Source organism: Acinetobacter sichuanensis (genome assembly GCF_003024515.2).
GTDB classification, from domain to species: Bacteria; Pseudomonadota; Gammaproteobacteria; order Pseudomonadales; family Moraxellaceae; genus Acinetobacter; species Acinetobacter sichuanensis.
Genome location: NZ_PYIX02000017.1, coordinates 1 through 84,630, shown reverse-complemented (window position 1 = coordinate 84,630; position 84,630 = coordinate 1). Strand labels below are relative to the sequence as shown.

Sequence of the window (84,630 nt, the reverse complement as noted above, 5' to 3'; positions counted from 1 at the left end):
TAAAAATTTAGAAGATAAAAATTTAAATACACTGACTTTATTTCGAGAAAAGTATGTTTGCTTAGTGAGTCAGAATATTCATAAAATTCAGGATAATTTTACGTTAGAAAATTTTTTAGAAGAAAACCATGCTGTAGTGTCAGCTACAACGGGACATAATCTAATTGAGAATTATTTAAGTAAGCAAAATTTAAGACGAAAAATTAAACTAAGGGTACCGCAGTTCAGTATTTTAAATGAACTGATTGAAAAGCATAATTTAATTGTGACAGTTCCATCACGTATTGGTAGATATTATCAGTCTAACCCTGCAATTCGGGTATTTGATGTGCCTTTTGATTTACCAGAATTTAATGTAACTTTGCATTGGCATAAAAAAACAGCTGATATTTTAGCACAAAAATGGTTTATTAATTTTTTACAGGATACTTTATCAACTCTCTAGTTATTATTGTTTATAAAAGGAAAGTAACTATTTTAGATCGATCTAAATTCAAAGATTTTTTAATAGTATTGTGTGGGTTAATGATGGCTAATTAAATAAAGGATAAGTTTCTAAAGATTTATCCTTATTATTTAAAATATAAAACATTGTAATTTAACTGTTTTTTACTAATGGAAGAGCTGTTTATTTTGAAAAATATTCTGTAAGAAAGAATTAATTTTTTAAAATTAACATTAATTATAAGAGTAAGCAAGGATGTCTTAAAGTGAATGGAATGTTATTTTGATATTGTTAGAAATATTTAAATTAACTGTGTAGAATTAATAAAAATTACTTTAATTTTAAGATAAATAGTAAAATTAGTATTTGTATATTTTGACATATTTATAGGTTTTCTATGATACTACTGATAAATATGAAATACACATTTTTTCTAAATTTTTAAAGTATAATTACAAACCCATAAAGTATAAATATTAATCGATAAGTATGATTTAATCAAAATACAATATCATTTTAAGGATTGAGATGAAAAATATTAAGGGTAGACCTTTATGTATATATAGTTTAAGCATCATGGGATTGAGCTTATTGATCACTGGATGTAATGATAATGACCATGATCAAAATGTTAAAATAAGGAGTGATAAAGAATTATGTAGTATAGAGCATTTATCAAAAAGCTTTACTGATACTCACTATAAAGTATTGGCAGTACATTATTTTAATAAAGATCAAAATTTAATACTTGGCGAGAATACAATTAAAGAGGATTTTTTAGCACCGAATAATGTGTGTGTTGTTAAAGTGCTGGTGGGACCAGAAACAAATTCTAATGACAAGGGTTCGCCTTCTTATTCCGAAGGAATCGGGGTAGAAGTTTGGCTACCAGATAGGGCGCAGTGGAATAAAAGAATTCATGTTAAAGGTGGTGGTGGTTGGGCTGGTGGTGAATATTTAAATACTAATTATTTAGTCGGTTTAGGGGCAAGTAACTCACCAGCAACGATTGCAACGATTGAGGGAGCAGTTTCTGCAACAACAGATACAGGACATAGAATATCTGGCAATGGATCATTTGCAATGAATGCGGATGGAACGATTAATACAGCATTATGGAAAGATTTTGCAGAGAGAGGCATCCATGAAATGGCTGTAGTAACAAAAAAAATGACTGAAAACTATTATAATGAAAAGGCTAAATATAGTTATTGGGATGGTTTTTCTACAGGTGGAAGACAAGCTCTTAAAGAAGCTCAAGTCAATCCAAATGATTTTGATGGCATTTTAGCTGGAGCACCAGCAATCAATTGGACTCATTTTATCACATCAGAATTATATCCTCAGGTCGTTATGCAACAGGATTTAGGTGGTGAGCTATTGACTAAAAAGCAGTTAGATCTGGCTTCTAATCGTGCGATTGCAGAGTGTGGAAATATTAATGGGCAAAACTATGGTTATATTTTAGATCCTAGTACTTGTAGCTATGATCCAAGTCAAGATAAAGACATATTATGTACAAATGAGAATAATGATGAATGCTTAACTTCTGTTCAAGCTCAAGCCATAAATAAAATTTGGTATGGGCAAACAGAAGATGGATCTGTGCCTAACCCACAAATTGATAATAGCTTTAATCTTAATTTAAGTGAAAAACAAAGATGGTATGGTTTAACTCGAGGAACAAATCTAGAAGCATTAGCTGGTAATAAACCTTTTGGAATTGCAACAGATTTGGTCGCATTGATTCAACAAGATAGTAAAATTGCTCAACCTAGTTTTATTAATAAAATGAGCAATGGTCTAGATTATTGGAAGTATATTTCATATCAGCAATTAAATCATACTCAGGATTTAGGACTAACATTGCAAAAAGAATTTTCAAATATAAATACCAATAATCCTGATCTTTCTAGTTTTAATAAAGATGGTCGAAAATTGATTATTTATCATGGTTTAGCAGATACGTTAATTATGCCTCAAGGAACATTAAAATATATTCATGAAATGAATAAAGTTATGGGCGAGCAGATAGTTAATTCATTCATGAAGGCATATTTTATACCAGGCATGGGACATTCTTATAGCAATGGAACATCAAATCCTAATGCAAATGTTGCTTTACCAGATCATGAAAACTTGTATCGTGCATTAACAGATTGGGTTGAAAAAGGTATAGAACCTTCTGATCAAGTTGCATATACAGCAGATCGAAAAAGAAGTTTACCTATTTGTATTTATCCAAAGAAAATTTCTTATCAATCAGGTGATATTTCTCAGAGTTCTAGTTATAAATGTATCTAATATCATATAATTAAATCTGTGATCAATCTTCGCTTGAACTCAGGCGAAGATTCATTGATATGAGAATAATTTCTCAATATTTTGCCTTTATGCGTCTAAACGTAAAGCATCAACCAATAAACGAAACAAAGGAGAAGATTCACGGCGACTCGGATAATACATATAATATCCTGAATATTGCATGTCCCAATCTTGTAGCACCCTGATCAAGTTGCCTTTTTCTATTTCACTTTCCACCATAATTTTAGGCAACCATACAATGCCAAGCCCATCTAAACCCGCTTTTAATTGCAGCCTTGCATGACTGACCACCATTGAACAGTCAGGAGAGATGGTTAAAACATCACTGTCTTGCGCAATATTTTTAAATTCCCACGTCTGAATACGCTCATGACTGGGCAAACGCAGTCCTATACAACGGTGCTGATGCAAATCATCAGGGGTCTGTGGAGTAGCATAATTCTGTAAATAAGTCGGTGCAGCCACAGTCATCATTTCCAGTTCATGGCTGACTTTGACCGAAATCATATCTTTATGCAGGTTTTCACCCAATCGAATTCCGATGTCATAACGGTCTTTTACAATATCGGCAAAGGCATAATCCATGGTCAGTTCAAGCTGAATATTAGGGTGGTCATGTGAAAATCTGGACAATTTTTCCCATAACAAAAAATTCAGACTCAGTTCAGTCCCATTAATGCGTAAGCGTCCTCGTGGTGAATCTCTAAATTCGTTGAGGTTATAGAGTTTTTGTTCAATGCCCGAAATCAGTGGTGCAATATCATGAAGCAACTGCTCACCTTCCTGTGTGGTTGAAACACTGCGGGTGGTTCGGTTGAGTAATTTAACGCCCAATCGTTGCTCAAGTATTTTCAGGGTATAACTCAGTGCAGACTGTGAAACGCCCAATTGTCCTGCTGCTTTGGTAAAACTCCCTGTTTGGGCAACCACTATAAACGCCTTTAAGTCATTTAAATTTTCAGACATGCCCCACCTCAGAATGCATATTTTTTTGTTAATTCAAATTAATTAATCAAAATTTTATATAAATGTAATCGAAATTGACCGACTAATACAGATGAAATTGTCGATGTATAGTGAATTTCCAGGCATGGACCCACATGCGACACTGAGGAAATCAAATGAAAAAGATTCGCTTAAACAATGATGTGGAAATACCATTGCTTGGTTTCGGCGTATTTCAGATCAATGATCCTGTGCAATGCAAACAGGCGGTCTTGCATGCAATTGATGCAGGTTATCGACTGATTGATACCGCAGCTTCTTATCAAAATGAAACTCAGGTCGGCAATGCACTGCGTCAAAGCCAGATGGCACGTGAAGAACTCTTTATCACCACCAAATTGTGGTTGCAGGATGCCAGTTATGAAGGTGCAAAAGCACAGTTTGAGCGTTCGCTGAACCGTTTACAACTGGATTATCTGGATTTGTATCTGATTCATCAACCGATTGGTGATGTTCATGGCGCATGGCGGGCAATGCAAGAACTATATGCCGCAGGGAAAATTCGTGCCATTGGGGTCAGTAATTTTCATCCTGACCGTTTAGCAGACTTAATCGCATTTAATCAGGTCAAACCTGCAATCAATCAGGTGGAGGTCAATCCATTCCATCAGCAACTGCATGCCGTACCGTGGATGCAATCCCGCGATATTCAACCACAAGCCTGGGCACCTTTTGCCGAAGGACGCAATCATTTATTCAGCCACCCTGTATTGGTTGAAATTGGCAAGAAATACGGCAAAGCCGTTGGGCAGGTAGTCCTGCGCTGGTTGTTGCAACGTAATGTGGTGTCTTTAGCTAAGTCGGTACGTCAGGAACGTTTACAGGAAAATATAGATATTTTCGATTTTGAATTGTCCGTTGAAGATATCCATAAAATCACGGCGATGGATACTGCGACCAGTTCCTTTTTCTCGCATCGTGACCCTGCCATGATTGAGTGGTTGGCTGGACGAACAATGGATGTTTAACATAAGGATGCAGCAATAATCATGAAAATTTTACCCACCATTTTAATGTCCACAGCCATGACGCTATCAAGTGCAAGCTTTGCTACAGACAAAAAAGATAATCCTTTTGGTTTGGTCTATGGCGGTGCAATCACTGAAAATGTCAAAGGTCAGGTCAATATTCATCCTGTTAGCTATCAACTCAATGGACTGAATATTGTCGCCAATGTCTATACGCCTGCCCATTATGACCCAAATAAAAAATATCCTGCGGTGGTGGTGGCACATCCAAATGGTGGCGTAAAAGAGCAGGTTGCAGGCTTATATGCTCAGCGTATGGCTGAAAAAGGTTATATCAGCATCACTGCCGATGCCGCTTATCAGGGCGGGAGTGGTGGACAGCCTCGCAGTGTGGATCAACCTTCAAATCGTATTGAAGATGTGCATGCTATGGCTGATTTTATTACTCAATACGCAGGGGTAGATCACAACCGTTTAGGTTTACTTGGAATTTGTGGCGGTGGTGGCTATTCATTGGCAGCGGCAGAAACCGATAAACGTTTTAAAGCCGTTGCAACCCTCAGTATGTTTAATTCGGGGCGGGTTCGTCGTAATGGTTTTCAGGATTCACAACTGGGTACCATTCAGCAGCGTTTAAAACAAGCCACTGATGCCCGTGCACAGGAAGTTTCAGGCGGTAAAATTCTGTATGCAGGCGATGCTGATCTCTCCAATGAGCAAATCGCGGCATTGCCATTTGAGATGTACCGACAGGGCTATGAATACTATTGGCGTACCCATGCCCATCCAAACTCAACCTTTAAATATACCATGAGCAGTTTATTTGATCTGATGCGCTGGGATGCGACAGATCAAATTGAATTGATCAATCAATCCTTACTGATGATTGCAGGCAGTAAAGCAGACAGTCTTTACATGACTGAAGATGCTTTTGCCAAAGCCACAGGTACAACAGACAAAACCTTATTTAAGATTCCAAACGCTACCCATATTGAAACCTATTGGAAGCCCGAATATGTCAATCAGGCTGTAGATCAGTTGACGGCATTTTATGGCAAGTATTTGAAATAACAAGTATTGGCCTGGATCAAGGGCAATGATTGAATGACTTTTATTAAATCATTGCCTTATTTTTTTAATAGGGATAATTGGATATAACATGAAATATCAGGTTAATGCTTTATTGGTCATAAGTTCTTTGTTTAGCGTGGTTTGGGCTGAAGACAAAATGGGCCAACACATTACGAAAGCAGATCAACACAGTATTCAGGCAGCACCAACAAGTAACTTTTCAGGTCAGGCTGACTTTTCACGTTTACCTATCATGCCTTCGCAAGGCGATGTTGCACCTGCCATTGTCAATTTTAAGGCAGGGACAATCACCAACTGGCATACCCATCCGCATGGTCAGTATCTGATTGTGACAGAGGGTGAGGGGCGAACTCAGGAATGGGGCAAGCCCATACAGACCATTCATAAAGGCGATACGATCTGGTATCCACCCAATGTCAAACATTGGCATGGCGCAAGTGAGCATGGTGCGATGTCACATATTGCGATTACGCCTGTGGCAACCGATGGCAAAAGCGTGACATGGCTAGAAAAAGTGGATTTGCCTATACACGCAAAAACTTTGGCAACATCTGCAAAGGCTGAAACAGTACAGCTCAGTAGCAAGCAATTAAGCTTAATTCCGATTGCTGCATTTAGCGCAACAGGTGATCTGGAAAAGCTTAAAACCGCTTTAATCCAAGGATTGGAGAATGGTTTAAGCATCAATGAAATCAAGCAAGTGTTTGCTCATCAATACGCCTATGCAGGGTTTCCTCGCGCTTTAAATGGCATGCTGACGTTTAAAAGTCTATTAGAGGAAAGACAAAAACAGGACATTCACGATATACAAGGCGCGCAGCCAAGTACGTTAGCAAGTGGTACTGACTACTATCAATTGGGGATCGAACGATTGGCTGATCTGAATAAAACTTCGATTGAAGCCAATCGCAACCCCCTGTTTGAAAATTTTTCACCCACCATGGACTATGCCTTAAAAGCGCATTTATTTGGTTATCTGTTTAGTCAGGACAACTTGTCGCCTGTAGAACGTGAAATTGTGGTGGTGAGCACATTGTCTGCCATGGGAGATGTCAATGCCCAACTGCGTTCTCACTTAAGAATCACCCGAAATTTAGGTGTGGATGCTGCACAGATGCAAAAAATCATGAATGCCTTACAACAGACTATTGGACGTGATCTGGCAAACAATGCCGAAAATGTTTTAAAGCAGTTGCAATAGGAATAATGACAATGAATAAACGCTTAAATGCAAGATTTAGAAATAGTTTACTTTTAATAGGTATTGCGCTGACCATTTCAGCCTGTTCTACAACTCCGCATCAATCCTCAGCTTTAAGTATTGCCCAGCAAGGCAATTTTTCCGCAGGGGGAAAAGTCATTCAAAGTGCAGGACAGTTTGACGATCAACAACTCTTTAATCCGCAAGGTCAAACCCTGCATGGTGACCATGCTTCGGTGTTCTATCAGATTCCTGAACATGCACGTGCTTATCCATTGGTCTTTTTACACGGTGCAGGTCAATCCGCAAAAACATGGGGAACCACACCTGATGGTCGTGATGGATTCCAAACCCTTTTCCTGCGCCAGCATTTCCCAGTATATGTGGTCGATCAACCACGTCGGGGACAGGCGGGACAATCAACTGTATCAGCAGAAGTGCCAGCCACGACCAATGATCAGGCATGGTTCAACATGTTTCGTTTAGGAAAGTATCCCAACTTTTTTAAAGGGGTACAATTTTCACAAGAACCAACAGCTTTAAACCAGTATTTCCGTCAAATGACACCGAATACAGGGGCTTATGATGAACAGATGATTAGTGATGCCATGGTGGAAGTCCTGAAAAAATCAGGTGATGCGGTACTGATTACCCATTCACAAGGGGGCGGACCAGGTTGGTGGACGGCGATTAAATCCAATCAGGTGAAAGGCATTGTTGCTTATGAGCCTGGCAGTGGTTTTGTCTTTCCTGAAAATGAACTGCCTGAACCGATGCCAAGTGCAACTGGGATATTATCAGCAATGCCAATCAACATGGTAGATTTCCAGAAGCTGACTAAAATCCCCATCATTATTTACTATGGCGATAATATTCCGACTGAGAAAAATGGCTACATTGGACAGCAAAATGCGGGACAGGATAACTGGCGTGTACGCCTAAAAATGGCACAGTTATGGGTAGATAAAATCAATCAGTATGGCGGTAAAGCGCAGTTGGTACATTTGCCTGATCTTGGCATTTATGGCAATACCCATTTTCCATTTTCAGATTTAAACAATCAGCAGATTGCAGAACTACTTTCGCAATGGTTGCATAAAAACAAACTAGGTTAAGGAGGGAATGACCAATGCTTGTACCTATTCGTTTTATTTAAGCAAGATGGACGGGTTTTTGTAATAAAGCCAAATGCATCTTATAAATTTTTTATATAGAAATAATAAAGAAACCTGTTTTAATAATTTTAATTCATCAGATTTAATTTGATTTATTTTTTATTTAATTAATATATTAAATAAAATATAAATTTAGGCTTATTTAATTTTTTATCATATAAAGGAGTTTTGACATGGAAGTTAAAGAATATGACTACGTCATTTGTGGAGCGGGTTCGGCTGGGTGCGTAGTTGCGACTCGTCTAATTCAAGAAAATAAAGGCACAGTTTTGTTGTTGGAAGCAGGTGGGGATGATAGTCATATCTGTATTAAAATACCTGCTGTCTTGTAAGAAGTAATTCCAACAAAAACATGGGATTATACGACTGAACCAGATAAAAAAACCAAAAATCGCCGTATGACCTGTGCGCAAGGTAAAGTTTTGGGAGGGAGTAGTTCTGTAAATGGCATGATCTATATTCGTGGTCAAAAGCAAGATTATGATCATTGGGAAAATGAAGAAGGCTGTGTAGGTTGGGGTTATGATGACTTGCTACCTTACTTTAAAAAGTCTGAACGCAATGAAAGTCTTTCAGGATACTATCATGGTACGCAGGGTCCGCTACATGTGAGTGAAAATCGTCACCGTCATCCACTCTCACAAACTTTTATTCGCTCAGGTCAGGAGTTGGGATTACCTTATATAACTGATTTTAATTATGAAAATCAGCAAGGTGTCGGTTTTTTCCAAACTACAACCATCAATGGCGAACGCGCGAGTGTGTCTAAAACCTATTTAAAAATGGTTGAAGGTAATAACCAATTGACTGTGAAACTGAATGTATTGGTACATAAAGTTCAAATTGAAAAGGGTAGAGCAGTTTCAGTTGAATGCGAAATCAATGGTCAGAAACAAGTTATTAAAGCGCGTAAGCAAATTGTACTCAGTGCAGGTGCAATTAGTACACCAAAAATCTTAATGTTATCGGGAGTTGGTCCTCAAAATCATCTTACTGAAATGGGTATTAAAACTATTCAGGATTTACCTGTAGGTAAGAATTATCATGACCATTTACATGTTTCAATTAATGCAGTAACTAGACTGCCAACGTCGTTATATGGTCAGGACTTAGGATTGCAGAAAATCAAAAATGGTGCTCAGTGGATGCTGACCGTACTGGTGTAGTGACCTCTAATATTTTAGAAGGTGGTGCTTTTATGGATACCAATAATGAAGGTCGTCCTGACGTACAAGCACATTTCTTGCCTGGTTTGGACACATGGGATGATCCTGATGGTTTAGGTAAAGGAAAAACCCATGGTATTACTTTAAAAAATTGTTTCTTACGTCCAAAATCACGTGGTGAAATCTTCCTAAAAAGCACCAATCCTGCGGATAGTGTTCGTATTCAAGGAAATCTTTTAAGTGAAGATGAAGATGTTCAAGGGATGGTACGTGCTACCAAATTTGGCTTAGATTTATTGAAAATGCCATCATTTTAAGTAGATTTACCTGAATAAAAGCAAGTTGAGTAATCAACTTGCTTTTATGGATGAAGAAAAATATCTTCAAAGGAGTTGATATTCTAGTCGAATTACTACAAAAATCTCATTTTTTTCACATTTAGTGGTTTACCAAATCAATAAAAAATCGGTAAACTATATCCTACGGCAGAAACTAAAAGTCAATACATTAGGGGTAATCCATAGTGGTAAATATAGTTTCTGGCTGAGTACTCAACCACAATTAACCCAGTCTCGGGTTGATCCTACACGTGGTTTTATATCAGTTTTAATTGAGTCTTCCATGACTAAAACATAACTGTTGTAGACTGTAGACGTTATACAGTTGTTGGTACTTTTTAGTTGGTATTTGTTAAAGACTTTTTTTGACAGACCAACACCACAAATTCAATGATATTTAGGTGGCTGTCCTCAGTATTCAAGTGAATTTTCAATTGTATTTAAATTGAATAGAGTGTTTGAAATGTAAACAATATTGTTTCTGAGTGATTCAGAAACTATTGATACTTCATCTATGTTTGCAACAACGAGGATTTTTTAGATGATATTGAATGCGAAATACGCAATTTAGTCATTCTAAAGCAGTGGTTCTCAACAACATAGCACCCAAAAATACTCTAGTCCTCCGCAGTGCTTTGTACTGTAAACAAAGCCTTGTTTTGTTTAGATTTTGACTAAAATTTTCATAGACACTGTTATAAAACTTGAAAATAGCCCCACTATTCTCATTGTTCTATGCTTGACTCAATTTTAGTCAACACGCAATTCATTTATGAATGATCAATAGTCCCAATCACTCTTTTTTCATTGTTGAAGCAATTAAATTGTGGATTCTCAAAAGTTTAGACGTGGTATGAATGATGTTCAAAACAGCAGTGGAGAGATCATTTAAATCACAGCATTTGGAGTAAAAGTATGTCCGAAGCAAAATCTCACCCCATATTTAAAATATGGTGCTTTATATTAGGCTTAGCATTATTGCTAACTGGCTTATTTTATTTAATCGGTGGTGGAAAACTCATTAGTTTAGGTGGTTCATGGTACTTCCTAATAGCAGGGTTATTAACGACTGTATCTGCAATTTTTATTTTTAGGAAAAAAGCATTAGGTGTTTGGATCTTTGCGTTGGTTTTCCTTGGTACGATCATCTGGTCTCTGCTTGATGCAGGTTGGGATTTTTGGGCACTCCATTCACGTTTGATGTTCCCTGCAGGTTTATTTGCTGCGCTTTGTTTTACCTTGCCGTCAATTCGTAAATACCAATTACAAGTTGCGTCTTCAGCACCTGCTTATGCCTTAGGTGGTTTAACGGTGTTAGGGATGTTCGGTGGTTTGTATGGTATGTTTATTCCACATCCAACAGTGGAAGCGACTGGTGAAGAATTACCATTGGTTCCTGTAACAGCTCAAAGCCAACAAGTGAATTGGTCACACTATGGTAATGATGCTGGCGGAAGTCGTTTTGCTGCGTTGGATCAGATTAACCGTAATAATGTATCTAAACTGAAGGAAGCATGGCGCTTTCAAACAGGTGATGTAACCACAGGTTCAGGTAATGGCGCAGAAGATCAGCTCACGCCTTTACAAGTTGGTGATAAAGTATTTTTATGTACACCACATAACAACATCATTGCTTTAGATGCGGACACAGGTAAACAAATCTGGAAAGCCGAAGTAAACTCTAAAGCTGATGCTTGGGAGCGTTGTCGTGGTGTAGGTTACTTTGACTCGACTCAAGCTTTGGTACAACCCACTTTAGCAGGTGCAAGTCCTGTTACTGCTGTGGCAAACAATACCGCATGTCCACGTCGTGTTTATACCAATACGCCTGATGGTCGTTTAATTGCAGTGAATGCCGATACAGGTGAGCGTTGTAAAGACTTTGGTGTTGATGGAACAGTCAACTTATTAGAGGGTTTGGGTGAAGGTACTCAAGCACCTCGTTTCGAAGTAACTTCTGCACCTACTATTGCAGGAACTAGCATCATTGTTGGAAGTCGAATCGCGGATAACTTTGCAGCGGATATGCCTGGTGGTGTGATCCGTGCTTATGACGTGATTACTGGGCAACTACGTTGGGCTTTTGATCCACGTAATCCAGATCCAAACTATGTCCTTAAACCAGGTGAAACTTATAAGCGTAGTTCTGCTAACTCTTGGGCAGCAATGTCTTACGATCCGAAAATGAACACTGTATTTTTACCAATGGGTAGTTCATCTGTCGATGTATGGGGCGGTAACCGTCAACCTACAGACCATAAGTACAATTCTTCTGTTTTAGCTTTAGATGCAACGACAGGTAAAGAAAAGTGGGTTTATCAAACTGTTCATAATGACCTTTGGGATTTCGATTTACCAATGCAACCAAGCTTGGTTGATTTCCCAATGCAAAATGGACAAACTAAACCTGCTGTTGTTATTGGGACGAAATCAGGTCAGTTCTTTGTACTTGACCGCGTTACGGGTCAGCCTCTAACTAAAGTGGTTGAACAACCTGTAAAAGCTGCGGATATCCCTGATGAGCAATATAGTGCAACTCAGCCACGTTCAGTTGAAATGCCACAGATTGGTAATCAGACTTTGACTGAATCGGATATGTGGGGCGCAACGCCATTTGACCAGTTAATGTGTCGTATTAGCTTTAAATCAATGCGTTATGAAGGTCTATTTACTGCGCCAGGTTCTGATGTTTCATTAAGTTTCCCAGGTTCACTAGGTGGGATGAATTGGGGCAGTATCGCATTTGACCCAACAAATCGCTATATGTTTGTTAATGATATGCGCCTCGGTCTGTGGATTCAGTTGATTAAACAGACACCTGAAGATTTAAGACTTGAAGCTAGCGGCGGAGAGCAAGTCAACACAGGTATGGGTGCTGTGCCAATGAAAGGTACACCATATAAAGTGAATAAAAACCGCTTTATGTCAGTACTGGGTATTCCATGTCAAAAGCCACCTTTTGGAACCATGACAGCGATTGATATGAAAACTCGTCAAGTCGCTTGGCAGATTCCTTTAGGTACGGTTGAAGATACTGGTCCAATGGGCATTAAAATGGGTATACATGCGCCAGTGGGTATGCCAACAATTGGCGGTCCAATGGCAACTCAAGGTGGTTTAGTATTCTTTGCTGCAACGCAAGATTATTATCTACGTGCATTCAATTCATCGAATGGTAAAGAGTTATGGAAAGCGCGTTTACCTGTGGGTAGTCAAGGTACACCGATGAGCTATGTTTCTCCAAAAACAGGCAAACAATATGTGGTCATTTCCGCAGGTGGGGCACGTCAGTCCCTTGATCATGGTGATTATGTAGTTGCGTATAGTTTAGCTGATTAAAATATTTTATCGTATGGGAAGTCTATTAGATCATAGGCTTCCCATTTTTTATGGTCATAACGAGTAAGGAAATATTGTGCGATTAACTGATTTAATGCATATGCCTTTTAAACAAGTCTTATTGACTATGGTTATTGTGCAAACGATGCATACTTATGCAGAAACGACAGAATATCAGCTTCCTGCTATCACCATGCAAGCGATACGTACCAATAGCGAGTTATTATCCTCTCCAGCATCTATTCAAAAAGTTCAAGGTGCTACAGTACAAAATAATGCTAATGTAAACTTATCTGAAGTCTTACAAGGTGTTGCAGGCTTACAAATTAATAACCGTGAAAATTATGCACAAGACTTACAAATTTCAATGCGAGGCTTTGGCGCTCGTTCGACTTTTGGAGTGCGTGGAATTCGAATGTATGTGGACGGTATTCCTGCAACTATGCCTGATGGTCAAGGGCAAAGCTCGAATATTGACCTCAATAGTTTAGATCACATTGAAGTTTTGACAGGACCATTTTCATCTTTATATGGTAATTCATCAGGCGGAACCATCTTAGCCGAGAGCAAAGAAGGGCAAGGCAAAGATTCAATCCAAGTGGGGCTAAATACAGGTAGTCATCATAAGCAACAAGCTTATATTCAACTACAGGGCGGTTCTGAACAGTTTGATCAACCTGCCTATATGATTAGTTCTTCTTATTTTGATACCGATGGTTTTCGAGATCATAGCGCAGCACAAAAAGTATTAAATAATGCCAAACTGACATGGAACTTAGAGGATGGCAGTAAAATCAACTGGATCATGAACTATGTTGATATTGATGCCGAAGATCCACAAGGTTTAAATCGTGAGCAGTGGCAAGCAAATCCGAAACAAGTAAATGACCGTACCAACACTTATAATGTCCGTAAAGAAATTAAACAAACCCAAACAGGACTGACATGGACGAAGCCACTCAATGACCAACAAGAATTGCATAGCATGGTCTATTTGGGAAACCGACAAGTCGTACAATATCAGTCGATTCCAAAGGCTCCACAAGCAAATGCTCGCCATGCAGGTGGCGTGATTGATTTTGATCGAGATTATTATGGTGCAGATTTCCGTTGGACAGGAAAAAAGATTTTACCAAATACAACATTGATTGCAGGTGTTGCTTTAGATCGAATGGTTGAAGATCGTAAAGGTTATAATAATTATGATCAGACAGGTAAGTTTGGTGTAAAAGGTGATTTACGCCGTAATGAAAATAATACCCTATGGAATTTAGATCCATATGTACAAGCCTCATGGCAGTTTTTACCTAAATGGAATCTTGATGCAGGTTTACGTTATAGCAACGTGCATTATGAATCAGATGATCATTACATCGTAACAGGTAATGGTGATGATAGTGGTTCAACGGATTATCAAAAATTATTGCCTTCGGTAGCTGTAGGCTGGAAAATTCTACCTAAACTTTATGCTTATGCGAGTTATGGTAAAGGTTTTGAAACGCCAACTTTTACAGAAATGGCTTACCCTACATTGGCGACATCAGGGATTAATTTTGATTTAAAACCTGCAAGTAGTGATACTTATGAACTAGGATTAAAGTCCCAAAATGCATTGGGGCAGTTTACTTTCGCTGTTTTTAATACAATCACTAAAAATGACATTGTACCAGATGATGCTAATGCAGGACGTAATACATTTCGTAATGCAGAACAAACTTTACGACAAGGTGCTGAGCTAGCTTGGCAGCATCAACTTTGGCGAGATTTAAAACTTAGTGCAAGCTATAGTTATTTAGATGCTACTTTTGATGCTGATATTGCAGCAACAACAACGAAGCCTTTGATTGAAAAAGGGACATATATTCCCGGAATTGCGAAAAATCAAGTGTTTACCCGTATCGCATGGCAACCAAAGCAGGGCTTTCAAGCAGGCTTAGAAGCACGTTACATGGATAAAATTTATGTCAATGATATTAATTCAGATGCTGCACCAAGTTATACTGTTGTAGCGGCAAATGTTGGCTATTTATGGGTAAACCGTGATTGGAAGATAAATAGTTATGCTCGAGTTGATAACTTGTTTGACCGAAATTATATTGGTTCAGTCATTGTGAATGACAGCAATAGTCGTTTCTTTGAATCAGCAGATCAACGAAATTTCAATATTGGCTTATCTGTGACGAAAGCATTTTAAAAACAGAAAAAGAGTTATGTTTTGATCTTCTAAGTTAAAGCGCACATAATGTTTGAACTGCGACTTTAACTTAGATCTTCGATTATTTTTTAGATATTTATTCTTAAGCTGAATACAACGCCTCGATGGCTATTATATACATTGGCTTCTCCGTTATGTAACATCATGATAGATTTAACGATTGATAACCCTAAACCACCCGTTTTTGCTTTGGAATGTCGGCTACTATCAATCTGATAAAAACGTTCAAATAAATGATTTAAATGTTGTTGATCAATAAAAATATTTGTAGTTAATATTTCAATCTCGACAGCATTTTCTATAGATTTTGTTGAAATTACAATATCATGGTCTTTTAGTCCATAATCAAGAGCATTGATTATAAGGTTAGAAAGCGCTCTTTTTAATAAATCTGCATTGCCATATATCTGAAGCTCCTTTTCTAACTGTAAAACAAATGACATTTGTCTATCTTCAGCTAGGAATTCGAAATAATCGATTAATTCTAAAATAAGGTGAGATAAGTCAATATGTTCTTTTTCGAGAATATAATCACGACTTTCAGAGCGAGCAATAAACAACATATTGTCTATCATTTTACTGAGTCGTTCATATTCCTCAAGATGAGAATATAACAGTTGCTCCAGTTCTTGTTTAGGTCGAGATTGCATGAGCATAATTTGTGTCTGTCCCATTAAGTTATTTAAAGGGGTTCTTAATTCATGGGCAATATCTTCAGAAAAACGTGCCAATTGATCATAATTAATTTGTATTTTTTCTAACATAGCATTCATTGCTGCACGAAGTTGCTCAACTTCAACCGTAGTACTTTTATCTTCAATTCTTTGATGAAGTTGAGTACCTTGAATTTTATATGTTTGCTCAATCAAGTTATTTAAAGATTTTAGTAAGTATAATCCCACCCAACGTCCAAGTAAGCTTGCCATAACAATTCCCAATAAACTATAAAGGATCAGCTTCCATAAATATTGATCTAAAATAGATTGAGCTTCATCAAGTTGTGTACCAGCAATCAGTTGATAATGTTGATCATTAAAAACTACAGTTTTATAAGCCAAACGGGTTGTAGCAAATTTCGATTGATTATTCAAAAATGTAATAGTTTTCGATTCGGTCGTATTGGGAATATGAACTTTTAGTGGATTAATCTCAATTAAGCTTTGTTGTTGGTTTTTTAGTATTAAGAGATTATCTTCTTTTCCCAACATATTTTCATATAGACTAGGGTGTTTAATGAGAATTTGAAAACTTTCTTGATCTTGTAAAAAAATTTCAATACGTTCAACTCGTGCAATTAGATTCTGATCCAGTTGTTTAGCGAGTAGCTGCTGCATGTTGTGATAAGAAAGTAAGCCTATACTCACAAATACAATGCAACAAATCGCACTAAAAGCAATACTTAAGCGCGTTGTTAAACTAAAATTTTTTAGCCAGTTTTTCATTTCATTAGGCTTAAATAATATCCCATACCTCGAACAGTATGAATTAATTTAGGATGAAAAGGATCATCAATTTTTGCACGTAAACGACGAATAGCAACATCTACGACATTGGTGTCTGTTTCAAAGTTAATATTCCACACTTCAGATGCAATTTGAGATCGGGTTAATAGTTCACCTTGATGTTGCATAAGTAAATGTAAAAGTAAAAATTCTTTAGGACTTAAATCAATTTTTTGTTGATTCCTATAAACAACATGCTCCATTCTATATAAAATTAAATCTTCAACTTGATAATATTCAGACTGATTATGTACACTGCGTCTCAATAAACTTTTAATTCGTGCTAATAGCTCAATATAAGAAAAGGGTTTAATTAAATAGTCATCCGCTCCTAACTCTAAGCCTTTTACTCGATCTAGGACATGATCTTTTGCAGTCAGCATAAGTACTGGAATTTTAGAAAATGTTCTTAAAGTCTTTAACACTTGCCAGCCATCAATTTCAGGTAACATGACATCCAAAATTAATAAATCAAATTTTCTCTCTTGTAACAGCGTTAACGCGGTCAACCCGTCATGAGCCATATAAGATAAATAACCAGACTCATTTAAACCTTTTGCTAGAAATTCAGCAATTTTTGTTTCATCTTCAACAATAAGTATATGCATTTAAATAATATTATCTGAATTAATCTATTGCTAGATTACAAATTTGTAATCTGATTGTCATGCAAGAAGGAATTTATTTTATATAAGCTAATTTATATCTTAATTTGGCTGAATAGAAATGATAAGAAAACTTCTTTTTAGTTCTGTAATGGCATGTAGTTCAATTACACATGCTCTTCCTAAAAATAGTTATGTAATGGATTTAACTATTGCGAATCAACTTGTGACGAATGTGATGCAAGCTTGTATACGTACTGCCAAACCTGCTGCTGTTGTAATTCTGGATCAAGGTGGCAATGTTATGGCAAGTCAACGTCATGAAGCAGTAGGTATTCATAACCTAATTGCAGCGCAAAGAAAAGCATTTACTGCTTATTCAAGTAAAATCACGACATTACAATTTATGCGTAATGCACAGAATAATATTGATTCTCAGAACTTAAATAGCCTCCCTGAATTATTACTTTTAGGTGGAGGCGTGCCTGTAATTTATAAAAATCAGTTGATAGGTGCAGTTGGCGTAGCAGGTGCAGGTGGTTCAATTCAAGATGACCAATGTGCACAACAAGGTATTGAAATTACACTCAAACAAATTTAAATCAAGTTTATTTAGGATAAGTTTATATGAAAAAGTTATTTTTATTTACTAGTAGTTTATTTATTTCAAACTTGGTAATGGCACAAAACCCTTTAAGTGTACATGTACTTAACTTGGAAAGTGGATTGCCTGCACCAGAAGTAAACGTTACTTTAGAGGAGCAAAAAAATGGAAAATGGATACAAATTTCAGAAGCTAAAACCAATGAGCAAGGTCGTATAACTGCATTATTTCCAGAAAATAAAACTTTAGATAATACGATATATAAAGTCACATTCAAAACAGGGGAGTGGTTTAAGAAAAATCAGCAAAGTTCATTCTTTCCAGAAATTCCTGTTATTTTCCAAGTAGATCGCTCAGTAAAACACTATCATATTCCCTTATTGCTAAGTCCTTATGGATATTCGACATACCGAGGCAACTAACCATTAAATATGAGTTTTAACCTCATACAGCGTTAAAACTCATTTAAAATAAAGACTGTTATATGAATTTAAAAAATCAAGGCTAGAGTTCGAGTTCAGCAGCAGCAGCTTTAATTCGTATTTTAGATGCTCTTTCAACCCTTATTTAAAATTTTTACTATGTTTTTTTAAATTTCACATAAGTTTTATTATATTAACTCGAAAGTGCGTTTTTAGAAATTTCCCTCCAAAAGACCCAGATAAAGATAGCAAGGAAAAAGAGTATTAAACTAGAAAAAATTAACACAGAGCTATGAGCGATAACAAAAGCTGAGTTAGCTGATTTCATGATGATATTCGCACTTTCTGGCGATAGGTCTGAAAGGATTTGATACGTTTCTCCTATGGAACTTTCGACTATTTTCAGTTGATCAGCACTAAAAAAATGATGAAAATCAACATTTTTTGTATAGAAAAAAGATGCCATTAAGCCGAAGATTGTTACACCTAAACCTGTTCCTAATTCATAGGACATTCCTTCAATAGCACCTGCAGATGATGCTTGCTCAATAGGTGCTCCTGATAAAATTGCTGATGTCGCTGCTAAAAAGGCACATAAAATACTTAGCCCTAATAAAATCATATAAAAAGCTGCAAATAAGTATTCGGTTTCAAAATTAACAATTGATAAAAAATACATAGAGACAGAACTCAGTATTAAGCTAATCACAGCAACTTTTTTAGCTCCAAACTTATTTAGAAGGGGGGTACTAATTACGCCACCCACGCTGACCGCAATCATAAATGGTAAAATATATAGACCCGCTTCTAATGGACTAAACTGATGTACGTACTGTAATTTTTGGGAAATAAGTAACTCAAATCCAACCAATGCAATCATAGCAACAACGGAAATAGTGAAACCATATTTCACAGGTTTCGATGCGAATAACTTAAGATCAAATAGTGGTTGACTGCTTTTAATTTGTCTTTTTACAAATAAAAAGCCGAGTAAAAATCCAATAAACCCAAGAAAAATGAATTGAAGATCAAATTCTTTTAAACCTGATTTTAAACTGTAAATGACTAAAAGAATGGCTGTCATTAGTATCAAAGCATCGAATATATTTAATTTTTTTTCATGTATAGGTTTTTGTTTAGGTAGATACTTTAAAATACATATTGTTACAGCAAAAATGATAGGAACATTAATTAAAAATACTGATCCCCAATAGAAATATTCTAATAACAACCCACCAACTAAAGGTCCGAAAGCAGCACCAGCTCCTCCAACCATCACCCATATTCCTAATGCAAAGTTTCGTTCTTTTTCATCCATAAAGGTATGACGTAGACAAGCTAAAGTGGCTGGCATAATCATTGACGCACCTAAAGCCAAGATCGCTCTTGAAAAAATTAGAAAATTTGCTGTCGGTGAGAATGCTGCGAGTACAGATGCTATTCCAAAAATAAGACTTCCCATAAGCATGAGTTTTCGATAACCAATTTTATCGCCTAAAGCCCCCATAACTAAAATAAGACCGGTCATTAGCAATGGATAGATATCGATAATCCATAAAAGTTGAGATGTACTTGCTTTCAACTCTTGGCTTAATGTAGGTACAGCAATATGAAGGACAGTTGCATCAATAGCGACAGGAAGATAAAGCCCAACGACAATGGCTAAAATAAACCATTTGGGATGTGAAAACATAAAAATAGTATAAATTGAACAGTTGTTCAATTTATACTATTTTTTGATTTTTTACGCAACTTGTATATGCTGATGAGGTTGTAAATAACTGTGTTAAGAAATGAGCTATTTAAGTAAAACGGAAAGAAAAAAACAGATATTAGATGCTGCTATGACAATCGCATTAGATGATGGTTTGAATACATTAACTGTGCGTAATTTAGCGCAAAAAGCTTCTTTATCAATAGGGCTTATTCATCATCATTTTAAAACTATTCAAGAATTAAAATGTGAAGTATTTATGCAGCTCGTTTATAAGAATTTAGATATCAGTGAAATAGATGATAATTTAAGTTTAACGGAAAAAATACTTTTAGCTCTAGGTTTTACTGAATCTGAAGATGAATTACCTTATATTCGCTTGTGGAATGATGCTGAAAAAAATAGTCATATTAGTCCTGAATTTAATCAGGTTTTTTTAATAGCAATTGAAGAATGGCATAAGTCTGTAAAAAAAATCTTGAAATCGGCATCGTTAAGGAATCATAAAGAAAACCTTGACGATATGGCTTGGCAATTTATAGGTCTAACTTTAGGATTAGAAGGATTGGCAAAATTTCATTCTCATTTATTTACCTATGAATATATGACTCAATTAGTAACTGATTTAATTGAAAATAAAATCAATCAAAAAATTTAACTTTCCTTAAAATTAACAGAATACACCTTATACAAAATCAAAAATGGGGGCTTCAGCTCCTATTTTACTATTTTTTAAATTATGTATAACAGCTGCTATGTTAAATAGTGATATTTAACGGAGATATCTGTTTTAATGGAATTATCGTATTATCTGTATGAAGATTAAAATGTTTAGAGTCCAAAGTAATACATTATTTATACAATCTAGTAAGTTGTCTCTACTAGAAGTAATATTATTACAGTTAGCTAAAGATCTTCCAGAACATATTGAACCTCATGAGCTACTTTCAATTATACAGGATTTATTGAATACTGAATCTGAAGATGAAATCTATCAGAAGTTAAATTTATCTACTTTAAAAAATAAATTTGAAAATAATGTAGATTGGGAATTATTTAAAAAGTTATTAGGATTTACAGTTATAAAAAATATTATTTTGAATAAATAGCAAGCAAATTGATTGTACTATATTGAATCTAGTATTTCTAAAATTAACATAATACGCTTTAAATGGTGAGTAACACCACCATTTCGCATAATGTACGTTATGTTAAATCCGATACACCTAACAATAACTTCATACTCTTCTTACTTAGACCAAAACTCAATAACTTAAGTGATTTCTATTTTACTTATTAAATATGATATGTTTACCTTAAGAATATTCATAAAATTTACTATATTTGCTTTGAAAACAATTCATTTAGAAAAAAGTCTCAAACGAAGATCAAATAATTCTTTTATTTGATCTAGATTCATCTTGTCCATGTTTGTACCCTATGCTGTACACCATGAAATTTCTTAGATTTCAAAGTATCTCTACTCAGCACACATCAATCGCTGTATGTACTTAATCTTGATTGGCTTGTTGATATTGATCATCTGCGACGGGCTCCAACCAGTCCACATTTTTACCGTTTTCATCAGTGCCTGTCAGTGCCAAATGAGTCATTGCAGAATGATTACTTGCACCATGCCAATGCTTTATCCCTGGTGGACAATAGATGACATCTCCCACTGTAATTTTTTCTGCAGGTTTACCCCACTCCTGTACCAGTCCTTCACCTTCTGTAACAACTAAATATTGTCCTTTTGGGTGGGTATGCCAAAATGAACGAGAACTTGCATTAAAACTTACATAAGCACTTGGTGCATTTATCCCTTCTGTGATATCGGTCAAAGGTCTAATCGTTACTGTGCCAGTAAAAATGTTGTCAGGACCAGAAATCACTTGTTGTTGACTGGCTTTTTTGATCGTTTGAGATGAAATTATTTTCTGTTGAAGATCCATTGCTTGTACTCCCATGGAAGCCAATAAACTCGCTGTAAATGCGGTCACACTAATGTTCATATTTTTACCTAAATAAAGCTTGAAGATTTTGCAACTTAAATCAAAAACTTAGGATGAAGCATTGAAATATCAGTATAAAAATCTATTACTATGAGCGTTATTCTATTTCTCTTAAAGATTTGCCTAATCCTCCAAATATTTGTAGTTGTTACTATTTTTCTTTCATCAATCCCCTACAATAAAATAAGAAAGCGAAAGGTAATGTTATATGACACTTGAATTTCAGAACAATACGGATAAATTGATCCAAGCTATAGACCAATGGACACAAGGAAAAAATAAATTTGAAACACCGATTACTGGACTCACTTTGCATCGTTGGGAAAGCCCTACTCATCCGAGCAGTAATATTTTAGATGCTAGTCTGTGTTTAATTGCTCAAGGTAAAAAACAAGTGATTTTAGGTAAAGAATCTTATACCTATGATTCCAAAAATTTTTTATTTACAGCAATTGATTTACCTGTCATTTCTCAAATCATTGAAGCATCACCACAACAACCTTATTTAGGTGTAATTCTCAGATTAGATCCTTACGTGCTTGCTCAACTTATGCTTGAGGCGAATCTTCCATTTAAGCACAATAATCTCGAAAAAAAGGGAGTTGCCGTTGGTCAGGTCAGTGCTGAACTAAATGATGCGTTTGTTCGATTATTAACATTACTCAATACGCCTGATGATATTGCGATCTTGGCACCATTAGTCATTAAAGAAATTTTTTATCGCCTTTTAATGAGTCCTCAAGGGGATCGTCTCAAACGTATTACAGCTACAGGAGCGACTGGGCATCGAATTGTTAAAGCCATTGAATGGTTGAAAATTAACTTTGCTCGACCTTTAAGTATTGAAAATTTAGCCAATACAATGGGCATGAGTGTTTCTAGTTTTCATCAGCATTTTCGTGATATTACTTCAATGAGCCCACTACAATATCAAAAAAGAATCAGGCTTACTGAAGCACGTCAACTGATTATGACGCAAAACTGTGATATATCCTCAGCAAGTATTCAAGTTGGGTATGAAAGTTTGTCTCAGTTTTCAAGGGAATATAAACGTTTTTTCAGTGTATCTCCTTCTGAAGATCTAAAGCATCTTTGAAAATATAATTTGACTAGTTTTTCAAAGATATTAAGAACCAAAGGAATTAATACATATTATGATAGATCAAATTAAGCAGCAGCCATTTTAAATGACTGCTCTTCTTCTTAATTTTTAAAATATTAATATTTAATAGCAGCAGATAAATAAAAACCATCATCCTCTAACTGTGTTGAATAAGGGGTGATCAGCGATATGAATGAGAAAAATACATTTGGAAACACCACCATAATTTGAGATATTAACGGTCTGTAGTAACAGAATGTCATGATACAACCTAAGATCAGGCAATCAATACAGTCTTATTGAGGGAAAATTCATTTTTCATTTAACTCTTTTTAATGAATTGATCTAAAGTTTGATTAAATAGATCAGACTCTTCATAAAATGGTGCATGCCCAGAGTTTTTAAAGATCTCAAACTTAATTTTGGGATTTATACTGAACGCTCTTTTTACAGAAGTTTCATGATTAACTAAGGCATCATATTGACCATTAATAAATAAAATAGGAACTCGCGTATTTTTAAGCCCCTGTTTAAGTTGAATGCTCATATTGGGTACAGCTTTTTGCATGGTAAAATTAGCCAATGCAGCAGCAGATATTAATCGTTCAAAGTAGCTATATCGGGTTGTGTGTAAAAACATAATCTTAAAAATGCATTTTCACCATCCAAATGTGTTTTCAAATCTTCAGCTGTCATATCACGATAAACATTTGTATGTGCAGGTATTTGCTCGGCTGTTAATTCGACAACGCCACCAACATAGACCGCACCACGAATATCACGATCAGAATATTTTGCTAAATAGTTGGTGATGACTGCTCCACCTAATGACCATCCAACTAATATTGGACGTTCAGCTTGGCTTTTTTGAATCACAGCATTGAGATCATCTGCCCATAATTGCCCATCTAGATATGATTTTTCATTATCAGGTTTATCAGAAATGCCATGTCCACGTAAATCAAAAGTGATTAATCTATACTTTTTTAGCGTATGATCATTCATTTGTTTTTCCCAGTTCAAATGGCTTCCTAATAGACCATGAATAAAAATCAATGGTTGCCCTTCAGGATTGCCCTTTTCTTGTATAGCAATTTTCACGCCATCGGACGAAAGCACGCTATAATTTTTATCATCAGCAAAGATGACTGTAGAAAAAAAGAATAAAAAGAAAGTGATTAAAACTTTTAATGAGCCAAGTTGTTGCATAAATATTCCTATTCGTGGGGATTTTTTGTATGCTAAACATTGACATTAATGTCAGAGTCAATAGGTGATTTAAAATATATGACATTATCCATTGGTGAATTAGCTCAAAAATTAGGTGTGAGCGTGCGTGTCGTACGCCATTATGATAATCATGATTTATTGAAATCTACGCGTGGTAACAATGGATATCGTTATTTTAATGAGCAAGCAATCACTCAAGTTCGCCAAATTCAGCGTTTTATCGCATTGGGTTTTAGTGTTGCAGAAATATGCTCTTTTCCAGATTGTATGCGCTTAATCGACGGTGCGGCATTTTGCCCAGAAACACAGGGACTTCAAAAACAACGCTTAGATAAAATTGAAATGCAAATTTCAGATCTCGAAGAGAAAAAAGCAGCATTATTAAAAACACTGATGCAAGTTTAAACGTGTATATATATTATTGTATTTGTGCTGAATCATGATTGACCTGATACAAGAGATTTCTTAACCATTGATGTGCTGGGTCTTCTTGCATATTGGCATGCCAAGCCATCGCTAAATCGAAGCGAGGCAATTCAAAAGGTACTTCAAAAACTTTTAATATGTTTTGATAACGTTGTAAAAAACGGCTCGGTAATGTGGCTATACTATCGGTATCTAGTAAAATAAGAGGTATTTGATTATAACTAAACACGCTAGTGATCACATTACGCTGAAGACCTTGTTTTTGTAAAGCAAAATCAATTGAGCTTTGTAAAATTCCAGTTTTGGAAAATATAACGTGATATGCCTGACAATAATCTTGCAAAGTAATTACATTCGAATTTAATTGAGGATGCCCAATTCTTGCTGCAACTTGAAAATAATCAGACAATAAGTGCCGTGAATGCAATGCAACAGGAATATTGTCATGTAGACCAATCGAAAGGTCAATTTCTCCTTTTTCCATACGATTTAATAATTCTTGTTTTTCAGGTACAGGAATAAAACTTAAGCGAATATTAGGTGCAAAAGTCTGAAAAATCTTTTGTATAATACCAATACCCACAATGGTTAATAAACTATCATTCATCGCTAAAACAAAATGCCGATTCGACTGCAATGGATCAAATGGTATTGAAAATGAAATAGCCTTTTGTAATTCTTGCAGTGCCAGATGCAATTTGGGCTGTAGTTCAATTGCTTTTTTTGTAGCAATCATCCCCTTACCTGTTTCCGATGGGACAAGTAACGGATCCTGAAATATCTGCCGTAATCTAGCCAATTGCGCTGATAATGCAGGTTGACTGAGATAGAGTCTTTTTGCAGCTCTAGTGACATTTTTTTCTTCTAATAATGTATCGAGTGAGATCATTAGAGACATTTCAGAACGTTTGATATCCATTTTAATTATACCACCTATGAAAATTTAATACTCTCACTCGCTAGAAAATATATCTATTATTTCCTCATCATCTGAAAACATTTCATAATCATATGAATGAGGTAAATCAATGAAATCAAAATTGAAGTATTCAACACTTTTTGTATCTTTAGCTATAGGTATTTTAAATACCTTTGCGAGTATTGCAATCACTCATGCTTCAGAAAGCAACAAACCTGCGGCTAAGATTAAATCTCAATTTATTGGCGTTTATCACTATCGTTTAATGGAACGCTTCCCCAAGACTTACATCAATTGCTTTTGCATACCACTCCTGAAGAAATAAACCGCTATTTAAGTCAATTATTTCATCAAAATCCTGTAGAAACTTCGATCAATGCATATCTGATTGATACTGGCGATAAGGTGATTTTAGTCGATTCAGGTTTTGGGCTAGGATTTAATCCAAATTCGAGCGGAAAAATGCTCAACAGCTTAAGAACTGCTGGATATTCTCCTGAACAAGTGATGGATATTCTCATTACCCATCAACATATTGATCATATTGGTGGTCTAATTATTGAGGGAAAAAGAATATTTACTAATGCGACCATTTACACCTCTCAAGAGGATGTAGACTTTTTCCTAAAGTCCGAACACCAGAATGGTGTGAATGGCTACGAAAAACATTATTTTTCTGAAGCAACCCAAGCTTTAAAACCATACATAGATGCAAATAAAGTTAAGACATTTAGTGGGAAAACCGAGTTATTTTCAGGAATTACTGCAATTCCTGCTCCTGGTCATACACCAGGTCATAGTTTTTATAAAGTTGAAAGCCAAGGAAAATCGCTATTGTTTATTGGTGACCTCATTCATAACGCTGAAGTTCAGCTTTCAAGAGCGGAGATTACAATTAAATATGATGTAAATGAAAAGGAAGCAGCGAGTCAACGTATACAGCAATTGCTTGAAATAAGTCAGTCTAAAGTTTTAATTGCAGGAGCACATTTACCATTTCCAGGACTTGGACAAATTCGATTAGATCAAAACTCTAGTTATAGTTTTGTGCCAGTACTATATCAGGATAGATAGTGTTTTTTACATCACTATAGACTGAGCAAGATGTTGAAAGACTCTCTGTATGGTCATTTAGGGTTTGTTTGGATGACATTTTAATTTTCATATAATTCAAATGTCATCAGATTCAAAACAACACAGTAAAATAAAAAACCTATTGATTGAGATGTTGCTTTAAACTTTTCAATACTATTTTGCATGATTTAATTTTGCAGCAATCATTTTTTTAAGCAATGATCCAATCTGCTCTATACTCTCATTTTGTGCCACAACTTGTGCCCCTTCCAATAATAAAGTCAATTCTTCTGCCATATAAAGAGGATCCTGTACACCCATTTGCAAAAACAAGTCAGTCAAACGCTGTAATTGTCTTTTTTTATGTTGTTGAATCAATATCCTCGCTGGATGATGAATATCAGAAAGCTCTGCGATGGTGTTGGTAAATGGACAGCCCCTATTTCCAGCATTTGCCAAATTTTCAATAATATAATCAACAAAACCTAAAATTTGAGCTTGTGCGACATCTGGAAATTTCACAGCCAATGTATCAAATACAGCATTGTACTGATCTGTTGTACTTTTTAGCCACTCTAAAACAAGATCATCTTTATTTGAAAAATAACGATAAACAGTCATCTTTGTGGTTTTTGCCTGCTTTGCAATTAAATCCAAACTCACAGCATTGATCCCAAATTGGGTAAACAATAGCTCTGCAGTTTGCATAATTCGTTCACGAACCACAGGAACATTATTTTTTTCAGGCATACATTTATTTCCTTTAACTATACTATACGGTATAGTATAGTTAATTTAGTTATCACAAGATGATGATGAATACGACTATTTTACACTATGGAGAACTAAATGAAGTTATCTGAATACGCCGATCATGATGCTATAGGTTTAGCTCAACTTATTCAAAACAAAGAAGTCAGTGCCGAAGAAGTTCAAAGCACAGCATTGAAAGCCATAGCTCAACTTAATTCAAAGATTAATGCTGTAATAGAAACATGGCAGGACGAAACTATTTCTACGCGAGGTGTATTACGTGGTGTGCCTTTTTTAGTCAAAGATCTCGGCTTAACAATAGCAGGACGTAAAAATGAACTTGGCAGCAGAATTGCAAAAGGATGCGTTGCAACACATGATTCGGATCTGATGACTCGTTTTCGTTCAGCAGGATTGAATGTACTAGGACGAACAACAACACCTGAATTTGCAGCCAGTACCACAACTGAAAGTATTTTTTCGGGTGCTACGCGAAATCCTTGGAATATTCAGCACGGTTCAGGTGGTTCTATCCGTGTGCCAGCAGCGATGGGTGGAATATTTGGCTTAAAACCTAGTCGTGGTCGCATCCCGATGGGACCCGATGTAGACGAAGTGTGGAGTGGTTTGGCTGTACATGGCGTATTAACACGTACGGTTCGAGATAGTGCCTTACTCTTAGATATCATGAGTGGATCTGCTGTAGGCGATCCATTTCAAATCGAGCGCCCTGCTTCTTCATTTTTAGAACTTAAAAAGTTAAACCCTCAGCCCTTAAAGATTGCAGTACAAACGCGCCCTCTCAATGGTAAAGCTGTTCATCCATCTATACAGCAAGCTTTATCCAAAATGATTCAAACACTTACATCACTTGGGCATCAAGTTGAGGAAATTTCCCCAATGATTGGCATAAGCTGGGAAGCATTTGTTGCGATGAATACAAAATTTTGGGCATCTAATACAGCCAGTTGGATTGATGCGATTTCGGCACAAACGGGTCGCAGTATTAACCATGAACATTTAGAACCAGCGACTTTAGCACTTTATCAATATGGTAAGCAGATGTCTGCAACTGATTTTCTAGGTGCTTTATATGAACGTAATATCGTGACACGTAAAGTAGGACATCTTTTTGAGGAATTTGATTGTATGCTTTCTCCGACATTGTCTGATTTAGCCCCTGAAATTGGTACCTATAATGCTTCACAAAATCAATTGGATGGACATGGATGGATGAATTGGGTATTTGAGCAATCACCATTTACAGCTTTAGCCAATATAGCAGGTATACCCGCAATGTCGGTTCCTTGTGGACAGGATGCTGATACACATTTACCCATCGGTATGCAATTTATGGGAAAAAATGGACAAGAAGCAAGTTTATTGGCATTAGCAGCGCAACTTGAGATGGTTATGCCTTGGATTCATCAAAAACCTAGAAATTGGGTTGCTCATTGATTTTATAATATTGAATGAGAAGTCACCGTAGCCTTAATTTTGATCATCATGTGGCTTCTCGTGAAGATAAATGAATTCATTGTTCAACTTCAGTATTACGATATCCTTTCTTAAATCCATGAGAATGCGCATTCCAAACAATCAAGAAAGCAATCATAAGTAATGAGCTAATGACCCAAGGAAATGAAGCCACGCCAAGATGATTTAATAATATTCCACCAATGATTCCTGCAATAGCAATTGCAGTATTCCATACCACGACATTGATCGAAAGTGCAACATCAGCTTCGTTTCCTGCTGCATCAGCCAAGGCTGTTTGTAACAAAGTGGCGGCTCCACCAAATGTGATACCCCAAAAAATTACACCAATATATACAATTACAGCATATTGAGCACAAAATCCCCAAATGATCGCCAATAATGTAAATGTAGCAAGGCTAATCAAGGTAATTCTTCTTAGATAAGCATCAACTAAACGACCTGTAATCCAAATTCCAATCAGTGCTGACATTCCAAAGGCAAAAAGAATCAAATCAACACGATTTCCCAATCCTGCAGTTTCGACAAATGGTGCAATATAAGTATAAAGAATGTTATGTGCGAGCATCCATGTCAGAACCACAGCAAGAACTGAACGAACTCCTGATGTTGTTAAAACTTTTTTAAATTGGAAGTTTTCTCGAACTGTTTGCCCCACATAATCTGGCATTTTTATTACAATCCAAATGATTAAAATAAGCGTAAATGCTGACATTATCCAAAATATCATACGCCAACCGATCAGATTACCCATCCATGTACCTAAAGGTACTCCTAAAGACAATGCAATGGGTGTGCCTATCATCGCGATCGCTAAAGCACGACCTTGTTGATGTGTTGCAACCAAACGTCGCGCATAACCTGCGATAATACTCCAAGCAAGTCCTGCTGAAGTCCCAGCAAAAAATCGTGAGATTAAGGTTAAAGAATAATGATTTGAAAATGCGGTAACAGAATTAAAAATAAGAAATCCTACGATCGCTAATAGTAGAACATGTTTCCTATTCCAACTTCGAGTTGCAATTGTTAATGGAATTGCAGTGACTAGTGATCCAATCGCATAGACCGTAACCATCTGCCCAGCCATTGCTGAACTAATATGCATACTTGTGCTGATTTGTGGTAATAACCCAGCAGGTAGCGTTTCTGTGACAATACAAATAAAACCTGTCATTGCCAAAGCCAATAAAGGCATGAGTGGTAAAGGTTCTGTATGTACCGACTGTAATGGGGTGGGATGAGATTTCACAAAAAAAGTCCTTATAAAGAGCATATTCCTCTTTATTCATTGCATTGTTTAATATATATGTACTGATCGGTATGTATTTAAAATAAACTCACAATGATTGTCAATAACTTTTGTATCAAGTAGTATATAAGTAAGAAATGGGAGACTGAAATGACTAAAATGGGACGCCCAAGAACTTTTGATCGTCAAAAAGCGATTGAGCAGGCATTGCATCTTTTTTGGGAACAAGGTTATGAATCTACTTCATTAAGCCAATTGAAAGCTCAAATCGGAAATGGGATTACAGCACCGAGTTTTTATGCAGCTTTCGGTTCTAAAGAACAATTATTCCAAGAAGTTGTACAGTTTTATATCCAATCATATTCAAAAGTGACCGATAGTCTTTGGGATGACAACCTTTCTCCTAAAGAAGCAATTGAACAAACTTTACGTCGTTCAACGCAAATGCAATGTGAATTGGGGCATCCCAAAGGATGCATGGTAGCCTTGGGAATTATGAGTGCACCTACTGCAGAGAATATACATATTGCTCAACCGCTTACAGATGCTCGTGCACGAACACTTAAAGGTTTTACTCGCTGTGTACAGCGTGGTGTAGATGCAGGCTATCTTTTAGAAAATACCAATGTACAAGCACTAAGTAACACTTTTTGCTCATTTTTGTTTGGGATTTCTATTTCAGCAAGAGACGATGCTGAACTTTCTGTACTCAATGATGCAATTACAGAACTGATGAAACTGTGGACACTCGCTGAGAAAAGCTAATTTTCAAGGGTTTTTCTTAACTTAAACGGATGACTCCAATAGATTAATAAAGGTTATAAAATGGGGAATTGGGTAAACATTGAACATGATCCTCAGACTGATATTGAGTTAATTCATGCTCATTTTACTGGGCATGCTTATGACCCCCATTTTCATTCTAGTTATTTAATTGGTGTAACTGAATGTGGTCTGCAACAATTCCATTGCCGAAAAAAATTAGTGAATAGCCATCAAGGTCAAGTGTTTATGCTTGAGCCTGAAGAGGTTCACGATGGTTATGCGCCAGAACCACGAGGATTTACCTATAAAATGTTGCATATTAACGCTGATTGGATGAAGCAACGCTACGAAGGTTTGTTTGACAAAAAAATGGCAGCGCATGAATTATCATTTGAATCGACATTAAAATCGGATGATACAATTGCGCATTTAGTCCGTTCGACTTTTCATGCGATTCAGAATAAAGAATCGCTCATATTTAAAGATACGCAACTTGATTTATTATTGGAACAACTCATTGATTCTAAATATATAAAACTTCGTGAAAACGCGATTAAATCATTACCTGATACAGCAAATCAAATACGAGATATTTTACATGCTAGTATATTTCATGAAATGAGTTTAGATGAGTTAGCGCACCGCGTTGGCATAGATCGTTTTTATATCAATCGTGTTTTTAAAAAAAAGTTTCATTCAGCACCTCATCAATATTTGATTCGCTTACGTTTAGATACAGCCAAAATACTACTCAAACAAGGTTTCTCTCCTGCAACTGTAGCCACAAATCTTTGTTTTTCAGATCAAAGTCATTTAGGACGTTGGTTTAAAAGATGTTATGGCATGACCTTGTATCAATACCAAAAAGCCTGCACAAACGTTCTATATTTAAATTGCTAAATTTTCCAAAATACCGATTCTTATGAAGATTTTGGACTGTTATGGAAAATATCTGGGCATTTTGCGTTTTTGCTTTTGTTGCCTCAATCACACCTGGACCTACAAACTTACTTATTTTAACCACAAGCCACCAGTACGGATTTAATAAAGCCATACCGATTGTATTAGGTGCAAGTTTGGGTGCAGCCTTATTAGTGCTATTGATAGGTTTAGGTATAGGACAGAATATTCAGCATTATCCACTACTTAAATTAAGTTTGAGTCTGTTAGGTGGATTATGGTTGACTTCAGTTGCATGGAAAATCTATAACTCACATCCAAATATTCACATTGATTTAGACGATAAGTTTCAGCAAAAAGGCTTTATACACGGTTTTATTTTACAATTGATAAACCCTAAATCATGGCTAATGGGCATTGCGGTAGTCACTGTTTATCTGACAAATAGTCACAACTATGAGTATATTTTAATCGTAATTTCAACTATTTTTATGCTGATTGCGATACCGTGCTTATTTATGTGGGCACTTTTAGGAAAAGCAGTGACTTCAATACTTTCATCTCATCGACAGATCATCGTCTTAAATCGCATTCTAGCGATTGGTTTACTGGTTTCAGTGTGGTATCCAATTTTCAGTATGTGAAGAGACTAGTGCAGTCATTCATTGGGAAATGGTCTTAATATAACACCCTAAAATTTTTTAAAAACTTTTCTATATTCAGATGGAGAAATATTCAATTGCTCTGAAAAGTGTTGTCTTAAAGATAACGCTGTTCTAAATCCAACATGAGTTGCAACCGACTCTATTGGTAAATCTGTCGTTTCCAATAATTGCTGTGCTTGAGTAACTCGCTCAGTATTTAGCCATTTTACTAAGGTTGTACCCGTTGCATTGCGAAAATGCCGCGTAAATGTACGGCGGCTCAATTTTGCCATATTAGCTAAAGTATCTACACTGATCGACGCTGATAAATTTTCTCTTGCCCATTCTAAGACTTCAGTTAAACGTCCTTCACAGGGTAATTGGGGAATAGGTCTTTCAATATATTGAGTTTGTCCCCCTTGACGATGGGGCGATGTGACGAGCATTCGTGCAACATGATTGGCAGCGTTTGCACCATGACGATGACGTATAATCTCCAAACAGCAATCAATCGCAGCGACTGTACCTGCTGAAGTAATAATATTTTCATCAGTGGTATACAGGACATTTGAACAAAAAAAGGTTTTTGGAAAACGTTGTTGAAATAAATCTCTGGCAATCCAATGTGTCGTTGATTTACGCTCATCTAATAAACCAGCCTCTCCTAAAACAAAAGCCCCTAAACATAATCCAACAAGTGTAGCTCCTTGTTGGTCAGCTTGTTGTAAGCAAACTATAAGTTCCTCCGATACATGCTGTTGTGGATTTTTCCATGCAGGAATAATCACAATATCGGCTGTACTAATGGCATCCAATCCTTGATCAACTTCAATACGTATGCCCTGCTCTGTTCTAACAAAACCAGATTTTTCAGCAACATAAAAGACCTCATAAAGAGGCTCACTTTGATATTGATCTAAGGCATCAAATATCAATGAAGGGATAGAAAGATGAAATAAACTTACGCCTTCAAAGGCGAGAACAGCCACTTTGTTTGTCATAAAAATACATTATAAAATAATGTCCCAAATCTATCGAAGGTTGTCTTTTAGGTCAATAGAATGTTTTTACATCATCATTCAAACTTAGCTATGTTCAGTTGAATCTATTTTTAGATCATCAGCAAAATTTGAGTGAAATTGAGTATTTACAATGAAAAATCAGATTGTAGGCAAATGTTATGGGACAGCTGCCACACCTTTATCCATTTTAGATTTTGTTATGGCAGGAAAAGGCTATTCGGCTCATCAAGCCTTGACCGCAAGTATTGAACTGGCAAAATTAGTCGATCGTCGTGGTTTTAATCGTTATTGGGTCGCAGAACATCATTCTTTACCTGGTGTAACCACTTCATCACCTGCACTGATGCTGGCACGGTTGATTGGTGAAACTCAACGTATTCGCTTAGGTGCAGGCGGTATGATGTTGCCCAACTTCCCACCTTTAGTTATTGCTGAACAATTTGGGTTACTCTCTGCTTTAGCACCTGAACGTATCGATTTAGGTATTGGACGTGCACCAGGAACAGATATGGAAACAGCGACAGCACTACGTCGCGGTCAACTTGATAAAGAAGATTTTCCAAGTCAATTTAAAGAATTACTGTGTTTTTTAGATGATAATTTTTCAAAAAAAGCATCCTATAGTGAAAATGTTTATGCAGTTCCAGGTCCAAGACAAGACCAAGAAAATGGCGTAGCGCGTTCATTTGAACGACCGCCTGTCTGGTTATTGGGGTCTTCCACTTATTCTGCCCGTATGGCTGCTGAACGTGGTTTTCCATTTGCATTTGCAGCACATTTGGCTGATGAAAACTTAGAAATGGCAGTCGAAGTTTATCGTGAAAAATTCAGACCATCGAAAGTACTTGCGAAACCTTATGTCATTGCAAGTTTTGGGGTGATGGCAGCGGATGATCCTGTTGAGGCAAAACGTCAGGCATGGTCATATGCTCATGCCATGATGCGTATGGTCACACGTAGATCTTTTGTCGTACCAACACCTGATGAAGCAGAGAATTATGATTATACAGCCACTGAGTTACGTTTAATCCGTATGTGGGATCGTAAAATCATGAAAGGTACGGGCAAACAGGTAATTGAACGGTTGAATGAATGGCAGCAACGTATCCATACAGATGAACTTATGGTGATTAACTTGGGGCATACGCCTGAAGCAATTTACCGTTCTACTGAATTGATTGCCGATGCATATGGTCTACCCAACAATGTACTGGATGAATAGGCATGTCATGAGGATAACACTTACAAAATAATCATGAATGTTTTTTTGTAGGTTGATAATACTGAGGTTCCCGTTTTTCATTGTGATTGCTAGGTAATATGACCAAGAAGAAATTCTTTGCAAAGTCATATATTTTCTTAAATCCTTTAAAATGATGGATGATTAAATCTTCCATCATTATTTTACTAGACGATCAAATTGTCTATGTCGAATGGCATCACGCCAATCTGTAACTTCAGAAATATTTGATAGGTCTAATTGGTTATATTGTAGAAAATTCTTTCGGCTTTCCATATAAACCAATATTTTGATCACCCCACTCCTTCAAAGCAATAAGAATCGGTGATAAAGATAATCCTAAGGATGAGAGACTATATTCTACTTTTGGCGGAACAATTGGATATACTTTTCGAGTAATAATTTGATCTTCTTCAAGTTCTCGTAATTGACGAGTTAGCATCTTTTGCGTGATATTAGGGATCTTTTTACTCAGTTCATTAAATCTTAAAACATGATCTTCTAACAAATGCCATAAAATAATACTTTTCCATTTTCCATCTATTAATCCTATTGCTGCTTCTACTGAACAGCCCGGAGTACAATCAAATCTTGAATGCTTAAGCTTACTCATTAATATAACTCTCTTTTCGTAAGTATAGGACTAATTTGTCTGTATAATTTATAAACGAATCTTGAGTAAACTGAAACCACTAAGTCATAAAAGAGTATAAAGATGAAAGCAGTTTCTTATAGAAGTGGTAGAGATCATGAGTTTCAAAACCCATTAATTGATATTGAGAAAGAGATTCCGACACTGAAAGCACGAGATTTACTTGTTAAAATTCATGCTATTTCGGTAAATCCTGTAGATACTAAAGTTAGACAAGGCAAAGTCATTGAAGACAATACACGCGTTTTGGGCTGGGATGCTGTAGGAGAAGTCATTCAAGTTGGATCAAATGTTCAATATTTTAAAACTGGTGATCAAGTTTGGTATGCTGGTGATTTAACCCGTGATGGTAGCAATGCAGAATTTCAAGCGGTTGATGAACGTATTGTAAGTTTAAAACCTCAAAGTATTAGTCATGCAGAATCAGCTGCATTTCCATTAACTGCAATTACGGCATGGGAAATGCTATTTGATCGCTTAAATATCGATATAGATTCATCAGATACTATTTTAATTATTGGTGGTGCAGGTGGTGTCGGCTCGATCGCTATTCAATTAGTCAAAGCAAGAACTCAACTTAAAGTGATCGCTACAGCTTCACGTGAAGAAACAAAATCATGGGTAATAGCTTTAGGTGCAGACTATGTGATTGATCACAGTAAAGATTTAAATGAACAAATCGAACAGTTAGGTTTAGCTGCACCTCGATATGTATTTTCAACCAATCATACTTCAAGCTATTTGCAACAAATCACTCAACTTATCGCACCTGAAGGTAAACTTGGTTTAATTGATGACCCAAGTTCGTTTGATATTGTGGGGCTAAAGCTTAAAGCTGTATCGGTACATTGGGAATTTATGTTTACACGTTCAATGTTTACTACTCGTGATATTGAAAAACAAAAAATATTATTAGAGGAGGTCGCAAAGCTCATTGATAGTAAAAGGCTTAAAACTACACTGAATCTTCATCTAGGTAAAATCAATGCTGAGCATTTGAATCAAGCACATCGTCTGATTGAGACTGGACAAGTCAAAGGTAAAATTGTTTTAGAAGGCTTTTAATTGCCCATGTAGGTTTTTATAGAATCAATTCATCAACAAGAATTGATTCAACTTTAAAAAACTATTACATAATATCTTATTAAGTAAGTATATTTTATAAACTTAAAGTAGGAAAAAGCTAATAAGTGCTGATTCAGATTAGTATTAACATTCATCTAACTTTCGGGTGATTTGAATTAAATAGGGAAATCTAAGTACTACCATTGAACACGGATCCATTTAACAGGCGTAAATTTTTTTCATGATCTGATCATGATTAAAGTATCCAATACCTGATCATTTTTCTCCACCAAATTGCTGTTTCATGAACACTTTGTTCAAGCATTTTACTAGTCCAGTTACTTGATTTAATTTAATAAAATGACCAACTTTTGTAGTAAATCGGATGAAATTTTAATCTCCTCGAAGTATGCTTAATAACAATGTAATATTTTACCCCCGAATCTGGATAGTTTTTGACTTGGATGTTTCCAATTTGTGGGATTAAAAAAAGAAGCCTTGATTTTCTAAACAAAATTTTTAAATATTAAAAAAGGTTTAAAATGACGATTATTAACCCTGAAAATGTCTCTTTTAAAGGCTTAAAATCCATAATTTTGTATGATTCATTCCTGACATCAAAGCTTTTCCGTGTTGATATTAGTGGGGGTCACACGAATATTACTGGCATTAATGGAGCGGGAAAAACCTCATTCTTAAATTTAATACCGATTTTTTTTGGTGCAACACCAAATGGACTCATGGAGAAGGCTGCAAATAAGAAAAATTTCGTTGATTATTATTTACCTAGCAGCCGTAGTATGGTGATTTACGAATACCTTTCTCATTCGGGTATAAAGTGTGTGGTGTTATATCGAAACAATAATCAAGGTAGACACAATTACCGTTTTATCGATGGTAGTGCAGAAGATACACTTTTAACTGATCATTGTTTAGAAATATTGGGAATTTCCCAAAATGTCAAAGATGTGTTTGACAATATTTATAAGACGGGTATTAATATTAGTCGTCAGATCGACAATATCTCTGATTATATCTACATTTTAACTGCAGATAAAATGCGATTAAATGGTGATAGAAACCTTCGTGATCTTTGTAATATCTACTCGTTGTCAGGTAGTAAACAGCAACTCAAATTTTTAAGTAATCTGACACAAGTTACGATCAATCAAAACAATGTTGTATCCAATTTTAAGACGATGTTGATCGAAGCTTATTTAGATAATGAGCGCATTAAGACAAAGCCAACATCGACGGCTGATTGGCTAGCAACCATTAATGATGTAAAAGCCTTACAGAGTCTACAAACTGAAAAACAAGAGATCATAAATGGTATTCAATTAAAGGATGCTGTTTTAAACGACTTTAATATATTACATTCTTATCTAGATGCAGTTCAGATACATATCGAAAGCTATCAGGCTCAGGAATCAACTTTAAGATATGAGCTAGAGGCTTTTCAAAATAATGGCAATGAGAAGGTTCGTAATTTAAATAATGAGGTGATACAACTTTCAGAATTTATTTCGGAAAAAGAAAAAGTAGCGACTAAATTAAAGAATACGATTCAGCAGATTGAATTAGCTGAAAAACGTTATCAGGAAATGAATATATCGGTCAAAGAACAAGAATACAAAAAGCGTAGTGAATATTTTAGAGCCATTGATGATGCTAAACGAGCAAAAGACATATTGGTCGAGAGTTTTGAAAATATTACGCGTGAATTTGATAAGTTAAAGGCTGATCTTATCAGTGAAAATTTTAACGAAATTGAAGTGATAAAAATTGAATCTGATGAAGTGCAAAGCCAGATCAATCGTCTTCGTGAACGGTATGATCAAAATATAGGAGAAATTGAGGCACAGCATAAGCATCAGCTTTTTGCCCTTGATCAAGAAATTGCGACTGAGCGTCAAAAGTTACTAGACATTCAATCAGAAGCAAATGAACGAATGCATCATGCATTTTTATTTAGCAATGAAGAAAAAACTTTATTGCAACATTTAAAATTATCTTATGAAGTAAAAGAAAATAGTATTATTGATAAATCTGAGCAAATAAAACAAACCCAAAGTAAAATTAAACAACTGAATAATGATCAATTGACGGCACAAACAGATTTAAATACCTTAAAAAATAAGCTTGAGAAAGCCAAGCAGCAGGAAAGTCAGCTCAGAAATTCATTATTTCAAAAAGATAGTTTATTGCGTTTTCTACATGATTCACCAAGTGAAAGTGTGGATTGGCGCAGTACGATTGCTAAAGTAATCAATCCTAAATTATTGTTCAGCAATAATTTACGACCTAATTGGTCTAATCACCTTGATGCCAATATGCTCAGCTTATATGGTCTTAAAATAGACTTAAATCAGCTAGATATACCAAGTGAAGCAGACAGTATAGAACAACTGCAATCAAGATTGATTGAGACTGAAGATTATTCATTAGAACTTGAGAAAAAATACGAAAAACAATCCCATTTGGCACAAACGTTACAACGAGAAATTAAAGAATTTAATATCAAGCTTATTCAACTCGAAAAGGAGCTCAATACACTTAAAAATGAAAGGCTTCAAGCAAAACAATTACATGATCAAACGGAGGCTGACCTAAAAGCTCAGAAAGAATCAGCCGCACAGATGGAGCAAGAATTCGTTAAAAAGACAAGAGCAAATATCGAGTATTTTAATCATGTGGTTGAGCCACAAAAGCGTAAAGACCTGCATCAAGCGATTGCACGTGAAAAAGAAGGAATTAAGAAAAAATACAGGAGTGAATATGATCAACTCAATGAACGATTGAAATTTATTGGTTCAAAAGAAGAAAATGCCAAGAAAAATCACCAACAGAAGATGAATGCATTAACAAATAGTTACCACCGAAAATTAAGTGATCAAGGCTTGGACGAAAATGATCTACGTGAGGCAGATATACGTATTCGCTCCGCTGAACAACAATTTAATAAAGTGAAAGGTTATGAAACGATCCTCAGTGAATACTCAACTTGGAAAAAAAATGAATATGAGCATAAGCAGAGCTACATTCAAGATTTGAATGAAACTACAAAGCATATTTCTGAAGGGAATTATAACCTCACTAAGCTTAAAGATATGCTGAGTCAGATCCGAACTGAATTAAGAAGAAAGCATGATTTAATGAGAGAGCAAATCGCTGAATTAGTGAGAAAAATTGATGCATTAAATATACAGTTCAAAGAAATCACGCAGTTGATGGAAAGTGATATTTTGGTTTCTAAAGTGGCTATTCCTGAATATATCAATCATGAAAATTTCATTCAAAATCTAAAAATGGTTAAAGAGGCTCATACTCAACACATGAGTCAGCTTCGCACACAAGTGAATAGCTCAAAAGCTTTATTACGCCGATATGAAGCATTTTCATTATTCAAATTATTCGAAGAAAAAATGGAGAGTTTAGTTAAGCCAAGTGATGCACTCTTGATGATTAATACAATGTCAATTATTGAGAATATTATTGATCATGATCTACCTAAAAAACATGATGCAGTCACCAATATTTTTCGGAATAAATCAGCCCAATTACGAAACTATATTCAAGAAATTCTAAATTTGAATAAACGCCTGAAAAGCGTATCAACAGAACTTTCAAATTACTTAAATCGTTCAAATAAATTCACGGCATTCTCAGAATTTTCAATGAATTTACAAAGTGTTTTAACTGATAAAAATATTTTAGATCAACTTAATCAATTCGTTATGCAATGTGAGGATTATCAATCTTTTGATAGTATCCAGAATGACACCATTCCAAGTGAAGCGTTTATCGATTGCTGTGAATACACTTTAAAAGTGATTGAAAGCACAAAAGGACATACTGACGATATTCGTTCTATGGTGCGTTTACAAATGAGCGTAATGATTAGTGGACGATTTGTTGAGATCCGAACGGATAGCGACTTCACCAATGCTGGTAGTACAGGTATGTCACGTATTTTAGTCTTGGTTATGTTCTTAGCGCTGTCACGAAAATTATGCCCTGATGATTCTGTTTATATTCATATCCCACTGGATGAAATTGGTAACTTTGATGCGATTAATACGAACCTATTATTCGATATGATGGAGCATAACAAAATCCATTTAGTTTGCGCCCAACCTGAAAACTCAACCTCAAACCACAAATTTAAAAAACTCTATATTGTCGGAGCTGATGGTGTCAGTTCAGTTATTCCCATGAAAATTAAAGAAGCCAATCCACTTCTTGGTGATGTATCAGTTTAATAAAGGAATTTGAGATGATAAATAAGCGTTTAATGATAATTGCAAACAAATTACTCGAAGGTTATTTGATTGATCAATGGAATGATTTTGAAAATTATGAATTTCTGAACAATACCAGTTATTTGAAAGAACTAAACAATCATATTGAGTTTTTAGGTAAAAAGTGTATTCAAACGCCTTGTGGCGGTGGTTATTTCTTAGTTTATCTAGATATTCATGATCTTCATATTAAAAAAGTTATCACCAAACAGCTTGAGGAAAATGTGATGAAACTGGAGCCTTTCATTGATTGGCTGCGTTTATTTCGTAAGGCTGGTGGTCGTAATGAGCCATTAATTGGTGGAGACCGAATAACCTCTGGTGAAATTCTGGTTGAAGTAGAAAAATCTAAACACGTTCAAAAAGGTTTAAAGGAGCTATCGGCTAAAATTGGTAAAACTGCCAGTACCGTAAAAGATCAAATCAATGGTGTATTACAATTCTTGGTACAACGTGAATACCTTGTACCCGTAGGCGTGGTTGGAACTGAATATCTTGCTACATCACGTTGGTCTATCTTTTATGAGGAGCTTCAATACATTGCTGAACACAATGCAATTGATACATCCCAAATAGATGATCTAGAACAAGGTGTATTAATATAATGGATTTTGTAAACCCTGCTGAACGTGGTGCAAAAATTTTCTATCACTATATTGATGCAATTACAGAAGCAATCATGTTCACAAATGCCTCTATACTGGTCAATGAGCAAAATAAAACCATGATCAATGACCTCCTCTCTGTCGATCTAGGCAGTTTGGATGCAGAAAGAAACACACTACATCTTAAAAATTTTGCCATTGAGTTTGTCAATTTTTACAAAAACAGGAAAAAACGAAACATCAGTGTGCCTGATATTGACGGCTTGGTGGAACAAATTAAGACTGTAGGTAAAGACTACACTTTATCTAAAATTGAAGATCAGTTGAGCGCTGATATTTTAAAAGGTGAAGTCAGTGATTTGATTATTGAACTTGCAAATACAATTAGTGAAAACATGACGAACTTTGCTGATCAATGTTTTGAATATCTGTCTATGTTTAACAATTTTGATATGAAGATGCGTAAGGCTGAACAAAGTTTAAAGACAGCGAAAACATTAATTTCAGCTTTAGAACGCTTATCTCCAAATATCATGGATGAATTTGCTGTCGGTGATGCTGATTTACACGGCATTATTTCAAAGCGTCTTAAACAAAGCGTTTTTGAAGCTATTGAAGAAATGAACCATAGCCATCATCGCTTGGATAAACAGCTATTTGATTGGAAAAGGGATTTAAGAACCCAAGAACGAATTAACCTAATTGATGCATTTCATAGGCATTTTGCCAATAACCGTAATCTTGATCTTAATATTGATTTCAAACATGCACCTGAGAGCTTTCGTCGTGTGCCACGAGTGAAACTGGTTGCTCGTGCAAATATTTATGTCGATGAAATGAATATAGACTTGTCCTTGATTGCTCAGGGAGCCAACTCAAAACGTATCAAAAAAATAGCAGATGAAATTGAAGAAAAACGTCCACCTGTAGAAAAAACCACTAAATCTATTGAAAAAGAGTTATCTGCTTTGGATAAGGCAGCATATTTTTTCTTTGATGCATTCGGTAGCCCTGCAATCAATGAAATTTCGGCTCAAAAAGCATTTACTCGTTTGGATCCACAATGTGAATTTGAATATTGGGTTAGCCGTTTGATGTACGAATTTGAAATGAACCATTCAGATATTTTAGACATTGATCTTGTGGGTGAAAATGATGCCAGATATACAGGAAACTTTTATATTTCTGATATTGTGTTTCGTCGTAAATTAAATAAAAACAGGTAGATCCATGCGCTTAGGTCAACGAGAGCTTTCAATCATTCAGCCTGTTTTACAACTTAAATTGAAAATTGTAAAGCTAAATAAAACATGGCAAAAACTAAATATTGAAATGCAATTAGGTAAAATCATTAAAGGTGAGTTACATCTCTCTGATAGCGATTTAGAGATGCTACGTATTTTATATAGCAACCATGTTAAAACTAAACCTGAGATTGAGTATTCAGCTCATGCAGATCGAATCTCATTGGCAGATCACCGAATAGATGAAAAATCAGGTAATAGCAATGTATTTGGCAATCAGCTTTGGTTTGCATCGACAGGTACAAAGCTTCCTCTCAAAACAGGCGATATGCATATAGCACATCATGGTGTTACTACTGCTGTAAGCATAGAAAATCTTGTGATAGAACAAATCAAGAGGCTGATTATTGTTGAGAATGGAACCATGCTTGTGAAGTTGCATGATTGGTTCAAACAAATACCTATACAATGGCAAAATAGTCTCATTCTTTATCGAGGACATGCTAAACACACAAAAATGGTCAACCAACTTATAGAAGCTTTACCAGATGATTGTTTAGTTGCTGTATATGCAGATTTTGACTTATATGGTTTAAACATCGTCAAGAATTTCAATTCAATTAGACCAGTGTATTTAATGGCTCCTGCGTGTTGGCAAAGCCTAGAGGAAAAACACCCAGACAATAATGTATTGAAGTTTAATGACCAATTACAATATGGGTCTGCTCTTTTAACATCAGAAGAAACACCAGAGGCTTTAAAGAAAATAGCGCATTATATAAAAGAAAATAGACTTGCTGTGATGCAAGAGAATGTTAATCGTCTTGGACTATTGACTTGTATTGCTATTTTTTGAAGTGAACAACGATTTTACATTATCTTGCTTTGATTACAGCATCAAAATACATAGTTACCGTTTCAGGGTTTAAATGGTAGAAATTGCAAGCATCATGTTTATTTCCTTAACAAGCTTAATGCTTTAGGCAGTCCAAAATTTGTACTTGCTAGTAATGATAGAAAAAATTTATACGTTATAGTGATTGAATAAATAGAAAATTTTATAATTAAATTTAGCTATGTTCACAAGCTTACATTTTACATCAATCTTTTTATTTGCCGTTATCCTGTCTATACGCCCACAGACAGGAAGATTGGTATGACATGCTATCTAAATTTTGATGACATCGCTTTAGGCTTAAGTATACATGCCTATAAACGTCGTATGCAACGTGGTATTAAAAGCCAACAAATTGCTCATCTTTTCCGTTTTGGCCGTAAACAATATCAAAACAATGCCATTTATTACAGCATTGGCAATAAAGAAATTAAAAAATTTTTCCATCTTTGTCCAGCTTTAAAGGAAATGAATGGTTTTCATTTAGTCACAACCTTAGATGGCAAAGTGCTCACGTTATTTCGTAATCGTGATTTTCGCTTACTTAAACATATTTAATTCATCAGTTTTATTCTTCTTAGATTCGCATTTAAATAGGACACATCTTATGCATCCATTAGTACCGCACACATCTAGCATCGCACTTGGAGAAGCCTTAACAGCAGCCACCAATATGGTAAAAGAAATTACCCACTATAAACGTACCTTGGCTGAATTAGAACTACAACGTATTCAAATGCATGAGCAAGCTAAAATTGCACATCATCAAATTGAAAATCAGCTCAAACAAAACATGTATTGCATGGAAAGCTTATCGAACGCTTTTCATACCACCATGCAACAAAATGCACAATTGCTCACTCAATATGTACAGCGTGAACAAGATGCACAGCAACAATGTATGCTTATTTTACAGCAAATAGGACAAACCAATGATTTAGAAAGTAAAAAGCAATTACAAAGCATGTGGCAAGAACTCATCAAACAAATGAATCTCAATCGTGAAGAGTCTGCCCGTTTACAGTCACAGCTCATTGATGCCCATCAACAATTTGGGCTGAATCTTTCTCATCGTGATCAATCATTTAAAGATATTAACTAAATTTAGGACATCAAGATTATGCTACATATTGCTTTGGGTGCAGTCATTATCGGTGGTGTTGTACTTGCTTTATTAGGTAATGAAACACGTAACCAACATGCTCGCTTTCAACGTAAAGAAAGCCAATTACGCCAAGAAACTGCGCAACAACGCGCCAATATTCAAGCTGCTATGGTACGTAGCGCAGCGTATCAAGAATATCGTCAATATATTGAAATGCACTATGCTTCGGTACAAACTGCGAATCAAGCCTATGATTTATATGCATCTGCAAAACATGTAATTGATCAACTGTACAATCAGCTTAACATTTCAGGCGAGCAAATTATGCTATTAAAGCAACAACGCCAACTACAAAATGGGACAGACCGTGAAGCAACACATCAAATTTTACAACAACAATATGATATTCATCATGAACTGAAACGGGCAATTGAGGGATATAAACAACAAAAAAATGCTTATTATCAGGAGATAAAGATGCTTAATGAAGCCACGGCTCAGCTCAAGCAGTACATTCGCCACCATACAGGTCAAGCAGGTCGTGAATGGTATGCACGTTTGCAACAGCGCCAAGTTTAGGCGCTGATTTTCTCAAACTTTGTTTTAGCTTGAATATCTTGCAAAGTATATTGACCTAAACCAAATACACAGCCTTTTCCTACATGCAGCCATTGACCTAAATATAAATAATAATATAAACGTGGACTTAGGTTTTCTAGGGTAATGCTGCCCATTAAACCATCTAAGTTCATTTTTTGCTTTTGGCGACTTGAATAACGTGACCAATTTATCCATTCTAATTGATGATATCCCTTGATTTTAGCAATCTCATCATAGAGTTGAGCGATATCTTCTTGGTTCAATGTAACATCACTATACGTTTCGATTAAAAATAAATAACGACGTACAAGAGCATGCAAAAAATGAAATGGACTAAAATGTTCTACATCAACAAAATTCCCCCTATATTGTAAACGTGCATGGGTAAATAAATGCAAACGAATAGTAGTTGCAGTCTGAATATTCGGTTTGGGTTGATCACATAAACCAAAAGAGATGAGTTTAGATTGTTCACCGCCTTTTGAAAGATTTTGTCCAATGCCTTCTGCTAATGCACGTTGCCAAGCGAGTTGAATCATCATTTGTTGTTGATGAGCAAAATTGCCTATCAAAACAATATGAAATGTAGCAACTGCTCCTTTGGCAATTTGTTCAGGTAAAGCATAAGCCTCTATCACAAATGGTGGTGCAATATCTTGCACACGATTTTGATAATCGAGTTTTTTTTTGGGTGGATCAAATAATTGGCGATATAAGCAGCGCTCAGCAGGTTCACAACAACAAGTTCCTTTATTACGGGACGCTGTTAAACACGCCATACTTTTTAAAGCATGACCAAATGCACCACGTAAAGTAGAACCTGCATATTTTGGCAATTGAATATTTTCTAATGCCTGAAATTTTATTGTGTAGCGGGAGATTGGGAAGTTAGACATATAAAAACCCTAAGCACCACAAATTAATGTAGTGCTATAAAAGTGAAAAATATACAGCGTTTGCTTTTAAGGTAAAGTTTTCCATAAATCTTTTGCTGCACCTTTTTTACTACGATCAGCCCCTATATGTGCATAAATTATTTCAGCAACCTTACGTAGCTCTGTATAGGATTCTACTGGCCAATCTTGCGATAATTCGATCATTTTCCGCAAATCCTGCCCTAAAGGGTTTCCTCCTAATCCACCACCTTTTGGTGATTTATTGACTTTTTCTCTAAGATCGTCAAGCAAGTTTTTGTATTCGGGTTGGGCCTCTTTTTTACTACTTTTAATAAAATCATTGATCTGATTTATAATTTGTTTATCAGCAGGTTTAAAATAGCCATACCCTGATGTTCCTTTAGCCCCCATACCCATTTGCTGTAACATATTTTCAAATAGATCTTTAGCAAATTTCACCCATTGTAGTTCACCTTCAATGGTAAAGTAAAAATGTCCTTGTATTGCGATCTGTTGATTCGGAATCGGAGATTCCATATCAAGTGCTTCATCTAACTGTCCAGCATAATATTTCTGATGATGAACCGTTACAATTTCAGATACAAAGGGGCTTTGTTTTGAACTATTCGCAAATGGAACCCACCAAGCATCATGCCAAATTAAATAACCTGCATTTTGTTGGGGTGCATCTTCATCTGTACCAAATAGAATATTTAAAATATCCTTCATGGCAGGATTAATTTGCGTTTTGCCCTTTTCATCTATACTCACTTTACCTTCAGCATCTTTTAATAAAAAAATGCTCTCGGCATAAGCACGTACTGCCCCTTTCACTGCAGAACCTGCAAGCATGGGCATACCATAAGTATGATGTGTGGTTGCACCTGTTTCTAAAGTGCCACCTGTAGATAGACCTGTAAATAAACGCCCATCCACTTGTGCAACTGTAGAAGAAAAATTAGGATTTTTTTCTACATCTGTATATGTGTGTTTTAGCCAACGATTAAACGCTAACAAATACAAATCAGATGCTTCAATTGATGTAATGAGATCAATTAAATCATGCTTATCTTTTTTTTCTGAGCTTTCCCACACTTGTAAGCCACGTTGCATTAATAAACCTGCATGGCCATCCGTTGCTTTTGGAACTAAAGGGGCAAGGCTATCTCGAATCAATCTAACCATGACTAGTCTCCTTACTCTTTTCTTTCTCTAATAATGCTTGGGTATAGCGTTTAAGCCATGAGGTTGCATCTAAAGATTTACGTGTAAGTAACTGGTATTGTGTAATATTAGATTCTCGAATTGCTTTATGAAACTCATCAATATTTTTATAGTCCAATAATGTAGAGATATGCTTTAACAATTGACGATGCTCATCTTTGTCTTTTGCCATTAAAAATCCAATGGCTTGAGCAAGCCCAGATTGCATAATCATGGTTGGAAAGTTTAAAGCTAATGTACGGTATTTGGCTTCAAACTTTGAATCCTTTGCAGCTTCTGGCAATTTTTTAGTTTGAATATCTTCGATTAAAGGATAAGCCAATTCAGCGTATTTATGGGTACGAATTTGCATAATGAATGACCTACCTTATTGTGCTTGCGGTTGTGTAATGAGTAAACGGCATAAACCACGACCAACCGTATGTTTACCACCAATTTGAATATTCAATTCTTCTTGTGGCAATAAAGCACTTAAGTCCGCAGCTTTTAAACCTGAGCGATCACGTGCATCTGCAACACCTAATACCCCCCAAAGCACTGTTTCAGCAGGTAAATTTTCTTCTGACCATAAAGCACCTTCTTTTACAATACGAGTATCACGATCAATACGAATACGAATACGGACTTCAGTTGCAGTATCAGCTAAGAATGAAAATAAATCGTCAGGCAGAATAACAAAGCGCTTATTCACTTCTTTACGCCACTCTTCTGCTTGCGCGACACCTTCAGGATAAAGATTTTGTGTAATCACATTTGCCCATTGCTGAATATTTTCATTATGATTAGCCTGAATATCTAAGTCTTCTAAGGCAATTTCAGAAGTACGACCAATAAAAAGTACACTACCTTCTACAACACCTGCTTGCTCTTTATCAAGCTGTGGAATTTTCAGGCTTAAACCTAAATCACGTTGGTATTGGCGTAAAATATAAGGACAGGTTGCATAAGCAATAGTACCTGAGAATGAACGGATCGGTAATAACAATAAATTTGCATCACCAAAAGCAATAGCACCTGCATGGCTATCTTCATTGGCATTATCTGGACCAAACAATGCTTTAATTTGTTCTTTATTTAATTGCTGTTGTGATTGTAATTCATCACGTAAAACACCTTTTAAACCTGAACCTGGCACGATAGGTAAATTAGTTGCTTTAGAACGCGCAATGGGTAAATCAACAACACCAACCCCTTGACCTGTTCCTACATGTAATGCTGATAAATTTTGTAAATGATAAATATGTGCTTGCATTTTTAAATCCTAAATTTTTCTAAAAAATGAATATGTATTACGCTTGATGAGACCATGCTGAGATGATGGCAACCCCAAAACCATCTCGTTGATCTTGCTCATGATCTGAAAAACTATATGTGCTTAAAATTTGTAAACTGCTCAAATCCATTTCATCTAATAATTCAAACCAATATACTGAACCAGCTCCGACTGCTTTCCGCATGGCTTTTGGTTTCCACAACAATGAATCCCAACCAGAAACAGGTAACCAACGATCAATTGCAACTGATTTTAATTTCACTCGAATAGATGTTTGCGGCAATGTCCCTTCTAAGCTTTCTGCATTGATCCATTCAGGCAAATAGCCTTGCGAAAAAATAGCAGGACTTAAAAAGTTTAAACTCAAGGCTTTGGCTTGATTAATTTCATCCACTAATGCTTGCGAAACCTGCTGTACATTTTGTAGATCTATTTCTTGAAAACGTGAAAGACGACGTTCTCCACCAAACGTTGCCAAGTCAGTATTTAAACTAAGTTCACTTTGTATAAGAAAGCCATAACGTTCATCAGACCAACCACCTTCATCTTTTCGGCGATGATCTAAATCTAGACTCGCAGTTTGGAAAAGTTTGCTTGCGATATTAGCTTGTGTATGAGAGTCAATCGCTACATGGGTACGAATATCAATCGGTAACTGGGCAAGACCTTCTGCTTGTACATCAGCAAAACGTAACGTTTTTCCTTGTTGCCAAGCTAAAAGGTGCTGTAAAGTCCAATAAGCAACCCCACTTTTTGGTTTACCTTTCAGTTGCGTCTGCATTTGTACAGGTAATAATCCCATTGGTAAATCTGAGCCAACATGCTCATCAAAAGCTTGTGGTGCTAATCTTACTAGTTCGGTTTCGCTGGTTTCTTTATTTTCAAAATAAAGTGCATTGGCTGGTTTTGTTACCAAAATATCAAATTGCTTATACTGATTATAGCGAACCAAAAAAGGGCCTTTTACAGGTACAGCTAATACCTTTTGATAAGCTTCATTTTGTACATCTGTTACACGCACTTCGGTAAAGTCGAGTTGTTTTTGTCCAATACCTAGTGCACGAACTAAACCTGCAGCAGCAGAAGGTAAAGGAAAAATCACATCTTGTGCTGATGCTTGCGAACCAAAGGGTTTACCTGAGCGAAAAACCAAAGGTGCAAGTGACTCAATTAAGTAACTATGATTGATCGTCATTTATTCTTTCCCTAAATCTTTTTGCAATTTTGCTGCAAACCAACGTGCCACAATTAATTCATCTGAAAGTTTGCCTAAATTAATTTTTTCTGCACGCCCCTTTAATGCTGTAATTGTATCTTCAGGCACTTTACCACCTGTAGCTAAACGCGTTTTTTTCAACATCCGTACCATTTCGGCTGTACGAATTTTTTTTAGTAAAATTTGATCAGAACTAATTAACTTCGTACTTAAATCTATGCTACGTGTGTCATAAGCTATTCGTGTTGGAATTTGCTTATCTACGTATAAATTAACCCATTGTTTAAAGGATTGGTGTGCATCTTGATCATTCCAAGGCAAGCGTAAATAGGTATCTGTACCTGAACGGACTGATAATAAAACAGCCAAGCTATTACGACGTTCATCAATTGGACAATGATCACCTTTTGCATGTTTTTCAGCTTTTGCTGCAAGTTCTCGAATCACACTTAAAGGTGTATTTACATGACATACAGCTAAACCTACAGATAGTGTTGGTTTTTTATCTACCCCCAACTGCGTTGCGATTTGCTTTAAAGCTTCAGCAAAAGATTCACTTAAATCTTTAGAACAGGCATAGGCTTGATGTAATGGCACAAAGCCTAAAACATCATCCCCTCCTGAATAAATACATTGCCCTTGGTATTTTCTCATCAAGGCTGGAACACTGCCTGCAAACTGTGATAAGGCTTCTGTAATCGCTTTATGCTCTGCTTTGTTTTTCGCTTGATCTAGCAACTCACCCATGCGGTCACCATCGGCAAGTAAAAGCACACCATAACTATATGGCTGTTTATATTCAGACCATAAAGGTCGTAAAGATTGGCGTAACTCACTCAATGCTTGTGCAATTTCAGATTCAAAGGCATATTCTTTAATCGCAGCTTCTAAACGGTAGTCATACAAATATTGAGCATCAAAGGCAAAGTTTTTATAAATACCCTGATTACCACGTACACGTGTTGCTATACCTAATTCAACCAATTTTTCATAGCTCGCAATCACATTTGCAAACTTTGGATGTTGCTTGGCTTGCTCTACCCAAGCATCTGCAGCAACACGAGTATATGGTGTGAATTGTTCTACTTGCTTTTCAAAACCTAAACGTTTCACCACACCCGCACAGTCTAGTTGCTCTGAAGTTGCTAAAGAAAGTTTTACCCGGGTTAAGTTACGTAGTTTCTTATCTTCTTGCACCACAGTTTCCCGTGTACCATCTAAAGATGATTTAGGTAACATGTGAGTAGCAATATAAGGATTGATTTGTGAGGCTTTAAAATCTCGTGTCGCTTTACGTGCAGCCAATGCATTTGCAGCTAAGGCAGTTGCTTTGGTATAGGCTTCATCCACAGTTAAATTTGGATCAATCAAAGCCCATGCTGTTTGTACTTCAACATAGTCGTCTAATTGTTGTTTCCAAACATCTAAACGTAAATCTTGATCCGATTTTAAAGCTTCTTTTGCATTCGTTGCTTCACGTTTAAAACGTGCAACAGTTGCATCTTTCGCCTGTTGAATAATATTTTTCAACTCATCTTTATGCTTTACAGTTAAAACAACCTGAATCTTATTGCCTACAGAAAAATCAGAATTTTCCTGTAGATACTCAAGATTACTAATATTTGGGAAAATTAGTTCAGCGCCTTGATCATGTAATGATGCAGCACAGGCTTTGGCTAATTCTGAAAGTAACCATGAACCACTCCATAAATCACGACTGCGACGTGCTGCAGCAATAAAGGTTTGTACTGGCCCTACTGAGAGTATGGCAACATATTGTTGTGTCATATTTTCAATCCTTTATTGTACAAAATATTTTAAAAAAGCTTGTAATGGGTTTTCTGCACCATTTTCATTTACAGGTCTTATTTTTTCTGCTGCTCTTTGTTGCCATATTGAGTATTGCTGACGATTCACGGTCACTTGCATATCCAAAATATGTTGATGTGGCAATAATAAAGCTATTGGAGCCCATTGCTTAACCTGGTTTTTTTCCGCACTAAATTGTGGGCGTAAAATAAGAGGACTTGCAAGTCGTTCACCTTGTGTTGGCTCAACCGTTGTGTTTAACACTTTTTCTTTTGGAAAATGTAAAAGCACAGGCAGACCAAATAGAGCTCTTGGAAAAATATTGCCTGCAGGATGCTCTGGCTGATGATTAGCATCATAACCACGGCCAACGATACGACGCATTGCATCCGGTTCTGGCCAACGGCTCCGACCCGGTCGATTTGGTTGATTTCCAATATTACGACCCATATTTGGCGCTTGTCTAAATGCCGATAGTTTTTCAATCGCGGTACGAAGTGCTTGTAAGGAATCAGAAGTTGCTTGTCGTTGAACTAATTGACAATTCGCCTGTTTCACATCATCTTTCGTTAATACATGGGTAATTTGTGGATAATCTTGACAAGCTGATACATGGATAGCCCCCATACCTTTACGAGTACGGAATCCAATCCCACCAAAGTTTGCCCACCACTGTAAGGTTTCAATCACTTGTTGTTTACGTACTTCATCTTTTTCTAACTGATGTGAAAAAGCAAAAGATAGCGTCCAAATGATACCTTTAATATCAAGTAGTTTATGCGGTTTTAGCTCAGGGTCAGTTTCATTGGCAGCAGGAAAAAGCACATATTGCAAACGTAAATCATCGTATAGTTTTAAATAATTTTTAAGCACTGCTTCTTTAGGTACATCTGAAACTTTCAAAAAGACCTGACTTGCTCGGCCACCATCGTCATCACCTTGCCCTCCCCACAATGCAAATTCAGCATTTTGGATACTTTTTAAATCCCCTTTAAAATCCCAGTTTTCATCTTTTTTATGTTTTGCAAGTAATCTCCACCAAAAGCGTAATTGTCCTCGAATACTACTCACACGGATTGGCATACTTAAATCTACAACAGATGATTTAACCCCTCCACCGTATAAAGGTGTGACCAATTCACAAGACATTGAGTGCCATTTAATAGCATAAATATCATCGATATCAGGTATATTCTGATTTGGTTTTCGTATAGCCATTCCATCCTCCTTATTTTATTTTTATTAATTCAACCATTTCTTTAATTGTTGTGTCATTTGTAAAATATTTTTCCCACAAATGACATGCACATTGTTTTCAGCAGCACGTGTTTTTGCTGAAGCTGGTAAATCATAAAGTGAAATAAAACATGCTAATGTATTTAAACCACCAATTTGTCCTAGCGCAGATAATTTATAAATTGCATCTGATGCAGAAGTCTTTTTGTTTTCCCAATTAACAGTTTTACATTCAATTAAAATCAGCTTTTGCAATAACATCGCCATAACATCAAGTTCTTGATATGTTTTTGCTGTACTACGTTGCGTACTTTTAGCAATTTCCACACTAAGATATAAATCACGAATTTTATCTACATTTTTTAATGCTTGTGCTGCCACAACTTCAAACCAAGCACCTGCTACAAAGCGTTGATCATCAACATGATCAAAAACTAATGTATGGTTCTTTAATTTGAACATTTGTGTTTCTTTCATTAAATGCTCTAGAAATGCTTCTTCCTCATAATCAAATTTAATTTTTGCTAAATCCTCTTTTGCTAATTTTTTCTCAGAGGCATGCGCATTTAATTTACTTATGAATGAGATATTTTTCTCATAATTTTTATTCAAATAATCTGTAATTAGTGCAACATACTCTAAATAATTATCTGGAACTTCTGATAAACGTTGTTTTTTTTCAACATTAAATTGATAAGCTTTTAAATAGCGCTCTAATTTCATATTTTGTTGATGATCTGAAATTCTTGTTTCATCATCTAACCAAATAATTTCACCCGTTGAATATTCCTGGTAAAAACAGCGATAACCATACCCTGCAAATATTTGAAAAGCCGCCAAAGCCATAAGCTTCGTACCACCTGTCAAATTTACAATAATTTCTGACTCAAAATATTCCTCAACAATTTTTTCAAATTGCTGAGATAATTGCTTAATACTTGTTTCATCAAGAATGTCTATCTGTTTAGCTAATAATCCAGTAGATTTGATTTCTTGAAAAAGGTGATTTCCTTCTTGGCGAAAACTTTCTGTTGTACCCACTAGAACCAAATCAGGGCGAATAATTGCCGATTGCAACGGTTGAAGATTGGCAGCGATCTGTTTAGATGCCATACAAAAAACTATTTTCATTTTTTACTCTCAAAATAATGTATTAAATTTTAAAATTATCAATAATTTGGATATTTTCAGATAACAAATCCAAATAAAATGGTTGACCACGTCCCTCTTGTTTAATTGCAATTTTTTCAGCCAACTCCAAACCTAAAGCCGTTTCCAAAGCTGTTTTTAGATGTGACTTTACACTTTCAAAAAACTTTTTATCTACAACTAAATCAGCATTTTTATTTTTCAATTCCTCATAATATGCACCAAACTCTGTTGTAAGTTTTTGTAGATAAGTTGCATCTTCATTAGATGCTTTTTTACTATTTGCATCAACTTTAGGTGCAATAATGCCTTGTAGACCTTTTTGACGTAAATCTGCAAACCAATGTAACATTGCAAATTCACGTGGTGCTAAATCATCAATAATAAATTTTTCATTTACCTTAACTTGATGGCCCGATAAATCGATGACCAATTTCACATCATTAAATGACTCATTAATTTTATGTACAACCTGGCTAAAACTATCATCGCCTTTTAATTGATGTTTTTCTTTTACTGCATCTTTTAAACGTACAAATGGAATTTGAGCCAACCAAACTTGTGCCTGTTTAGTATCCCATTCTTTACCTGAACGATCTGTCACATATGTACTCTGAGGTGTGGGATAGAAAAAATCTCGTGCTGTTTCAAACTTTTCCTCTACCAATACATGTGACATACGATCTTGCGCACGTCCATACAATGACAGTGCATAACCTGCATAAAATCCCATGGTTTTACGTCCACCTGCAATAGAAACATGTAAACACACGTTTTCATTTTCTGTAAACTCACGGATTTTTTCACAGATTGCATTGGCAGCAAATTCGTTATCTTCTGGTGTTTTTAAATCTGTCAATACTTGCTGATTTTCATTACAAATCACATGTAAAGATGATTCATCAAATTGCATATTTTGTAATTGCTGATAATCTGTTTTAAATTTTTTAAAAATACCATCTGCAAATAAACGCGATTTAATTTGAGTCAAACCATCTTGGGTACTTAACACATGAATTTCATCAGGAACCCATTGATCATCATTTTGGGGATCGCAAGCCAAAGCCCACACCGTTTCTGTGATAATCTGCGGTGTCATTCCCGTAACTAAAAGTAAAATATTTTTTGACATTATTATAAAGCTCTCTAAAGTTAATTTATATTATTGAAGAATCATACTTTTATCTAGTTTAGTTTGTACTAAAGTATAAATTTCTAGAACTAAATCTTCTGGACTTTGCTCAGCATCGACATATTGATAGCTCAAATTTTCAAAACCTAGTTCATTTTTAAGTTTAAAAAATTGCTCATATGCAAATTTTGCCTGTATTAAGCGCTCAATTTGCTCATCATATAAACCATATTGACGCTTTCGATTTGCCAAGCGATGTAAAGTGACTTCTATAGGTAAGTCGAGATAGATCACAAAATCTGGTATGGGTACACAATGCTCTTTCTTTTGCACATGATGAATATACTTCTGGATCTCTGTAGGCTGATCTGGCCAACGCGTCACAAAACTTGTCAACATGCTACGATCTCCTAATATAAATGAAGATGAGAAATTCGTGTGTTGAGCATGATAATTTGCTCGCGCTGTATATAAATCACTGATAAAGCCATCATCATTAGCATATTGCTGATATGCCTGTTCCCACCAAATATGTGTTGGCATTGCTTTCGTTGGGCTAAAAGTGGAAAAGCCTATACCATCTTGAACGAGCTTTAATTTCAATTGCTCTAATAGTGTTGATTTTCCAACACCTTTAGTACCTTCAATCGCAATATACATACTTATCCTCCTAGACCAGCTTGTTGACGACTTGAAAATAGTTTGACAACTTCTATGTCAAAGTGACGTGATCCGATTTGAACTTCTTCCGCTATATCACCGACATGTAAATGCATGACTTTTTCTGCCAATGGTGCGTTATATGCCAAATGTTTTTGGTTTAAATCAGTTTCATCAAAACCACGAATTTCCCAGACTTCTTCTTGCTCTGAGTCATCAGCTAAATCGTAACGACGTAAATGAACAATACTGCCAATTTCAACTTGTTGTGTATTACGGTTTAAATCCGAAATTTCTATAATTTTCAAAGACTCTAAGCGATCTGTTAACATTTTTAAGGTATGATTCAAGTTTGCTTCCAATTGTTGCATACGATTAAACTCAGGATTGTCATGCCAACCATCTCCCGACAGTTCAAATGCAACTTGTCGATGATCTCGCACTTGATCATATTCCTTTTCTTTTTCAGCAATTTTTGCTAATAAATTTTCATAACCCACTTGAGTCATCCACACATTGTTCATTGCTTCAATATTTGTATTCATGTCTATTCCTTAATGGCTTGTTGTATATTTTGCCTATTTACTTGCGCTAGATAACGAAACGTAAGCTTGCAAAATAGTTTTAAAAAAATGTAGGCAATGCTGAAGTTCCAATACACTTTTTGCATCTATCTCTTCTGATGAAACTTTTTGTTTTTTTAGTAAATGGCGCTGTTCAATGACTTTTTCGATATCCCAATCTGGACAGTTCAACAAACACACTGCCTTCAAAACCTGATGGGGTTGATAATTTGTTAAGTCATAGCCTTGTGTTAATAGCCAAACAGTGATCAGACGAAAAAGTTGATCATATTGATTGAGATAACAAGGATTACGTTGTTGAAGACGATTTAAACTCACAATTTCATCATCAATTCGCTGATTCATCTGAATTGGATGAACAGGAACAATACGTCCTATCTGGTGTAAATTAGATAGCAAATGTTTATGCAGCATGTGCATATTCCTCTTGTTGTAAATGGTGAATAAATTGTTGTAGTGACGCAGACAACTGCTGTGTCGAAATTTTTGGCGGTTGAATGTTGGGATCTATGCCATCATGTATAGGGATGAGGCGTGTTGTGCCTTGCTCTGTCGGTGCGCTGCACATCATGGTTGCAACGACTTGATGACCTGGATTTATAATGCGATGTAATTTACCTTTAGGCATGACATAGCTTTCACCTGCTGTATTCACTTGCACATGGTCAAGTGCTAAAGTCTGTACCCCTACATCCTTTTTAAAAGGCGCTTGTGTCTGAGTAGCAGCATGATATTCATACTCTTGGAACGGTTGACCTTGCGCTTGATCTTTCCAGATTTCACTGGTGAGTGCGCCCGTTAAAATTAACGATGAAAAACTCCAACGATGGTCATGGATATTTTCTTCACATGCTTGACCTGCAAACCAAATATGTAAGCGCAACTTATAACCACGATCCAACAACACCACTTTTAAGAAACCATTACCATGCTGATATGAACGAGCACTCACTGCTTGCAAGGTCGCTTGATCTGCTAAAATAGCCGTTAATAGTTCAATTAATTGCACTTGAGAAAAATGTGCAGATAACCAAGTAGAAAGTGCAGATGAAGCATCTGAATGAACAGCAAAATACTGATCAAGTTGAGCTTGGTATTGTGCTAATAGTGTTTGAGCTATACTTTTCATTATTTGCTTCACCTGTTGTTGTGTGGTGAAGCTATTTAATAATGAATTTTGTTTTTGATCAGATTTCGTAAGCTTATGATGAAACTTGAGTTTTTTTAGAACGCCTTCATTTTATTTTTAAAATAACTGCCCCTGAGCATTCATCAGATAAATGCCCATTGGTGCAATACAGCCGACTATTGTCGCGGTTTGCAAAGATGCACAACGATACAGACGTATATCATCATCAATATGAATGAGGCGTTGTAAGTTTTGACACAGTTTTAAATATTGTTGCTCATTCAAACACAAATAAAAGACTGAGTAATTAATCGCAATACCCAACATGGATAAGACTTGATGGATTTTTTTTAGCCGTTTGGGATGTCGAATATCATAACTACAAATCCAATGATGTAATTTTGCTGACATTGCTTAAGCCTGATCAATTGTTTTTGCCCAAAGTTGTGCATTTAAGCGTAAATATTTTTTCCAAATTTTGAATTTACGTTCCCACAAAGGATAGAAAATAGCGCGTCCTTCTTTATTCAATACACATGGATATTGCGAAGATGAACTAAAATGTTGTGGCATCAATTGTTCCGATAAAAATAGATATAAGACCCATTTTTCAATATCAGTGCGAATACGTTCAGTTAAATCACATGCCAAAGAGTAACGACCATGCACTGGCTCATGATAAAAGCCAAGCATTGGATCTATGGCATGTGCTGTTAATGCCCGTGTACATTCAGCATAGATCAAACTATAACTCAGTGATAACAGCACATTGATCGGGTCTAAAGGTGGACGTCTGTTGCGACCTCGAAACTTACACCACTCAGGTGCGATTAGAGTAATACTTGCAAAAATCACTTTTGCTGAAGCACCTTCTAAACCTCTTAATTGCTCCATGCTATTACATGCATTTAACATTTGAATCATATTTTTAATTCTGATTTTGAATTGTTCTGCATTTTGCTCATCTAACAAATTTTGCTTTTGCCAAAAATGAATCAACTTAAATTGCTGAACCGTATGTGAATACACCAATTGTTTGGCATAGCCTAAACGTCTTTCATCTTGATCTAAAATTTCAAACTGCTTTATTTTGCGGTGTACGATGCCACTTGATGGTGGAATATATTGGGCATGCTGCTCACACGAACGAGGATCTAAAATAATCACAGGAATTCCTCGACTAGAACATGCCAATAAAACATGACTGGTCAAATGCGTTTTGGCACTAATCACAATGGAAGATAAATAAGCAAAAGCAATAGACAAAGGGCGAGGTAAATGTGAACTATGTACTAAAATCCGCTCACGGTCGACTTCAAGTTGTGTATCTCTACGATCAATATATAATGTTTGCATCAGTCAAATCCTTTTTAGTTTTTCTCATTAGCCTATATATAAACAGTCACTACTGGGCATACGTTTTGCAGAGCCAAATAGCACAGATTGTGGATGATTTGGAAAAATTTTGATCATTAAAATTCGTCTAGATTGGTCATGACTGAGCACAGCCAACTGTTGGATTAATTGTTGTTTTTGGTCAAGTTCAAGACGGCATTCAAATACAGATTTTTGTCGATGAATACCATAGGCTGAAAGAATTCTAAAAATTGATGAGCGTAGTTTTGGGCAACTCACATCATACATACCGAGATAGCTTTGCATGTTTTTTACTCAAATTAACCTTTTAAATGACCATAACGCTTCTTTTACAAAAGAAATCATTTCACAAGCTTACGAACGCTATTTTTTGTTGAAATTTAATCAATCTATTGATTTATATACTTATAAGAAAAACTGTGAAATATTTACACATACAGCAACTTTGCTGATACATAATTTGAAATATTTGACCTGTGTAAGTTATTGCTTTACAAAAGGAAAAAATGAGGGTAGAGTCTGAAGACATACCCTGATTAATAAGGGATTAAGACCGTTTTATACCATTATAGATATAACCCGCATTGAGTCTGAAGACATACCCTGATTAATAAGGGATTAAGACGTATTAAATAATTTTGTATCATGTTTATATTCAGTCTGAAGACATACCCTGATTAATAAGGGATTAAGACAGATTTGACAATCCACCACGCTCGTAAATAGATGTCTGAAGACATACCCTGAGCCTTTCTGAGAAACATGTTTCGAAGTAGGCGCAAGATAAGGGATGAGCAACGATCAGAAAAACAACGTTTTTCCGTTGCGCAAGACGAAGGCTATGCCTGAGTAGAGCATTTGATGTAACGTGCTATGATTTGACATACCCTGAGCTTTTCTGAGGAATATATTCCGAAGTAAGCGCAAGATAAGGGATGAGCAACGACTAGAAAAACAACGTTTTTCCGTTGCGCAAGACGAAGGCTATGCCTGAGTAGAGCATCTGTTGTGACGTGATTTTTTACTTCCCCTGACTAATAAGGGATTAAGACTTTGTTTCATAGTTATCTCACTCTTTGAGTAAGTCTGAAGACATACCCTGAGCTTTTGAGTACAACTAAGGGAAAATCATATTGGTCATGGTTCATTGACATATTGATCCAGACGTTACATACAGAATTTTTACGCCTGTTTAACAGAACATCATTGTTCTATGCTGTTATAGTCGTGCTGAATATCTCTGCAAAATACCGATCATTTTATTTTGTATAAAGATCAGCAAGTAAATTTTAGCCAATTTAAATTTTTCTCAAATTTATAAATATTTTTTGCATAAAACCATGTTATATATAAATAAAATAATACACATTTGGACTCATTGTGAACGCACCTTCTATCTTTTTAAAACTTACAGACTTAGAACATCAATTACCTGACTTTTTAAATGCTTCACAGGCATACCACTTAGATAAAAGTTTAAATCCTCAAAATTTGATTGAAACTAAACAACACCTCACACAACTCAATATACAACCACAACACATCATCTTTGATGCTACAAGTCCAAGCTTGTTGTTATCTTCTGCATTTATGTTATATCCCAAAGCGCAATTTTTAATATACCAAACTGAAAAAGATGTACCCTATTGGTTAGATCTTCATACGCAGGAACACTACTATATTACTGATCATAACATTGCTCAAATAGATGACCAAAGTGACTCACAGATCCCAACAGCACAAGACTCTGATCTTAAAGAAACTCTACAACTCAACTCAGATGCAGATTTAAACGCTACTCTTGCCTCTACACAAAATGCTTCGCAAGAGCTTTTAACAGAATCAATTATTGAACCCTCTTCTGAGGCTTTAGACCAATTCGATGATGTAGCAGAAACTGATCTTGCCTTGCATCCTATTAAAACCATTCAAGCCTCTCATGCTAAATATGCACAAGACAGTGACCAACGTTTACTCCATGAAATTTTTAAACATTGTGCATGGGGATTAGACCAAAAAGACAATCAAAATAAAGTTGATGAATTGATGCAAGAGATCGCCCAGCGCAGCCTTATAAGTAAAGATTTAGTCAAACGAGCAGAAGTTAAACGTAAACAAGGCATTCGCGCAAAGCAATTAACAGATGAATTGAATAAAAACTTTAAAGCTTTAAATCAACAAGATTTTCAAATATGGTTTGATGAGGTTTTAGCAAGCAATACTGCCACTGCTATTCATAAGCATTTAAATCTACAATTTGAAAATAAACAAAATTGGCGTAACAAGCAAAAACAAAAAACCTATACAAATCATAGTCTAGTAATTTCCCCAACCATCAATAAACATCAAGCACACCCCAACAGTTTAAGACACCTAAGCCCTAGTAGCACATGGGATATTTTGATTGATGAAACGGGTACAGCACATGAAAATATCCAGCATCTAAATCATGCAGATAAAAACTTAGGGCGTTATGTGGCTTTAGCAATTCCACAAGGTGTTACACTTCCTGCACTTTCTGAAAAATTCCATGCCACTGAAGAAAAAGATAGTCAAGTTTTAGACCATGTGATTCAAACTATTTTGAACCATCCTGTGGGAGTGATTGGTATTTCAGCCAAAGATGATTTGGCTTACCGCTCTCCACGTTGGTTGAGTAATATTGAAGCGTTAATTAAATTGGTATTACGTTTATTACCATTAAGTAATGATCATATAAATACCGTTAATATTTTGATTGAAGAACGTGGCATTTTTACCAATGCGATTGATTTGCTGCCACTACAACAATTAATCAGTGCGCAGCTCGAAAGTTTGGATGAAGCACGCTATAAAGATTTAAAACTCACCCTTAAAATTATTGCTAAATCTGAGCATCCCTATAATGGCTATGTCGATGCCTTAGCCCATTGTTGGGGTGGTTCATCTGCACAAAAACGCTTAGCAAAAGCTAAATTTAAAGGGCATTGTTTCTTGTTGTCTGATAAATCAGTCATTGAACGTATTTATAGTACATTGAACGATAAAATCCCGCTTAAACCTCAAGATTGGTATCAAGCCATTTGTGCCGTCAGCCAAGAGCCTGAACAGAGTTTATTACATACTGCTTTAAACCAAATTGGGGAAATGTGCCAACACAACCAAGCCTTGTGGAAAAGTTATTTACAAGAAGTTAGTGATCAACTTGGGCAAAAAAATTATCAACCAAATATTTTAAGCTACACCTTAGGTTGGCTCAAAAATTATCAACCTGACCAAGCTAAATTTCCACCACATTTACATTTAGAATGGCTCACTGCACAACTCGCAAGTGACAATCACATGGGGCGTATGAATACCGATTTGATCGGTGAAGCTTTGTCATTCGGTGCGCAATTACATGATGAAGATGCGCCATTGGTTGCTCAACTGTATTTACGTATTGCGGTTGCTGCTACCAATACCTTTGAATTTGCACAAGCTAAAATACTTTTAGACCATGCCAAACAACCTATTGCAGTCATGGGACGCTTAAATTATGCCAAATGGTTGTCTAGCCAAGGGCAAATTGCTGCATTTACCCAAAACTATACTGAAGCAGAATATTATTTTAATGAGGCAATTACTGAGTTTAGAAAACTGTCCGACAGTGAACAGGCGGCTAAAAACATATTACAAACTCAAACTTATCAGCTAATTAATGCTATGGAGCAAGCAAATACTCATTTTTCTGAGCAGCACATTTTAACCGATTACTTTAAACAACTACTTGATAAAGTAGTAGTTAAATATGCAGGCAATACACAAGCCGCTTTTCAACATCATGTTTTAGTTCGTGCAATGGTATTTGATCAAAACCTCAATGATATAATCCAACAATATTTGGCGCTAAATGCCGATTGGCAAACTGAAGACAGCCATCCTTGGATGCTGATTAACTTTTGGCGTGCATGGTTACTATATCAAGATCAACAAGATGACCGTGCAACTGAACTGATGCAATGGGCATTACAGGGTAATGAAGAAAGTCAGAATGTGACTTTAAGATGGATTAAGCTCATTATAGCAACCGTTGCTCACCGTTTAAATCTGATTTCTAGTACAACGCTTGAAAACCAACAGGCAGAACTTTTAGAACTATTGCCTGAAGCACCACATCAGGCATGGCAATATTTATATCAAGCAGATTTACAACAACCTCAGCAATGGCTTGATGCGATTACTGCGTGTTTGCCTTTTAATTTCAAATAAAAATAAGCTACAACGGGTTTTATTATTTTATGCTACTGATCAGCAAAGTAATAAAACCCATCAAGTTAATGATTGATTCTTTACCCGAGATTGCAATTAATGTCACACTCCCCGATAAAACATTATGTTATTTTAGTTTCTGAACATAATATTGCCGAGTACCAAGCCTGCTTATCGTTTCAGCCTGAACATATCCATTTGATTATCACCACACGTATGCAAAAGGCAGCACAACGCTTACAAAAAACCTTAGAAAACAGCTCATTAAGCAGTAAAATTCATTTAATTCCCTCAGATCATCATTACCCTTTATCGGGTGAATCAGCTTTAGAAATTAGCAAATGGATTGAACATGTGTTTCAACCTTATACCCAACAGTGGCAAGCACAAGATTTTTGTGTTTTGAATATGACAGGTGCCACCAAAATATTGTCTACGCTATTGTTATATGCTTATCCTTGGCAAAAAATCCATTATCAACCTTTTTTACCACAACAAGCACAACTACAAGTAGAACAGTTGTATATACACCCGACCAATAACCATTTAGTGTTTTCTGAACGTACTGCACTCAATAGCGAAATTGATCTCTTAAATGCGCTACGTTTATATGCAGATCAGGTCAAATCACATACACCAAATCCTATTTTTCAGCGCCCAGAGAGTATTGATTTAGCATTACAGCGTTTTGAAGCACAAAAAGAAAATTCGGATCATCCTTTTACTGCCATTACACCTGTTTTACAACAACTGTGGTTTGTAGATAAACCGAATCAAAAAACTGTATTTAAATCATGGCAAGACTTTCAGTATGCTACCCCTACTCGACTGCATGAATTTTTTAAACAACTGTATCAACTTGATGAGAATGCAACAACTCTACGTTGTGACGAACAGGGGGTTGAGCTGCCTACAATACAGTATAAAAAAATGCAAAATTGGCGTAAATGGATTTCAGGTGATTGGTTTGAACAATTGATTTATCATTGGTTAATTCAGCAGGGGGTTGCACCACAACGTCTACGTCAAGGGGTACAGATTTCATCTGCCCAAGCGAGTGGCAACGAAACAGATATATTGTTACTTAAAAACAATCAATTACATTTTTTAGAAATAAAATCGGATATTTCCAAACAACAGTCTTTAAAAGAGTTTGAGGGGCAATTGCTTGCACAAAGCGACCAACTGGGTAAAGTCAACAAAGTATTGGTGGTCTCTGATAGTATTAAGCGCAGTAAAAGTACTGAACAATGGCTTGCTTTTGAAAATAATTGCCAAAGTAAACAGATTCGGATTATCGTTATAAGTAAAGCTGAAGATTTGGATGTTTTAATCTAGTCAAAACCCTAAGCAATGTAATGACACTTTTTGAGGGAAATTTATGCAAACTATTGATTTATATTCTTATAAGAAAAACTGTGAAACATCTTCACATACAGCAACTTTACTGATACATAGTTTGAAATATTTGACCTGTGTAAGTTATTGCTTTACAAAAGGAAAAAATGAGGGTAGAGTCTGAAGACATACCCTGATTAATAAGGGATTAAGACCTATATCTTTTTCAATATTCGCGGATGCTTTTACGTCTGAAGACATACCCTGATTAATAAGGGATTAAGACATAGTTAGTAGATCAGTTCCCTCATGTTCTATGTCTGAAGACATACCCTGATTAATAAGGGATTAAGACACCAAGATAATCCTAAAGCAGATACAGCGAGAGGTCTGAAGACATACCCTGATTAATAAGGGATTAAGACAAGTGCTATCATTCCTAATGCGACTTCTGTGTCGTCTGAAGACATACCCTGATTAATAAGGGATTAAGACTATAACCCGCATTGATGATATGATTGAAGGATAGGTCTGAAGACATACCCTGATTAATAAGGGATTAAGACGTAGAAAGGAATCCGTCGCTAACATGAATCAGTCTGAAGACATATCCTGAGCCTTTCTGAGAAACATGTTTCGAAGTAGGCGCAAGATAAGGGATGAGCAACGACTAGAAAAACAACGTTTTTCCGTTGCGCAAGACGAAGGCTATGCCTGAGTTGGGTATATGTTGTGAGATGGTCTTTTTGACTTCTTCTGACCAATAAAGAATAAACTTGGAAAACATCAAGCAATGTCTAATCCAAGTGCAAGACAAAGCTTATGCCTAGGTTAGATCAAAAATAAGTATAAAAAACATATACTAAAATTAAATAAAAAACCAAAACATAAGGTTTAGATATTTTCATAAGCTTGTGAATAAGTACATTATCACCTAAAAATATTACAGTTCATTCAACACAAAAACATTGGATGATACAACATGAACGCGATAATCAATTTTCAAAATCAGCTTGAAGAACAATTTTTAAATACTGTAGATGCTTCAAATTTTTCTCGTTTATATATGAGCCACGTTGATTTTTTTAAAGAAAACTTACTGGCAGGTTTTCAATATTATAAATTTTCAGAACGTACGGCACGTGCCCAAAACCCACTACAAAGCTTTGATGACTTAACTAGTTATATGGCTTTTTATGGTTTAGCGCACTATCAACGCATGCGTCATCTCTTGAATATGACACAACAACAATCACAATTTAGCCTAGACAATCCCGTCAAAGCGAATATTGTCGATTATGGTTGTGGTCAAGGAATTGCCACACTTGCTTTTATTGATCATTTACTTGAGTCAAAACATCATATTGCTGAATTAGATATTACTTTAATTGAGCCATCGCCTATTGCTTTACGCCGTGCGATCTATTGGATCGAGAAAAAAGCCAAAGCCGAAGATATTAAAATTAATATTACCGCGCATGCCTGCACCTTTGATGAATTAGCCCCTGACTTTTTAGCAAAAAATGCGCAAGGCTACCCATATATTCATTTTTTTAGTAATATTTTAGACATGTACCACCAAGGTAAAGTTAGCTTATATGCACTTAGCCAACAGATAAAGCAACGCGTTGGACAGCATTTTGTATTTGCTACAAGTCCAGACTTCTATTCAGGTAATATTGGTTTTGACAAATTACATCAGCTTTTGATGCCACGTAAAACCTATGTGAATCATGTCGAAGATATAAAAATTGATGAGTTTCGTTCATATTATCAAAATCCTCAAACACGCCCAGTGTCAATGCGTGCTTATGCTATTAAACTTTAAATAAGGAACACATCATGTTCAATGATTTATTTGCAGAAGTATCTCAGGGATTTGGCACAAAAAACTATACATCAACGGTACCGTCATTTGGACGTGGACATGAAATCGTGGTGCCGCATGGCAAACTGATTTATATCCCACAATTTATTGATCAAAAAATTGCTGACCGTACCTTAGATGTTTTTTTTGAAAATGATCAATATGCATGGAATGAAACCAATTGGCATAATGTAGAAAACATCAATGATCTTGTTTGGAAGAATATTGCATGGCATCAGGACACGATTAAAATGTATGGCAAAGAACATACTTTGCCCCGTGTTTCTGCTTGGTATGGTGATACAGGTAAAAGCTACAAATATTCAGGGATTTTACTGCACCCTAAGCCATGGAGCCCTGCATTGTTGTGGATGAGAGAACAACTACAAAAAGTTTCTGAACATCATTTTAATAGTGTATTGCTTAATTGGTACCGTAGTGGGCAAGATCATCTTTCTTGGCATACTGATGCTGAAAAAGAACTTGGCAAAAATCCGACTATTGCTTCATTAAATTTTGGGGAAGCACGTCGTTTTGTACTGCGTCGCAACGATGACCATAGTGATAAAATTGAGATTAGTTTAGGACATGGTGATTTACTGATCATGCAAGGTGAATTACAACATTATTGGCAACACAGCGTACCGAAGCAGGCAAAAATTAGTAAAGGAAGGCTCAATATGACATTTAGACAAATTCATTCACCCACAGAACTGTGAGAAATTTGGTATTTTCAGCGATACAGTGAACTCATTCATTTAAAATTTTGAGGAAAAAATGCATATTTCCCTATTTCATATCTTTTTTAAATGTAATTACAATTTTTCCACTAAAACTAGGCAATACTTTTATTTTTATACTTATAAGAAAAACTGTGAAACATCTTCACATACAGCAACTTTATTGATACATAATTTGAAATATTTGACCTGTGTAAGTTATTGCTTTACAAAAGGAAAAAATGAGGGTAGAGTCTGAAGACATACCCTGATTAATAAGGGATTAAGACCTCAAAGATAGTGTTATTGATTACTGGTCAAGGTCTGAAGACATACCCTGATTAATAAGGGATTAAGACTTACCTTGATGTTGTGTTTGATCGCGATAGAATCGGTCTGAAGACATACCCTGATTAATAAGGGATTAAGACTCCGTGTAGATTGATTGGTATCCACATGCAACTGTCTGAAGACATACCCTGATTAATAAGGGATTAAGACGATTAGGTAGTGTGCAAAACCCGCTGCGATGAGTCTGAAGACATACCCTGATTAATAAGGGATTAAGACCTTTACCTGCCCATAGTTGGGATGGTTACGGGTCTGAAGACATACCCTGATTAATAAGGGATTAAGACGATTTTTTCGATTTACATGTGTCGTATATTACGTCTGAAGACATACCCTGATTAATAAGGGATTAAGACTTACAAAATGTTTCGAGATACTGGAGAGTTATTGTCTGAAGACATACCCTGATTAATAAGGGATTAAGACAATTTGTTGAGAATGATTGATGTGAAAGTTGAGAGTCTGAAGACACACCCTAAGCTTTTCTAAGAAACATGTTTCGAAGTAGGCGCAAGATAAGGGATTAAGACTCCTTCTCAAGTCGTATTGCTTCGTTCAGTCCAGTCTGAAGACATACCCTGATTAATAAGGGATTAAGACATCTCTTTAGAAGAGAGGTTAGTTTTATTCATTTGTCTGAAGACATACCCTGAGCTTTTTTGGAAAAGCACTGCTTTGACATAAGCGCAAGATAAGGGATTAAGACATATTGCTTTCATCAAAATGCAAAGCGTTATCTGTCTGAAGACATACCCTGAGCTTTTCTGAGAAACATGTTTCGAAGTAGGCGCAAGATAAGGGATGAGCAACGATTAGAAAAACAACGTTTTTCCGTTGCACAAGATGAAGGCTATGCCTGAGCTGATCCAAGTAAATGTTCCAAACTCACGGCAAAAACAGATAGAATAAAAAACAGCAGACAAATCTGCTGTTATATTTTTATTTTATTATATTTCAATATCTTGAAGATAAACGATAAGCTTCCTCAATTTTTCGCATGGCAGGCAACTGGTCTAAAATCAGATCATCATACCACGTGTTATAATCAATATTTTGAGCAAAATGACTGAGTTGCTTTTGCATGGCATTAGACCAATCTTTGGCACTACTAAATAGTTGCTCATTATTACACCACACCCCTTCACGGTTTGCGCGTAAAATACCCTGTGAGGTTTGTAATAAGACTTGCTCAGATTTGATATAACCCCCTTGTAGATCACTTTCGCCTTTTACCCAAGTATCTAGCATAATCCAAGTTTGCGCTGAGCGACCTGTAAACCAACAACGATCTTCGATATCTTTTCCGTTATCTGCCTGTTGTCCATTCCACATAGTTGAAGAGATTACATCAAAATCACCGACTAAAAATTGAATTAAATCAATCAAATGATAACCTGCATCTAATAATGCACCGCCACCTGCATAACGTCGATCTTCACGCCAATTATGCTCGGTACTTGTTGATTTTTTTCCTGATTTACCTAAATGTAAATGTGCATGTAACTCAGTGACAGTCAAATGATGCTGTTTTAAATAATCAAAGAGGAATTTATAGCTGGCATGGTTACGACGTTGAATTGCTGTTCTTAAGCCACATTTTGCCAATTTGGCACTTTGCATAAAGTATTTGGCTTCTTGATAATCTCGACCTAAAGGTTTTTCTTTAAGCATTGGTTTTTGTAAGTCTAGCAGTTTGTGCCAAATCGGTTCATAAGCATGGTGTGGCAATGCCAAAATTAAAGCATCGAAAATAAATCCACTTGAAACGATATCTTCTAACTGACTAAAAAAAGTCAAATTGAGCATAGGGAACTGTTTGGCAATCAGTGTATGACGCTCAGTAGAGCTGTCTACACCTGCCACAATTTCAACATCAGGATGGTCAATGGCTGCAGCAAGATGTTCACAACCTTGATTACCCAAACCCAATAAAATACAACGAATTTTTTGCTTAACCATCAATTAATGCCCCCACATACTGCCACAGGTTAGATCTAAAATACTGCCTGTCATATAACGACTGTGTTCACTGAGTAGAAAAGCCAAACTTTCTGCAATTTCTTGTGGTGTGCATAAACGTTTGAGTAGACTTTCTTCGGCAATGGCTGCCTGACGTTCTATGCTCCAATCTTTGGTCATTTCAGTAATGGTTGTTCCTGGTAAAAGTAAATTGACTCGAATATTGTATTGCCCTAAGTTACGCGCACAACTCATTGTTAAACCATGTAAAGCCGCTTTGCTCGCTGCATAACTGGGTTTACGTGCGCCAATATATCCTACAGGTGAACTGACATTGACAATGCTGCCTCCACCATTTTGTTTCATGATCGGTATAAGCAACTGAATCAGTTTTAAGGCAGGTGTCACATTGACATCAAAAGAGCGTTGCCAATCTTCTAGGTCTAAATGTTCAACATCTGAACCTTTTGAAATGCCTGCTAAATTAATTAAACCCCAAACAGGAGGAAGGTCATGTAAAGCCTGTTGGGTTTTGGGGAGTAAATCATCATCTGCCAAATCAATCGCTAAAGTTTTAATATTGGCATGTTGCAATTGACTTAAACGTACTTGGTTATGATCAATTGCCAAGACTGACCAACCTAATTCTGCCAAATATTGGCAGCAAGTTCGCCCCATACCACCTGCTGCCCCTGTCACAATAATACTTGATGCTGTTTTCACTTCTTGTAATAACTTCATGTTTTATCCTATTCAATTATTTTAAAGTCAGAGTTAATCATTAAATAAAAAATAAACGCCATAAGTCGACAATATCAGTGTGCTGCTGATAACTTGCCGTTAAAGCATGGAAACCTTGATTATTTAATATAGGTTTTTGCCATGTATAATCTAAAACCTGAGGGTTTTCAGGTGGATCAATCACTTGTAAATCAAACACTGGCTGTAAACTTTTTAAGCAGATTTGGCTTTCAGTATTTGGATGATGACTGAATATACGTAACACCCATTGATATTCCATCAACATATTTTGCCCAAAAATGTCTTTTGCCAAATTCAGTTGCTCTTGCCCTAAAGACTGATAGCCACTCATCAAGCACGATGTCCCATAAGCGACACGCATCATGCCAAATGGCATCGCATTTAATCCTTTTTCGATTCTATTCCCTTTCATCATGCGTTCTGCAAATTCATCAGCAAGAGCATGTTTATATTCACCCGAACGCAACATGTGTAACCAACAAAAACGCATGGTGCTATGTAGAAAACTTAAGTGAGCATCTTGATCATGCTCATCTTTTTGCAATTGCTGACGGCTAATTTGACGACTCGCATGTAACAAATCTTCAGCCCGATCATATTCACCATTACGCATCAATGCTGATGCCATAAAATTGTATTGGCGAGCCTGCTGTCCATGTCCTACAGGCATTAAATGATAAGCGGTTTGAAAACACGCCAAAGCTTCTTGTGGATAATTAGCACGTAAAAAAACCTCTGCCAAAGCACCATAACCTTTTGCTACATCAAAATGATGTAAATATTGTCGTGCTAAAGACAAATAATAAATAGCCCATGCACGAGCAGCATGCCAATGTCCTGTTCGGGTATATACTTTAGCCAACCCTAAAGCTGCCGTTGGTACAAGATTTTGCCAATCCTGTTGCATTAAAATCTGTGCAAAAATGGCATGTGCATCTATATACTGATGTTGATAATAGGCTTGCCAAGCTGCAATATGTAAAGACACAACTTCAGGTAAATCTTGTTTGTTTTTAGGGCTTTGTAATAGTTGATGTGCCATCCATCCTTCTAAATCATCTTGTTCTGTCAATGTTAATTGAGAAAAATACTGTTGAGCTTGTATAGATTTTCCTGCTTGAAATAAGGATGACAATTGCTCAATATGCTGTGCTAACTTAAAAATAGATTCTTTCATATATTTCCATGACTATTTATACTGATAAATAAGGTAAACGTGTTACCTGAAATTCTTCTAATGTGGCTTTACATTGTCGTAGCTGCTCGGCATTAAGCTCTATACCACGTAAATGCGGTGGTAAATCTAAAGATAAATGAATATAACGGACATTTTTTTGATTTAAAGCCGCCACGATATTAATCGGTAATGTTCCAATGACCACATCTCCTGCATGAAATTGTTCTAAATCATCCAAATGCTCACAATGCACATCATAAGAGAGACCTTGTTGTGCCGCCCATTGTAAAGCTCCTGAGTGACGTGTAATAAAATATGTGGTCATAAAAACTTTTTCCTTGTTGTTGATGTCATTAAGATAACGTTTATTTTGACTGCTGTATTTTTCTATAAGCTTATGTTTTAACAGCTAAGTCATTTACTTTATAGTCATGTATTATAAAATATCGCATGTTTAGCATATATTTTTCACTTCAAATATCATTTGATCAGCCTATATCAACAGGAGTAAATGTTATGTCTATTTACAAAATTCATATTGACATAAATTTATTAAGAAAAACATTTAAAATTATAAACTTAAGAATATATCAGAAAAATTGTGAAATATTTACACATACAGCAACTTTACTGATACATAATTTGAAATATTTGACCCGTGTAAGTTACTGCTTTACAAAAGGAAAAAATGAGGGTAGAGTCTGAAGACATACCCTGATTAATAAGGGATTAAGACGATGAATCAGAATACCTAGATGTGCGCTGGTGTCTGAAGACATACCCTGATTAATAAGGGATTAAGACGTTTTGCAAGATACGATTACTTTTGACATTTTGTCTGAAGACATATCCTGAGCCTTTCTGAGAAACATGTTTCGAAGTAGGCGCAAGATAAGGGATGAGCAACGATCAGAAAAACAACGTTTTTCCGTTGTGCAAGACGAAGGCTATGCCTGAGTACAGCATCTGTTGTGACGTGATTTTTTACTTCCCCTGACTAATAAGGGATTAAGACCTTTATCCCTAGTACACTGATTGGTTAATCAGAAGTCTAAAAACATACCCTGAGCTTTTCCAAGAAATATGTGCCAAAGCAAACGTAAGATGAGTAATTAAAGTAAAATGAATAAAATGACTTTAGTTGAACTCATTTTTGAAAACTGTATTGGTTCATTAAAAGATTCCAATACAGTAAAAATCTACAATTTTTAAGCTCAATCAAGGTCCTTTATTTGCCGTAAGACTTTGACCTATAACATAAAATTGTCCACCAGAAATATAGTGAAGTGTTTTTAACTCCATAGGCACATCATCAAATTGCCAATGACCATCTTTAAAGACGCGATCATCAGCCCAAGCACTGACGACTTCACCAATAAAAAGATCATGAGCTTGTTGATTATGAGGTTCAGGAATCAATTTACATATTAGCCAAGCTACACAGCCCTCTACCAACGGAGGCAAATAATCATCTTGATAAAATAAGTTGACTCCATATTCCTCTAACTTATTTGGATGGTCTTTTAGACTTTCACTTCCAACATCTACAACCATTTGAGCTTGCCGTGCAACAGGTACTTGTAGAACAAACCATCCACTCTGCTCGACAAGAGATCGTGTAAATGCCATTTTATCCAGTACAACGGTAACTTTTGCTGGAGAAAATTCCAATGCACATGCCCATGACGCAGCCATTACATTTTCAGTGTTTTGTACTTCGCAGACACTAACACTGTTGGTCCATGATTTAATAAGCGATATGCTTTTTCAAGGGCTACAGATTGAATTGCCATATGATGCTCAACATTTAAATATCAACAGCTTTCCATTCAACATCATCTTTTACAGGAGGTAAATAGGATAATCGATTCATATTTTGTTCCCATAAATTTTTAGGAATATGATTTGGTTATTTCCAGTTCATTTGGAAGTGGTCAGCGTACCGCCACTATCATAACACTTATTTAGTCAGCCAATCTCAATGATCTTGATCCTTATGCTTATTTAACAGATGTGCTGACAAGATTGCCGACCCACAAGATGAAAGACATTGAAGACTTGTTGTTACATAAATGGAACTCTGCTTGAGTTCAAGTAGGGTTCAGATGCTTACCTTAAAGCTGCTAGACCTCTATTATTTAATACAAATAATAGGAACACCTGTTTTAAAATCAATTATATAAGATATTAAAAATTTATCTGGATTTAATTTTCTCTGTTTCATATCACTAACTACATCACTGATATTTCTACTCTTCATCGTGTCGTCAGCTTCTGAATTTGTATAACGTGAATTCGGCTTAAGCAGATTTTAACTTAATGGGTTTTAAAATCTGCTGAATACCTGAATTATACCCATTCACAAGTACCAACGCATATAAGGTCAAAGCAGAGAAAATTGTGGTCAATAATCCTATTTTTGATCTATGTCGAGTATACTCAAGATCAAATTAACTCTTTATAAGATTGAATCGTGCTTCAATAATTCCTCATTTTTTAATACATCATGATCAAATGGGTCTAAAACATGTAATCAGCTGGTAACATTACCACTTATGACTATATGCGATTTTTAAAGTGATACCAGAAGCCAATAAATGGCTCATATTGTTATTACTACGCAATAATTGGCTATATAAAGGATAATACTTTCTGTTGAAAATATTTTCTAAACCAATACTGACATTATTCTTAGCATTCACATCAAAACTACTCATTAAGTCAACGGTTGTATATGTTTTTGCATCATATCGACCAAAGCTTTCTTTTCCATCTAAGGGATAATCCTGAGAACCCCAATAAGTGGCTTGTAAGCGATTTGTCCACGTATCTGATGGATTATAAGAAATATAAGATGTCAGTTTTAATGGTGGAATACGATACCCCGTCATTCTTTGATCTTTATTTTGTCCTTGCGGTGTTTCACGTCCCTTCATCCATGTTGCACTACCACCCAATCCCCAAATTCCGTCCTGATCTAGATAGTCAAAAGTAGCTTCAACCCCAGTCACTTCTTCTTTTGTTCGCGCAAGGCTAAGACCATTATTAAATGACTGCACTGCGCCTAGATCTGAGGTTGAGTAGAACACCGCTAAGCTCGATGAAATACGATCGAAATCACCATTCCAACCAAGTTCATAGTTATCAACTTTAACGGGTTCTAGAAATGAAGAACTTAAATCAAATCCAGTATTTGCATTACGAATCACTAAACCAACATCTGGGAGTTGAAAACCCTGACTAAAAGAGCCATAAATCGAATGTTTTTTACAGGGCTAAAAGTGATGCTCGCATTGTATAACCATGCATCTGCTTTAACTTTACCCCCCTTTACTGTATATGGGTTTGGTTTGTTGGCTTGTGTTAGTGGAATGAAATCATCGACCTCTGCAAAACTATCTTCATAACGAGTACCCACTTCAGCAGACCATTGATCATTAAAACGATGTTTTAATTGTGCAAAGACACCCATACTTTGTGTTGTAAGCTCTGGTAGGTAGATGAGATTGCCATTTTTGACAAATGCTAATCCGCCAGATTGATCATAAATTGCAGGATCAAAGGTATCTAAAGGCATTTTACTTTGTTCACGGATAAAATCCCCTCCCCACACCAGTGAGCTATCACCTAAAAAATGAAGAGGTGTATTAAATGTAAAACGACTACCAAAAACATCATTTTCTTGATATCCCTGATTAATGGTATTGGCACGGTTTGCTTGATTCCTACCATCTGTTGGGTTAAAACGCGTATAAAAGTCACGGTAATAGATCTGTGAATCGAATTTACTACCTAAGAGATCTTTATTTTTATAAGTCAAATTATAGACCTGACTTTCATTTTGGTTCTGGTCTACCAACTTTAAACCTTTTATCGCTTTCGCTGGTACACTACCAGCTGGTAGCTTTGCTACACTTGGATCAGCAGCATATTTTGAGTCTTGGTCAGCGGTATAATAATTTGCGGATAGTTGAATATATTGATGATCATCAATATGATAGCCTAATTTTCCGCCAATACTATAAGCGTCAGAGTCAAATAAATCACCTTGACTAGGCTCTGGTGCGATACGATCACCACTTGCATCATAAGAGCTACCTGTACGTTTATATCCAAAATCTAAGGCATAATCCCAATCATTTAAACTTCCAGAAAAATACTGATGTATATCAGCACTTAAAGCGTCATGGCTAAAATTAGTTAATGGTGTTTGAAAGCCTACAACGGTTTTTGCTTCAGGTTCTCCTCCTGCTTTCTTGGTCGTGATTGAAATAATACCACCCGTTGCACCACCGCCATAAATAGCATTACTTCCACGAATAACTTCAATATTCTGAATACTTTCTGGATCAATACCAGAAAGCCCTCTAGAGGTTTCTCGACTTAAATTAAGAGGAATGCCATCAACTAAAATCAGTGCATTGCGACCACGTAAAGTTTGTCCAAAATCAGTGATTGTACGGCTCGAATCTGCAAGACCAGGGACTGTTTTAGCCAAAACCGTTGCAATATTTCCTGCTGAGCTTTGCTTTAAAAGCTCCAACTGTTTTTCATCTATTTTTGTTGTTTGTTTAGAATTTTCTTGTACACCATCAGCACGTGATGCTGTGAATGTCATTGTTTCTAACTGTTGTATCGTACTGTCTGATGGTAGTGTTTGATCTGCATTTTCAGCAAAACTTGAATTAGAAATGAAAATTGCCCCTGTTGTTGCCAATATTGGGAAAAAATTTTTAGGTGCAAATATTGAAGGTGGCTTTTTCATAAATTATAAATGGTAATGATAATTGTTATCAACATAATTCCTGTTTGGTTTTTAGTCAATTATTTTTTATTACTAAATAATGCAATCTTATTAAAAAATAGCTACATCTTTATTAATAAAATTAAATTATTTTTTATATTCAATACCTTAAATAAAGTATTCTAATTCATAGACGCTTTTTGGCAATAAAATTTTTTTTCATTATTAAACTGTATTTAATTGTAAGTATCAATATTGATCATATGGAATGAGTTTTTATTGATGGTAGCCATGTTCAGGCACATCAACATTCTTCTGAAATAAAAGGTCAGGATATTTATAAATTTTTTGGTGGAAATAGTTCTAAAATTCATCTGACTGCTGATGCAGATTTAAATTATATTTCAATATCTAATTCTATTCGCCCATTACATAAACTTTCATGAAGTGACTAACTATGCATGAAATTTTTATTATAGCGAAATTTACAGATATAGTATGATGCGTACAATACGCATCACATAAAATTATAAGTATTTGTTTTATATTTATTTTAATTAAAATAGATGTTCTTAAATAACCAATAGATTAACCATTAAATTATGTTTTAATTGACTGATCACAATCGTTATTGCTGATTGTTCTACAGTCGTGCCTAAAGTCTTCGCCATTGTGTAAATTAAAGGTTGATTATAATAATTAGAGCCAGCACATAACCCACAAGTAAGTGCCATAATCAAATGGAAAAACTAAAAATAAAGAGATCATTATTTACATAAAGTCAGAGAAATTTATTTAAAAATAGTCAATATTTACATGATGAAGATGAAACAAGTATTTTTCAAATATTTTTGCTTCAAAAAAGCCAATATGATGAAAAATACTTGTGCTTTATATAAAAAATCTAGAACTATCCAAGCTCACTATGAATATTATTCACCATATGTAAGAGGCGTGGTGCAATATCATCTTCTAATTTTTCCCTATTTAAAATAAAGCTTGGACCACCACAGTTAAAAACGAGTAATCCATGCTGTTCATTATAATAAGGTACTGCAACAGCATTAACATCCTTTTGCCATTCTCCAATTGAAAAACAATAACCATAATCTTGATAATCTTTAAAAGCTTTATCTAAGTCACGATTAATTTTAATCCAGTCATCTTTATATTTAGTCCTAATCGCATTTAATAAGAACTCTCGCTCATCTTCAGGTAAAATAGCTAAACAAGCACGTCCCATTGAACTTTGATGTATAGGTAAATAAGTACCTACTTGGCGACGCATTGTCGCATTGCCTTTACCTTGAACAACATCCAAATAAATCATATTCAAACGATCACGTGTTGCCATAGCCACAGCAGCACCTGCATAATCAGCTAGATCACTCATATATGAATGTGCTATAGAACGTATAGATAGGTTTGATAACATAGAATAACCAAATGCTAACACTCCTACAGACAACTGAAATTTACTCGAATTAGATACCTGTTTTAAATAACCTAATCGAGACAATGTATGTGTTAGTCTTGTAATTGTTGGCTTAGGCAAACCTGTCATTTGTGACAATTCCTGATTACCTAAATGTTGATGTTTTGATGAAAAACAGCGTAAAAGCTCTAAGCCGCGGGCTAAGGCAGTCACGTATTGACGGTCATTTTCATCTTGCATGTCTTCAATAGGATGCAAAAGCTCATGCCTTAAAGAGGTTTCAAACTTATCTACTGGGCTTGAGTCTGTTTTTTTATTAGTCATTTAACTTCCAATTTTCCATCATTTGTTTCGCATAGCGAAAATTATAATACAAAATTTAGATTAATAGCAAAAAGCAACTTGCTATATTTTCTATTTTTTTGGTTTATAAAAGTAACTGAACATTTAGTTGTATATGTACCAATCGCCCACACATTCTATTGATGATTTGATGGATTTGGTTGAAAATAATATTGAGGTATCTACAACAAAATCTATAGATACCATGCACTTAAAATAGGATGCTAATTAAAATATCAGCTTAATAAACTAATAAACATATCAAGTCATCCAATAACACCCCGTTTACGTAATTTCATGAGATATTCCTGATCTAAAATTTGACTTAAAATTTCATCAGTATGCTCACCTAATAAAGGAGGATGTTTTCTATACTCGATAGGAGTACGTGACATTTTAATAGGTGATCCAATAACTTTAAGTTTTTCCTTTAATGGATGTTTCATTTCAATGAGCATATTACGTGCTAAAACTTGGGGTTCTTTCAAAGCTTGTTCTAAATTATTAATTAAACCCACTGGAACCTTGACAGCATGAATTAAATTTACCCAATGCTGAGCTGTATCACTTAAAAAATGCTTTGATAATAGAGCACCAATTTCACTACGATATTTGATACGCAAGGTATTCGTTCTAAAACGTGGATCATCAGGTAATTCAGGTAAACCTATCGCATGACTTAAAGCAATAAATTGCTTATCATTACCACAGGCGATGATAAAATCTTGATCTATAGCCTTAAATACTTGATAAGGAACAATATTAGCATGTGCATTACCATATCGTTTAGGGATTTCACCTGATGCTAAATAATTCATTCCTTGATTGGCAAGGGTAGCAACCTGTACATCTAATAATGCCATATTAATACATTGCCCCAATCCTGTTTTCACTCTATTTAATAAAGCTGCTTGAATCGCAATTGTAGAATATAAACCTGTAGTCAAATCAGAAAATGCTACTCCTACTTTTTGTGGTCCACCCCCTGGTAAATCATCTTTTTCACCTGTTACGGACATGAGCCCTCCCATACCCTGAATGACAAAATCATATCCAGGTTCAGTGGCACGAGGGCCTGTTTGACCAAAACCAGTTATAGAACAATAAACTAACTTAGGATTAATTATTTTTAAAGACTCATAATCTAAACCATATTTTTTCAATGAGCCTGTTTTATAATTTTCAATGATTACATCTGAATCAACAACCAAAGTACGAATAATTTCTTGACCTTCTATTGTTGAAATATCAATGGCAATGGAGAGCTTATTACGGTTAGTTGATTGGTAATAAGCTGCTTCATGTGTATCTTCTCCTAAATTATTTTTCATCCAAGGAGGTCCCCATAAACGAGTATCATCTCCTGTTTTTGGACGTTCCACTTTGATAACTTCAGCGCCTAAATCTGCTAAATTTTGACTACACCAAGGACCTGCTAATACACGGCTGAGATCCAAAACGCGAATACCTTTCAACGCACCCATGACTATTTCCTTTAAACGCGTTCAATGACCATTGCCAAACCTTGCCCCACACCAATACATAGACTGATCACTGCATATTTCTGACCACGGCGCTGTAACTCCCGTGCTGTACCTAGGGCTAAACGTGCGCCTGATGCACCCAATGGATGACCCACTGCGATTGCACCACCATTTGGATTGACACGTGGATCATCCAGTTTAAGTTTTAATCCTTTTAAACATGATAATACCTGTGATGCAAAAGCTTCATTGATTTCAATGATATCCATATCTGCCAGAGTCAGATTTGCACGTTTCAATGCCAATTCAATCGCTGCCACAGGTCCTGCACCCATGATACGTGGTTCAATTCCCACAGCACCTGAAGATAAAATTTTTGCCATTGGTTTAAAGCCCAATGTTTGTTCTGCTTGTGCAGAACCTATAATCAATGCTGCCGCACCATCATTTACACCTGAAGCATTCCCCGCAGTCACAACACCTTCGGCAAATACAGGGCGTAATTTTTGCAAAACTGCTAGATCTGTTGTAGGACGAGGATGTTCATCTTCTTGAAGTAATTTCGCGGGTAATTTTCTTCCCTGTGATACCTCTACTGCAACGATTTCATCCTTAAAAAATCCTGCCTGACGAGCATTTTCATATTTCGCTTGTGATGCAACTGCAAATAAATCAGCTTGTTCTCGAGTGATCCCATAGGCAACGGCTACGTTATCGCCCGTTTGTGGCATCGTGTCATTGCCAAATTGTTGTTCAATTTTAGGGTTTGGAAAGCGTGCCCCTATCGTTGAATCAAACATTTTAAAATCACGGCTAAAAGCCTGTTCCGATTTTGCCATGACAAAGGGTGCCCGTGACATTGACTCCACACCACCTGCAAGATAAATCTCTCCTTCACCACAACTGACCGCCCGTGCCGCATCAATCACTGCCGCTAAACCCGAAGCACATAAACGATTCACCGTTTGTGCAGGAGTATGAACATCCAAACCTGCTAATAGTGTGGTATGCCGTGCAATATTACGACTGTCTTCACCTGCCTGATTGGTATTTCCCAAAATGACATCATCAAAAATATCGGCTTGCAATTGATGCTTATTGAGCAGTGCACGAATCACCTGTGCTGCCAAATCATCGGGGCGAACCGTTGCAAGACTGCCACCATGACGACCAAATGGGCTGCGTACACCATCGTAAATATAGGCATTTAACATACACTTTTCCTTAAATTGTTGTGCTATGTAGTAAAGATAAATTTAAACGTGCTCGACGTTGTAGCCATGGGCTTGGGCGATAACGCTGATCTCCTGTATTGTGTAAAATACGTTCTAAGATCAATAAAATACGCTGTGAACCGAGTTGATCACCCCATGAGATGGGTCCATATGGGTAGCCCAGTCCTAGCCGTACTGCCTGATCAATATCGGTTGCAGAAGCAATTTGTTGTTGTGCAATGTCACACGCCAAATTAATCACCATGGCAAGTACACGTTGTGCAATAAAACCCATACTTTCCTCAATAACTGAAACACCATGCTGATCTTGTGCAAATAGAGCATGTGCCTGATCTACATATTCTTTTTGTGTAACAATTGAAGGCATTAGAGTACGGTGCTTAGCAAAGTCTGTTAATAAATCAATACTGACAGCACGTGTTGCATCTACACCCAATCGCAATGCGGCAGTCGTCGTGTCTTCACCATAAGTTGCCAAGATAATCAAACTGTCCGCAGCAGGTTGTTCAGCAACATCAAGCGTGATATTTTTTTCACGTAAATATTGACGTAAAATCAAATCATCATGTTTCAAATCGGCATAAATCCAGACCGCATTAAACTGAGTTACGTCAGGTACAAGTTGTGCAGCCGCTTCGTTGATTTTTTTTCCCTCAACATAACGGTAAAAACCTTCTCCAACTTTACGACCTACCTTTTTTGCTGCGAGCATTTGACGAGTTAAGGCATGTGGACGGTAACGATCTTCCTGATAATATTGATTAAAAATAGATTCCATAACAGGGTGAGACACATCAAGCGCTGTGAGATCAAATAATTCAAATGGTCCCATGCGAAAGCCTGCGCCTTCACGCAAGATACGATCAATCTCAGAAACGGAGGCAACACCCTCACCTAATGCTTTTAATGCTTCTGTGCCATATGCACGCCCAGCATGATTAACAATAAACCCAGGTGTGTCTTTGGTACGAACACCCAAGTGCCCCATACGTTGCGACAGTTCTAGTAAATCAACAACGACTACCTCCTCCGTTGCCAAGCCTGCGATCACTTCTACAATTTTCATTAAGGGAACAGGGTTGAAAAAATGAAAGCCTGCAAGCCGTGAAGGTATGTTTAATGCTGCGGCAATCGCAGTCACAGACAAAGACGAAGTATTAGTTGCCAGAATGGTCTGTTCAGAAACGATATTTTCTAGTTGTAAAAAAAGTTTCTGTTTAATTTCAATATTTTCAATAATCGCTTCGACAACTAAATCAACTCCTGCCACCGCTTCAATGTGTTCAATCACTTTTAAACGGGCTAAAGTTTCATTAAGTTGTTGTACAGTAATTTTGCCTTTGAGCTGTAATTTTTCCAGCGTCTGCTTTAATTGATTTAATCCGCGTTCGGCTGCACCTGCTTGTACATCAAACAAACGGACTTCCAATCCAGCCTGCGCTGCGATTTGGGCAATACCCATGCCCATTACACCTGTACCAATCAGTGCCATAGTTTGAATGGTCATGCTTTATTCTCCACGATATTGAGCTGTACGTTTTTCAAAAAAGGCATTCACCCCTTCTTTTTGATCCTGTGTATCGAAAAGAATTTGAAAGGCTTTACGCTCCAGTGCTAAAGCACCTTGCAAAGGTAAATCCTGTCCGAGTTGAGTCACTTCTTTAATTTGCTGTACCGCGATTGGAGAAAATGCAGCAATGCGTTCCGCCATGGCAATGGCATGTTGGATGGTTTGGTCATCTTCCACCACTTCAGAAACCAAGCCCATACGTTCAGCAGCTTCAGCCGAAAATAATTGACCTGTTAGTACAAGTTGCATGGTTTTAAATTTCCCAATGGCACGAAGCAAGCGCTGTGTGCCCCCTGCGCCGGGCATTAAGCCCAGTTTTACTTCAGGCTGACCAAACTGAGCTGAGCGCCCAGCCACAATAATGTCAGCATGCATTGCCAACTCACAACCACCGCCCAAAGCATAACCATTGACTGCGGCAATAATCGGTTTAGGACAATCTATGATGCTTTGCCAATAGTGTTCGGTATGGCGTAAATACATTTGCACAGTGCTTGCTGTAGTAAAGTCCTTAATGTCTGCACCTGCTGCAAACACCTTGTCACCCCCTGTGATTACAATCGCACGTACTGCTGCGTTTGTAGATAAGGATTGAAAAATGGCTGACAGTTCCTGACGTAATTCAAGATTGAGCGCATTACGTGCTTCAGGGCGATTAAGCTCTATAACTGCAACATCATTGTGAAGTGCTATTTTTAATACTTTATAACTATTCATGATTAACTAATTCTGCATAGCGGTATTTATTTAAAAATATACACAATAAAATTAAAATAACAAATATTTTTATACAGAAAATTAATTTATTAGCAAAATTAATGACCATTAAAAGAAAATATAGCAATATTTTTAATTAAAAATATTGCACTGCGGTATTTTATTTTAAAATATTGATTAATTTTATTGTTTAAATTAATCTATGCGTAAATTTATATGATTTTATGATGAAATTTAAAAAATGGAGTTTGGATATGATTCGTGATCAAGAAACTTTAGACCAACTGGTCGATATGATTCGACAGTTTGTAGAAGGTGTTTTAATCCCGCATGAAGAAATCGTTGCTGAAACAGATGAAATTCCTCAGCAAGTCATTCAACAAATGCGTGAACTTGGACTGTTTGGCTTAACCATCCCTGAAGCTTATGAAGGTTTGGGATTAACCATGGAAGAAGAAGTCTATGTGGCATTTGAGCTTGGACGCACATCTCCAGCTTTTCGTTCATTAATTGGTACCAATAATGGTATTGGTGCTTCAGGTTTGATCATTGATGGCACCGAAGAACAAAAACAATTTTTCCTGCCGCGCTTAGCCAGCGGTGAAATAATTGGATCGTTCTGTCTAACCGAACCTGACTCAGGCTCAGATGCAGCATCACTAAAAACTACTGCGGTTAAAGACGGTGATGAATATATTTTAAATGGAACCAAACGCTTTATTACCAACGCACCACATGCAGGTGTCTTCACGGTCATGGCGCGAACCAATACCGAAATTAAGGGGTCTGCGGGGATTTCTGCATTTATTGTAGACAGTCAGACCGCAGGAATTTCCTTAGGTAAACGTGATAAAAAAATGGGGCAAAAAGGTGCACATACTTGTGATGTCATTTTTGAAAATTGCCGTATTCCCGCATCGGCGTTGATTGGTGGTGTAGAAGGTGTTGGCTTTAAAACAGCAATGAAAGTATTGGATAAAGGTCGTATTCATATTGCTGCTTTAAGCGTAGGTGCTGCGACGCGCATGCTGGATGATTCACTGCAATATGCCATCGAACGTAAACAATTTGGTCAACCAATTGCTGACTTTCAACTCATTCAAGCCATGCTTGCAGATTCAAAAGCTGAAATTTATGCAGCTCGTTGTATGGTACTCGATGCTGCCCGACTGCGTGATGCAGGTCAAAATGTCAGCACTGAAGCCTCTTGTGCCAAAATGTTTGCGACCGAAATGTGTGGACGTGTGGCTGATCGTGGTGTGCAAATTCATGGTGGTGCAGGTTATATCAGTGAATATGCCATTGAACGTTTCTATCGTGATGTACGTTTATTCCGTCTATATGAAGGCACAACCCAAATTCAGCAAATCATCATTGCACGCAATATGGTTCGTGCCAAAACTCAATAAATAGTGTGATCTGAATCCCCCATATATCTCTAGCTTAGGATCTAGCCCTAAGCTTTCTATTATTTGTGATTCTCTTTTCGCTCTCTACGGATTGAGAATAGAATAGAGCTTAAAAAATCATATGATACTGAACAATATTCAACGTGAATCGATGGAGTTTGATGTCGTGATCGTAGGCGCAGGTCCTGCT

73 protein-coding genes, 6 pseudogenes and 2 CRISPR repeat arrays are annotated in these 84,630 nt (G+C 36.1%); of the genes and pseudogenes, 39 read left to right on the top strand and 40 right to left on the bottom strand.

Features of this window, described 5'->3' with window-relative positions:
• Together C9E89_RS11515 and C9E89_RS11510 are read left to right on the top strand one after the other, a co-directional pair.
• A partial coding sequence (locus C9E89_RS11515) for a LysR substrate-binding domain-containing protein (RefSeq protein ID WP_265935925.1) occupies positions 1-445 on the top strand: 445 nt, incomplete at its 5' end.
• A gap of 528 nt (positions 446-973) precedes the next feature.
• A complete protein-coding gene (locus C9E89_RS11510; protein WP_107008492.1) occupies positions 974-2,749 on the top strand; it encodes a tannase/feruloyl esterase family alpha/beta hydrolase in 1,776 nt (591 codons plus the stop codon).
• An 87-nt stretch (positions 2,750-2,836) separates the two neighbouring features.
• On the opposite strand, the gene C9E89_RS11505 is transcribed toward C9E89_RS11510, so the two are convergent.
• Positions 2,837-3,736 carry a LysR family transcriptional regulator gene (locus C9E89_RS11505; protein WP_107008491.1) on the bottom strand — a complete coding sequence of 300 codons (900 nt, stop codon included), beginning with the start codon at positions 3,734-3,736 and terminating at the stop codon, positions 2,837-2,839.
• Between the two features lie 155 nt (positions 3,737-3,891).
• Between C9E89_RS11505 and C9E89_RS11500 the strand changes: the two genes are divergently transcribed.
• The 9 genes from C9E89_RS11500 (at position 3,892) to C9E89_RS11470 (ending at position 15,248) form a co-directional block, all read left to right on the top strand.
• The gene (locus tag C9E89_RS11500) at positions 3,892-4,743 is read left to right on the top strand and encodes an aldo/keto reductase (protein ID WP_107008490.1); all 852 of its coding nucleotides are present in this window, start codon (positions 3,892-3,894) and stop codon (positions 4,741-4,743) included.
• Positions 4,744-4,764: 21 nt separating this feature from the next.
• The gene (locus tag C9E89_RS11495) at positions 4,765-5,814 is read left to right on the top strand and encodes an alpha/beta hydrolase (RefSeq protein ID WP_107008489.1); all 1,050 of its coding nucleotides are present in this window, start codon (positions 4,765-4,767) and stop codon (positions 5,812-5,814) included.
• An 88-nt stretch (positions 5,815-5,902) separates the two neighbouring features.
• Positions 5,903-7,036: a cupin domain-containing carboxymuconolactone decarboxylase family protein gene (locus C9E89_RS11490; protein ID WP_107008488.1), complete on the top strand. Its 1,134-nt coding sequence runs from the start codon at positions 5,903-5,905 to the stop codon at positions 7,034-7,036.
• Between the two features lie 11 nt (positions 7,037-7,047).
• Positions 7,048-8,151, top strand: a complete 1,104-nt coding sequence (locus C9E89_RS11485) for an alpha/beta hydrolase (RefSeq protein ID WP_107008487.1) — start codon at positions 7,048-7,050, stop codon at positions 8,149-8,151.
• Positions 8,152-8,384: 233 nt separating this feature from the next.
• Complete coding sequence (locus C9E89_RS24095; RefSeq protein WP_322887901.1) at positions 8,385-8,543, top strand: hypothetical protein; 159 nt, start codon at positions 8,385-8,387, stop codon at positions 8,541-8,543.
• 66 nt (positions 8,544-8,609) lie between these two features.
• On the top strand, positions 8,610-9,377 hold the full coding sequence (locus tag C9E89_RS11480; RefSeq protein ID WP_322887900.1) for a GMC family oxidoreductase: 768 nt from the start codon (positions 8,610-8,612) through the stop codon (positions 9,375-9,377).
• On the top strand, positions 9,353-9,694 hold the full coding sequence (locus C9E89_RS23810) for a GMC family oxidoreductase (protein ID WP_228199024.1): 342 nt from the start codon (positions 9,353-9,355) through the stop codon (positions 9,692-9,694). Before C9E89_RS11480 ends, C9E89_RS23810 begins: the two co-directional genes overlap by 25 nt.
• A 936-nt stretch (positions 9,695-10,630) precedes the next feature.
• On the top strand, positions 10,631-13,054 hold the full coding sequence (locus C9E89_RS11475) for a glucose/quinate/shikimate family membrane-bound PQQ-dependent dehydrogenase (protein ID WP_107008486.1): 2,424 nt from the start codon (positions 10,631-10,633) through the stop codon (positions 13,052-13,054).
• A 94-nt stretch (positions 13,055-13,148) separates the two neighbouring features.
• Positions 13,149-15,248 carry a TonB-dependent receptor gene (locus tag C9E89_RS11470; protein ID WP_107008497.1) on the top strand — a complete coding sequence of 700 codons (2,100 nt, stop codon included), beginning with the start codon at positions 13,149-13,151 and terminating at the stop codon, positions 15,246-15,248.
• An 89-nt stretch (positions 15,249-15,337) separates the two neighbouring features.
• Here the strand turns inward: C9E89_RS11470 and C9E89_RS11465 are convergent, their stop codons facing one another.
• Together C9E89_RS11465 and C9E89_RS11460 are read right to left on the bottom strand one after the other, a co-directional pair.
• Positions 15,338-16,711: a heavy metal sensor histidine kinase gene (locus C9E89_RS11465; protein WP_107008485.1), complete on the bottom strand. Its 1,374-nt coding sequence runs from the start codon at positions 16,709-16,711 to the stop codon at positions 15,338-15,340.
• The gene (locus tag C9E89_RS11460; protein WP_107008484.1) at positions 16,708-17,379 is read right to left on the bottom strand and encodes a heavy metal response regulator transcription factor; all 672 of its coding nucleotides are present in this window, start codon (positions 17,377-17,379) and stop codon (positions 16,708-16,710) included. The genes C9E89_RS11465 and C9E89_RS11460 overlap by 4 nt, the downstream gene beginning before the upstream one ends.
• A gap of 118 nt (positions 17,380-17,497) precedes the next feature.
• Between C9E89_RS11460 and C9E89_RS11455 the strand changes: the two genes are divergently transcribed.
• Both C9E89_RS11455 and uraH read left to right on the top strand, forming a co-directional pair.
• Positions 17,498-17,977 (top strand): GlcG/HbpS family heme-binding protein, encoded by a 480-nt coding sequence (locus C9E89_RS11455; RefSeq protein ID WP_107008483.1) that lies wholly within the window; start codon positions 17,498-17,500, stop codon positions 17,975-17,977.
• Between the two features lie 26 nt (positions 17,978-18,003).
• The gene (gene uraH / locus C9E89_RS11450) at positions 18,004-18,402 is read left to right on the top strand and encodes a hydroxyisourate hydrolase (protein ID WP_107008482.1); all 399 of its coding nucleotides are present in this window, start codon (positions 18,004-18,006) and stop codon (positions 18,400-18,402) included.
• A gap of 193 nt (positions 18,403-18,595) precedes the next feature.
• Here uraH and C9E89_RS11445 read toward each other — a convergent pair whose 3' ends face one another.
• Positions 18,596-20,095, bottom strand: coding sequence for an MFS transporter (locus tag C9E89_RS11445; RefSeq protein ID WP_107008481.1), 1,500 nt, complete (start codon positions 20,093-20,095; stop codon positions 18,596-18,598).
• A 100-nt stretch (positions 20,096-20,195) separates the two neighbouring features.
• Between C9E89_RS11445 and C9E89_RS11440 the strand changes: the two genes are divergently transcribed.
• The 3 genes and pseudogenes from C9E89_RS11440 to C9E89_RS24090 form a co-directional block, all read left to right on the top strand.
• The gene (locus C9E89_RS11440; protein ID WP_107008480.1) at positions 20,196-20,774 is read left to right on the top strand and encodes a TetR family transcriptional regulator; all 579 of its coding nucleotides are present in this window, start codon (positions 20,196-20,198) and stop codon (positions 20,772-20,774) included.
• Positions 20,775-20,943: 169 nt separating this feature from the next.
• The gene (locus C9E89_RS11435; RefSeq protein ID WP_147305720.1) at positions 20,944-21,225 is read left to right on the top strand and encodes a hypothetical protein; all 282 of its coding nucleotides are present in this window, start codon (positions 20,944-20,946) and stop codon (positions 21,223-21,225) included.
• Between the two features lie 231 nt (positions 21,226-21,456).
• A pseudogene (locus C9E89_RS24090) lies at positions 21,457-21,616 on the top strand (site-specific integrase); the annotation flags it as partial.
• 11 nt (positions 21,617-21,627) lie between these two features.
• Here the strand turns inward: C9E89_RS24090 and C9E89_RS11425 are convergent.
• On the bottom strand, positions 21,628-22,128 hold the full coding sequence (locus tag C9E89_RS11425) for a (R)-mandelonitrile lyase (protein ID WP_213069640.1): 501 nt from the start codon (positions 22,126-22,128) through the stop codon (positions 21,628-21,630).
• A gap of 208 nt (positions 22,129-22,336) precedes the next feature.
• Between C9E89_RS11425 and C9E89_RS11420 the strand changes: the two genes are divergently transcribed.
• The gene (locus C9E89_RS11420; protein WP_107008478.1) at positions 22,337-23,224 is read left to right on the top strand and encodes an AraC family transcriptional regulator; all 888 of its coding nucleotides are present in this window, start codon (positions 22,337-22,339) and stop codon (positions 23,222-23,224) included.
• A gap of 328 nt (positions 23,225-23,552) precedes the next feature.
• Here C9E89_RS11420 and C9E89_RS23805 read toward each other — a convergent pair whose 3' ends face one another.
• Together C9E89_RS23805 and C9E89_RS11415 are read right to left on the bottom strand one after the other, a co-directional pair.
• Positions 23,553-23,798, bottom strand: a complete 246-nt coding sequence (locus C9E89_RS23805) for an alpha/beta fold hydrolase (protein WP_228199023.1) — start codon at positions 23,796-23,798, stop codon at positions 23,553-23,555.
• A gap of 29 nt (positions 23,799-23,827) precedes the next feature.
• Positions 23,828-24,439: an alpha/beta fold hydrolase gene (locus tag C9E89_RS11415; protein ID WP_228199022.1), complete on the bottom strand. Its 612-nt coding sequence runs from the start codon at positions 24,437-24,439 to the stop codon at positions 23,828-23,830.
• 78 nt (positions 24,440-24,517) lie between these two features.
• Here C9E89_RS11415 and C9E89_RS11410 point away from each other — a divergent pair, with 78 nt between their 5' ends.
• A complete protein-coding gene (locus tag C9E89_RS11410; protein ID WP_107008495.1) occupies positions 24,518-24,865 on the top strand; it encodes a MerR family transcriptional regulator in 348 nt (115 codons plus the stop codon).
• 13 nt (positions 24,866-24,878) lie between these two features.
• On the opposite strand, the gene C9E89_RS11405 is transcribed toward C9E89_RS11410, so the two are convergent.
• Positions 24,879-25,805: a LysR family transcriptional regulator gene (locus C9E89_RS11405; protein ID WP_107008477.1), complete on the bottom strand. Its 927-nt coding sequence runs from the start codon at positions 25,803-25,805 to the stop codon at positions 24,879-24,881.
• A 300-nt stretch (positions 25,806-26,105) separates the two neighbouring features.
• Between C9E89_RS11405 and C9E89_RS11400 the strand changes: the two genes are divergently transcribed.
• Positions 26,106-26,879 (top strand): MBL fold metallo-hydrolase, encoded by a 774-nt coding sequence (locus C9E89_RS11400; protein WP_171405123.1) that lies wholly within the window; start codon positions 26,106-26,108, stop codon positions 26,877-26,879.
• A 174-nt stretch (positions 26,880-27,053) separates the two neighbouring features.
• Here C9E89_RS11400 and C9E89_RS11395 read toward each other — a convergent pair whose 3' ends face one another.
• Entirely contained in the window at positions 27,054-27,629 is a 576-nt protein-coding gene (locus tag C9E89_RS11395; protein WP_107008475.1) for a TetR/AcrR family transcriptional regulator, read from the bottom strand.
• Positions 27,630-27,728: 99 nt separating this feature from the next.
• Here C9E89_RS11395 and C9E89_RS11390 point away from each other — a divergent pair, with 99 nt between their 5' ends.
• Positions 27,729-29,090 carry an amidase gene (locus C9E89_RS11390; protein WP_107008474.1) on the top strand — a complete coding sequence of 454 codons (1,362 nt, stop codon included), beginning with the start codon at positions 27,729-27,731 and terminating at the stop codon, positions 29,088-29,090.
• A gap of 76 nt (positions 29,091-29,166) precedes the next feature.
• Here the strand turns inward: C9E89_RS11390 and C9E89_RS11385 are convergent, their stop codons facing one another.
• Positions 29,167-30,324: an MFS transporter gene (locus C9E89_RS11385; protein WP_228199025.1), complete on the bottom strand. Its 1,158-nt coding sequence runs from the start codon at positions 30,322-30,324 to the stop codon at positions 29,167-29,169.
• Positions 30,325-30,528: 204 nt separating this feature from the next.
• On the opposite strand from C9E89_RS11385, the gene C9E89_RS11380 reads away from it, so the two are divergent.
• From C9E89_RS11380 to C9E89_RS11370, 3 genes are read left to right on the top strand one after another with little or no spacing between them, the layout of a single operon-like run.
• A complete protein-coding gene (locus C9E89_RS11380) occupies positions 30,529-31,143 on the top strand; it encodes a TetR/AcrR family transcriptional regulator (protein ID WP_107008472.1) in 615 nt (204 codons plus the stop codon).
• Positions 31,144-31,203: 60 nt separating this feature from the next.
• Positions 31,204-32,043 carry an AraC family transcriptional regulator gene (locus C9E89_RS11375; RefSeq protein ID WP_107008471.1) on the top strand — a complete coding sequence of 280 codons (840 nt, stop codon included), beginning with the start codon at positions 31,204-31,206 and terminating at the stop codon, positions 32,041-32,043.
• Between the two features lie 41 nt (positions 32,044-32,084).
• Positions 32,085-32,687 (top strand): LysE family translocator, encoded by a 603-nt coding sequence (locus C9E89_RS11370; protein WP_107008470.1) that lies wholly within the window; start codon positions 32,085-32,087, stop codon positions 32,685-32,687.
• 47 nt (positions 32,688-32,734) lie between these two features.
• Here C9E89_RS11370 and C9E89_RS11365 read toward each other — a convergent pair whose 3' ends face one another.
• A complete protein-coding gene (locus C9E89_RS11365; protein ID WP_107008469.1) occupies positions 32,735-33,688 on the bottom strand; it encodes a GlxA family transcriptional regulator in 954 nt (317 codons plus the stop codon).
• Between the two features lie 151 nt (positions 33,689-33,839).
• Here C9E89_RS11365 and C9E89_RS11360 point away from each other — a divergent pair, with 151 nt between their 5' ends.
• Positions 33,840-34,931, top strand: coding sequence for an LLM class flavin-dependent oxidoreductase (locus tag C9E89_RS11360; RefSeq protein WP_107008468.1), 1,092 nt, complete (start codon positions 33,840-33,842; stop codon positions 34,929-34,931).
• A 262-nt stretch (positions 34,932-35,193) separates the two neighbouring features.
• Here C9E89_RS11360 and C9E89_RS11355 read toward each other — a convergent pair whose 3' ends face one another.
• Positions 35,194-35,562, bottom strand: coding sequence for a winged helix-turn-helix transcriptional regulator (locus C9E89_RS11355; RefSeq protein ID WP_107008467.1), 369 nt, complete (start codon positions 35,560-35,562; stop codon positions 35,194-35,196).
• A gap of 102 nt (positions 35,563-35,664) precedes the next feature.
• Here C9E89_RS11355 and C9E89_RS11350 point away from each other — a divergent pair, with 102 nt between their 5' ends.
• The 8 genes from C9E89_RS11350 to C9E89_RS11315 all read left to right on the top strand — a co-directional run bounded on the left by C9E89_RS11350 (position 35,665) and on the right by C9E89_RS11315 (position 45,395).
• A complete protein-coding gene (locus C9E89_RS11350) occupies positions 35,665-36,666 on the top strand; it encodes a zinc-binding alcohol dehydrogenase family protein (RefSeq protein WP_107008466.1) in 1,002 nt (333 codons plus the stop codon).
• A 542-nt stretch (positions 36,667-37,208) separates the two neighbouring features.
• Positions 37,209-40,928, top strand: a complete 3,720-nt coding sequence (locus tag C9E89_RS11345) for an ATP-binding protein (RefSeq protein ID WP_107008465.1) — start codon at positions 37,209-37,211, stop codon at positions 40,926-40,928.
• Positions 40,929-40,942: 14 nt separating this feature from the next.
• A complete protein-coding gene (locus C9E89_RS11340; RefSeq protein ID WP_107008464.1) occupies positions 40,943-41,572 on the top strand; it encodes a hypothetical protein in 630 nt (209 codons plus the stop codon).
• Positions 41,572-42,798 (top strand): hypothetical protein, encoded by a 1,227-nt coding sequence (locus C9E89_RS11335; RefSeq protein ID WP_228199021.1) that lies wholly within the window; start codon positions 41,572-41,574, stop codon positions 42,796-42,798. The genes C9E89_RS11340 and C9E89_RS11335 overlap by 1 nt, the downstream gene beginning before the upstream one ends.
• Positions 42,799-42,802: 4 nt before the next feature.
• On the top strand, positions 42,803-43,672 hold the full coding sequence (locus C9E89_RS11330) for a DUF7281 domain-containing protein (protein ID WP_107008462.1): 870 nt from the start codon (positions 42,803-42,805) through the stop codon (positions 43,670-43,672).
• Between the two features lie 300 nt (positions 43,673-43,972).
• Entirely contained in the window at positions 43,973-44,269 is a 297-nt protein-coding gene (locus C9E89_RS11325) for a hypothetical protein (protein ID WP_107008461.1), read from the top strand.
• A gap of 49 nt (positions 44,270-44,318) precedes the next feature.
• Positions 44,319-44,813, top strand: a complete 495-nt coding sequence (locus C9E89_RS11320) for a hypothetical protein (RefSeq protein ID WP_107008460.1) — start codon at positions 44,319-44,321, stop codon at positions 44,811-44,813.
• 18 nt (positions 44,814-44,831) lie between these two features.
• Positions 44,832-45,395, top strand: coding sequence for a hypothetical protein (locus tag C9E89_RS11315; RefSeq protein ID WP_107008459.1), 564 nt, complete (start codon positions 44,832-44,834; stop codon positions 45,393-45,395).
• Here C9E89_RS11315 and cas6 read toward each other — a convergent pair.
• The 16 genes from cas6 to cas2 (C9E89_RS11235) form a co-directional block, all read right to left on the bottom strand.
• Positions 45,392-46,312: a CRISPR system precrRNA processing endoribonuclease RAMP protein Cas6 gene (gene cas6 / locus C9E89_RS11310; RefSeq protein ID WP_107008458.1), complete on the bottom strand. Its 921-nt coding sequence runs from the start codon at positions 46,310-46,312 to the stop codon at positions 45,392-45,394. The genes C9E89_RS11315 and cas6 overlap by 4 nt on opposite strands.
• A 66-nt stretch (positions 46,313-46,378) precedes the next feature.
• Entirely contained in the window at positions 46,379-47,497 is a 1,119-nt protein-coding gene (cmr6, locus tag C9E89_RS11305; protein WP_107008457.1) for a type III-B CRISPR module RAMP protein Cmr6, read from the bottom strand.
• Positions 47,490-47,888, bottom strand: coding sequence for a type III-B CRISPR module-associated protein Cmr5 (gene cmr5, locus C9E89_RS11300; RefSeq protein WP_213069639.1), 399 nt, complete (start codon positions 47,886-47,888; stop codon positions 47,490-47,492). The genes cmr6 and cmr5 overlap by 8 nt, the downstream gene beginning before the upstream one ends.
• A 15-nt stretch (positions 47,889-47,903) precedes the next feature.
• Positions 47,904-48,788: a type III-B CRISPR module RAMP protein Cmr4 gene (gene cmr4, locus C9E89_RS11295; protein WP_107008455.1), complete on the bottom strand. Its 885-nt coding sequence runs from the start codon at positions 48,786-48,788 to the stop codon at positions 47,904-47,906.
• Positions 48,789-48,825: 37 nt separating this feature from the next.
• Entirely contained in the window at positions 48,826-50,004 is a 1,179-nt protein-coding gene (locus tag C9E89_RS11290; RefSeq protein ID WP_107008454.1) for a type III-B CRISPR module-associated Cmr3 family protein, read from the bottom strand.
• Positions 50,005-51,813 (bottom strand): type III-B CRISPR-associated protein Cas10/Cmr2, encoded by a 1,809-nt coding sequence (gene cas10, locus C9E89_RS11285; RefSeq protein WP_107008453.1) that lies wholly within the window; start codon positions 51,811-51,813, stop codon positions 50,005-50,007.
• A gap of 12 nt (positions 51,814-51,825) precedes the next feature.
• A complete protein-coding gene (cmr1, locus tag C9E89_RS11280; RefSeq protein ID WP_107008452.1) occupies positions 51,826-53,052 on the bottom strand; it encodes a type III-B CRISPR module RAMP protein Cmr1 in 1,227 nt (408 codons plus the stop codon).
• A 24-nt stretch (positions 53,053-53,076) separates the two neighbouring features.
• Entirely contained in the window at positions 53,077-54,201 is a 1,125-nt protein-coding gene (locus tag C9E89_RS11275) for a Card1-like endonuclease domain-containing protein (protein ID WP_107008451.1), read from the bottom strand.
• A gap of 22 nt (positions 54,202-54,223) precedes the next feature.
• The gene (gene csm6 / locus C9E89_RS11270; protein ID WP_213069638.1) at positions 54,224-55,351 is read right to left on the bottom strand and encodes a CRISPR-associated ring nuclease Csm6; all 1,128 of its coding nucleotides are present in this window, start codon (positions 55,349-55,351) and stop codon (positions 54,224-54,226) included.
• 30 nt (positions 55,352-55,381) lie between these two features.
• Positions 55,382-56,011 carry a dTMP kinase gene (locus tag C9E89_RS11265; protein WP_107008449.1) on the bottom strand — a complete coding sequence of 210 codons (630 nt, stop codon included), beginning with the start codon at positions 56,009-56,011 and terminating at the stop codon, positions 55,382-55,384.
• Between the two features lie 2 nt (positions 56,012-56,013).
• On the bottom strand, positions 56,014-56,556 hold the full coding sequence (locus tag C9E89_RS11260) for a GreA/GreB family elongation factor (RefSeq protein WP_107008448.1): 543 nt from the start codon (positions 56,554-56,556) through the stop codon (positions 56,014-56,016).
• Between the two features lie 33 nt (positions 56,557-56,589).
• A complete protein-coding gene (locus C9E89_RS11255) occupies positions 56,590-57,009 on the bottom strand; it encodes a hypothetical protein (RefSeq protein ID WP_107008447.1) in 420 nt (139 codons plus the stop codon).
• Positions 56,999-57,724: a hypothetical protein gene (locus tag C9E89_RS11250; protein WP_228199020.1), complete on the bottom strand. Its 726-nt coding sequence runs from the start codon at positions 57,722-57,724 to the stop codon at positions 56,999-57,001. Before C9E89_RS11250 ends, C9E89_RS11255 begins: the two co-directional genes overlap by 11 nt.
• A gap of 117 nt (positions 57,725-57,841) precedes the next feature.
• A complete protein-coding gene (cas2, locus tag C9E89_RS11245) occupies positions 57,842-58,135 on the bottom strand; it encodes a CRISPR-associated endonuclease Cas2 (protein ID WP_107008446.1) in 294 nt (97 codons plus the stop codon).
• A gap of 3 nt (positions 58,136-58,138) precedes the next feature.
• Entirely contained in the window at positions 58,139-59,080 is a 942-nt protein-coding gene (gene cas1 / locus C9E89_RS11240; protein WP_107008445.1) for a CRISPR-associated endonuclease Cas1, read from the bottom strand.
• A 27-nt stretch (positions 59,081-59,107) separates the two neighbouring features.
• On the bottom strand, positions 59,108-59,386 hold the full coding sequence (gene cas2 / locus C9E89_RS11235) for a CRISPR-associated endonuclease Cas2 (RefSeq protein ID WP_107008444.1): 279 nt from the start codon (positions 59,384-59,386) through the stop codon (positions 59,108-59,110).
• Positions 59,387-60,481: 1,095 nt separating this feature from the next.
• Between cas2 (C9E89_RS11235) and C9E89_RS11230 the strand changes: the two genes are divergently transcribed.
• From C9E89_RS11230 to C9E89_RS11215, 4 genes are all read left to right on the top strand, one after another.
• Positions 60,482-63,331 (top strand): hypothetical protein, encoded by a 2,850-nt coding sequence (locus C9E89_RS11230; protein ID WP_107008443.1) that lies wholly within the window; start codon positions 60,482-60,484, stop codon positions 63,329-63,331.
• A gap of 99 nt (positions 63,332-63,430) precedes the next feature.
• Positions 63,431-64,669: a PDDEXK family nuclease gene (locus C9E89_RS11225; RefSeq protein ID WP_107008442.1), complete on the top strand. Its 1,239-nt coding sequence runs from the start codon at positions 63,431-63,433 to the stop codon at positions 64,667-64,669.
• Between the two features lie 178 nt (positions 64,670-64,847).
• Positions 64,848-65,235: a CRISPR direct-repeat array (repeat unit 37 nt; unit sequence GTCTGAAGACATACCCTGATTAATAAGGGATTAAGAC).
• A 416-nt stretch (positions 65,236-65,651) separates the two neighbouring features.
• Entirely contained in the window at positions 65,652-66,497 is an 846-nt protein-coding gene (locus tag C9E89_RS11220; RefSeq protein WP_107008441.1) for a class I SAM-dependent methyltransferase, read from the top strand.
• 14 nt (positions 66,498-66,511) lie between these two features.
• Complete coding sequence (locus C9E89_RS11215; RefSeq protein WP_107008440.1) at positions 66,512-67,255, top strand: alpha-ketoglutarate-dependent dioxygenase AlkB family protein; 744 nt, start codon at positions 66,512-66,514, stop codon at positions 67,253-67,255.
• A 253-nt stretch (positions 67,256-67,508) separates the two neighbouring features.
• A CRISPR array of direct repeats spans positions 67,509-68,032; the repeat unit is 37 nt; unit sequence GTCTGAAGACATACCCTGATTAATAAGGGATTAAGAC.
• Positions 68,033-68,560: 528 nt separating this feature from the next.
• Here C9E89_RS11215 and C9E89_RS11210 read toward each other — a convergent pair.
• The 5 genes and pseudogenes from C9E89_RS11210 to C9E89_RS11185 form a co-directional block, all read right to left on the bottom strand.
• Complete coding sequence (locus tag C9E89_RS11210) at positions 68,561-69,565, bottom strand: Gfo/Idh/MocA family protein (RefSeq protein WP_107008439.1); 1,005 nt, start codon at positions 69,563-69,565, stop codon at positions 68,561-68,563.
• Between the two features lie 3 nt (positions 69,566-69,568).
• Positions 69,569-70,306 carry an SDR family NAD(P)-dependent oxidoreductase gene (locus C9E89_RS11205; protein WP_107008438.1) on the bottom strand — a complete coding sequence of 246 codons (738 nt, stop codon included), beginning with the start codon at positions 70,304-70,306 and terminating at the stop codon, positions 69,569-69,571.
• Positions 70,307-70,346: 40 nt separating this feature from the next.
• The gene (locus C9E89_RS11200; protein WP_107008437.1) at positions 70,347-71,504 is read right to left on the bottom strand and encodes a tetratricopeptide repeat protein; all 1,158 of its coding nucleotides are present in this window, start codon (positions 71,502-71,504) and stop codon (positions 70,347-70,349) included.
• 16 nt (positions 71,505-71,520) lie between these two features.
• The gene (gene csx16 / locus C9E89_RS11195; protein WP_107008436.1) at positions 71,521-71,829 is read right to left on the bottom strand and encodes a CRISPR-associated protein Csx16; all 309 of its coding nucleotides are present in this window, start codon (positions 71,827-71,829) and stop codon (positions 71,521-71,523) included.
• A gap of 893 nt (positions 71,830-72,722) precedes the next feature.
• Positions 72,723-73,297, bottom strand: a pseudogene (locus C9E89_RS11185) (flavin reductase family protein).
• Between the two features lie 127 nt (positions 73,298-73,424).
• On the opposite strand from C9E89_RS11185, the pseudogene C9E89_RS11180 reads away from it, so the two are divergent.
• Positions 73,425-73,592 (top strand): annotated as a pseudogene (locus tag C9E89_RS11180) (transposase domain-containing protein); the annotation flags it as partial.
• Positions 73,593-73,804: 212 nt separating this feature from the next.
• Here the strand turns inward: C9E89_RS11180 and C9E89_RS11175 are convergent.
• Positions 73,805-74,031 (bottom strand): annotated as a pseudogene (locus C9E89_RS11175) (IS982 family transposase); the annotation flags it as partial.
• A gap of 19 nt (positions 74,032-74,050) precedes the next feature.
• Positions 74,051-76,269, bottom strand: a pseudogene (locus C9E89_RS11170) (TonB-dependent receptor).
• A 251-nt stretch (positions 76,270-76,520) separates the two neighbouring features.
• Here C9E89_RS11170 and C9E89_RS23800 point away from each other — a divergent pair.
• Positions 76,521-76,652 (top strand): annotated as a pseudogene (locus C9E89_RS23800) (IS5/IS1182 family transposase); the annotation flags it as partial.
• A gap of 506 nt (positions 76,653-77,158) precedes the next feature.
• Here C9E89_RS23800 and C9E89_RS11165 read toward each other — a convergent pair.
• The 5 genes from C9E89_RS11165 to C9E89_RS11145 form a co-directional block, all read right to left on the bottom strand.
• Positions 77,159-78,007, bottom strand: coding sequence for an IclR family transcriptional regulator (locus C9E89_RS11165; RefSeq protein ID WP_107008434.1), 849 nt, complete (start codon positions 78,005-78,007; stop codon positions 77,159-77,161).
• A 284-nt stretch (positions 78,008-78,291) separates the two neighbouring features.
• The gene (locus C9E89_RS11160; RefSeq protein ID WP_107008433.1) at positions 78,292-79,509 is read right to left on the bottom strand and encodes a CaiB/BaiF CoA transferase family protein; all 1,218 of its coding nucleotides are present in this window, start codon (positions 79,507-79,509) and stop codon (positions 78,292-78,294) included.
• Positions 79,510-79,520: 11 nt separating this feature from the next.
• Positions 79,521-80,723: a 3-oxoadipyl-CoA thiolase gene (locus tag C9E89_RS11155; RefSeq protein ID WP_107008432.1), complete on the bottom strand. Its 1,203-nt coding sequence runs from the start codon at positions 80,721-80,723 to the stop codon at positions 79,521-79,523.
• 10 nt (positions 80,724-80,733) lie between these two features.
• Complete coding sequence (locus tag C9E89_RS11150) at positions 80,734-82,251, bottom strand: 3-hydroxyacyl-CoA dehydrogenase (RefSeq protein ID WP_107008431.1); 1,518 nt, start codon at positions 82,249-82,251, stop codon at positions 80,734-80,736.
• Between the two features lie 3 nt (positions 82,252-82,254).
• Positions 82,255-83,031 (bottom strand): enoyl-CoA hydratase, encoded by a 777-nt coding sequence (locus tag C9E89_RS11145; RefSeq protein WP_107008430.1) that lies wholly within the window; start codon positions 83,029-83,031, stop codon positions 82,255-82,257.
• A gap of 254 nt (positions 83,032-83,285) precedes the next feature.
• On the opposite strand from C9E89_RS11145, the gene C9E89_RS11140 reads away from it, so the two are divergent.
• Positions 83,286-84,440, top strand: coding sequence for an acyl-CoA dehydrogenase family protein (locus tag C9E89_RS11140; RefSeq protein ID WP_107008493.1), 1,155 nt, complete (start codon positions 83,286-83,288; stop codon positions 84,438-84,440).
• Positions 84,441-84,630 lie beyond the last annotated feature (190 nt).

Excerpts from the sequence above, each read along its gene's own strand:
- C9E89_RS11510 (WP_107008492.1), top strand. The coding sequence starts at position 974 with ATGAAAAATATTAAGGGTAGACCTTTATGTATATATAGTTTAAGCATC.
- C9E89_RS11505 (WP_107008491.1), bottom strand. The coding sequence starts at position 3,736 with ATGTCTGAAAATTTAAATGACTTAAAGGCGTTTATAGTGGTTGCCCAA.
- C9E89_RS11500 (WP_107008490.1), top strand. The coding sequence starts at position 3,892 with ATGAAAAAGATTCGCTTAAACAATGATGTGGAAATACCATTGCTTGGT.
- C9E89_RS11495 (WP_107008489.1), top strand. The coding sequence starts at position 4,765 with ATGAAAATTTTACCCACCATTTTAATGTCCACAGCCATGACGCTATCA.
- C9E89_RS11490 (WP_107008488.1), top strand. The coding sequence starts at position 5,903 with ATGAAATATCAGGTTAATGCTTTATTGGTCATAAGTTCTTTGTTTAGC.
- C9E89_RS11485 (WP_107008487.1), top strand. The coding sequence starts at position 7,048 with ATGAATAAACGCTTAAATGCAAGATTTAGAAATAGTTTACTTTTAATA.
- C9E89_RS24095 (WP_322887901.1), top strand. The coding sequence starts at position 8,385 with ATGGAAGTTAAAGAATATGACTACGTCATTTGTGGAGCGGGTTCGGCT.
- C9E89_RS11480 (WP_322887900.1), top strand. The coding sequence starts at position 8,610 with ATGACCTGTGCGCAAGGTAAAGTTTTGGGAGGGAGTAGTTCTGTAAAT.
- C9E89_RS11475 (WP_107008486.1), top strand. The coding sequence starts at position 10,631 with ATGTCCGAAGCAAAATCTCACCCCATATTTAAAATATGGTGCTTTATA.
- C9E89_RS11470 (WP_107008497.1), top strand. The coding sequence starts at position 13,149 with ATGCATATGCCTTTTAAACAAGTCTTATTGACTATGGTTATTGTGCAA.
- C9E89_RS11465 (WP_107008485.1), bottom strand. The coding sequence starts at position 16,711 with ATGAAAAACTGGCTAAAAAATTTTAGTTTAACAACGCGCTTAAGTATT.
- C9E89_RS11460 (WP_107008484.1), bottom strand. The coding sequence starts at position 17,379 with ATGCATATACTTATTGTTGAAGATGAAACAAAAATTGCTGAATTTCTA.
- C9E89_RS11455 (WP_107008483.1), top strand. The coding sequence starts at position 17,498 with ATGATAAGAAAACTTCTTTTTAGTTCTGTAATGGCATGTAGTTCAATT.
- uraH (WP_107008482.1), top strand. The coding sequence starts at position 18,004 with ATGAAAAAGTTATTTTTATTTACTAGTAGTTTATTTATTTCAAACTTG.
- C9E89_RS11445 (WP_107008481.1), bottom strand. The coding sequence starts at position 20,095 with ATGTTTTCACATCCCAAATGGTTTATTTTAGCCATTGTCGTTGGGCTT.
- C9E89_RS11440 (WP_107008480.1), top strand. The coding sequence starts at position 20,196 with ATGAGCTATTTAAGTAAAACGGAAAGAAAAAAACAGATATTAGATGCT.
- C9E89_RS11435 (WP_147305720.1), top strand. The coding sequence starts at position 20,944 with ATGTTTAGAGTCCAAAGTAATACATTATTTATACAATCTAGTAAGTTG.
- C9E89_RS11425 (WP_213069640.1), bottom strand. The coding sequence starts at position 22,128 with ATGAACATTAGTGTGACCGCATTTACAGCGAGTTTATTGGCTTCCATG.
- C9E89_RS11420 (WP_107008478.1), top strand. The coding sequence starts at position 22,337 with ATGACACTTGAATTTCAGAACAATACGGATAAATTGATCCAAGCTATA.
- C9E89_RS23805 (WP_228199023.1), bottom strand. The coding sequence starts at position 23,798 with ATGCAAAAAGCTGTACCCAATATGAGCATTCAACTTAAACAGGGGCTT.
- C9E89_RS11415 (WP_228199022.1), bottom strand. The coding sequence starts at position 24,439 with ATGCAACAACTTGGCTCATTAAAAGTTTTAATCACTTTCTTTTTATTC.
- C9E89_RS11410 (WP_107008495.1), top strand. The coding sequence starts at position 24,518 with ATGACATTATCCATTGGTGAATTAGCTCAAAAATTAGGTGTGAGCGTG.
- C9E89_RS11405 (WP_107008477.1), bottom strand. The coding sequence starts at position 25,805 with ATGGATATCAAACGTTCTGAAATGTCTCTAATGATCTCACTCGATACA.
- C9E89_RS11395 (WP_107008475.1), bottom strand. The coding sequence starts at position 27,629 with ATGCCTGAAAAAAATAATGTTCCTGTGGTTCGTGAACGAATTATGCAA.
- C9E89_RS11390 (WP_107008474.1), top strand. The coding sequence starts at position 27,729 with ATGAAGTTATCTGAATACGCCGATCATGATGCTATAGGTTTAGCTCAA.
- C9E89_RS11385 (WP_228199025.1), bottom strand. The coding sequence starts at position 30,324 with ATGCCTTTATTGGCTTTGGCAATGACAGGTTTTATTTGTATTGTCACA.
- C9E89_RS11380 (WP_107008472.1), top strand. The coding sequence starts at position 30,529 with ATGACTAAAATGGGACGCCCAAGAACTTTTGATCGTCAAAAAGCGATT.
- C9E89_RS11375 (WP_107008471.1), top strand. The coding sequence starts at position 31,204 with ATGGGGAATTGGGTAAACATTGAACATGATCCTCAGACTGATATTGAG.
- C9E89_RS11370 (WP_107008470.1), top strand. The coding sequence starts at position 32,085 with ATGGAAAATATCTGGGCATTTTGCGTTTTTGCTTTTGTTGCCTCAATC.
- C9E89_RS11365 (WP_107008469.1), bottom strand. The coding sequence starts at position 33,688 with ATGACAAACAAAGTGGCTGTTCTCGCCTTTGAAGGCGTAAGTTTATTT.
- C9E89_RS11360 (WP_107008468.1), top strand. The coding sequence starts at position 33,840 with ATGAAAAATCAGATTGTAGGCAAATGTTATGGGACAGCTGCCACACCT.
- C9E89_RS11355 (WP_107008467.1), bottom strand. The coding sequence starts at position 35,562 with ATGAGTAAGCTTAAGCATTCAAGATTTGATTGTACTCCGGGCTGTTCA.
- C9E89_RS11350 (WP_107008466.1), top strand. The coding sequence starts at position 35,665 with ATGAAAGCAGTTTCTTATAGAAGTGGTAGAGATCATGAGTTTCAAAAC.
- C9E89_RS11345 (WP_107008465.1), top strand. The coding sequence starts at position 37,209 with ATGACGATTATTAACCCTGAAAATGTCTCTTTTAAAGGCTTAAAATCC.
- C9E89_RS11340 (WP_107008464.1), top strand. The coding sequence starts at position 40,943 with ATGATAAATAAGCGTTTAATGATAATTGCAAACAAATTACTCGAAGGT.
- C9E89_RS11335 (WP_228199021.1), top strand. The coding sequence starts at position 41,572 with ATGGATTTTGTAAACCCTGCTGAACGTGGTGCAAAAATTTTCTATCAC.
- C9E89_RS11330 (WP_107008462.1), top strand. The coding sequence starts at position 42,803 with ATGCGCTTAGGTCAACGAGAGCTTTCAATCATTCAGCCTGTTTTACAA.
- C9E89_RS11325 (WP_107008461.1), top strand. The coding sequence starts at position 43,973 with ATGACATGCTATCTAAATTTTGATGACATCGCTTTAGGCTTAAGTATA.
- C9E89_RS11320 (WP_107008460.1), top strand. The coding sequence starts at position 44,319 with ATGCATCCATTAGTACCGCACACATCTAGCATCGCACTTGGAGAAGCC.
- C9E89_RS11315 (WP_107008459.1), top strand. The coding sequence starts at position 44,832 with ATGCTACATATTGCTTTGGGTGCAGTCATTATCGGTGGTGTTGTACTT.
- cas6 (WP_107008458.1), bottom strand. The coding sequence starts at position 46,312 with ATGTCTAACTTCCCAATCTCCCGCTACACAATAAAATTTCAGGCATTA.
- cmr6 (WP_107008457.1), bottom strand. The coding sequence starts at position 47,497 with ATGGTTAGATTGATTCGAGATAGCCTTGCCCCTTTAGTTCCAAAAGCA.
- cmr5 (WP_213069639.1), bottom strand. The coding sequence starts at position 47,888 with ATGCAAATTCGTACCCATAAATACGCTGAATTGGCTTATCCTTTAATC.
- cmr4 (WP_107008455.1), bottom strand. The coding sequence starts at position 48,788 with ATGCAAGCACATATTTATCATTTACAAAATTTATCAGCATTACATGTA.
- C9E89_RS11290 (WP_107008454.1), bottom strand. The coding sequence starts at position 50,004 with ATGACGATCAATCATAGTTACTTAATTGAGTCACTTGCACCTTTGGTT.
- cas10 (WP_107008453.1), bottom strand. The coding sequence starts at position 51,813 with ATGACACAACAATATGTTGCCATACTCTCAGTAGGGCCAGTACAAACC.
- cmr1 (WP_107008452.1), bottom strand. The coding sequence starts at position 53,052 with ATGGCTATACGAAAACCAAATCAGAATATACCTGATATCGATGATATT.
- C9E89_RS11275 (WP_107008451.1), bottom strand. The coding sequence starts at position 54,201 with ATGAAAATAGTTTTTTGTATGGCATCTAAACAGATCGCTGCCAATCTT.
- csm6 (WP_213069638.1), bottom strand. The coding sequence starts at position 55,351 with ATGTCAAAAAATATTTTACTTTTAGTTACGGGAATGACACCGCAGATT.
- C9E89_RS11265 (WP_107008449.1), bottom strand. The coding sequence starts at position 56,011 with ATGTATATTGCGATTGAAGGTACTAAAGGTGTTGGAAAATCAACACTA.
- C9E89_RS11260 (WP_107008448.1), bottom strand. The coding sequence starts at position 56,556 with ATGAATACAAATATTGAAGCAATGAACAATGTGTGGATGACTCAAGTG.
- C9E89_RS11255 (WP_107008447.1), bottom strand. The coding sequence starts at position 57,009 with ATGCTGCATAAACATTTGCTATCTAATTTACACCAGATAGGACGTATT.
- C9E89_RS11250 (WP_228199020.1), bottom strand. The coding sequence starts at position 57,724 with ATGAAAAGTATAGCTCAAACACTATTAGCACAATACCAAGCTCAACTT.
- cas2 (WP_107008446.1), bottom strand. The coding sequence starts at position 58,135 with ATGTCAGCAAAATTACATCATTGGATTTGTAGTTATGATATTCGACAT.
- cas1 (WP_107008445.1), bottom strand. The coding sequence starts at position 59,080 with ATGCAAACATTATATATTGATCGTAGAGATACACAACTTGAAGTCGAC.
- cas2 (WP_107008444.1), bottom strand. The coding sequence starts at position 59,386 with ATGCAAAGCTATCTCGGTATGTATGATGTGAGTTGCCCAAAACTACGC.
- C9E89_RS11225 (WP_107008442.1), top strand. The coding sequence starts at position 63,431 with ATGTCACACTCCCCGATAAAACATTATGTTATTTTAGTTTCTGAACAT.
- C9E89_RS11220 (WP_107008441.1), top strand. The coding sequence starts at position 65,652 with ATGAACGCGATAATCAATTTTCAAAATCAGCTTGAAGAACAATTTTTA.
- C9E89_RS11215 (WP_107008440.1), top strand. The coding sequence starts at position 66,512 with ATGTTCAATGATTTATTTGCAGAAGTATCTCAGGGATTTGGCACAAAA.
- C9E89_RS11210 (WP_107008439.1), bottom strand. The coding sequence starts at position 69,565 with ATGGTTAAGCAAAAAATTCGTTGTATTTTATTGGGTTTGGGTAATCAA.
- C9E89_RS11205 (WP_107008438.1), bottom strand. The coding sequence starts at position 70,306 with ATGAAGTTATTACAAGAAGTGAAAACAGCATCAAGTATTATTGTGACA.
- C9E89_RS11200 (WP_107008437.1), bottom strand. The coding sequence starts at position 71,504 with ATGAAAGAATCTATTTTTAAGTTAGCACAGCATATTGAGCAATTGTCA.
- csx16 (WP_107008436.1), bottom strand. The coding sequence starts at position 71,829 with ATGACCACATATTTTATTACACGTCACTCAGGAGCTTTACAATGGGCG.
- C9E89_RS11165 (WP_107008434.1), bottom strand. The coding sequence starts at position 78,007 with ATGACTAATAAAAAAACAGACTCAAGCCCAGTAGATAAGTTTGAAACC.
- C9E89_RS11160 (WP_107008433.1), bottom strand. The coding sequence starts at position 79,509 with ATGGGTGCGTTGAAAGGTATTCGCGTTTTGGATCTCAGCCGTGTATTA.
- C9E89_RS11155 (WP_107008432.1), bottom strand. The coding sequence starts at position 80,723 with ATGTTAAATGCCTATATTTACGATGGTGTACGCAGCCCATTTGGTCGT.
- C9E89_RS11150 (WP_107008431.1), bottom strand. The coding sequence starts at position 82,251 with ATGACCATTCAAACTATGGCACTGATTGGTACAGGTGTAATGGGCATG.
- C9E89_RS11145 (WP_107008430.1), bottom strand. The coding sequence starts at position 83,031 with ATGAATAGTTATAAAGTATTAAAAATAGCACTTCACAATGATGTTGCA.
- C9E89_RS11140 (WP_107008493.1), top strand. The coding sequence starts at position 83,286 with ATGATTCGTGATCAAGAAACTTTAGACCAACTGGTCGATATGATTCGA.